Genomic DNA, 115,343 nt, shown 5'->3' on the forward strand with positions numbered 1-115,343 from the left:
CAGCAGATGCAGATCGATTTGTTCAGGCGAATCGATGCCGTGATGCTGAAGCAATAAGTACACGCGACTCTCGAGCCATGTTTGCGGTTCGCAGATTTCTTGCAAAAGGGAGTGAAGCATCAAGGACCTCCTAAATGAATGGTAAGAAAGGAACGTACGTTCTGTTTTTTGCTGAAAAGAAAAACCCGCACTGGGGTTATTTTTTTTTGATGTCTTCCGTGATGTCAAACAAGGACGGAGGTCTTTCTTCGCGTACTCTACGGACTTTCCACTGTTTCTTCAAGTCGTACCAGTAGCGGCGAATTTCTTTTTTCTCCTCTTCTGAAGCGTCTAGGTACCCGTCTAGGAAATAGTAGTCGTCCGGGTCATCGATCTTTTCCTGCAAGAGCTCGTCCAACGAACGTTGATTTGTCTCTCCTGATGCGGGGAGAATATAGGCTGTGACTTCATCTGTGCGGCCCAACAACCAATCAGTCGTGACGTCCAGCACATCAGCCAATTGCCGCAGCATGTCATTCGGTGGTGTGCTGTGATTGTTCTCGTAGTTACTGATCGTCCCCTTGGTCGTGCAGACATGCTCTGCCAACTCTTCCTGGGTCAGACCTTTTGTCTTACGAGCTGTGCGTAAGCGCTGAGATAGCATGAGCGTGCCAGTCCTTCCTGTGAGGATGTACAAATTTATTGTACTAAATGAGAAGGAAAAAGAAAAGTATGGATATAAATTTTGTTTTCAACGAATTATGTACAAGCCTTTTGTACAAAATACTGATAAGGACGATGCGGGAACACTCGTTCTGTACAGTGACAAAAGGGGAGATCAAACATGGAAGACCAAGTAACAACCGTATTACTTCAGCAAGGGCCATTTGCTGCTTTGTTTGTCTGGTTGTTGTTTTATATTATGAAGGCAAATCGAGAACGCGAGGGGCGTTTGCAGGACTTGCTGGACAAATACAGCGACAAATACGATTTGATCCTCGAGGAATTGCGAGAAATCAAGGGAAAAGTGAGGAAATAACGCTTTTTGACTTTATGTTGCCCAATCCCTTGAACAGCTTATTCATGAAAGGGGACAAATCGTTGTAACCTGTGTCAGACCTTGATCGGCCTTTAGCCCTTCCAGGTCTTTTTTTCTTGCTGTGTCCTTTTCCCCATTCACACGTCTTCCATAATAACTTACCAATACTTAGCAAAAAGGAGCAGCATGACTATGCATTTACCCGTCGTCTACTCAACCATCTGTGAAAATGCATTACAGAAAGTACTTCAGGAAGCATATCCAACCGAACAAATACAATCGGTTCACTACATGCTTCGAGGCATGAACGATACGTACCTCGTGCAGACGATCGATCAAAAACGAATTTTCAGGCTGTATCGCAGTGATTGGCGAACAGAGGAAGCAGCTGTCGCGTTCGAGATGGAGCTCTTGCTCTATTTGAAAAGACAAGGAGTATCTGTATCTGTGCCAATTGCGGACGGTTCAGGAAACCATGTCTTGAGACTGCAAGCAGCAGAGGGCAATCGCTTTGGTGTGTTGTTCACTTTTGCCTGTGGCAAGGAGCAGGAGATCGATACCGAGGAACTGAGCGAACGATTCGGCAGAGCCGTTGCCGAGCTGCATGTCAAATCAGAAGGCTTTTTCACACAGCAAGCTCGCGAGGTTTGGGACGCCAAGGCGCTGATTCATCGCCCGTTAGCCATTATCGAGACACGTTTGCAGCATCGGAAGGAAGATTTTCAATTTCTCCAAAAGCTGGCGATGGAGCTGGAAGACAAGCTGAACGAGCATATCCTTGCCGGACTCGACTGGGGGATTTGCCACGGAGACCTTCAAGGGAATTTTAATACGAACTTTTGTGAGGACAACACTTATACTCACTTTGATTTCGACCTGTGCGGATATGGCTGGCGGGCGTATGATCTGGCTGCTTTCAAGCTGAGCCGAATATTGATCGAAGAAGATGACGAACTGGTCGAGGCGCTATGGAGTGCTTTTCTAAAAGGATATATTGAGGTTCGTCCCTTATCTGAAAACGATCAGGCTGCGGTGTCGCTCATGACAGGTATTCGCCAATTGTGGCTAACGGGGCTGTGCATGCATGATCCTCATATCATGGGTAGCAGTGATTCGGATGATGCTTTCGTGAGTGAGAAGATGGAATTTTTTAAAAAATATTTCGCGTGAACGAGAAGCGTTTTGCAAAGCGTTGTCAGAAAAACATGCGCCCCGAAGTCAATGATAGGTAAGTCATACATTGACGAGAAAGAGGGAGAAAAGCATGTTACCGTACATCGGAAGTGGCCCATACTGCTACGCAAATTCTTCAGCTATGCTTTTGGAGACAATTGGGGAGAAGGTATCGCCTGCTGTACTTGAAGTCCTCTCTGGCGTAGGCATCGGGGCGATGTGGCATGAGGAGCAGAAAGTCATATATTTCGGACAAGAGATTCCCGACCGTGGTGTCAGTCATGCGTTGGAGCTGCTAGGGTTTAGCTGGACGGAAAAGTCAGCGGATACTGAGGGAGAGCCACCATTGGAAGAATTACGGCGTGACGTGGAACATGGACCCGTTTTGCTCGGACCACTTGATATGGGCTATTTGACGTATAATCCCAATGCTGCTTATTTGGGGGGCGCTGACCATTTTGTTCTCGCATACAGGATGGATGAGCAAGCAATCTACCTGCATGATCCAGCAGGATTCCCTTTTGTGAGCTTGCCATTGTCCCAGTTTGTCTTGGCATGGAAAGCTGAAAAAATCTTCGATCGCCTCTTTTCTTATCACTACTGGACAGCACCAAAGCGTGTAGGCAGTCCGTCAGAGGAGGAACAAGCTGCAAACGCCCTTCGTTTATTCCAAGGGATTTATCAGGAAAGTGCATCGGCTAAACCAAGCACTTCGGTCCTATACGGAAGGGAAGCGATCCTGCGGGTAGTGAAACGGATAGAAGAGGAGGGCGGCCTCTCCCCAGCAGAAATTGGTCATCTCTCCTATTTTGCTTTCCAATTAGGGGCGAGGCGAGCCATGGATTTCGCTGTGTTTTTCTCGAAGCATGCGCCAGAGCTGGCGGCAATTAAAGAGAGGCAGGCGAAGCAATTTGGACGTTGTCACACACTGATCGTGGAAAAGAATGAGCAAGAGCTAGCGAATGCCATACGCGTATTGGCAGACATCGAAGAGGAATTTCGCTACGTGCTTTGCGCCAAATAATATTGTTCCCCCAAGTGAGTAAGTAATGCTCATTGGGGGTTTTCTTTAATTTGAATATTATTACTTTTTTATGACTCATGACAATCTCATCCCGGATGTGTTACCTTGTTATTCATTAGTCCGCGTAAAGGAGACAAAGTCCATTCCACGCGGACGTTATTTATTAAAAATTAACGGAGGTTTACTATTAATGAAAAAGCTAGGTTTACTACCCAAAATCCTGATCGCCATTGTCCTCGGGATCGGGATCGGTTCTATATCGCCGATTTGGGTTGTGAAAGGATTGGCTACATTTAGTGGCCTGTTTGGAAATTTCCTCGGATTTGCGATTCCGTTGATTATCATTGGATTTATCGCGCCAGGCATCGGTGAGCTGGGCAAAGGGGCAGGGCGTTTGCTTGGGGTAACCACAGGGGTTGCTTACCTGTCAACGATCCTTGCAGGAACCCTTGCTTATTGGGTCAGTACGAGTATTTTTCCACACATTCTTGAGGTAGGTGGACTGGTGAATCAGTATGCCAACCCGGAGGAAGCACTGGTGAAGCCATTCTTTACCGTGGACATGCCGCCGATTGTAGGTGTGATGACAGCATTATTGCTTGCCTTTACCCTTGGTCTTGGAGCGACTGTCATCAAAGGGAATGCCCTCCAAAATGTGATGGTAGACTTGAGAGATATCGTCGAGAAGCTGATTGCTTCCGTCATTATCCCGTTGCTTCCCTTACATATTCTGTCTGTATTTTCCAACCTGACCTATGGTGGACAAGTCACCATCATTCTATCCGTCTTCGTGAAAGTTTTCGTCATGATTATCGCCTTGCATCTATTCTATCTGTTCGTGCAGTACATGATAGCAGCCCAGATGGGACGCAAAAATCCATTTACGCTGATAAAAAATATGCTCCCCGCTTACTTCACAGCGATTGGAACGCAATCATCTGCGGCCACTATTCCTGTGACACTGAATCAGACCAAGAAAAACGGTGTGAGCGAAAAGATCGCAGATTTCGTCGTTCCACTCTGTGCGACAATCCATCTTTCCGGAAGCACGATTACGCTTGTCAGCTGTTCCATGGCAGTCATGATGCTAAATGACATGACGACATCCTTTAGCGTGATGTTTCCGTTCATCTTGATGCTGGGCGTAACGATGATCGCCGCACCAGGTGTGCCGGGTGGTGCAGTCATGGCAGCACTCGGATTGATGGAGTCCATGCTTGGATTTACTACTACGTTGACTTCGCTGATGATTGCTTTGTACATCGCGCAGGATAGCTTCGGTACTGCTTGTAACGTAACGGGTGATGGTGCGATTGCGGTGATTACGGATCGATTGAGTGAGGAGAAGGCGGCATAAAATTGCTGTTATTGGGAACGAGAACCTGTCCAGATGTGGATGGGTCTTTTTTGTAGATAAAGGCATGAGAAATTATCATTATCAAATTTTTACTAAAAACGACAATATTATTCAAGAAATATTATATTTTGACAATTGATGGAATTGGTGGTATATTTCTCTTAACCCAAAATATAGGAGGTTATTTTCGTGAAAAAAGTCCTACTAGCATTGACTCTAGTATTTGCTGTATCGTCTTCTGCATTTGCTGCAAGTTCGGAAACAGAGCCTAACAATACCTTTGAAACGGCTGATTCCTTTACAATAAACACAAGCATTTCAGGAACTACTGATTTCGATGACCGAGATTATTTTGTTTTTCAAGCAAACAAGACTGGGAAAGTTCGCGTTACCCTGACACATACGAATGACAAAGGGGCCCCAGCATTCCAAGTATATGAACAAGACCGCACTAAGATTGGAACTTCTGACTACAGCACCCCGATGGAGATCAATGTAGTTGCAGGTAAAAATTACTATGTGCAAGTATTGGGAATAATCGGTTACCCATCCTATACTGTATCCGCTGAAAATCTGTAATCAAGGATTGTCTAAAAAATAGATAACTCAGTTGCAGAACAGCTTCGGTACGGCTTAAGACATATGCGACTTGTGATTACGGATCGATTGAGGAAGACAGCTTGATAATCTACAGAAGGAACCTGTCCAATTGTGGATGGGTTTTTTTCTGTAAATAATAGGACAAACAACTTTCGCAAAGAAAGTGATATGGGATTATACATAATTGGTAAAGTGTTTTCGTAGAGTACTGCTCGTATCGCTCATATCGGCGGTGCTGATCCGGAAGCGAGATTGACGATCATTAAGATGCACCGTGTAATCGTTAAAGGAATCACTGTTGAAGCTCGGAAACGTTTGTGTGGAGTGTAATTTGCACGTGTGGATGGAGCGGGGCCAAATTCCCCCGTTTCCAACTAGTTCGAATTATATTATCATTGGATATAATTCCATCATTCTACTTTTTGCGAAAAGGGGAATACATAACGCAATGTTTAACGAACGGAAAGCGTTACAAATGACATTGCAGGCCATGCTAGAGCAGCGTATGGCACTGCGTCGACATTACGTCGATCAGGACAAGCAGTTGGGAGCAGACATCAAGCAGCTTTTGAGCCGCATTCGCGAGTTGGATAACGAAGCCGGGATCGGAGACGAAGAAAGCCCTGACGATGTAACTTTGGCAACAGAGGAATTTTCGGATGATTTGATGAAGCGAATGAAGGTGAGAAAGGCGCACATTCGTCATGATTATGTGGAAGTTGCGAAGCACATCGAAAACCTGTTACGGGAAGCGATGTCTCCAATGTCATTGGCTGATCTCTGCTCCGTGTTGAAAGCACGGCACCAGGTAGAGTTTGCGAGTCCCTACATTGGTGTTCAGAAGTCATTAAAGTATTTGCCCCAAGTAAAAGTAGAAAAGGACGGGCGGAAACTGATTTTTTCACTCTAGGCATACAGGGTGAGAGAGGCAGTTTCACGGGAGGCAAGACCCAAAAAAGGCGATGTGTCTAAACACAATCGCCTTTTGGTGTCTATGATTGTCTTGCTTATTGCAAGAAGGATTTGAGCATCCAAATGTGTTTTTCCAAGCTGCTGCGGATTCCCAACAGCATATCGGCTGTCCCTTCATCGTCCGCTTGATCAGCTGTTTCCATAGCCAGCTTCAACTCGTCTACAAGAATGGAGAAGTCTCTCGTGATCGTTTCTACCATTTGCTCAGCTGTTTCGTCTCCTTCTGCTTCGGTAATGCTTGCAGTGTTCAGACATGCAGCCAGAGTCGCTACAGGCTTTCCACCGATGGAGAGGACGCGTTCAGCAAGGGTATCGAGATTCGCTGCTGCTTCGTTGTACAATTCCTCAAATTTTGCGTGGAGTGTAAAGAAGTGAGGTCCTTTTACATTCCAGTGAAAATTGTGTAGTTTCGTATAGAGGACTGTCCAGTTCGCCACTTGTTTATTGAGAACGCTGTAGAGTGTGTTTTCCATCGAGAATCTCTCCTTATTTATAATTATTATTTATTTAAAATTATTATAAACTAATAAGGATTATTGTCAACACCCAGGAGGAAATTTATGTCGCAGCTGCGTATCGGTGCGGTTATTTTAGCAGGCGGAAAAAGCAGCAGAATGGGCTATCCAAAGCAAAAATTACCATGGAGGGACGGAACCTTTTTAACAGAGTTGGTAAAGGAGGTACAAGCGATTGGCTTGTCTTGTTTCATTGTAGCGAACGATTTTTCGGGCACTCAAGTGACACAAAAGGAACAAATTGATGAACAGCCCGTCACAATAACTCCTGATCTGGTACCATCCTGCGGTCCTGTCAGTGGGTTGGTTACTGCTTTTCGCGTAAGTACCGAGGATGCTTTGCTAGTGTTGTCCTGCGACCTACCTTTTATGGATCGTGTACAAATAGCGAAATTCATTGAATTTGCCAGGGAGAGGGACGAGTGGGATGTGATTGTTGCCCAATCAGAAGGCCGAACCCATCCATTATGTGCTGTGTACCATCGGAGAACGCAGAGTAATTGGGAGCAGGCTCTTTTGAATGGACAGCGAAGATTAATGCGAACTTTAGATGAACTGCGAGTGGTGCCCTTGCCTGATGAATGCTTGGACCCTTGGGCTGTATATAATGTCAACACACCTGAAGAGTACGAACAGGCAAAACTTGAAGAAAAACGCAGAAAGACAGGACATGCTTGAAACGTGTCCTGTTTTTTGTTTGGAAAAAAGGGGCTTTTCATAAAGGGCTATCATACAAGCGTTTCTCTGGACAAACCGTATGAATAGTAGTGATGGCTAACGAAAGGAGGGAGCGCAATGACAAGAAAGTGCAAAAAACAAGGCAAACACCACGGTCACCACTGTTGTTGCAAAAAACCCGACAAACACGACCACCACTGTTGCGACAAAAAAACCGAAAAGAATTACGACCACCACTGCTGTTGCAAAAAAACCGACAAATATTACGACCACCACTGCTGCTGCAAAAAACGTGACAAGTATTACGGTCACCACTGCTGTTGCAAGAAACACGACGATTATTACGAGCCACAATGCTGCTGCAAAAAGCATGAACATTGCCACGATCACTGCTGTTACTGCAATGACCATGATTGCAAAGGCACTGAAAAACATGACCACCACTGTTGCAAGAAGCAAGACATAGATGATGAAGACGAAGAAGAGGACGACGACGAAGACAAAGATGAAGAAGATGATGAGGACGAAGACGAAGACGACCACGGCCACTGCAAGCATAAAAAGAAACGCTGCTGCTGCAAATAAAAAATTCCCACGTTGAAAGAACAAAAGCCCGAGAGGCTAACTCGGGCTTTGAGATTACCAGATGAAAAAACATAGAAAAGCGGGAAGGCTCTATGCTTGTCCCGCTTTTGATTGATTGCTTCTTTAAGGCAGAAGAATTCTTTCGGCTTGTGTATACACGTTCATTTTGTCATTGCGGATAAATCCGACTGCGGTGAGCTTCAGCTCATCTGCCAGTTGAAGGGCGAGATCAGTTGGAGCGGACTTGGACAAAATGATGCCAGCACCAATCTTGGCAGCCTTGAGCAGCACCTCAGACGAGATGCGTCCACTAAATACTAGAATTTTGTCCGTGGTGGAAATGTTATCTTGCAAGCATTTCCCATAGATTTTGTCGAGCGCATTGTGACGCCCGATATCGGAGTACTGAAGCAAAACTTCATCCGGTGTACAGAGGGCTGCATTGTGGACACCACCTGTTTGGCGGTGAATCTCAGACGACGCTTGCAATTCCTTCATCAGGCGCATGCATTGAGCGGGGGTGACAGTTGTTGTGCTTTCAACAGGCTTTGCTGTGCGCGCATCGCTAAAAAAGTAAAAGGACTGTCTGCTTTTTCCGCAGCAGGAAGTAATTCTGCGTTTGGAGTAAAAGCTCTGGGACAAAATTGTTTCTTTATGCAAATCAACGTAAGCAAATCCTTGGGCCTCATTAATCGTAAGCTGCTTGATTTCCGAGTAGCTCTTGATGACGCCTTCGGCTGCGAGAAAACCGATGACCATCTCTTCCAGGTCGGCCGGAGTACATACGATTGTAGCGAATTCCTCATCGTTGAGAAAAATCGTGAGGGGGTACTCGGTGACGATTTCGTCGTCTTCCCAGCCATGTTGGTCAGCCGAAATTTTCAACACGGGCAGTCGGGTGGTGATGGTTAGATCGGACATACGGGCCTCCTTTTTGTCGAAATTATGAAGTTTTCATGGCTATTTTGTGAGGAAAATATTGTCGAGTGAACGCTTACATGGTAGTATACTATGTGAGATGAAAAGTGTCATAAAATTTTCGTCTTTCCATGTATTCATAGCGTAAGGACAGATTGACACGGAGCAGCGACCCTGCCACCGATTATTTTGTAGCCTTGCAGCGAAAATTACATAGTGAACACAATGCTTGTTGATGCTGATGTAGCGTTCCTGCTGATGATTAACTGCTGTGTTTCATCGTAGTCCTCGTTTCCATTTATGGAGACCTGGGTGAGTCGGTGAAATCGGCAGTTTTTCTTTTTTTCGAGAAGGCTGTTGATGGATCCACAGCATGCTCAAGACCATTGCAAAGGAGATGAATGATTTGGAACAAAAAGTGAAAAACCGCTGGCTTATCGCGTTGGCTGCGGTAGGCATCCACATCTCGATTGGGTCGGTATACGCCTGGAGTGTATTCACCAAACCAATTACCGAGCAATTCGGCTGGGACTTGCCGGATGTTCAATTTACGTTTAGCATTGCGATCTTGTTCTTGGGGCTGTCTGCTGCCTTCCTCGGTCATTATGTCGAAAAGCACGGCCCGCGTAAAGCTGGTATTCTCGCATCGATCTTTTTTGGAGTAGGAACTGTCGGGGCTGGCTTGGCGATTCAATTGAGCAGCTTGCCTCTGTTGTACGTATGTTATGGAGTGCTGGGCGGTATTGGACTTGGGGTAGGTTATATTACGCCAGTATCGACTCTGGTCAAATGGTTTCCGGATCGCCGCGGTTTAGCAACGGGTCTTGCCATTATGGGCTTTGGTTTTGCTTCCATGATTGCCAGTCCGATTATGAACGCTTTGATTGCAAATGTAGGAATCGCGAACACCTTTTATATTTTGGGCCTTATATATTTCGTTGTAATGTTGGCTTCTGCTCAATATTTGGCTCCACCTCCTAAAGGCTGGGTACCGGCTGGATTTTCCGCTGAGGGAACAGTTGGCAGCAAGCAAATCAAAAAAGATTTGTGCCAATTGACTGCCAACGAAGCGATCAAGACACGCCGTTTTTACTGGCTGTGGCTAATGCTGTTTATCAATGTGACATGTGGAATCGCCGTTATTTCGGTAGCATCGCCGATGGCGCAAGAAATGGTGGGGATGTCTGTCGGAACAGCAGCACTGATGGTAGGGCTAAACGGTTTGTTCAACGGTGGTGGGCGAATCGGCTGGGCGTCTCTGTCTGATTTCATTGGACGACCAAATACGTACACAGCTTTCTTTGCCATCCAAATGGTACTGTTCTTCCTGTTGCCGAATATGTCCAATCCGATCTTGTTCATGGTAGCGATGTTCATCATTATGACCTGTTACGGTGGTGGCTTTGCATCCATTCCGGCGTACATTGGTGACCTGTTTGGAACGAAGCAATTGGGCGCAATTCACGGTTATATTTTGACGGCATGGGCTGCTGCCGGCTTGGCAGGACCGATCTTTGCAGCATGGGTTCGCAAGACGACAGAAAGCTATACAGGAACCATGAGTGTTTTCGCAGGAATGTTCGTTGTCGCTCTGGTGATCTCGCTAGTAATCCGTCTGGATATCAAAAAACTGAAGGAAGAAGCCAAACAAAGAGAAAAGTCTGTTGAATTGGCTAGTTAATCAATGGTAAAGTTTAAATAGAGAATGATTTGAAGTAAAGGTGATTTTCCTCGATGAATAAGTTCGAAGCAGAATTCAGTAATTTGGTCAGGGCTTTCCGAAAGCGCCATATGGGAAAGGGACCTAGCAAGATCAGCACCACGTTCTGCAAGAACTGGGCGATCTGCGAGATGGAAGGCAACCTTTCTCCGGTGGAAAAGTTCATCGCCACTTCGGAAGACGGAAAGCAGACATTACGAGCTGCCCGAACCGAAATGGTCAAAGAGATCTATCGGAAACACCAGCCAGTTGACATGGAAGCGTTTCTTGGAGCAAAACTCGTTGATCTATTCGTTGATATTGACATCGAACGGGATTTTGGAATGTCGATTTTTGTTTTTGATCAAGACATCGAAAAGAAAATGAAAAACGAACCGTAAGTCTAAACGAAGCAGCGTCCCTGTTCACCGGCTTAGACGTAACGGAATTCGCGAAAAGCAAACACGAAGTTGAGACTAGGTAGCGAACCTGCCGTAGACAACCACCGTGAACACGCTCTTTTCCTATAGGACAAGGGACGGTTTCATGGTGGTTTTTTTCGTCTCAATGGAGTTTATTAGAGGGGAGACTAAAGAAATGGGCAAGACCAAGCATGGCGGACCAATTAAGCTGGATACTTCGTGGAAGCCTTCCTTATGGGCTTCACTGATGCCGATGGGGCTCGGGAAAATCAAGCCGCATCACATTCGGGATACGATGAAGGTGGCCTATGACAATCGCGATAATTTGGGTTATGCCTATCGCATTTTGACCCAAGGGGTATGTGATGGCTGCGCTCTCGGCGTATCCGGCCTCTACGATCAGACGTTGACTGGTCCGCATTTGTGCACCACGCGACTGAACGTCCTGCGTCTCAATACCATGCCTGCCATGGATGCCAAATGGTTTGAGGATGTAAATGCGCTGCGTAAGCTATCCAGCGCAGAATTGCGCAAGCTGGGAAGAATTCCGTATCCGCTTTCAAGAAAACCAGGCGAAAACAAGTTCACCCGCATTAGTTGGGATGAAGCGTTAAACCGCATCGCGAGAAAAATCAAAAACATCAGCCCGAAACAGCTGGCCTTTTTCTTGACCGCTCGTGGGATTACCAACGAGGTATACTACACAGCAGCTAAAATGGCTCGTTTCCTCGGAACCAACAACATCGACAACGCATCACGTATTTGTCACTCGCCGAGTAAGACAGCACTGAAGCGGTCGGTTGGGATTGGTGCATCGAGCTGTAACTATCAGGATTGGATCGGTACCGATGTGCTCGTATTCTGGGGCTCTGTACCAGGCAACAACCAGCCTGTATCAACGAAATACATGTATGCTGCGAAAAAAGCAGGAACGAAAATTATCCTGATCAACCCGTACAGAGAGCCAGCGATGGAGAAGTACTGGATTCCATCTGTACCGGATAGTGCTTTGTTCGGGACGAAGATTGCGGACGATTTCTACCAAGTGAACATTGGCGGCGACATCGCATTCATGAACGGTGTGATGAAGATTTGGTTCGAGATGGAGGAAGCCAAGCCAGGTTCTGCGATCAATCATGAATTCATCAAGGAGCACGCGAACGGAATCGAGGAGCTGCGCAAGCATGTGATGAATGAATCGTGGGATAAGATCGTAGAATCCTCCGGTCTCAGCCGCGAGCGTATCAAAGAATTCGCAGAACTGCTCGCCAACTCCAAAAATGGTGTATTCGTATGGAGTATGGGTCTGACCCAGCACAAATTCGGTACGGACAATATTTCTCAAGTAGCCAATCTGGCCATCCTTCGTGGATTCTTGGGTCGCAAGCACACTGGTCTCATGCCGATTCGCGGACACTCCGGCGTACAAGGCTCCGGTGAAATGGGTGCTGATCCGTTCAGCTTGCCAGGTGGAGATTTTGAAGAAAAATCCTGGAACCGCATTGAAAAGATCTGGAACTTCCCGATCCCGAAATGGCAAGGAGATATCGTCGGTATTTCTTTGGAAAATGCAGTGTTGCCGGATGGACATGAGCGTAAGACGAGATTGTTCTATACGAGTGGCGGCAACTTCCTGGAGACGATGCCAGATCCGGACTTCATGCAAAAATGCTTGGAGAGCATAGAAGTGCGTGTACATCAGGACATCATTTTCAACACATCCACGCTGGTGGATGCGAAGGAAGAAGTCATCATACTGCCAGCAATGACTCGCTACGAGCAGCCGGGTGGCGGTACATCGACAAGTACAGAGCGTATGGTTTACTTCAGTGCCGAAGTGGAAGGGCCTCGTATTGAAGAAGCTCGTTCTGAATGGGAGATTTACGTAGATCTGGCGGCACGGGTCAATCCAGAGAAAAAGCATCTGATGCACTTCTCAAGCGCAGCTGAAATTCGCGCAGAGATTGCCCTGGCGAATCCGAACTACGATGGTATCCAGCATCTGAAAAACCGTGGAGATGTTTTCCAATGGGGCGGTGCATGGTTGTGTGAAGGCGGCGTATGCCCGACACCGGATGGCCGAGCGAATCTGATTCCGATTGAGATTCCGGATTTGAACAAGCCAGAGGGACACTTCTATGTAACGACTCGTCGCGGTAAGCAGTTCAACTCGATGATTTATAGCAAGAAAGACCCGTTCAACAATGCAGACCGTTATGATATCCTGATCAATGCAGAGGATGCAAAAGAACTGCGCATTGCAGAAGGCGAAAACATCGTCGTTTACAATAAATATGGTACGTTCCAAGGACGTGCCAAATTCGAGGACACCAGACGCGGAAACATTCAAGTGCACTGGCCGGAAGGGAATGTACTTATTCCGAAGGGTGTATACGAGATATACGCAGGTATTCCTGAATACAATACAGCCGTGAAGGTTGAAAAAGCGGACACTTTCCACGCCAACAAAGATTTGAAATATGTGGAGAGAGAAGTAGAAGATTTGGAAGTAAACGTCGGCTGACGAGCTGCAGCAATGGGTGGTCAAGATTAGGGGGAACAAGCCATGCGTTTTTCGCGACAAACACTCTCGGTTGAGGAAGCGATGAGCAAGCTGTTGGCTAAATTGCTAACGGGGAGAACGGAACAAGTGCAGATCGGGGAGGCATACGGGCGGATACTTGCCACTGATCTACGTTCAACATACGATTTGCCGCACTTTGACCGCTCGCCGCTGGATGGATTTGCCGTGAGAGCTGACGATACGGTTGGGGCCTCCGTTGATCACCCGATTACGCTAACAGTGCTAGAGACGGTTGCGGCCGGGCAAGTACCTACCAAAGAATTGAAAAAGGGCTGCGCGACTCGGATCATGACAGGCGCGATGATGCCTGCGGGCGCGGATGCGGTCATCATGTTTGAGCAAACGTACAACCCAGCCGAAGAGGCGGATGCTGTGCGAATCAAGCGTGAGATGAAGCCTGGGGAAAATGTATCGCGTCGCGGTGAAGAGATGGCCAAAGAAACGATCATTGCCAAGGCGGGTGAGCGGATTAACGCAGGTACTCTCGCCAGCTTGGCTACGTTTGGCTATTCGCAGGTAGAGGTGTTCTGCAAGCCGCGTGTCGGTCTGATTTCGACTGGAAGCGAGCTGTTGGAGATTGATCAGCCGCTTGCTCCAGGCAAAATTCGCAACAGTAATACGGTGATGCTGACTGCCTTGATTGCCGAGGCAGGGGGCATCCCTGTTTCGTTTTCAAGATTGCCGGATGATTTGTTGGTGGCGAAGGCGAAAATTAGTGAATGCTTGCGGGACGTGGATCTGGTCATTTCAAGCGGCGGTGTGTCCGTTGGGGATTTTGATGTGATCGCGGCTTTAGTGGATGAGCCTGAGGTGGAGCTTTTGTTCAACCGGATCGCAATACGTCCAGGAAGTCCGACGACGGCCATGATTATGGAAGGCAAGCCTTTTATTGCCCTATCAGGGAATCCGGGTGCCTGTTTTCTCGGGTTTGAATTATTTGCGCGAGCAGCCATTCGTCGCATCTCGGGAGAAGCCCACGTCGTGCAACAGGTGATTAAGGCGAGACTCGGCGTCGATTATACGAAGCCTTGTCCATACCCGCGTTATCTGCGAGGGAAGCTCCTCGAAAAAGACGGGACTTTGCACGCAATCCCTGATTTCAATGAAAAGGCAGGGAATCTGGGGACGTTGAAGGACAGCGAATGCTTTATGATCATACCAGCCGGGGGAAGCGGGAAAACAGCAGGAGAGCTGGTTGATGTTCTTACCCATGCGGCCCCAACCTGGAGAAGAGAGGGATAGCGTATGGTCAAGCCACCTTGTGTTTTGCAGATGGTCGGTTATTCAAACAGTGGCAAGACGACGCTGCTCACTAAGCTCATTCCGATTCTCGAAAAGGCTGGGATAAGAGTTGGGGTCATCAAGCATGATGGCGGACACGATTTTGAGTGGGATCAACCTGGGAAGGACACTTGGCGTTATCGTGAAGCCGGGGCCTCGCTAGTGGCTATCACATCCAAAACGAAAACGGCCATCGTGGAGCAAAAGCCGCAAGAGCTGTCCGTCCTGATCCAGCGTCTGGCAGATGCCGGGGCCCAGCTCGTTTTAGTCGAAGGCTTCAAGCGTGAAGGCTATCCAAAGCTCGTCCTGCTTCGCAGGCCAGAAGATGAAGAGCTCTTATCTATCGTTACGCATCTGGTAGGGATCGTAGGTTGGTCGGAAAAGCCTCAGCCGGGGTTGCCCTTTTTCGATATTAATGACATAGACAACATAGCCAATTTTGTAAGGGAACGGGTTTCCGTTTGGCGTTGTCAAAACTGATTAGAAACATTGAGATCATTCCAGCTTGATTGGGGATGATCTTTTTTTGTAGCATGGCAGATGATCCATGTAATGAAAAATGTGGTAATGTAAATAAAAAATCGGCGAGAAATGATAAGGAGCAAAGAACATGAAATGCCCTCATTGTCACAACGAATTAAATGAACTGCCTTTCTGTTATGGAATAGAAGCGCCACATTATTTTTACATGGTACCAGAAGAGAAACGAACAGAATTAATCAGAGACTTTTGTGTAATTGATGAACAGCATTTCTTTATTAGAGGACATATTGAAATACCAATAATAGATAGTCATGAGAAATTTATATGGAGTGTTTGGGTTTCTCTTAGTGAAGAAAACTTTTTGAGATCGAATGAATTGCTGCACGTAGAAGGAAGAGAAAGTGAAGAACCGTATTTTGGCTGGTTATCGACTGAACTTTCCATCTATCCAGAAACCACCCTATCCTTAAAGACATGGGTACATACACAAAAAGTTGGTGTGGTACCCTTCATAGAATTAGAACAAACGAATCATCCACTTGCGGTTGAACAAAGAGAAGGAATTACAATGGAGAGAGTGAAAGAAATTGCTCATTTCATCAATCATACCGAGTAATCAGAAAATGCCTGCTGCCGGGATGTTCCGGCAGCTTTTTCGTTTTCTCATGACTTAGACGATAGCTTATGGATTGCTTCAATTAGGCAGTTTTGGACGTATATATTCAATCCAATGGCTGATAAACTTGCAGCATATTTCAAAAAAATAGGAGTGATAACAATGGATGGAGTGCGTTACAAAATAAGAGAAGTATTAGATAAGAGCAAGATTGAGACATTTTTGCAGCAAGCTAGAATCGGGCATCTTGGAATGGTCGATGGTCATCTGCCGTATGTAGTTCCGCTCAATTTTGTTTGGACAAATGGGAAGCTTTATTTCCATGGTGCCACCGGCGGGAGAAGAAATCAGGTTATGGATGCTAATCCAGAGGTCTGTTTTACGGTTTGCGAAGAATATGGAACGATTACTGATCCGGTGCCAGCTAAGACGGACACAGCGTATATGAGTGTAATGATTTTTGGCAAGGCACAGCCTATCGTTGATCTGGATGAAGCTACATACATGCTGCAAGAAATGATGAATAAGTATGTGCCAGGCTACTATAATCGGCCTTTACCCAAGCAGCACGTAGACAAATACCGTTCAGCAGTATTCGGTGGTCCGGTTCAGGTGTACCGGATAGATCCACAGCATATCACTGCGAAAGAAAACCCAATAGAAGAAGAAAAAATGTTCAAACCTGGTAAAAACGTATAATCTCCGCAAGACGAAAAATGCCTTCTTGAATGGTGGATTCATCTACTTTAGCAAAACCCAGCACCCATCCTTTTCGATCGCATCTCAAACAATACTTGCTAAGAGGATAAACACGGATTCCTTTTTCCAGTGCCAGGATCGTCGCGGCTTTTTCATCAAACGATTGATCAGCTTCAAGAAGGATATGCAATCCCGTTTCTACGCCGCTTAGTGTGAAGTGTTCGACGAGACCTGTCGTGATGATGGCCTTCGTCATGGCTTCATGTCTGCGCCGATAAACATTTCGAACCCGTCTCATATGGCGCATGAAATGACCATGCTCAATAAAATGAGTAAGCGTTAATTGCTCCATAATCGGAAGATGTCGATAGGTTAATTCATGGACGTGGGCGAGCTGACGAATGGCCTCTTTGGGACCAACGATTGCCGATATCCGTATACCAGGAGCAATCATTTTGGAAAAACTCATCATATACAACGTGTTCTGAGGTCGCTGACTGAACAAGGTCGGAAGTGGGTCGCCGCGATAGCGAAATTCGCTGTCGTAATCATCCTCAACAATCCAAAACTGCTGCTCGGCAGCCATGTGTAACAATTGTTGCCTGCGAGGTTCGGACATAATGACTCCAACCGCACACTGATGCGATGGCGTAACATAGACAAGCTTGGACCCCGGATGAATCTGGTCTGCGCATAACCCGTACTCGTCAACTGGAACGGAGACAACCTGCATACGCCGATACTTCATTGCCATCCAGGCAGCAGGGAAGCCAGGATCTTCTACAGAAACGGTATCCCCTTCATGTAAAAGGGCTTGGGCGATCAGATCGATGCTATGTTGTGCACCTGAGGTTAACATGATTTGATCGATATTTACATGAATGCCCCGTTCAAGTGACAAGTAACGTTGAATCTGTTCTCGTAGCGGTTGGTATCCATAGGCATTGCCATAAGCCCAACTGTCCAGATTCGTTTCTGTGGAAGCCTGTAAAAACGAACGCCTCCAAATTTTTTGAAAATGTTCGTCCAGATATGGCTCATGGGGACTGAAATCGACCTCAACCTTTTGACGATCTCTGTCCCCGAACCAACCTTGCAAATGACCGATTGTAGCGTTTAATAAAGGCAATTCGGGAGGGGCAGGTCCTTCGGGCGCAGCAACCTCTAAAGGACGAGTTGCATAAATCCATTCGCTAACTCTCGTTCCACCGCGGCGAGAGGTGACAGTGTAGCCGCGGCTGAATAACTCCTCATAAACAATCTGTATGGTTGAACGGGAAACGCCAATTAGAGAAGCGAGTTCGCGGGAGGGTAGTAGCAATTCACCTGGCTGCCATTTTCCAGAGGTAATATTATGGATCGCTTGGTCCAGCAGTTGCTGCCAGATTGGACGCTTGTCATCTCGGTTTACGGTTAGCATTCATTCACCTTCAGTATTTTTGATGGAATTTAATAACAATCCATTGGTTGATATGCTAACATGGCAAACATTTTTTTTGCAACAAGACGGTTGGGGGACGACTTTTTCTTAAGACATTTTGAAATTGTCACAAATCGTTTCTATTTCCTGTGACCAGAATCACATGTGCATGCGTGAACCTCCCGTACACTTGAAATATAGAAAGAACGAAGCACTTCAAGGAGGTTCTACAATGTTAAGCCAAAAAACCATTGAAATCATAAAATCAACCGTTCCTGTACTAGAGGTGCACGGAACTGCCATTACAAAACGTTTTTATCAAATGATGTTTGCCAAGCACCCTGAGCTTCTTAATATTTTCAACCATGCCAATCAAAAGCAGGGAAGACAGCAAACAGCTCTGGCCAATGCGGTGTATGCTGCGGCTTTGTATATTGATAAGCTGGAAACAATTTTGCCTGTTGTGAAGCAGATTGGACACAAGCACCGCAGCTTGGGAGTAAAGGCCGAACACTACCCAATCGTCGGGGAAAACCTGCTTGCTGCGATCAAGGACGTACTTGGGGATGCCGCTACGGACGAGATTTTACAGGCGTGGGCAGAAGCGTATGGCGTCATTGCGGATGCCTTCATCGGTGTAGAACACGAAATGTATGAAGAGGCGAGCGGGCAGCCCGGAGGATGGGGAGATTTCAGAGAGTTTATCGTCCAACGCAAGGTGAAGGAAAGTGACGTAATCACTTCCTTCTATCTGGTTCCGGCAGATGGTCAACCGATTTCCAGCTATGAGCCAGGGCAGTATATCAGCGTCAAGGTAGAATTACCGGGTGAGGAATTTACTCACATTCGCCAGTACAGTCTCTCTGATGCGCCAGGGAATGCGTACTACCGCATTTCTGTCAAACGCGAGGATGCGATGCAGGATAAGCCAGCAGGAAAAGTATCCGTTTATTTGTCTGAAGAAGTGAAGGAAGGAGATAGCCTGCAGCTGTCTGCTCCGGCAGGAGATTTTACCTTGCAGCAAGAGGACAGCCGTCCGGTTGTGCTGCTCAGTGGCGGTGTAGGATTGACCCCAATGATCAGCATGCTGAACACACTGATCAAATCGGGAACAGACCGTCCGATCACCTTCATTCACGCAGCCAAAAACGGAAAAGTGCATGCCATGAGGCAGGCAGTGGAGGAGCTGGCCGCAAAACATCCACAGCTTTCTGTTCACTGGTGCTATACACAGCCGACCGAACAAGATCGATTGAACGGTGCTTTCCAGAAAGAAGGATATATCGATTTGCCGTGGCTGCAAAAGGTCATCGATACAAAAGAGGCGAGCTACTATTTCTGTGGTCCAATTCCATTCATGAAGACGATCAACGGTGCTCTGTTGGAATGGGGAGTGCCAGCAGAAGACATTCATTTTGAGTTTTTTGGTCCGGCAGCGACCTTGGCATAAAGAGGCTCTCACGAAAAAAACTCAAGCTTACTCGCGATTCGCAGCTTGAGCCCGCAGCAGTCGATTTACCGTCTCGCGGCGAAGCCCGATGAGTTGACCAATTTCATCCTGAGTCAGTAACTCCGAAAGCGAGGCGACAGGGATGAATGACTGAAACCAAAGCTGGAGCTTGCGAAGCTTTTCAGCAGGAGAGACTTCGGTCAGTTGGTCGATACGCTGCTGCATCATCCGTAGCTTCCCTTGCAGCTGTAGCGCGATATCACGACACTTTTCAGGATTGTCATCCAGATGGCGATACCAATCCGGGGCAGACAGCACTTCGATCTCACAGGTCACGAGAGCGATTGCTGTCCCGTAATAGGGATTCGGGCTCATCAATGAATGATGCGGAATGATCTCATCTGGAACGATGATGTTGACCAGCGTCAATGCTCCGTCTGCATGTACCCGAACGATTTTTAACAGACCGCTCTTCAGATGATAGAGCGGTCCTGTTTCTCCTTGTCGAAACAGGACTTCTCCCTTGTGCAGGATCATGGGTTTCTCCTCGATTCTCTACGTTTTTCTCTAGCAATTATAGCAAGCCCGGCAAGAGGAAGTAAGCAAGCGTAAAAAGCAGTTTGCCGCTTTTTTAGGCTTGCTACAGCAATAATGCCTTTTGCTATAATGGGGAAATCACAGATGGATAAAGGGAGTTGTCTGATGCTCAACTTTTTTACATGGGTCGGCTTCGTAGTGGGGGTACTCACGCTCGGATTGATTGGCTATGTGGCTTACCGCTACTGGTACCATATGGGACAGCTTCCGAAGCCGGAGTTTCGTCATCTGGACACGAAAAAGCCAATGCCTGCCGACTGGAGTCATGATGAGGTTACATTTACATGGATCGGCCACTCGACGATTCTGTTGAATATGTTTGGTACGAAAATACTGACGGATCCGGTTTTGGGCGAGAAGCTCGGGATTAAGCTTGCGGGTGTCCATTTTGGTCCCAAACGCTTTACGCCTCCTGCCCTCGACTTTGCTGAAATTGGTGAGGTAGATATCATTTTGCTCTCGCATGCCCATTTGGATCATGTCGATCTGCCTACCTTGCAGAAATTAGCGAATCGCTCCACACATGTCATTACAGCGCACCAGACGAGCAAACTGTTCAAGCATATGCCATTTGGTTCATATGAGGAAATGCAGCCGGGAGAAGTCATTACAACCAAAGAAGGAATGACGATTACGGCGATTCCTGTCCGACACTGGGGCAACCGCTTTCCATGGAATCATGAGTATGGCTACAACGGCTATATGATTGAGAAAAATGGCGTGCGTATCCTCTATCCAGGCGATACGGCTTATATCTCCATGGAAAATTTGCCGAAGCAATTCGGGCCTATTGATCTGGTGTTCATGCCGATCGGCGCCTACAAGCCGGACTCTTATCAAGCCGCGCATTGTACGCCAGAGCAAGCATGGCAGATGTTCAAGGAGACCAAAGCCAAGTGGCTGGTGCCTATTCACTGGAATACGTTTGTGCTCTCGCGTGAGCCAGTTGATGAGCCGTTCGAGCGTTTGTTGGCAGCAGCGGGGGACGAGAGGGATAGGATCGTTGTTGAAAAACAAGGGGAGACGTTTTCGATCCCTGTTCAATAGGTGTGAAAAGTTGGCGACTGCTTATATGGCAGTCGCTTTTCTAACGATATGAATAAATGGGGAGGGAATAGCTACCTTATTATAGAAATATTTTTATCGAAGGAGTTTTTTGAGGAGGGGTACATATGACAAAAGCATTGCCACAACGCTGGGATATGGATGCAATTTTTCCTGGTGGCAGTGAATCAGAGGATTTTCGAGCGTTTTTAGGGACTGTGGAAGGGGATATTGCGAACCTAAAAGCGCGTTTCGAGCAATCTGGCGCTGGTTTGCATGAAACAGTCGCTTTCAAGGAAGTGATCACTCATGTTCAAAGCATTGCAGTCCGTGTGAGACAAGCAGGTGCATTTATTTCCTGCCTGACTGCTCAAAATGTAAAGGATGAGCCAGCCAAGCTGCTGGGTGGTCGTGTAAAGAGTATCTCGGCTGCGTTTGGTGCAGTATTGACGCGCTGGGAAGAGCAACTGCTGGCTATCGACGAGGCTGCATGGGAGAATCTGTTGGCAGACGAAGACTTGCAACCTCTTGCTTTTGTGCTGAATGAGCGCCGCCGCCGTGCACAGGAAAAGCTGTCGCCTGAACAAGAAGTGCTGGCAAACGATTTAGCCGTAGACGGGTATCACGCTTGGCAAGATTTGTACAATGCTGTCGTGGGACGAATGAGTATTGAGGTTGAGGTCAATGGCGAGACGAAGCAGATGTCCGTCGGGCAAGCTTCTAACCTGATGAGCAGTCCTGACCGTGCTGTTCGTGCCCAGGTTTTTGAAAAGTGGAAAGAAGCTTGGGGCAAGGAAACGGAGTTGTGCGCGCAGGCGCTGAATCACTTGGGTGGTTTCCGTCTCTCTCTGTATCGTCATCGCGGCTGGGATTCCGTCCTGCGTGAACCGTTGGATATTGGACGGATGCAGGAAAAAACACTCGACGCGATGTGGCAGGCCATCGACAATCGCAAGGATCGTCTGGTTGCCTACCTGGAGCGCAAGGCAAAGCTCCTCGGGGTAGACAAGCTGAGCTGGTACGATGTAGGAGCTCCAGTCGGCAAGGTACATAAAGAAGTGTCTTACGATGAAGCGGCTGCGCTGATCGTTGAGCACTTCAATCGTTTTAATCCGAGCATGGCTGAGTTTGCGCAAAAGGCATTCGATGAGGGGTGGATCGAGGCAGAAGATCGTCCTGGCAAGCGCCCAGGCGGATTCTGCACGAGCTTCCCAGTCAGCAAGCAGTCCCGCGTGTTCATGACGCATGCGGGAAGCGCAAGCAATGTATCCACACTGGCACATGAGCTGGGGCATGCGTATCACCAGCAAGTCATGTGGGATTTGCCAGCCCTTAACCAAAACTATGCGATGAACGTAGCGGAAACAGCATCGACCTTCGCAGAGATGATCCTCGCTGACGCTGCTGTGAAAAATGCAGCGAATGACGATGAGAAACTGGTGCTGTTGGAAGATAAGCTGCAATCCATCGTTGCGTTTTTCATGAACATCCACGCTCGCTTTATTTTCGAGAAAAATTTCTACGAGAAGCGCAAAGAAGGTCTCGTTAGCGCGGCTGATCTCGACCGAATCATGGAAGAGGCGCAAAAGCAAGCGTACAACGGCGCTTTGGCAGATTATGAGCCGCACTTCTGGGCATCCAAGCTGCATTTCTACATCACGTCGTATCCGTTCTACAACTTCCCGTACACATTCGGGTACTTGTTCAGCATGAGTGTCTATGCGCGTGCGCTCGAAGAAGGTGAGAGCTTCGCGCCGAAATACGATGCACTGCTCCAAGATACGGGCCGCCTGATGGTGGAAGACTTGGCGAAGAAGCATCTCGGTGAGGATATGACGACAGTTGAGTTCTGGCAAAAAGCTGTTGATCTGGCTGTGGCAGACATCGACGAATTCCTGCGCCTGACAGAAGAAGCATAAATTCACGAATAAATAAGTACCAAGCAGTCTGTCACTATTCTGACAGGCTGCTTTTTCGTTGAGAGATTGTTAATGTTGCAGAAGAAATCTTCGGATAACATTTACCTGCGGTTTATAGAATCCTCGCTATTTTTTCGTACAGTAAAAGGGGAGGGAGTACTTGTAAAGGGAGGCATCGTAATGGACACTGGTAGTCATCTTTTGTTGGGTGTCACACTGGCGGGGTTAGCTCATATCACGCCGGCAGTGGCGCATGATCCGGCGCTTGCTCAGGCGCTGATGGTCGCAACGGTAGTGGGTTCTCATGCCCCGGATTTCGACACTGTGGCCAGACTTCGCGGTATTTCTTTTTACATTCGCTTTCATCGGGGAATTACCCATTCGATTCCCGCCTTGTTTCTATGGCCCCTCATTATCAGTCTTCCTCTTGCCTGGGGGTTTGGTCTCATGGGGCAGCTCGGGATTTTGTACGGATGGACGCTGTTGGCTGTTGTGCTGCATGTTTTTCTCGATATGCTAAACGCCTATGGAGTCCAGTGTATTCGCCCTATTAGCAGGCGCTGGGTGCATTTGGATGTACTTGCGATTTTTGAGCCACTGGTGTTCGCGATCCATCTGGCAGCGGCGATATGGTGGATAGCTTTTAGAGGAGATCCCAGCGTGCTGTTTCCGGTAGCATATGGCATGACGCTCGTGTATATTGGCGTGCGGGCTTGGCAGCATCACCGTAACGTCAGACGGGTAGCAAGGGCATTGGAAACAAGCGGCATATCCCATGTCTTCCCGAGCATACATCCTTTTCACTGGCGATTCGTCGTAGAGACGGAAGAACGGTTTTACACAGGGAGAATCGAGTATGCACGCGTAATAGTGGAGGATATGTATCCGAAGCAGCAGCGTGATGCAATCATTCAGGCTACTGTCGGTGTGGATGGTGTTCGTGCTTTTCTCGGATTTGCTCAACGAATCCACGTCACGTGGAAGGAGATTGCCGACGGTTACGAAGTCACATGGAGCGATGTGCGCTTTTGGTACAACCGCAAGCTGCCTTTTGGCGTAGATGTTGTCTTGGATCGTGATTTGAACGTCGTTAATCATCGGTTGGGTTGGCGAAAAAAAGCGTGGGACCCGCCGTTTGTATAAGGGAAGCTAGTATAGGTAAGCCTCGTCAGTTAGTGAAGCTGGGGGCTTACTTTTTTTGTGTGAACAAGGCACCTCAGCGTCTGCCTCTTACATTGTTTCAGTAAAGCTTTTGCCAAAGGTTTAAGTGGTATCGATAAACCAACAAAGCTGGTAAGAAGAAAAAGCACAGGGCTCGTAGACCTTGACAACGCCTCCCCTTTTGGAAGTGGAGACGGACAGTGAATCCCCCCTGCTGGCGTGTCAGAGTCGAAGAGCACTGTGCTTTTTCTTCTCCTCCACTATGTTGACCCCATTAAGGACCTTTATAGCTATTCTAACGAAATGGCGCTAGGCAAAATCTAACAAGAGTGATACACTGAAAAAAACTAAATGTTCGATGGTGATAGAATGAATGGATTGTATTCGATCAGAGTAGAATGGTCTCCTGCGTATGAATGTATCATTAGCCTCTACACTTACATTCACGAAAAGGAGCGCAAGCATTGTTTGCTTGGTACGGCTTGGTTTGAGGAGACAAAACAAAAGCTCCCGGCGTCTTTTGCAGATGAACTCGCAGATGAACGCTGGGAAGTACTTCACCGCTTGGTGCTGCTAGTAGCGCAATCACCCCAGACCAAATCCGTTGAAGAATTTCTTGGGTGGCTGGAAAGCATTCCTCCCGGTGAAATTTATGAGCGTCTCGCGCCATGGGTGGAGACGATCCCGCTGAACTTGGGGGAAATCCGTGATCGCAGCCTATTGTTGCTTACCCAGTGGAATGACCATTATTTTTCGAAGGTGGACCCACGCATTTTGGAGAGTTTGCAACGGAGCGCTGATGAGCTGACAGTCCGCGCCAAAGAAACGCCTCCAATTGATTTGGTCGATCATGTTACGAACGGCATTTGGATTGAGCCGATGGCAGATTTGCGAGAGGTTGTTCTGATCCCGCAATACCATTGTGCCCATTCTTCTGTCCTCGACTTTTATCGGGGGCTTGCCACTTGTATGTACCCTGTTAAAGATGCGGCAACAGCCAAACCACAGCCGATCCTCGAGCTGTTGCCCATCACACAGTGCCTGGCTGATGAGAAGCGCCTGCAAATCTTGCGCTGCCTGGCAAAAAAGACGTGCACTCTCGGGGAACTACAGAAGCAAGTATCCTTAGCAAAAAGCACCGTCCATCATCATGTAACCGCGTTGCGCAGAGCGGGACTGATTCGTGCTCATTACACAGGAAGTACGACGGTTTCCTACTACAGTCTGCGAGAAGCCTTTGTCGAGCGTCTCCCGGTCTTGCTTCGTTCCTTCTTCCATACATCAGAGTAATTTTGCTTTTGAAAATAGCATGATTTTGTTGAGAGGGTAGGTTGAATCAGAATGAGCAGTATGAGCAAAATGAGGCAAGTGTGGGAGGCGTACCACCCGATTGTTCATCTGTTGATGGCAGGGACGGTGTTCGTTCAGCTCACCCAATCGATGAGTATCCCTTTTCTGGCCATCTATCTCGGTGAAACGACGAAGCTCTCTCACGCCTATATTGGACTGATTATCGGGGCAGGTCCTTTGGCTGGAACAGTAGGGGGATTTGTTGGCGGGATTCTCTCGGATTTGTTTGGCAGACAAAAGCTGATGTTCTTTTCCTTGCTTGCTATGGCGTGCTCGATGATCGGCTTCATTACAGTGGCTCATCCGATCAGTTTGCTGTTAATCAGTTTGGTTATGGGATTGGCGGCATCTATTTTTGCGACGGTTTCAAAAGCGCTGATGGGAGACTTGACCCCTGAGCATAAACGTTTTCGTGTGTTCTCGAATCGCTATCTTGCGAACAATCTAGGTTTCGCGATTGGTCCTATGCTCGGTGCTTTTTTGGGGATTTCCGGCAGCAATCTGGCGTTTATTCTGACTGCGGTGTCTTTGGTGAGCTTTGCCGTCATTTTATTAGTGGCATGTCGAAGATGTGGCGTCACTGATGACGGTGGGGGGAACGGAGAGGTAGAGAGAGCCAGTTTGGGTGAGATCTGGCAAGTACTCAGAAGGGATGTCGTTCTTCTTACCTTTGTTACAGGCGGAATCCTGTTAGTGACAGTGTACGGTCAGATGTCTGTTACTCTCTCCCAATACTTGCGGGAAAACTTTTCGGAGGGAGTCGCCTTGTTTGGAACCTTGATGAGCGTCAACGGATTTACTGTCCTGCTTTTGCAAATTCCTTTAACGAGGCTGGTTGAGCGTTTTTCCTTGTTTGCGAGGATAGCAGGCGGTGCTGTATTGATGGCCATAGGAGAGGTCGGCTTTGCTTTTTCGCCAGATTGGACGTGGTTTATTACAGCGATGATCGTTTTTACGCTTGGGGAAATCTTGATCATACCGGCGGAGTATGCGCAAATCGACGAGATCAGTCCCGCGAATATGAGAGGGACTTACTACGGGGCACAAAGCGCAACGATGCTCGGCAGTTTTCTTGGACCATGGGCAGGTGGTATGGTGCTCACCGCATATGGTGGCCCTGTGATGTTTATGGTCATGGCAGTATTGGCGCTGGTCAGCTTGATCTTTTATTGGCTGGGGCGCAGCTTGCATGAAAAGCGGAAGCAGCCCAGAAATGCAATTGTAGAGACTTCCATGTAGCTTCTTGCCGATTGATTGCGATTGCCGTATAATGGAAAGTATCTTTTTCAAAAGGGGACGTTTTGATGTCGGTGTGTGTTCTTAACTAAGCAACTGGATAGGGTACTCCCAGTATTTTGGCAAAAACCACATTTCATGTCGGCTTATTTGCTATGGAAAAAGGGAGGCCTTGATTAGTTAAGAACTTACGGTCATCCATCTACCCATTTGCTCGACTACGGGAACCGTGCTCTTACGCACGGTTTTTTTGCGTGACTATCCACGCGCACGTAGCGAACGTATGCCCTCAAGGCGGAGATGAACGAATGTTCATGCTCTGCCTTTTTGCATGGCATCGATGGGTCCATCCCTTTTGAAAAGAGGTTCTCTACATGAAAAATTATATCGAAGACACCTATAAAAAAGTCCGTTTACAAGAAGGACAACGAGTGATCGAACAATTTTTGCTTGCGTGTTATTTTCAGCCGGGTTTGCCTACGAAAGAGCTGGCGAGAAAGGTACTCTTGCCTGTACCTGTGGCGACTGCGATCAAAAAAGAGCTGATCAAGGCAGGTGCCATACAGCAGGGGAGCGGGGTGAGATGCACCTCAGAAGGGGAGGCGTTCATTGAACAAAAGCTAGGGTATGGTGGGCTGGATCGAGAGCTGTACGAAAAGCTGATGAGAGACGATGAAGCTTGGAAAACAGAACTGGCTGACTTGCAAGCGGAGATGGAGACGATTTTTGCTGGGCGTCCGCAAGTCGATGTACAGATCGATCAGTCCAAATGCACAGTCGAGACGAGCTTGCGCAGGGCAATCTTATGCTTGCGGCATCAAAGTTTGGTGGGCAAAAAAATATTATGCGTCGGGGATGATGATTTGGTCAGCATCTCACTGGGGCTTTTGCTCAAGCGCTTGTTTCCAGGGAATCAACAACGTCCAGAGCAAATTGACGTAGTCGATATCGATGAACGCTTTCTCCAGTACATTACGGATGTGTCAAAGCAAAATGCATTGTCCGTAGCCTGCCATCAGGCTGATTTGCGGCATCCGCTGCCGAAGAAGCTGCAGGGTGGCTACGATTGCTTTTTTACTGATCCACCTTACACGCTGCAAGGAATGGCTCTGTTTTTATCCCGCGGAATTAGCGGGCTGCAAAAGCAAAAAGGACTGTCTATCTTCCTGTCCTTTGCACATAAATCGCCTGATTTCACGCTGAATATGCAACGGGAGTTCGTGCGGGCAGGCTTGACCGTACGAGAGGTACTCAGTCATTTCAATGAATACGAAGCGGCGCAAATGATTGGAAACAAGGGACAGATGATCGTGCTTACCACAACAGAGCTGACGGCTCCGACGATCAAGCATCCATTTCTGGAGTCGCTGTACACAGGCGAAGAGACTCCTTCCAAGCGTGAGTATCAATGCAAGCGCTGCAAAAGATCAATCCAGGTAGGGGCACAGGCAAAAATAGTGACGATTGAACAATTGAAAAAACGCGGCTGCCCTCGTTGCAAGCACCAAAGCTTTGAGCTGTTGTCCCGCCGAAGAGCACAAGACTGATTGTACGCAAGTGGGCATAAGGTAGTGGTGGAGGGGAGGGAGAAAAAGAGAAGATGGCTTACGAAAAAGCGTTTGTTTTATTGCGGATCGCGACGGGAATCTTGTTTTTCATCCATGGCATAGCCAAACTTCAAAAAGGGATGGCTGCTGTTGTGACGACGTTTGGTGATCTCGGTTTGCCGGGGTGGCTGGCGTATGTGGTTTTGATCGTAGAATTGATCGGCGGTCTCGCTCTGATCATCGGAGTCGGGGCGAGATATGCTGCCTGGGGATTAGCTGCGATCATGGCAGGTGCGATTGTGACAGTGAAATGGGCGAAAGGCTTTGTCGGCGGTTATGAGATGGATTTGATCCTGTTGCTTGTCACGATTTGTGTGGGGCTAAAAAGGTGAAAAAGAGATCCGGCTGAACCAGTAAGTGGTCAGCTGGATCTCTTTTTTAAACAAACAGCTCGTAATACGCAGGAGAAACGTTATCTAAAAACGGACTTTTTTCACCCGAATAGTATAGGTGCAGCTCGTGCATGGCTCGTGTACATGCCGTGTAAAAAAGCTTGCGTTCACTTTCTTCGCCGTAGCATGCAGCGGAAGCATCATAAAGGATGACCGAATCGAACTCCACCCCTTTTGCCAAGTAAGAGGGTATGATCAAGATTCCTTTTTCAAAGGAAAGAGTAGCGGGCTTGATCAGGCGAATTGGCAATTTCTCCTGCAAAGCGTCATGAACGACTTGGGCTTCCTCTAGTGTTTTTGTGATAACAGCGATCGTTTGATGACCGCGATCTGTGAGCTCACGTATGCGTGCTTCGATTTGGTCGGTATGAGCTTGAGGTGATGTCACTTTGGTTAGCGTTGGCAAGCGACCTTCACGCATAAAAGGCTCAATCATATCCCCATCTCGTAGCAGTTGTCGTGTAAACAAGACGATGGGATAGGTGGAGCGGTAGCTTTTGGTCAGGACGAAGGTCTCCGTCTCTTCAGGCTCAAACAGGGATGTGACAGCATCAAAGCTATTCTGGTGATACGCATGGGCGTAAATCGCCTGATTCCAGTCTCCCAGCACGGTCATTTTGGCACGGGGAAACAAGCTTTTGATGAGAGCAAACTGAAAGGCGGAGTAGTCCTGGGCTTCATCGAGAAAGACATGACGGACGAGGTTGTTCGTCTGCTTGCCCTCCAATCGTTCCTGCAAATACAAATAAGGAGGGATATCTTCACATGCCAAATACTGTTGCTCTAAACGATCTGCTGTCTGTTCGCACACTGTGGGCCACTTGTCTAATCCATCATGTTGGAGAGTATTTGGAGCAAGCGTCCCGAGCAAGTCAGGTGACAAGAAGAGCTGGCGGTAAATAGCGCGAGTATCAATAAATTGGAGTTCCCGGATAAAATCGCGCAGAGGCTGAAACTGTTTTTTGACGATCCAGTTGGCTAAGAGCTCCTGCTCGCGTTCGAAGTCATCAAAGGTATCCTCCCGAAACTGCTTTTTGCGGCGCAGCGATTGATAGGCAGCCACGTAAGCGTCTCGGTCTAGCAGCTCCATTTCATCTTCTACCCATGGTTTTGAGCGTTCGCGCTGTTCCAGTTTTTTCAGCTCTGTCAGCAGTGATTTCGCAACGAGTACCATCCGATTGGGGATTGGCAGACTCGTATCGAGAGAATAAAACAGCTCATGGATGTGAGCCGCACTGATCAGAGTCTGGTTTCTAAATATAACGGGGCGAAACATGATACCAGATTGCTTCAGGCTATTCGCGTATTTATCCATGGCCTGTAAAAACAAGGAGCTTGATTTGAAACGGATTCCTTCCAGCCGCGCCTCGTATCCTGACTGATCACTTGCTGTCAGTACATACTCCATCTGTTCAAGCGGGTTTTCCAGGCGGAATTCGTCACCGAGACGATGCTCCGCGTATTCCTGAAAAGTCGTTTGCTGCATATTTTCCTCGCCGAGCTCAGGAAGAACGGTCGAGACGTAGCTGTTAAACAAAGAGTTGGGCGAAAACAAGACGATTTGCTCTGCCGTCAATGTCTTGCGATAACGGTATAGCAAATAAGCGATTCGTTGCAAGGCCGCAGAAGTTTTTCCGCTGCCGGCAGCTCCGGAGACGATGACGAGTCGGCTACGTTCATTTCGGATGATGCGGTTTTGATCCCGTTGGATCGTGGCCACGATGCTTTTCATCTGCGAATCAGCCTGTTTGCCGAGTACCTCCTGAAGCAGTTCGTCGCCAATCGTCACGCCCGTATCAAACAGATGCAGCAATTTGCCGTCGCGAATGATGTATTGTCTTTTGCACGTAATCTCTCCATTAACGCTTCCGCTCGGGGTATTGTACGTTGCTGGCCCCGGCGAATAGTCGTAATAAAGACTGGAAATCGGAGCGCGCCAGTCATAGACGAGAAACTCCTCGTCGTTTTTATCCAGCAAAGAAGCAATGCCGAGATAGATGGCTTCTGGCTTCGATTCCAGCTCTTCTTGAAAATCAATCCTGCCAAAATAGGGAGAGTGCAACAATCGCTGCAGCGTACGCAACTGATTTTGGGCATGGCGATGGATGCGTTCACGCTCGGACAGGACTTCCGCTTGCTGCTTGATACTGGCGTAAGTCTCGACAGCTTCGATCGCATCTTCGAAGTTGACTGTCACGTCGTCCCAAAAATGCTTGCGAATTCCGATGATATCCTCGCTCACGACATTCACATGCTCTTTGAGGTCATCTATTCGGTTCTTTATCTCTGAGATGACTTGTTCAACACGTTGTTGTTCGTTTTGCCTATCTTGATCAGTCACGCTCATGGTACCGCTCCTTTTTCGTTCCCCATTTTTTGACCTGAAGGTTTGACAATCGAAAGTGAATGTGATACTATTATATTGGAGATAAAATAGCTACATATTATCGATTGACCGACAGACCAATTCTCATTTTATCATGTGATAATTGGCTTTTCAACATGGTATAGGAAAAATGCAAAGTGAAATGACAGGGAACTCCTTTGGGGGTTCCCTTTTTTGTTGCGGTTAGACTTGTCCGCCAAGGATTCCGGCGAGAGCTACCCATATACGGGTTGTTCCCACCAGTCTATTGAAAAGTAAAAGGATGTCTTCTCACCTGCGTTTGGAACGCGAGCGATGAGAGCCATTCCAGGTCCGAGAATCCACTGTCCGCCAGGGGTCGCCTCAACGGTGGAGGAGGCCGGAATGATTCGCGTGGAGGTATGAATGTGATCAGAGAGTGTATCCGCCATACCAGTGCCATGCAAAAGTTGCCCTTGGGCGGTGGGACAAGACGGGAGTTGAACATAGCCGGAAGTCACTTGACGTGAGAGAGTCGTACCTGTGATTGAGGAGGCTTTGCCAAACAAGAAATGTGCTTCTATCGGGTGCGGGGATGGATTCGTGATCATCCAGTGGTTGACAAATAAATGAACGCCAGAGCGTAAAGGGTTCGACAAGGCAGCGATCCCGTGAGCTCCATCGCTCACTGTGATTTTATCCGACTGCCCCATGAAGTATTTGCATTGATCCGCCATCGACATTGCATACGGAATGTGAACACTCCGGCTCAGCTGTTCCGTAGCAGAAGGAGTGGGAAAGGGATAGTACCCCATCTGCATGTAGACATCCGGTATTCCGCCAAAAAAGTACGAGGGGCGAGTATAGGAGGGCTTCGTCATGATTTCCTCTCCTTGTGAGTGGGGTAACTGCTAACCCTACAGCATATGGCAATCGTCCATGGAGGGTGTCAGGAAGCAAAAAAACAGACACCATTGTAGCTGGTGTCTGAACGAGTTTGAAATGGATTACTTTTTCTGGCTAGGAAGACGAACGCGATGGTATTGCTCCAGGCGGCCGTCTGAGTCGATGGACAGTTCAATTTGCTCCTTCTCAGCTTTAAAAGTAATCCCGCCTAGCTCTCGTGTAAATCCGTTCGTATCTCCTGTTTCAATGAATTGGTTGCTAACGGTTTTAAACTGCTTCGTATTTTCGCTGCCAAGTATTTGGTTCATAAGCTCTTGTCCACGTTGCTGGTAGTAATCCTTTTGGCGGGACGCTACTTTCGCTGCGGGAAAGGGACCACCATGATAGTGCAGCAAAATGCCTGTCGTGCTGTCGAATTGCATTTCGGCAAAACGTTTCCCTCTATCCGTTGCATTCCCTGTCTCATGCAGGGTAATCGTCCATACTCCCCGAATGTCTCCTGACATAGACAGGGGAGACTTATGTATCCCCATGATTTTCCACGTTTTCAGCGAGGGCTCCACTTCAAGCAGCTTTTGAAAACTGGCCTCTACGAGAGCAGGTAATGATTCCTGCTTGCTTGCATCACTTGGCTGCGCGGCGGGAGCATGCCCCGAACTTACAGTCGCGACTCCTGACAAACCGATAACAGCTGCCAACAATAAACTGCCGATTGCTTGAAAAGGTTGTATTTTCATGGTCGATCTCCTTTACTGTAACGAAATTTTTACTGCTTTATCCGGTTCTGCTTCCCCGTTCATATGCGGGATTAAATGGATGTAAGCGGGTTTTTCCTTGAAGGAAACGATAAATTTTCGCGAAATCCCATTCTCGTCGTAATCAGTGCTTTCCTCCTCAATATGAATTTCCTTACCATTGGGATCGAGGAGAGTATACGAAGGCTCATATAGTTTGTCGTCAGGCGGAATTTCTTTTAGTACAACCGTTGTGGATACCGGCGTGAGTGTAACCTCTTTGACTTGAAAAGCAAAATTACTCCGCAAGGTTTGGCTGATGTTAGGCGTGAGGGTCTTACTGTCAATCTTCGCAAACTGCTTTACAACGGGAAGTTTCAGGTTCCATGTGCTTTGTGCATTTTGATAGTCATATAACTGCGCCTGCATCGTAAACTGATCGGGCCAAGTTCCATTGAGGGTAATGGAAGTAACACCTGCAAACAAATAATCCTCCATCTGTTTGACCTTACTGCTCCAGCCAGCTCCAGTGCTATCGATGGGCTCAGCCAAGGTAAAATCCTTTAGCACGATTCTTTCTGCGATTTCCTTGGCGGCTGATTTTTCGGTCGTTTTGGGTATCTGAATCAAATAGCCAATACTCAATTGTATCCCATCGTAAAATACTTCGTTGACCGTTATCGTAATGCCATTGACCACTGCGCTTTGGTTGACTGCGGTAATTAGCCCTTTTTCGTTGGCGATTTGTAGAGCATCTTCTTGAAACAGTTCAAAGACAGAGCTGATGACCGGTACATGCTTCAACTTTTCTGCCCATGTGGGTGAGGAAAATCCGAGCGCCAGGAGGGTGAAAAGCAGGAAGGACGCAACGCTAGCAGAGGCCATGAAAATCTTTTTCATGCGGATACGGGAACCGGATGACTGCTCTTGTGGCATGGTTGTGAATAAATTGCTTTTCATCCGTGCTACGGTTTCTTCGTCCGGGGTGTGTATTCCGTTTTCTCGTTCAAGCTGTTTGACGATGTCAATAAGCTCAGATGCGTCATAGGCCAGAGCCCCGTTGCGCAACTCCGAGTGAGGCGCCTCCAGCCACTTGGCAAAGCTCTCGATTTGTTCAGAAACAATCTCGTCTGAATTGCGCTTCATAAGAATCCTCCGATCCTCGTAGATTTCCTTTTACCTTTTCTAAGGCGCGATACAGGCGATTTTTTACGGCACTTTCGCCCATTTGCATGATTTGTGCGATCTCGGCAAAGGTACATTCACCGAAAAATCTAAGCATGATAATTTCCCGTTCGATCTCATTGATTTGCTGTAGGGCAGAAGTTAAATCAAGTTGAGTGGTTGCATACTCTGAATAGCAGGCAGACGAATTGGCAGAGAGAGAATCAAGCTCACATTCTCTCGGGCGCCGCTTTTGCTTGCGTTGTTCGTCCATGAGCGTGTACTTGGCAATCTGAAACAGCCAGGTGAAAAAAAGCGACTCTTCCCGAAAGCTGTCAAGCCGACTCATTGCTTTTAAGAAGGTTTGCTGTGTCAGATCCTCGGCTAGCAATTTCCCCACTTTGAATGAAAAATAACGGTAAATTCGCTTTACATAATGATCATAAATAGGAGCAAAGTCCTCTCGATTTTCTTTGGCACGCGAAATCCAGTACTTCTCATCAAAAGGTGTAGATTCCATTTTCTCCCTCCCTTCTTCAACAGAATTAGACGTCAAGCGTTGGAGAATCGACACAACTGGCTTTCGATTTTTTGCATAGAAAAAAGGCTGGGAGCAAGATCCCAACCTTTTGCAAGCATATGAACTCTTTCGTTTACGACACCGTTTTCCAGGCATGAATGGCAAGCAGCGCCCAGCCAGCGAGGAACAAAACTCCGCCAATCGGCGTAATCGCACCGAGAACCTTAATACCAGTCATCGCCAGCGTGTAGAGACTGCCGGAGAAGATCACGGTTCCGGCTGCAAAGCACCAGCCTGCCCAGACGAGGCCAGAAGAATCCGGGTACCACTTGAGCAATAGAGCAACCAGCACGAGAGCCAGCGCATGTGTCGTCTGATAGGTCACGCCCGTATGGAAAATGCCCAGCGAATATTCGTCCAGCTTTTCCTTCAGTGCATGTGCCCCGAATGCTCCCAACGCAACCGAAAGAAATCCACTGATACTGCCTAGCATCAAAAACAGCTTCATGAGTGCGTCACTCCTTTTTTCGCATAACCTGTACATCTGTCCGACCTCTATTTTATCGTAAAAAGGTAGACATTGCCCAATTGTAATTTGGTGAACACGCCTTGGACTACCATACAAGCCGCTTGTCAACCTCCTACATAGAGTAAAGTATCGCAGTGGCAACGCTTACAGGCTACTGCGACGGGAGGTGACGTAATATGAACAAATGGATTTCCAACGTAGGAGGGCTTCTTGGTGGCTACGCATTGTTGAAAGCGCCGCTGGAAGGTTCCTTCCTAACTGGGTTGGACCCGGTGGTGGATGGAGTTGGTCTGATCACTGTGGTCGTATTCGCGGGAGCTCTTATTTATTCTGGTGTACGCGACTGGTTCCAAGGCTAAGAAGGTAGGACAAAAAACAAATCAAGGGTGTCTCCAGTCGGAGATGCCTTTTTTCTTCGAAAGGCTGGCGTCTTTTGGCGCGCTCCCCCATATACATAAAGTAGACCGACGGCAAAAGGGGGAGGCGAAACGATTTGACCAACGACGAGCGAAAAGAACTGGAGCGATCCATTGACGAAATTACCGAGATCGCCAAAGGGTTCAATCTCGATTTTTACCCGATGCGATACGAGATATGCCCGTCTGACATCATTTATACATTTGGCGCGTATGGAATGCCCACACGATTCTCGCACTGGAGTTTTGGGAAGTCCTTTTACAGGATGAAATTGCAGTATGACCTGAATCTGAGCAAAATCTACGAGCTTGTCATCAACTCCAATCCTTGTTACGCATTTCTTTTGGATGGAAATTCCTTGATTCAAAACAAGCTCATTGTGGCTCACGTCCTTGCTCACTGCGACTTTTTCAAAAACAATGTGCGCTTCTCCAACACCAATCGGGATATGGTCGAAAGCATGGCGGCCAGCGGAGAGCGGATTCGCCAGTATGAGATCGAGTATGGCAAGGAAGCTGTGGAGAATTTGCTCGATGCGAGCTTGGCGATTCAGGAGCACATCGATCCGAGCTTGCTGCGTCCGAAGCTGCGTTGGAAACGAGAGCCAGAGGAGTCGAACAAAAAGACGAAGAACGAACGGCACTCCCCTTATGACGATCTCTGGGGACTGGACCGCAAAGCAAAAGAGGAAGCCGAGCCGGTAAAAGCACCACGCAAATTCCCGCCGGAGCCGGAAAAAGACCTGTTGCTGTTCATTATGGAATACAGCAATATCCTGGACGATTGGCAGCGGGATGTACTGACGATCATTCGGGATGAGATGCTGTATTTCTGGCCGCAGATGGAGACGAAGATCATGAACGAAGGCTGGGCTACCTACTGGCATATGCGCATCCTGCGGGAAATGGAGCTGACAGAATCGGAGACGATCGAGTTTGCCAAGCTGCATTCCTCCGTCATTCAGCCTTCGACGACGAGCATTAATCCGTATCATTTGGGTCTGAAAATTTTGGAGGACATTGAAAAGCGCTGGGATAATCCGACGAAGGAGGAACAGGAGCGTTTCGGACGCAAGCCAGGAGAGGGACGCGCGAAAATTTTCGAGGTGCGCGAACTGGAGTCCGACATCAGCTTCATTCGCAACTTCCTGACCAAGGATCTCGTCAGTGATCTGGATTTGTATATGTTCGGCAAGCAGGGCAACGATTGGGTCGTCGCGGAAAAGCAGTGGGAGAAGGTACGCGATGGTCTGGCGGGCACACGGGTTAACGGGGGGTTCCCTTATGTACTCGTGCACGATGGGGATTACTTACGCTCCGGCGAGTTGTACTTGAAGCATCATTTCGAGGGGCTGGAGCTGGACGTCAAATACGTAGAAAAAACATTGCCTTACATCTATACCATGTGGGGAAAATCCGTTCACCTGGAATCGATGGTGGAGGATCGACAAGTGTTGTTTACGTACGATGGCAAGAAAGTGCATCGCCGCTTTTTATAGGGAAAAGGCCGCATGCCCGGTGGAAGCTAACCGAGCGCGCGGCTTTTTCTATGTGTCCGAACCGCTTATTAAGTACACGTGGAATGAAAATGCTTTAAAACGTTAACTACCAACTATTCAATCCTGAAGAGGTGGAAAAAGCTCGCAAAGTAGCGAGAGCATCCGTATTTTTAAGGAGTTTCAAGATAAACTGCTTGTTTTTTTCTCAACCTCGATCGCTTCTTCCAAAAAGGCTTGCCTTGCTTCTTTTACTAGGAAAACAATCAGGATGAAAACAAAGATGTAGGCAAAGTCGAGAAACCAGATAAGCCCCAAGGGATGAGAAAGCATGGCACCTAGCATAGGTGACATCAACCCGCCCATTACTCCAGCTATTACTCCTTCAATAGAAGCGGTAAGAGAGATCATTTTCCCCGAGATAAACCCAACCACCATACCAATTGCGACAGCGATGATCATGCCATCCATACAGGCAAGCTCGGACCGATTTTTGTAGGTATAAAGGATACTGCTAACCGTCACTAAACTGAGAAAAATCATGTTTAGGAATAGCATATAATCCTCCTAATTCGCTGCTATTTTCCTTCTTCGCCTGCATCCACATCTGCAAAAGATCGTGCATCTATTGCCTCGACAAAGACATCTGTTAGCCACTTAGACCACCTCCTGCAATAACATATGAGGTGGTCTAAGAAAGTTGCCAGACTTCGGATTGGTATTTACACTAATTATTTGAAAATGGGTTGAATTTTTTGTGTGAATTTCAAACAATTACCATTAATATAAGGAAGAAGACTGATGAATGAGGTGATATTATCAAAAAAATTCTCTTGGTTATACTTCTTGGGCTGCTTGCATTCAGTTTTTTTGATCTTGACGTAAGCATGGGAATAAGTAAAAAGGTTTCGGTATGCATCACAGTCGTGGTGGTTCTCTGGATGACTTATTTGGACTATAAGGGTGGAGGAAAGAAAGGCCGCATGCCCGGTGGAAACTAACCGAGCGTGCGGCCTTTTCTACGTGTCCGAACTAGGACAACTGATCCGTAATTCCAATATGACTGCTGATCCCGCCGTCCATGGTGATGCTCGCTCCATTGATGTACCCGCTATGCGGCCCGGCGAGATGATAAATCATCTGGGCGATTTCCATCGGCTGAGCTACCCGTTTCACCGGGCTTTTGGCGATGACCCGATTCATGTAATCCGAAATATCCTCCGGACGTACGCCCATTGCGGTATCCACATATCCGGGACAGATGGCATTGCAAGTAATTCCATGCTCTCCCCATTCCGCAGCAATTGTTTTTGTATAACCGATCATGCCATGCTTGGAAGCGACGTAGGTGGATGAATGTGCAGAGCCTAGCAAGCCCTGAATGGAAGCGATGTTTACGATCCTCCCGTAGCTCCTATCTTTCATCTTGGGCAGCAGGTTTCTGCAAAATAGGAATACACTCTTCAAGTTGGTATTCATGATCCAATCCCACTCTTCATCGGAGACTTCGTCGACTCGGTGGAATGGACCGCCAACTCCGGCATTGTTGACCAAGATAGTGATATCTCCGAAATGCGATTCTACTAGCTGGATGGCTTCTTCTACTTGCGTTCGTTGACCGACATCACAGCGAATAGACAAGGCCTGACCGCCTGCCTGATTAATTTCTTTGGCGACTAGCTGTGCCTTTTCTTCTTGTACATCAAGAACAGCGACGCGTACCCCATGCTGAGCCAAAAGCTTTGCGGCTGCTGCCCCGATCCCATTGCCTGCTCCTGTGATGATTGCTACTTGGTGCATTTGTAAACTCTCCTTATTCATCTGTCATTTAGAGAACGCCTTTAGGCGGAAGGATTTTGACTTCATCGATTCGAACGTGGAGCGGACGGGAGGCGATATCTAACACGGTATCCGCCACATCTTTTGGTACGAGCATCGCACTCGGATCAAAAAAATGCCGCTCCTCCGTCATGTTTGTATGAACGGCACCGGGAAAAATGGTGGAGACTCTTACATTGTCGTTTTTCCATTCTTCATTGCAAATTTGGGAAAAGCCTTGGACGGCAAATTTCGAAGCTCCATAAACACCGTTTTCTGCAATGGGAATATACCCTGAGACACTAGAGATATTGATGATACGGCCTCCGTGAGCTTTCATTACCTTGTATCCTTCGCGGCTGCAAAGAAAGAGTCCAGTTACATTGGTGCGAAAAACATGCTCCCATTCATCTACGCTTGTTTGTTCGACAGGTTTAAACACGCCGACTCCTGCATTGTTGACAAGGACATCTAAACGTCCGTATAACCTTTGTACTTGCGCAAATAAGGCAAGGACACTTTGCTCGTCGGTCACGTCTAGCTGTACATTCGTCACACTTCCCGGCTCAGCTTGTGCAATTTCGTTCGGATGTGGCGCGGTTCGAGAGGTTGCCCAAACGATCGCTCCTTCTTTTGCCAAAACATTTGCCATCTCAAGGCCCAATCCTTGACTGGCTCCTGTGATGACCACGATTTTATTCAGTAGTTTCATGTGTGCCTCCGTATATAAAACGTCCATTCCAATAACTGGGTTTACTAAACGTTTTTTAATAGTACAAAACTTTATTCCTGCCAACAAGCGCCATAGGAATGAATTTCGATAAAAGTAGTAGGAGTTTATTGGGCAGGAACTAGGTATTTCATCGTGGAAAGCTTAGTAAGTAAACCTAATTCACCCTGGGGGGCTCTTTCTATGGAAAAGCATGCGGCTGTCATCGGATCAGGTGTTATGGGACATGGAATCGCGCAGCTATTCGCGTTGGCTGGATTTCGTGTTTCTCTTTACGATTTGCAGGAAGAGTTTTTGCTGAAAGCAAGAGCTAGCATTGAGCACAGCCTTTCCCTTCTGGTTGCAGAGGGAGTGATTGCAGACGAGTCTAAAGTAGCAGCGCTCGAGCAAATCGTCCTGACCACGGATTTGCAAGAGGCAGTATCTGCTGCTGAAATCATCACAGAAGCGGTACCAGAAGTCATCGAGCTAAAGTGGGAGCTGTTTGAAAAGCTGGAGCAATACGCGAGACCAGATGCGATTATTGCTTCCAATACGTCTACGTTTTCGATTGCGCGACTGATCGAAAAAGCAACCACGCCTCAGCGCTTTATCATTACACATTTTTTCAATCCAGCCCAATTGGTTCCGTTGGTCGAGGTAGTCAGGCACGAGAAGACCGCGGAGGAAGTGGTTCAAAAAACGATACAACTGATGGAAGAGATCGGGAAGTCTCCGGTTTTGTTGAAAAAGGATGTACCGGGTTTTATCGCCAATCGGCTGCAAACAGCTTTGATGAGAGAAGCTTTTCATTTGCTCGCAGAAGGTGTGGCAGATGCAGCCCAGATCGATATGGTAATGAAGAACGGAATTGGCTTTCGTTGGGCTTTTGTCGGGCCTATTGAGACGGCGGATTTAGGTGGACTCGATACGTGGAAGCGCGTGATAGATAACCTGGCGCCAGAGCTGAATGGCTCGACAAAAGCACCCGCCATCATTGAGGAACGAGTAGCAGAAGGCAATCTCGGCACCAAGACGGGCGCAGGGATTTACTCGTATAAGGATGCATCTGTCTCAGAAAAGCTGCGTGTACGTGACGAACAGTTTATCCGTTTAGCGAAAATGAAGCGCGTTTGAAGTAACTTACAATAAATTTCGCTACTAAATAGCAGTCAATACCGACCGTCCTGTCTATCATACGTAAGCAGGGCGGTTTTTCTATGGCCTTGGGGGCGGTATAGGCCCCGCTTTTTTATACCTATTACAGTTCTATATATTTTTTGCTTAATTAACCAACCTTCGTTACCGATATAAAAAATTAGGACTTCACCAACATGAAACGTTTCCCTAAATACAACTTAGAAAGAAGATGAAATGAAGTGAAAGTTGACTTGCGAAATTGGTTTCGAAGCTATCGAACCAAACTCATAATCACATTTCTCTTGATTTTGTTAGTCCCTTCCCTTGTCGTTGGAAGCCTGGCTTACAATCAAGCGAAACAAGAAATTGCCAAACAGATCTTGGATAGTGCCAACGAAAACGTCGATTTGGTCAACTCCATCGTCAGCAGTACGTTTGAGGGCAAAAAGAAGGATGCTGACTATTTGGCAAAAGATATCACACCTGGCGTGAAATCAACTGATGTTCAAAAAGAAATCATGCACCATTTGGATATGTATATGGGTATGCATGCGGACGTGTCCAGTATCAGTTTGGGAACAGTTGACGGACAATACTTCCGCGCTCCCAAGCAAGAAGTACAGGCAGGGTTTGATCCGCGTACGAGAGACTGGTACAAGAGAGCGATGGAAAACAAGGGAACTGTCGTCGTTACGGACCCATATATTTCGGCGGTATCAGGTGAGGTTTTAGTAGCGGTAGCAAGAACGACGGAGGATGGCGCTGGGGTTATCTGCATTACAGTTGGGATTGAGCAGATCAAACAACTGGCAAACTCAGTCAGCATCGGTTCGGACGGAGATGTCATCGTAGTGGACAGCAATAAGAAGTATGTCGTCCACCCGGAAAATCAGGCAGGAACTGTGGCACAAGAGAGTTTTTACGACAACTTGTACCAAGGAGAAACAGGTCATTTCAATTACGAGGAGCAAAGCATCCCGAAACAGATTTACTATGTAACGAATCCGGCTACTGGCTGGAAAATTGCTGGTTCGATGTACTTGTCAGAGGTTGAGGATGCTGCACAGCCGATTTTCGCGCAAACGTTTTGGACGATTACGATCTGCTTGCTGCTGGGAGCACTCATTGTAGCAGCTGTACTGCGTTCTCTTCTCCGGTCCATTCAGGACGTGAAGGTACATGCGGTTAGAGTGAGCCAAGGTAATTTGACTGACCCGATTAAAGTACGGTCAACTGATGAAATCGGTGAGCTCGGCCATGCGTTTAATACGATGCAGGATAACCTGCGGGCGCTCATCTCAGATGTCGAGACTAGAGCAGAGCAAGTAGCCGCGTCTTCGGAGCAATTGACTGCGAGCGCGCAGCAGACGAGTATTGCAACCGAGCATGTAACGACTGCTGTTCAGGAGGTAGCTGGTAGCGCGGAACAACAAACAAGCGGAATCGACCAAAATGTGCGCTCACTGCAGGAAATTGCGGAAGGGGTCACACGGATTGTAGAGAGTGTCAATGTGTTGTCGGATACTGCTCAGCAAACGACGGTTCAGGCAGAAGAAGGTGGCAGCTTTGTCGAACAAGTCATGAGTCAAATGAAGTCGATTCATGAATCAGTAGAACAGTCTGATCGCATGACCAAATCGCTCTATGATCGTTCGAAAGAAATTGGGACGATCTCAGATGTCATCAGCGGGATTGCCCAGCAGACGAATTTGCTGGCATTGAATGCAGCGATTGAAGCGGCACGGGCTGGTGAGCATGGCAAAGGCTTTGCGGTTGTAGCTACAGAGGTGCGACTGTTGGCTGAGCAATCACAATTGTCGGCTAAGCAAATTTCTGAATTGATCACAGAGATTCAACGGGAAACTAAGCAATCCGTCGACAACATGGAAAAAGTCAGACTGGATGTTGAAGCAGGCTTGAACGTTTCAGAGGAGACGATTCACAAGTTTGAAGGCATTATGGAAAGCACCAGAATGACCAACCCACATATCGCAGAAGTATCCTTGATCGCACAGCAAATCTTGGCTGCTGTTCAGGAAGTAACTGCGACAGCCAATGTGCTCGTCACCATCGCGAAAAGCAACGCCGAAACAGCCGAGGAAGTAGCAGCCTCTACCGAGGAGCAGCTCGCCTCCATGCAAGAGATCTCATCCTCCGCTCAATCCTTGTCGTCACTGGCGGAAGAGCTGAAAGTATTGCTCAATAAATTTACCTATTAATCTGTGTCCGAAAACAAACGAAGCGCCCTGTCTCTTGCAAACGAGCAGGGCGTTTTGCTGTATAGATGTGATACCATATTGGCAACACAAGCGATATGGGAGGAGATGTGAACGATGAACATGAGGATCAGAATAGAACAAGTAGATGATTATTCCGTTACTGAACAGGTCGTAAAAAGTGCATTCGCGAATGCTGAGTTCAGCGATCGCAAAGAACATGAGTTGGTGTCTCGCATCAGAAAATCGGATGCATTCATCCCCGCGTTATCTCTAGTCGCGATTGATGATGAGAATCAAAAGACCGTGGGACATATTCTTCTCTCGAAAATAAACATTCGCAATGACAATCAGAGCATAGAGTCACTCGGGCTTGCCCCAGTGTCAGTCCTGCCCGATTACCAAAGCAAAGGCATAGGGAAGAAACTAATTCTCGAAGCCCTCCAAAAAGCCAAAGAACTGGGATACCAATCTGTTGTTGTCCTCGGGCATCCCGAATATTACCCGAAGTTTGGCTTCCAAAAAGCCTCCCGTTGGGGAATAAAAGCACCTTTCGAAGTACCAGATGAAGTATTTATGGCATTGGAGCTCCAAGAAAATGCCTTGGCCAATGTTTCTGGAGTTGTTGAATACTCTCGTGCATTTTTTGAATAGGTAGGGATCGTTAATGATTCCTAATTATGGTACTATGAATTGCCTACCAATTCGAGAAAAAATGGAATCGCATGTCGGAGGGGAAAAAAGAAGCAATGGAACTCAGGGGAAATGAATCGATCGTGCAAGAGAATATAGCGGCAAACCTATTCAGAGGAATGGAAGGAGTAGGTGGGAGGTTAACGATTACGAGTGAGAGACTCTATTTTCAACCACACAGTCTCAATATTCAAACACAGCCTCTCGAATTAAACTTGAATGATATTGCATCCGTTGAAAAGCGAAATACACTATTCGTGATCCCAAACGGAATGAAAATCAAGATGCATAACGGACAAGAGCATAAATTTGTTGTATGGAAACGAGCGGAGATCATCGGAATCATTCAGGATACAAAAATGAAGCAAAAAATGAAGGTAATCATTAAGACGAGGTAGCGGTCCGTTCAATAAAAATCGCCCTGTCACAAGCAATACCTGAGCTGAGCAGGGCGATTCCCTCATCTTACAAATTTCTTGCAATGTGCGGTTTGCTATAATGACTGGTACCCCCACCGCCAACCAAAACTCTTCCACCTTGTCTGAAGATGAGCAATTTCCTAGATCCATCTGAGAGCAGTACTGTGACTTTAGCCCGATTCGCTGTTGCAATATAAATAACGTAACCACTTCGGGAGATTACCGTACGCCAGTTGCGATCGAATTCAGAGCGCAGAACCCGATTGGAATAAACTTGGTTTTCTACGCGTCTCGCGGTGATTCTTTTGTTTTTCATCGAGTAACAACACCTCCTGTCAATCTATCCTATTCATGGAAGAGAAAAAGGAATGGACAAGAGTTGTAGGCGATTTTACTATTTTCGTTGCAACCATACAGGAAAGGTTCTATGATAATACCAAGGACGGTATTCATTGTAAGAGCCGTAAAAAGGAGTGAAAGACAATGGCAAAAAGCCCAGCACGCAAGCAACGGGAAAAGCTGGCCCGTGAAGGCAAAAGAAACCCAGAGCTCAACAGAAGCATTTTCGCATTCGCTGATATGAGACAACGGACCACGAAGACCCGAGCAGAAAAACTGAATCAACAGAAACACAAAAGGTCGTTATCCTACCAAAGTGATGATGGCCTTTTTTATTTGCGTGTGAAGCTTGCTGCAATCGTTTAACATAAAGTCATCCCGTACCAAAGTGAGGCATGACATCATGAATAATACCATTCACCCAGAATGCGCGAGAGCCATTCAACATCTCCTCCAACTGAAGGACCCAAAACGCGAAGACTTTCTGGCGCTGAAAACGCACGGAAATGACCGTTATTCGACAATGGGATGGGAGGAGCTACAGACGTACATCAATGAAAAGACCGTCATCATTGTCGAGCAGTTTGAAAATGAACAAAATATTATGTCTGCCCTGCGCTGGGTAGCGAGAGGGTTGCCAGTTTGGCTAGCAATTCGAAAAGTGCGGGCGGATTATTCGGTGTATGGATACAAGAAGTAGCCTGTCTTTCAAAAAAAATATATGCAAATAATAGAAATAATACTGCACGAAGGAAAAGATAGGTCTATTATTGTCAGTATTAGCAATTTTGGAGGGAGACATCATGACAGATTACTTACTTAGCTTACTACAAATTATTATGATCAACCTGGTGTTGAGCGGAGACAATGCAGTCGTAATTGCTCTTGCCTGCCGCAACCTGAGCCCAGAGCTGCAGAAAAAAGCTACTTTTTGGGGGAGCTTCGGTGCAATTGGATTGCGAATCATCCTTACCTTCATTGCCATCTGGCTGTTGAAAATTCCGTTTGTCCAGGTCGTCGGAGGGCTTTTGCTGATCTGGATTGCGGTCAAGCTGTTAAAAGGTGAAGATGAGGACAGTCACATTGGTGGGGGAGCGAGTTTTGTTGAGGCACTCAAAACCATTATTTTTGCCGATCTGATTATGAGTCTGGACAATGTCATCGCTGTAGCCGGGGCAGCGAACGGAAACCTGGTTTTGGTCATCATCGGTCTTGCCATCAGCATTCCGCTCATCATTTGGGGAAGCCAGTTGCTGATGAAGCTGATGAACCGTTTTCCCATCATCGTATTGTTGGGGGCGGCTTTGCTCGGATATACAGCAGGAGAAATGATTGTAGGAGACAAAGCAGTAGGCAGCTTCCTCGAGGGGGTAATGCCTTCGCTGCATATGATTTTGCCGGTAGCATTGGCACTTCTGGTCATTGTGATTGGAAACTATTTGAAAAGAAAGGGGAAAAATGTATTAAATAAAGAAGTGACAAATAACCATGCGGAGACACTATAGCTATGGAATATCGAGATTGGTACATTCTCCAAACCTTGTACCAGGAACAAAACATTACAAAGACAGCCGAAAGCCTGTATTTGTCCCAGCCTGCGCTGACCAAAAGATTGCGGCAGATTGAAAAAGAATTTGGCGTACAGATCGTGCAACGGGGGAGCAGAGGCGTTCATTTCACTCCTCAAGGCGAGTATTTGGCCAAATGTGCGGATGAAATGCTCCTTAGACTGCGCAATATCAAGGAGCATGTCTTGAACATGGGCAACGAGGTCAATGGGACGCTCCGGTTGGGGGTTTCCAACTATTTTGCACGGTACAAGCTCCCGATGATCTTGAAAAAGTTCAAGGAAGCTTATCCAAATGTCGAGTACAAGGTAATGACCGGATGGAGCAAAGACGTCTACAAGTCCGTGTATAATCAGGACGTGCACGTAGGCTTCGTCCGGGGAAGCTACAACTGGTCCGATCAAAAGCACTTGCTGTTCGAGGAATCGGTCTATGTCGTTTCCACGGAACGTATTCATATCGACGACCTGCCCACTCTGCCACGAATCGACTATGAGACGGATCCTATGCTGCTGGCATTAGTGGACAGCTGGTGGACGGAACGATTTTCTCAACCACCACTGATCGGCATGGAGGTCGACAAAGCGGATACATGTAGTGAAATGGTAGCAAACGGTTTGGGGTACGCCATCCTTCCACGAGGCGTGCTGAATGGCAAAGACGATCTGCACATGATCGAGCTGACCACAGCCGAGGGGGAGCCGATCAAACGAAGTACCTGGATGTTTTATCATGCCGACTCGATGGAATTGCAAATGGTCAAGGCATTTGTGCGCTTCATAGAGCAGGGTGAGATAGCATTCATCGATTAAGCAAGGAAAAAGGAACTGCTGGGAATTCCTGAATGGGAGCCAGCAGTTTTTATTATTCACACAAGGAATCGCCAACGATAACCATTTTGTATTTTTTCTGCGAGAACAATTGTTTTACACTAGGTGTACCCCCACCCTAGAAGCTTCATACAACGTCGGATAGTAGGAGAGGGAACGCTTATGCTGTTACGCATTTTGTTTACATTGCTGCTCGGATCACTGGGAGGCTGGCTGTTTGCTACCATTCACAGCCCACTTCCTTGGCTGCTCGGAGCGCTAGTTATGACAGTGATCTGTAATATGCTTGGGGTCAAAAATCTTTGGATTCCCCGTTGGTTTCGTCAAGCGGGATTGACAGTAATCGGGATCACCCTGGGTCTGCGAATGACAGCTGAAATCGTCGAGACGATGACGGGACACATTGGTTTGATGCTCATCACCACGATTTTGACCATCTTGATCAGTTTGGTGAACGCTTGGATATTTTACAAGGTCTGCCGGGTAGACGGAATAACGGCGATTTTCAGCAATATTCCAGGTGGTTTATCGGAAATGGTGTCGGTGGGGCAAATGGCGGGAGGAAATCAACAAGTCATCACGATTTTTCACTCGATCCGTGCGATCAGCGTCGTGCTTTGTACCCCTTATCTAGTGACATTTCTACCTACGCATGCTGCCATACAGACGGCTACTACAGAACACATGCTGGGGATTGGGCAGACAGTCATGATTCTTGTGGCTGGTCTCATTGGAGCGTTGATTGCGTCACGCTGTTATATACCCGCCCCGTTCTTGCTAGGTGCCTTGCTCGTGACCGCTTTGATTTCGATGAATACATCGCTTGTGGGAGAGAGTCCTGCGTTGCCAAGCATCTTGGTCCAAGGAGCTCAAATATTCATCGGGGTCAGCATCGGTCTTGGCTTCAAACGAGAGGACATCGCCAAAAACCGCCGATTCTTTCTCTTCGGTCTTCTGCATTCCCTGTTCTTGTTCGTCATGGTGATTGTGCTTGCCATCGGCATTTCTTACGTGTCTGCTACCGATATCGTGACGGCGATTTTGGCGACGGTGCCAGGTGGACTCGCCGAAATGAGCTTGACTGCCTTGGCGACAGGAGCCGATCCGCTCTTAGTGACGGCGTTTCATCTGTTTCGTTTGGTCCTTGTCCTTACGCTGTTTTCCTTCGGCGCTCGTGCATGGACGAACCGCCACAGCAGGATCAAACAGCCAAAGGAGACCAGCGCCTGAGACAGTATTACAGTCAAATTAATAGCAAGACCTGTACGTTCCCTGATCGGAACGGCAGGTCTTTTTGGCGTGAAAAAAATGAAAATAATCATAAATATAGCGTTTATCCAAATTATCTGAACAAACTAGGAAGCGTTTTCATCGGATGCTATGATCTCCTTACCATAATTGAAAACGCTATCAACAGAGGGGGTCATAAAGATGAAAAAATCAAACAAATGGACGAAGTGGAGCGGAGTACTCCTCACTACGGCAATGGCACTTAGCCTCGCAGCCTGTGGAGGCGGCGGTGGGCAGACGGCTTCCTCTGGAGAAGCTTCTACCTACCCAGAAAAACCTATCTCGGTTATCGCACCATCGGGCGCAGGCGGAGGCTTGGATAAAACAGCGCGTTCTCTCGCAAAGGTGATGTCAGCAACGAAGCTGGTAGACAAGACGATCTCGGTCGAAAACAAACCAGGTGGCGGACAGGCAGTAGGCTTGGCTGATTTCGTAACGCAGGACAAGAAAAACAACTACAAGCTCCTGCTTCCCTCTACACCAATCGTCATCAACAATGTGAAAAAAGAAGGAAACAGCCCGCATTCTTACAATGATATGACTCCGTTGGCACAATTGACGAAAGATTACGGCGCGATCGTAGTAGCTGCCGATTCTCCATACAAGGATCTGAAATCGTTAATGGATGCCATCAAAGCTGATCCAACCAAAGTAACGGTTGCAGGCGGTTCTGCTCCTGGCTCGCTTGATCACTTGACCTTTTTGATGCCTGCTGTTAAAGCGGGAATTGATCCGAAATCAGTGAAATACATCTCTTACGATGGCGGTGGGGAAGCGATCGCATCTCTCTTGGGTGGCAATGCTGATGTACTGGCTACAGATGTATCCGGTTCGGGTGAATACTTGAAATCCGGCAAAGTAAGAATCCTGGGTGTATCTTCCCCTGAGCGCTTGAAAGGTATGTTCAAGGACATCCCGACGTACAAAGAATCCGGTTATGACACGGAGCTGATCAACTGGCGCGGTGTATTTGGACCAAAAGACATGACGCCAGATGCTGTTGCTTACTGGGAGCAAAAATTGAAAGCGATGACAGAGACTCCTGAGTGGAAAGCAGAGCTGGAGGCAAATGGCTGGGACGATGGCTACAAAAACGGTGCAGACTTCAAGAGCTACCTGGGTGAGCAAGAAAAAATGTTCAAGGAAATCCTGGGCTTGCTCGGAATGGCGAAATAAAAAGTTTTGCTGGGGGATGGAGAAGGAGCGATTCTTCTCCTCCTTCATTCTGGATTCTTGTACGAACAGGAGGGAACATACGTGAGCAAAACATTTGACCGCTTCGCCAGTCTGATTTTTCTCGTGTTGGGCGTAGCATTTGTGGTCGGGAGCCAAAACATCTCGGCGAGCGCTTACGGCAGCAATGTCGGACCAAACATTTTTCCGATGGGACTTGGAAGTCTTCTGATCCTGCTCAGCTTGCGATTATTTTATGAGACGTTCAAATACAAGCAAGAGGGCAAGAAAGAGAAGGAAAAGCTCGATTACAAACGGTTCCTCATCGTTCTTGTCGCGGCATTATTCTACGTATTGCTTATGGAGGAAATCGGCTACGTGATCAGCACCTTCCTGTTCCTTTTCGTTGGATTCCAGACGATGCAGAAAGGGAAATGGCTCAACAGCGTGATCATTTCCAGTGCGTTTTCGTTCGGTGTCTACTTGTTGTACGTGGAAGTTCTCGATGGCACATTGCCCGGTTTACCAACATGGTTAGGCTTGTAGGAGGTGGATGAAATGGGTGCGATTGACTATTTGCTGAACGGATTTGCCACTGCCCTGCAATGGCAAAATATCATCTTTGCGTTTGTCGGCGTCTTGATCGGGACAGTAGTCGGTGTATTGCCAGGGATTGGGCCAATCAGCGGCGTGGCCTTGTTGATTCCGGTGACAGCTTCGTTGACGAGTGGACTGCCGCCAGAAGCAGCGGCGACCAGTGCCATTATTTTGCTGGCAGGGGTATACTACGGAGCGATGTACGGTGGCTCTACCACTTCGATTTTGTTGAATACACCTGGTGAGTCATCTTCTGTCGTTACCGTACTGGACGGATACCCGATGGCGAAGCAAGGAAGAGCGGGAGTCGCTCTCTCCATTGCTGCGATTGGTTCTTTTTTTGCAGGGCTTGTCTCGCTTATCGGTCTGGTATTTTTGGCAGAGCCACTCTCAGAAGTAGCGCTCAAGCTCAGTCCGGCAGATGAGTTTTCGCTGATGATCCTGGGGCTATGTGCACTGAGCGGGCTGGCAGGCAAGTCCGTGACCAAAGCATTGATGATGACGGTTTTTGGCTTATTGATCGCGACGATCGGGCTGGACAATGTATCTGGCGTGGCGCGTTTTACCTTCGATATGCCTGAGCTATATTCCGGTTTGGAATTTTTGACGATCGCCGTAGGGGTATTTGCGCTTGGAGAAGTGTTCAAGACGATCCTCGAGCGCGATGTGAATGAGGGAGAGATCGCCAAAATCTCCCGAATCATACCGACCAAGGAAGACTTGAAGGAAAGTGCTGGACCGATTCTCCGTGGATCACTGGTTGGATTCTTTAAAGGTATTGTTCCTGGTTCTGGTGCAACACTGGCATCCTTCCTTGCTTATTTGCTGGAAAAGAAAATCAGTAAAACGCCTGAAAAATTTGGCAAAGGAGCAATCGCTGGGGTAGCGGCTCCAGAGTCAGCGAACAACGCAGCATCTGGCGGGGCGATGATCCCACTTCTGACCTTGGGGATTCCGGGTACAGGGACGACAGCGGTATTGATGGGCGCACTGATTATGTACAACGTGCAGCCAGGTCCGCTCTTGTTTGAAGACCATCCGAACATCGCTTGGGGCTTGATCGCCAGTATGTTCATCGGAAACGTGATGCTCTTGATCCTCAATATGCCGCTCGTAAAGGTGTTTGCGAAGCTGATTGAGACGCCGCCTAAATATTTGATCCCGATGATCGTTGCCATTTCCGTGTTCGGTGTTTACGCAGTCCGTGTCTCCGTTTTTGATCTGGTCTTGCTACTCCTTTGTGGACTCGTGGGTTACTTTTTGGCGAAAAACGATTTCCCAATGGCTCCACTCGTTCTTGGCCTGGTCTTGGGTCCGATGATTGAAAACAATTTGCGACGCGCGCTGACGACGTCCAATGGTGATTTTTCTATCTTTATTCAAAAACCAGTTTCGCTAGTGTTTCTGATCATTGCGGTTCTCTGGATCACCATTCCCTTGATCATGAAAATGAGAGGGAAGAAAGTAATCGTGAACGAAGAATAGAGGAGGGAGATTCTCATGCGCGATGACAAAAAGATCAAAGAGGAAGTCAAACAGCAGTTCGGTACGAATGCTGAAAAATATGTGAATAGCCAGACGCATGCTACGGGAGAGGATCTCTCTCTCCTCACGCCTTGGCTGAATCCTTCGCCAGATTGGGTGTTTCTTGATGTGGCAACGGGCGGCGGTCATCTTTCCAAGGCAATCGCTCCACATGTCGGTCAAGTCTTTGCGACTGATTTGACACAGCCGATGCTTGCAGCGGCGCGAAACCATCTGAGATCCCACACAAGCAATGTCTTCTATGTGGTTGCGGATGCGGAGGCACTTCCGTTTTTGAGTGAATCCTTTGATGCAGTCGGGTGTAGAATCGCGGCCCATCATTTCCCGAACCCAGAGGCGTTTGTAAAAGAAGTGGCCCGAGTCCTGAAGCCGGGTGGAAAATTCGTGCTGATCGACAATATCGCAGCAGAGGATGAAAAGCTCGATCGATTTGTAAATACGCTGGAGAAACTTCGGGATCACAGTCATGTACGAAGCTACTCACGGTCCGAATGGTTAACGTGGATCGAGCAAGAGGGATTGGTGGAGAGTCATTCGCGCATCCGTAAAAAGACGTTCCCGTATGCGACTTGGGTCAGACGTACGACTGAGACTGAGGAGCAGGTTGAGCAAGTAACCGCCCATATCACTAGTGCTGATGAGGTAATCCAAGCCTACTTCGCGGTTGAAAAAGAAGGAGAGCAAGTCGTTTCCATTCAAGTTGATGAGTGGATGGCGTTGTTTGAGAAACCAGAATGATACGGACGATGTTTCCAAGCTGGTCCCCGCTTACAATCAAGCGGGGGCTTTTTCTTTTTTTGTATGGGTACCTAAGTAACGATTCGTAATGATAAAGAGGTTTTCGAGACGGTTTTTGGCATTATATTTTTAATTTTTTGCATCTGTATTTACTATTCGTTTGAATTCGGTCAATATAAAGTACGAATGGTCTATATGAAGGAAAATATGCTACTATAACCACAGGAGGTATGTGATGGATGAGGTTGACCTGAGAATTGTTCAATTGCTCGAGGAAAACGGAAGGATATCTCATGAGGAAATCAGCAAGCTGCTGCACATCTCGCGACCAGCTGTCCACCAACGGGTTGCCAAGCTTGAAAAGAATGGCGTTATCAAGGGATACCGTGGCATCATTGACTGGAGAAAATTAGAGCAAAGGCTCAAGGTATTGATCTTCGTCAAAGCAAGATGTCAGGACTTCAAAGGAATCACCGCAAAGATTATGAACGTTCAGGTACCGAACGTGACCATCATCGAATGCCAGCGGCTCGCTGGAGAGTGGTGTATGATGCTAAAAGTACGTGCGACGGCACCGGAAGATATCACCAATCTGATCGATGAAATGGTTCAGTATGACGAAATACTGGAAACATCTACGACTTTCATCTTGTCGACGATCTACGAGGATGGCTGGAAAGAAATTTGACAACCAAGGTGGAAACACAATGACAGGAAAAAAAGATTCAAAATTATTTGTCGTTACGATTGCGTTGCTAGCTGTCTACCTGTTTTGGGGAGGCACGTATCTTGGAATGAAGATCGCCATTGAGTCGATGCCACCCTTTATTATGGCTGGTGCGCGATTTTTTCTGGCGGGATCGATCCTGTTCCTGATTGGGCGTTGGAAAGGGGCAGACCTACCCAGTGTTGCAGAATGGAGAGGAGCGGGAATTGTTGGGGCGTTGCTGCTTCTCGGGGGTAACGGTGTAGTAGCATGGGCACAACTCAAGGTACCGTCAGCAATCGCGTCCTTGCTGATCGCTACGGTTCCATTATGGATTCTCGTTTTCAACTGGATCGGTGGCAGCAAGAAAAAGCCAACAGTTGGAGTCATGGGAGGAATCCTGTTTGGATTGGCGGGGATCGCTGTGATGGTTATCCATCCCGAGAGCACAAGCAATCAAGGGATCGATACCATTGGAATCTTGGCGCTCCTGTTTGCCTCAATCAGTTGGGCAGTGGGATCGCTGTATTCGCGCCATGCAAAGCTCCCAGCATCACCGGTAATGGCAACGGCCTTGCAAATGATCATCGGGGGAATTTTGTTGGGGATCGTGTCGCTGTTTCTCGACGATTGGACGAAGCTGCATCTATCGGAGATTACCCTTCGTTCCTGGATTGCCTTTGGCTACTTAGTTGGATTTGGTTCCATTGTCGCTTACACGTCGTACATTTGGCTTTTGAAAAATGCAGAGCCTTCCCTGGTCTCCACGTACGCTTATGTGAACCCGATTGTCGCAGTATTTCTAGGTTGGCTGATCGCTGATGAACAATTGACAAGCCAAACCTTGATTGCTGCTGTCATGATCATCGCATCCGTTGCCATCATCACGATGTTTCGGGAAAAGAGTCCAGGTGCGACACAACCGGTAGCAAGAAAAGAAAAAGGGAAGCTTCAGGTTCATAAATGAGGCTTCCCTTCTTTTTGCCATCTGGCATTATTTTGCCGTTTTTTGCGGAACCCAGCGGTATTTTCGTTCCGGACGCCCGACTGTTCCATAGAACGTCTCGACAGTCACTTCATTAATAGAGACGAGAAATTCGAGGTATCTGCGCACGGTCGAGTGACTCATGCCAGCCAGTGCAGCCAGATCATCGGCATTCATGCTTTGGGTGGTCTCCTGCATTTTGTCCCGGATTAGCTTTAATGTCAGCTTGTCGATGCCTTTCGGGAGCGTAGTGACAGTCTCAACGGTTTTGGCAGCAGGAGTGTGTGCGGCTTTCGTAAACAGCTTGTCCACTGCTGTCTGATCAATGGTTGTATGCTGCTGCAGCTGACGTCTCGTATTTGCATATTGCTCCAAGGTAGACATGAATTTATCGATCATAATCGGCTTGATGATGTAGCTATATGCACCGCCACGTATCGCTTCTCTCACGGTTTCCACATCGTTTGCGGCTGTGATCATCACGACATCGATCCCGCGAAAATGCTTCCTAACTTCACGCAACAGGTCAATCCCGTTCATATCCGGCAAATAAATGTCCAAGAGCAGCACATCTGGCGTAACGACGTGAAGCATCTCCAGCGCCTGTTTTCCGGTCGTGGCCGTGGCAATAATCTGGAATCCTTCCAGTTTACTTGTGAATTGTTCATAGATTCTAGCTGCAATTTCGTCATCTTCCACGATCATGACGGTAATAGGTTTCTCAGACATGGTGGATGGCCTCCTCATCTACTTGCTTTGTCCCATTTCTTGGGGACGACTACGGTGAAACGCGCTCCGCCAAGATCACTTTTCCCGAGTGAGATTTGCCCCTCTAACAGCTCGATGGCGTTTTTCACAATAGCCAAACCGAGTCCTCGATTTTCACCTGATTTCGTAGTGACACCGCTTTCAAAGATGCGGGGCTCCAATTCTTTTGATACCCCATGTCCATTGTCTTCGATATCGAAAATGATATCGCCACCCAAATCAGTAAAGGACACATGAACCATTGCGTCAGAGCCTTTGTATTCGAGGGCAGCTTCCATCGCGTTGTCGATCAAATTGCCGAGAATAGTGACCAATACCTTTGTATCCAAGCTGTCAGGTACATTTCCCAAATAGCTATCCTGATCAATTTCGAGTAATACCTTCAGTTCTTTGGAACGATTGATTTTCCCTAGCAGACAAGCTGCGATGAAGGGCTCTTTGACTGAACTCATAATGAAGGCGAGAATATCCTGCCGTTCTTTTACTTCATCGGTGATGAGTTCGATTGCTTTGTCGTACTCCTTTAGCTTGAGGAGACCGTAAATGGTGTTCAAACGATTTAAATATTCGTGATTTTGCGCACGCATATTATCCGAAAAGGAACTGATCTTGGTAATTTCTTCGGTCAGCTGCTCGATTTCAGACTCTGGACGAAATGTGAAGACCACGCCTCTGATTTCATTATTGCTCAAAATAGGAGAGTAGTCGGTTATAAAAATTTCGTGTCCCAGCAAAATTTTGTAGTTCATTTCTTGTGTATTTCGATTGACAGAATGAATGATGTCGCGCAATTGCGGGCTAGCAATCGATTTCCCTACGGCCAAATCCTCTTGGAGGAGGGAACGTGCGCGTTTATTCATCGAGACGACACGCCCTTGCATATCGACTGCTACCGTAGCATCGCGAATCGATTCAAGAATAGCTGCTTTTTCCGTAAACAAAAATGAGATTTCTTCTGGCTCAAGACCAAAGATCAAACGCTTGACTCTTCTTGCAATGATAAAAGCGCCAATCATTCCGATAACCAGCAGCATAAGAGACAAGGCGACGACCCTTTCCTTGTATTCCGCGACCTTTTTCTCTACATCACTCATGACATAGCCGACAGAGGAGACGCCAATGGTTTCGCCTTTCTTGTTGACGATCGGTGTTTTCGCTTTGATAGCTGGACCTGAAATGCCTGTCCCACGATAAATGACCGATCGATTTTCTAAAAAGACGGGGTCATTGCTGGTTCCCATTGGTAATCCAATCTGCTTTGGGTCGTAGTGAGAGTACCGAATACCGTCCTTGTTTCCAATCACAACATAGCTGGCGCCCGTTTCCTTTCGAATGGTTTCGGCTATCGGTTGTATCACCTTGGAAGGATGATCGGTCCCAAAGGCTGCAATGATGCGTTCGTCCATGGCAGATAGCTTGGCGACCGTCATGGCTTGCTGTCCAATATAGCGATCCAAAATGTCATCTAATATGAGGGAAAATAAGGCAGTTCCTATCCCCATGCTGATCAGGACAACGATGGAAATGAGGAGAACCATTTGGGTCAAGAGGCTGATGCGGGCTTTTTTTGGTGTATGAACCATGGGCAAACCACCTTCGATGACAGATCAAGATGCGATAAATGAATGAAACCGTTTACTCTATTCATTATAACAATAACGCTTTCACATTTGTGACACAAAGTAAATTTGTAACAATACGATAGCCAATAGGTTTATGAAAAAAGTTTTGACAAATTTTTTATAAAAAATTGAACAAAATATGAACAACAAGTGAATATTATGTTACAATAGGAGCATAAAACAAAAACGGTCACGCAAAAAATCTATGATGATAGGGGTTTTGTGTTATGAATAACGATCGAAAAGCAGCAGATGTATTAAGATGGATGGCTTGGACAGTATTATTCGTAGGTGCCGTTATTATGGCTTTCACTGCAAACGATTTCAGATCAGAGAACTTGCCGTTGATGGTGTCGATCGGATTTTTGATCGCTGGCATGAATATCTTCATTATGAGCACGGTGTTTCGCTTGATGACACTAAAAAGAACTGACGCTTAAGTTAGTTAAAAATAGTCCCATAATCCCTCTCATTTTCTTCATTATAATGAGAGGTTTTTTATTTATACGGAAAATTGCCGTCAGCCAAATAAGGCTGGCGTTTTTTTGTTTTTTTTATTAAAAGTGAAAAGAAATCTTGACAATCCAAATTGGGTGGCATGACCAAAAATGGGTGTCAAAGATCATTACAGGAGAATCCTAACAAGAATATGATCAACTCGTGACTGGTATGTGAACACTTTGTAACAGAAAAGCTACGAAATATTGAACGTCGTTAAAAACAAGTACAAAAGCTCGCAGACTCTGATAGTATGTATATGCGGCAAATAGTGAAGTTCACTTGTGTTAAAAAACCCCTATTGTGAGGAACTCTCGAAAAGTGTGAATGCACGTAAAAAAAGAAGGTTTTCCAAAACCTCGTTCGAGACCTCTCCATAGAGAGTGACTGCACTATCGACAAACGTGAGGCAAAGTTCACCCGAAAAGAACTGCGCTCTCAAAGTATTACATGCTCGTTGTTTGTGACTAGGAGGGATTAGGAGAATGAGCGGAGGAAAAATGCTGAGGCATATCCAGTTTTGGATCTTGGCAGTGTTGGGCACCGTTCTGCTGACAGGCTGTGGTAGCGAATACCTCGTCTTGAATCCAAAAGGACCTGTAGCAGAAACGCAGTACAATCTCATTATTATTTCCACGATATTGGTCGCTGTCATTATCGTTCCGGTTATTGCGCTTACCGCTTTCATTGTATACCGCTATCGGGATACACCGGGCAATAAAGCAAGTTACAAGCCGGAGTGGGCACACAGTACAACCCTAGAGGTAATTTGGTGGATTATTCCTATCGTTATCGTTGCATTGCTGGGTTACTTTACTGTCCGTGATGTTTATGTGTTAAAAGAAAACCCGAATAAAGAAGTTGCCCCTATGACCATTCAGGTTACGGCTTTGGACTGGAAATGGATGTTCACGTATCCAGAACAAAATATCGCAACTGTTAACCATTTGGAGATTCCAGCAGGCGTACCGATTCGCTTCCAGGTATCTGCTGATGCACCGATGAACTCTTTCTGGGTTCCAGAATTGGGTGGACAGATTTATGCGATGGCGGGAATGGCTACTGAGTTGTATCTGCAAGCAGATGAACCAGGTACATTCGCTGGATTTAGCTCCAATTTCTCTGGTGAAGGCTTCGCTAAAATGCAGTTCGATGTAGTCGCAAAACCAAAAGATGAGTTCGATAAATGGGTGAAAGAAGTAAAAGGTACGACACCAGCTATGACGAAGGCAGATTATGAAGAACTTCGCAAGCCTGGCGTGACAGATAAGTTTACGTATTCTGCATTCCCAGAAGGTATGTTTGAAGAGATCGTTGCGAAATATGGCCATGGTCACGATATGGACTATGTGATGGAGAAAATGCCTGCGCCTGCAGGTGACAAGTCTTCTAGTGAGACTTCGCTAAATACGCAGCATAAGACTGAATCGCACAACATGCCTGGAATGAATCATTCCAGTATGAACCACTAGGCGAGAGGGAGGAGGAATACCACGTGTGGGAGAACATTAAGGATTTTGCATCCACGTTCTTTGTAACAGGTGACCCACTGATTTACGGTGCGGACGTATCGATTGTACTGACCATCATTGCAATCTTATTCGTTCTGACTAAGTATAAAAAATGGGGTTGGCTATGGCGCGAATGGTTGACTACAGTTGACCATAAGCGTATTGGTATTATGTATTTGATCGCATCGCTTCTGATGCTGTTCCGCGGTGGGGTTGATGCCCTGCTGATGCGTGTACAACTGGCATTCCCGAACGTAGAATTCCTGCACTCGGATCACTATAATGCCATCTTTACGACTCACGGTACGATCATGATTTTGTTCATGGCGATGCCGATGATGTTTGCCTTGTTTAACATGGTAGTACCGCTTCAACTCGGTGCTCGAGATGTAGCGTATCCGTTCTTGAACGCACTCAGCTTCTGGCTGTTTATGCTCGGTGCGATGCTGTTCAACCTTTCGTTCGTAATCGGGGGCTCCCCAGACGCTGGTTGGTTGTCTTACCCGCCATTGTCACAAAATGAATTCAGCCCTGGACCAGGTCAGAACTTCTATATTTGGGGGATTCAAATCTCCGGTATCGGTAGTTTGGCGACAGGGATTAACTTTATCGTAACGATTCTCAAAATGCGTGCACCTGGCATGAAGCTTTCCAAAATGCCATTGTTTAGCTGGTCCGTATTGTCCAGCTGCATTATGATTATCTTCGCTTTCCCAATTTTGACTGTAACATTGGCTCTGTTGTTCCTTGACCGTTTCGCAGGTGCCCATTTCTTCACAATGGACGGCGGCGGTAATCCGATGATGTACCTCAACCTCATCTGGATGTGGGGTCACCCTGAGGTATACATCGTAGTCGTACCAGCTTTCGGTATTTTCTCCGAAATCGTGGCTACGTTCTCACGTAAAAAGATTTTCGGCTACAAATCAATGGTGTGGGCGATGATGATCATTGCCGTTGTATCGTTCTTTACATGGGCTCACCACTTCTTCACAATGGGTACGAGCGCAAGTGTTATCGCCTTCTTTGCGATATCAACGATGATTGTAGGGATTCCGACCGGGGTTAAGGTCTTTAACTGGCTGTTTACAATGTATCGTGGTCGGATATCCTTTAAACAACCAATGCTGTGGACCATTGCCTTTATCCCGTGCTTCGTAATTGGTGGAGCGACAGGGGTAATGCTGGCAGTAGCTCCGGCAGACTATCAGTATCACAACAGTTACTTCCTGGTTGCCCACTTCCACCAAGTATTGATCGGTGGGGTAGTGTTCGGTTACCTGGCTGGTATTTACTACTGGTGGCCAAAACTGTTCGGTTTCAAGCTCGACGAGAAACTGGGCAAATGGGGCTTCTGGTTCTGGAATATTGGTTTCTACGTGTGCTTTATGCCGCAATACGCGCTCGGTTTCATGGGTATGACTCGCCGTTACTACACGTACGGTTGGGATCGCGGTTGGGCAGACCTGAACCTGGTATCCACTGTAGGGGCATTCATGATGGGTATCGGTTTCATCTTCCAAGTATGGCAAATCGCTTACAGCATCAAGCATGGTGAGCGCGACACGACAGGAGATCCATGGAATGGTCGTACACTGGAGTGGTCGATTCCGTCACCTGCACCGTTCTACAACTTTGCTGTTGTTCCACAAGTGAAAGAAATGGATGACTGGTGGGAAACAAAAGAAGCAAAAGCAAATGGCACCTATAAAGAACAACCGGCCAAATTGGAGCCGATTCATATGCCGAAGAACTCTGGAATTCCGTTTATCATGGCGAACTTCTGGTTCCTGGTAGGTTTTGGTTTCACATTTGGATGGGTTTGGATGGCCGTTATTGGATTCATTGGAGTATTCGCATGCATGTGGGCACGCTCCTTCCAATACGACACGGATTATTACGTACCGGTGGAGGAAGTGCGTCGCACTGAGGCTTCACTGGGGAGGGTGGTGTAACGATGGCTACGAATCATGACCATGGTCACGGCCACGACCACGACCATCATGAAGAGCATGAGCAACTTAAGGTTCTCGGTTTTTGGATTTTCGTTGTAACAGACTGCGTGTTGTTCGGTACGTTGTTTGCAACATATGCAGTAATGATGAATAGCTTTGCTGGTGGACCAACTGGACAGGAATTGTTCCAGCTGCCAGGCGTTATTGCTTCAACCTTCATCTTGTTGACAAGTAGCTTTACCAGTGGTCTCGCTGTTCTGGCAATGAACAAAGGTAATGTCAAGCAGCTGATTGCTTGGCTGGCTGTAACTGGTCTTTTGGGACTGTCTTTCGTAGTGTTGGAAGTCACTGAGTTCATGCACTTGATGAGTGAAGGCGCAACCATGGCGACTAGCGGCTACTGGTCCGCTTTCTACACACTGGTTGGTACACACGGATTGCACGTAACGCTTGGTCTGTTCTGGATGACTGCGTTGATGATGCAGCTGAAGCGTCGTGGAATCTCTGCGGTTACTCGCCGCAAAATTACCAACTTTAGCTTGTACTGGCACTTCCTTGACGTTGTGTGGATCTTCCTCTTCACAGTCGTTTACTTGATGGGGGTGATGTAAGGTGGCACAACATCAAAACCATGGCGGACATCATAGTCACGGATCGATGAAAGAGTACGTAATCGGTTTTATCCTGTCGATCGTGCTCACCATTATCCCACTCGTGCTGGTCATGAACTCGATTTTGAGTAAAACGGCGACCATGATCGCGATCTTGGTAATGGCGGTCTTGCAGTTCGTAATTCAGTTGGTCTTCTTCATGCACATCCGCGAAGGAGAAAAACCGCGCTACAACGTACAGACATTGATTCTTGGACTTGTGATTGTATTTACAATCGTTGCAGGTTCCCTCTGGATCATGTTGTTTAACAAATATTAATCAGTTAAGAGCGTGGCACAGGCGATCGTTGCTTGTGCCGCGTTTTTTTGTTTTTTGATAGTAGCGGTAGTGAACGGAAGAAACGCATTTCCAGTCTACGCTTCGGCCTACGCCCCGCAAGGGGGATTGACTGTCCGCTTCGGAAAAAATGGCGGGAGCGCTTCAAACGTAGAAGTTTCGAGGAAGTATTCCATAAGTGAAGCTGAAATTCCCCGCCATTTTTTCCGAAGCTGAGCTGGGCTCCAGAGGCGCTTGGACTGGAAATGCGCTTCTTCCTACGCGGCTTTTCGTCATCCAATGCAAGTGATTCAAGAAGGTAGAAAATTATTTAGCTGGTAACAATATCTTCTTGCCGCTATAATAGAAAGAATTTTACGCAAAAGTATGCAAGGAGAGTGAAGTCGATGGCTGGGCAACTGTATGTAACGAAGCCTTGTGCAGAGCTTCAAGCAGAGTATATTTCCTTCTACGAAGAGTGGAAAGAAAGTGGAGAACCTATCGTACCGTGGGTAGTGGATCGAGAGCCCTATGATTTTCCTGCGTATCTGGAATTTCTGGAGAGTGAAAGCAGCGAGGACAATCTTCCGGATGGCTATGTTCCTCATTCGACGTATTGGCTCGTGAATGAGGAGCGACGCATTGTGGGGGCGGTGAATATTCGGCATCGTCTCAACGAGCGTCTACGAAAAAACAGCGGGCACATCGGATATGGAATCCGCCCTTCGGAGAGACGCAAAGGATATGCGACGGAAATTTTAGCGCAAGCCCTAAACATCACAAGCGAGTTGGGTATAAACGAAGTATTGGTGATTTGCGATTATGATAATGTTGCATCGGAGAAAACGATTCGGAAGAACGGGGGCGTTTTTGAGTCAGAATGCACAGACGACGATGGATTGGTCATTCGTCGCTTCTGGATTACACGATCTTTGTAAAAGAAGAGGGCTATCTCATTATCCGTTTCAAGACGTTTGAGATAGCCCTTTCCCTATTTATTCATCTATCTTGTATGCAATCAACTTGCGTACCCATTGCTCCATCTCGTCAAGAATATAGTCTGGGGGTGGGGTTTTTCCGTCTTTTTTTGGGAGGACGAGCCATTGTAATGGTTTTGGGACATGGAGGATTTTCTCAAGAAGTTGTATCCCTTGATCGTCACTAATGATATCTCGTAAAAAGATGAACATTCGCTTGTCTAATGTATGGATGAGCTTACCTTCATATTTTGTATCGGAGATCATAACGCAAGGGTGGCCATGTCGCTCAATATTACCTAATACTTCAACCCACACAAAATCATACAACTGGGAAAGTTCAGCTTCAAGGAGATCGGGATCTTTAATAGGGATTGGATATGTGGAAGAGTAGGAACGATCTAAAAAAATCTCTGGGTCCATCTCCATATAGTCTAATACTACCTTGCAAGATGCAGCTTGTTTGTTTTCATAGGTGTATAAAATCTCCCGGACTTTGTTGCAATCAATTTTTTTGCCAATCACAAAGCCTATTCGAAGTTCGATTGTCATTCACTCCTTATTGAAGAAGAGAAAATCGGGGTACCCCAATTATCTATACATTAATCTTCTCCCCAATGTTCTGGAAATTGATTTTTTCTCGTAATTTTAGTTTGACCATGATGCCACTTAAAATTATCATCTCTTTTATGCCAATGGAAGTCTATGCTTAAACCTTCATCTACTCTTTTCATATGAAATCTCAATAAGTCTTTTCCCGTCCTCTTGTTTATTATATCGAAAACTTTTTCTCCTTGGATAATGCCATTTCTAGCGCTTTTGGACTCCGGCCCGTCATAATCAATATCCCCATCATATTGTTCATGCAAGGCTTCAACTTCTGCCCATATTTCAGATTCTATTCTTTCTTCAAATTCATCATAAGCCATTTTTTGTATCCTTTTCCCCATTTTTTTCTTAACTGCTTCTTTAAGAGCAAATCTTAATAAAATGGGTAATATGGTAGGCTGAACTTTTTCTTCGCTTCTAAAACTTGAGCCACTTTGCAATAGTAGAGTTTCTGTTATTTCAGGCAATACCGAATGCTTTTCAGCTATTTGCTCTTTTACGTCATTAACCAATTTGTTGAGCCCATTTTCATCATCTTGACTGGTGGAAAAATACTCTTCCAGATCCCTTTTAACGTCATCTTCGAGTGAAGTCTTTTCTAAAAATGCTTCTTGAAGATCCCTATCGGATTTCATACCTTTTAGAACAAGGTCTAGGTTGTCGAAAGTATCGGTAAGTGATTTTTCAAGATCATTTTTGTCTTCTGACATGACCTCACTTGAAAATTCGTATTGAAGCATTTCATTCACGGATGATTTGGTTAATACATCTGTCTCAGCAGCAAAACTAGAGGTAAGAACAGTGCTGAATAGCATCATTGAGGCAAGAGAGGTTAAAAACAATCTTTTTCCTTTTTTGATAAAATCAATCATTCTAATCCTCCTGTTTCAAATATTTACCAATTATTAGGATAATATAAACTTATGCTTATATCAATTGTTTTTTGAATATGGTGTTGCATTGAAAATAAATAAAGGTGTATTCCGTTCGAAGCTAAATAAAAATCACTGGATAAACTAGTTAATAGATGTTGCTACATTTACAATACTTAGTATATAATTATGTTGTGAAAGTTATTTTGGAAGGGAGAGATTTCTTTGTTTGATATCGTAATTATTGGAGCAGGCCCGGCAGGAGGAAGTGCAGCGTTGTTTGCTGCAAAAGCAGGGAAGAAGACGTTGTTGATTGATAATGACAAAAGCATGACCAAGCGCGCGTGGATGGAAAATCACTACGGCATCATGGAAATCTCAGGCCCAGACCTCATTGAGATCGGGAAAAAGCAAGCAGCGAAATTCGGTGCGGAGCTGGTAGCCGATCAAGTGAGCAATATTACCAAAACAGAGCAAGGCTTACTTGTAGAGACAGCGGAAAAAGGCAGCTTTGAGGCTAAGCATGTGATTCTTGCAACTGGAGCGCTCGTGACTTTGGCAGAAGCGATTGGGGTAAAAACTAAAGAAGGTACGGAGCCACGGATCAAAACTGTTGTCGATGTCGATGCACAAGGAAAGACGAACATTGAAGGAATTTGGGCAGCAGGTACGTGCGCGGGAGTAAGCGTACATACGATTATTACATCTGGTGATGGAGCCAAGGTTGCAATCAATATCATCAGCGAATTGAATGGCGAGCGTTACGTCGATCACGATGTTTTGAAAACAAACTAAATCAGGTTAGAAACACCTTCTTACCTTTGTAAAGAAGGTGTTTTCCTTTTTCACCCAATCGATGATAACTTGTATCGTGGTCTCGTTTTTGACATAATGAAGCTACTGTGCTAATTGACATGAAGAATCCTGTCAGGTTGAAGAGCGTTCCTCTTGCTCTGGAGAATTGATACGGATTCTATTTTATCTAGGTATAAGTAGGGAGGGAGACAAGTAGCATGTTCGTCAATCATGTGGTGATAAGCTTGATCGTTTCTTCCTGCACGATCGCGCTTATTTTCTTGATTCGAAAAGTATTTCGCTCACAGCTATCGGCGAAATGGAAATACAATTTGTGGTTTCTCTTGTTGGTCGCTTTGACGCCAGCTTTCATCCCGAACTACTTTTTTGATTTTGGAAATCTTTTTGTTTCAGGCATGCATCAACGTAATGAAGCTGGCAGCTCGACGCTCGCCACGCAAGCTCCTATGTTTGAAAATGCGAATTGGGTACAGGATTTAACGTTGTCGGTAAGTCGCTATACATCAGACTCCCTTTCTACGATTTTCGTCAGCTTTTGGGTAGTCGGGATGCTCGTTTGTGCTTCCTTCACGTTATCAGCCTGGCTAAAAATCCAGCAGATCAAGCGGACAGCATCTGTGATCACCAACCAAGAAATCATCGATTTGTTTGAACAATGCAAGAAGGATGTAAAAATAACGCGGCATATTGTGTTGGCACAATCCAATCAGGTCAAATCTCCGATGACGTTTGGCGTTTTTAAGACGTACGTTGTCCTTCCCAGTCATTTTGATGAATGGTTGTCGATCAATGAAATGAAATATATCTTTTTGCATGAACTCATGCACCAAAAAAACCATGATATTGTCATGAACTATGTGACCGTCGTGTATCAGCTGTTGTATTGGTTCCATCCATTGGTTTGGCTGGCTTTTCGGGAAATGAGAGTGGACCGTGAAATTGCTTGTGATGTAGCGGTATTGAACTTTTTAGACAAGCGAAATTACTTGGAATATGGTCATACCATCATTAAGTTTTTGGATAAAGAAAGTCGAGCCGGGAATCTCGTTTTGGCCAATCAGCTAAACGGTTCCAAGAAGGCAGTTAAAAAACGCATCGAGAAAATCGCATCTCACAAGGCGGAAACAAAGCTGTTGCACCTGAAAAGCACAGTCATTTTTTCCATCGTGGTCGTATTGGTTGCCAGTCAGGTTCTTGTTGGTTCCGCATTAGCCGACGATCGCAGCCGCTATCATTTCCAAGATGATCGAACTATTTACGAGGATTTGGACAACTATTTCCGTGGCTTTGAAGGCAGTTTTGTCTTATATGATTTGAAAGCCGACCAGTATCGGATTTATAACGAGGCAGGAAGTACACAACGAGTTTCACCCAACTCTACCTACAAGATTTTTCTCTCCTTGTTTGGTCTGGAGACCGGTGTGATTTCGAGAGAAGATTCCCAGCTAAAATGGGATGGAATCCACTATCCATATGAGCAGTGGAACCGGGATCAAGATCTATTTACGGCGATGCGAAACTCGACGACCTGGTATTTCAAAGAGATGGATAAGAACATCTCACCGGATATGATTCAAGCTTTTCTGGAACAATTGAACTACGGGAACGCCAATACATCTGGTGGAATCGGCGAATATTGGATAGAATCTTCCTTGAAGATTTCTCCGGTGGAGCAGGTACAATTATTAAAAGCGTTCTATACGAACCAGTTTGGCTTTCAAGAACATAATATCCAGACGGTGAAAGATTCCATCCGGTTATCGAAAAAGGCGGGGGCGATTCTTTCCGGGAAAACAGGTACGGGCACCGTCAATCAAAAAGATGTGAACGGTTGGTTTGTCGGGTATGTAGAGAACGAGGAAGGCACCTACTTCTTTGCTACCAATATACAAAGCGAAGATGACGCGAATGGACCTGCAGCAGCAGAAATAACCTTATCTATTTTGAAAGCGAAAGGTCTCTACTAGCCTTTGCTCTTACAGTCATTATTTTCGAAAGGGGGAGACTTCAGTGTCTACATCCATGCCAAGTATTTCAGAAGCGGAATGGCGAGTGATGAATGTGCTATGGGAAAGGTCACCGCTGACGGCCAACGAAATTATTTCCTCCTTGGAAGGTCAAACGGATTGGAACCCAAAAACAATACGTACTCTTTTGAATCGTTTGGTTCAAAAAAATGCTGTTGGCGTCAATCAAAACCAAAAAGTCTATACGTTTTATCCGCTGTACTCACAAAATGAATGCCAGCACGCCGAGGCACAGTCTTTTCTGCAGCGGATTTACAGCGGGGCTCTAAAATCAATGCTTGTTCAGTTCATTCAGAAGGAATCTTTATCGGACGAGGAGATTCAGGAGCTTCGTTCCATATTGGATGCGAAACAATCATCGACCGATCATCCCAAAAAATAGAGTGCGCTCTTTCTAGCTGACTTGGAAAAACCATTTACGGTTATCCAGTTTGCTTGAAAGGGCGTCTTTTTTTTCAAGAATCTTGCAAGAAAAAGGTGATTGACAGCAATGGATTACGCGTGTAATATTATCGTGAAATCAGTTGATTACAAATGTAGTACGATATTACGTGTGTAATACAAAGGCTATACTATTCAAGAAAGAGGTTTGACATCCATGAAAGTTCATCATTCGAGACTGTTCGGATTCACAGTGAAAACGGTTTTACTCACGCTTCTCACGCTTACTGGCTGCTCTTCTGCTGAAACGCCTGTCGGAAAAACGGAAACGCCGGCATCTGCAATGGACCAAAAGTTCGCAGCGTTGGAGAACAAGTTTGATGCGAGGCTTGGCGTATATGCGATCGACACCGAAACAGATTTGGCAGTTGCTTACCGAGAAGATGAACGGTTCGCTTTTGCTTCTACGTACAAGGCTTTAGCGGCAGGTGCGATCTTGCATCAGAAACCGTTGGGAGAGCTCGACAAAGTCATCACCTACACTAAGGACGATCTCGTTACATATTCACCTATCACAGAAAAACACGTCGCGACCGGGATGACTCTTCGCGAGGTTGCAGACGCTGCGGTGCGTTATAGCGACAACACGGCGGGAAATCTGTTGTTCAAGGAATTGGGTGGACCTAAAGGCTTTGAATCAGCTCTGAGACAGATTGGTGATAGCGTAACGACATCCGAGCGATTTGAGACTGAATTGAATGAGGCAAAACCAGAAGATATTCGCGATACAAGCACACCTAAAGCACTTGCAACGAGCCTCCGAGCCTATACGGTAGGGGATGCGCTGTCGTCTGACAAGCAGAAGATTCTTATCGAGTGGCTGCAAGGCAACACGACGGGAGCCAAGCTGATTCGAGCGGGCGTTCCTAAAGAATGGAAGGTCGGAGATAAGACCGGAGCGGCAAGTTACGGAACGCGAAACGATATAGGGATCATATGGCCACCGAATAAAAAGCCGATTGTCATTGCAGTACTGTCTAGCAGAGATAAGCAGGACGCCACTTATGATGATGCGCTCATTGCTGAAGCTACCAAGATTGTTGTTGACGCACTGACGGCTGCAAAACCGTAAACGATCAACACGTGAGGTGATCACCAGATGATAGATAATGGTGCATACTTACTCGTAAAAAAAGGGGACCCCAGCCAATTTGCCACGCGCAAATATCTCACGAAGGATCGCTGTACAATCGGGCGGAGGGGGACTAGTTTTCAACTGGACATTACCTTTTCCAGTCCGTACATTTCGAGAATGCATGCAGCCTTTCAAAGGATCGGGAACGATTACAAAATTATCGATCTGGAAAGCAAGCATGGCACAGAGGTAAACGGGAAGCCGCTTCGTTACTCCTCTCACATTCTTCGTCACGGGGATCAAATCAGCTTGTCAAAAGGGGTAGCCGAGCTCGTCTTTTTACGAGAGGTCAATAGACTGGATGATACGGTAGAGCTCCCTTTCACGCAGCTGAAGAACGCATCGCTTTTGCCAGGTTTGGATTTTCATTTGGAGAGAAGAGAAGTTCGTATCGACGGAAATAGACTGCCTTTAACCGGAAAAGATATGGACTTGCTGAAGCTTCTATACCAAAAGGCGAACAAGGCCGTTAGTTTTGAAGAAATTATGCTGACCGTTTGGCCGGAACGAATACATGAGGGGAATGTCCCGGATGTCGGACGGGTGGAAGTCAATGCGCTCGTGTATCGATTAAGGAAAAAGCTTCGGCACTACGGGCAGCAAATCACGACGATTCCGCGATATGGATATCGCTTGGATGTTTGAAACAGGCAAAAGTAAAATCGACGTTAGAAAGGTGAGATTCGGTTGAAGATTCATAAGGGATGGATAAGTAAAACGATTTGCAGTTTGTTCCTGACAGTGGCCGTAGTCTTGACAGCTTTTTCTAATCAAACGATTGCCCAAACGACAACATCATCTCCCACCCAGATTACCAATCCAGGGAAAAGCATTGTGTTAACAAAATTAAATGACAAAGTATGGTTACATACATCCTATCAAGAATGGAATGGCACAACCTATGACCACAATGGCTTAATCGTTTCTACTTCCAAAGGAGTTGTCCTGATTGATACAGCCTGGGGCGACACCCAAAAAACGGAAGAGCTCTTACAGATGATCAAGAAGCATTGGAAGAAAGACGTTGTGTTGGCGCTGATTACACATGCACATGATGACAGCATTTCAGGTATCCGTGCGTTACTCGATCAAAAAATAGAGGTACGCAGTACACGTTTGACGGCAAAACTTGCGAAAGAATATGGATATCCCTCCCCCAATCCGACTCTTGATGAAAAGCCAGTAATAAAGGTAGGCGACACTATCCTAGAAGCCTTTTATCCTGGGGAAGGGCATTCGAAAGATAACATTACCGTTTGGCTTCCCCAATCCAAAATATTATTTGGTGGATGCTTCGTCAAAGCATTGGGTGCCAAGGATCTCGGAAATCTTTCTGATGCCAATGTAGAGGAGTGGGATGACTCCGTTCAGAAGGTAATCGAAAAATATCCACATATCGAAACCGTTGTACCCGGACATGGGAAAACGGGAGGCAAAAATTTGCTTGATCACACTATGGAGCTAATCAAACAACATTCCGAGAAGCAAGAAGCTGCTCAGAAATGAATTGTCAAAGGAACTCCTGCAAAACAAATTCCTTCTCAAAACCAACATGAGAAGGAGTTTGTTTATGTAAGGTGTTTTCTTTTTTCTTCCAATCGTCTAAAATTTTGATATAGGCCAGAAGTCATTGCTTTATTACCACAATCATTCAGTCATAGGAGTCCTTATTATGAAAAAAATCATAGGTATTGCCTTGATGGTCGCTTTACTAGGCTTCAACGCCTATTTGTGGCCGACATTGATTCACGCGGTAAAAACCGATGGACGAACGGATACAAAAACAGCGTCTATTTCCCAAAAAGCAGGTATCACCAAACGTGCTATGGATTTGGCCAATCAAAGTCCGCGGGCCGCAAACGTTTCCGCCTATCCGGTTGAAAAGCCTGTGGCTGTGTCAGCACCTGCACCAGCTTCAGCGCAAAAACAAAGCGAAGGGAAGCCAAAAACAAAAGCGGTAGCAACTGCAAAAACGAGTAAACCGAAGAAGAAAACACAAAAGACGAAAACCTCAACAAAATCAGTCAAGAAGCAGACTACACGTCCTCCGGTAAATAACGTGCCAATTAACCCGGCCTGGGATGATAACGGCCTCTATGTCGTAGACGATGGAGGACCAGGAAGCAGTTGGGTGGAGCTGTCGGATGGTTCTTTGTTGCGTAAGAGCGACGGGACACGGACATTTAACCTCCCCTATAATAAGAATCCATTCACTGGAGAGATTAAGCCGACAGTGGAGCCGATGTCAGAAGCGGCGTATAAAATGTGGAAGGGTAATCAAGCCCAGCAGCCATCCCCATTTAGCCCGTCACCATTCGGGCGATAATAAACAGAAAAAATGCTCCGAGAATAAGGAGCATTTTTTTCGGGATGTAGTCAAATTTGAATATAATAACGTATAGTACTTTGATTTGACCACTCAGGAGGGCGAAGTAATGATTGCAAGAGAAAGTAAAGTGAATATGGTGTTAGCCGGGCTGCTGCTAGGTCTCCTGATGGCTTCCATGGACAACACCATTGTCGCGACAGCGATGGGTACGATTGTCGGTGAGATGGGCGGCATGGATAAATTTGTTTGGGTGACATCAGCGTACATGGTCGCTACGATGGCGGGGATGCCGATATTTGGTAAGCTCTCCGATATGTATGGGCGAAAACGTTTTTACGTATTTGGTCTCATTGTATTTTTGTTAGGGTCCATTTTATGCGGGACGGCAAATAGCATCGTCGAGTTGAGCATTTATCGGGCGATTCAAGGGATTGGCGGCGGAGCGCTGATGCCGATTGCCTTCACGATTATTTTTGACGTATTCCCGCCGGAGAAACGTGGAAAGATGACGGGACTATTCGGAGCTGTATTCGGTACGTCCAGCGTATTTGGCCCTTTGCTTGGGGCGTATATTACCGAGTATGTCAGCTGGCACTGGATCTTTTACATCAATGTACCAATTGGTGCCGTGTCCCTCTGGTTGATCTCGATGTATTACAAGGAATCGTTGGAATACCGCAAGCAAAGCATTGACTGGTGGGGAGCGATTACGCTTGTCGGTGCTGTAGTGAGTCTGATGTTTGCACTGGAGCTGGGCGGCAATCAATATGCATGGGATTCGATGCAGATTATTGGCCTGTTCTCTTCCTTTTTCCTGTTGTTTGTGATTTTTCTATTTGTCGAGAAGCGGGCATCTGATCCGATTATTTCGTTCTCCATGTTCAAGAAGCGGTTATTTGCCACGACAAATGCGATTGCACTGTTGTATGGATCTGCTTTCATTATTGCTACTGTGTACCTGCCGATTTTTATCCAAGGGGTATATGGCGGGTCAGCGACGAATGCCGGATTGCTGTTGACACCGATGATGCTTGGTTCGGTTGTTGGCAGCCAAGTAGGAGGATTTCTGACGACGAAGACCAGCTTCCGCAATATTATGCTTCTGTCCGCTGCCTTTTTCATACCAGGTATTTTTCTTTTGAGTACACTGACGCCTGATATTCCTCGTTCAATCGTGACGCTTTATATGGTGATTGCAGGGTTTGGCGTGGGCTTCTCTTTCTCCACCTTGGGAATTTCAGCGATTCATGGCTTTGATATGCGTCAAAGAGGATCGGCCAGTTCAACGAACTCTTTTTCCCGTTCATTGGGGATGACATTGGGGATCACCGTGTTTGGGATCTTGCAACGTAACTCGTTTGAAAACGGCTTGTTCTCTGCCTTCGGGGGTCAAGGGATGACGAATGCCATGACAGACCCGCGAGCGATTTTGACACCAGAAGCGCGCGAATCCATTCCGGCTCCTGTTTTGGATCAAATGATCGATATTCTCGCTTCTTCGATAGCGAATACGTTTATGTGGGCGCTCGTTCCTGCTGTTCTTGCACTCGTGTGCATTTTGCTGATGGGAAATGATCGGGCGCTGGGGAAATCGCCTTCCGCACCGAAACCGGAACGTGGATAGAGGAGAATCGTCATGAGTCTAAAATTGCTTGTTCTGGGATTGCTGATGGAAGGGGAGAAGCATCCCTATGAGGTTCAGCAGCAGGTGAAGGCTAGAGGGATGGATTGTTACATGAAATACGCCAAAGGCTCCCTCTACTACGCCTTCGACCAACTGGAAAAGAGCGGGATGATTGAGGTCAAAGAAGTCATTCGTGAAACTAGCCGCCCAGATAAGAAGATGTATGGGATCACGCCAAAAGGCGAAGAGCAATTTCAACAGCTTCTCTTGGAAGAGCTGCAAAAACCGATGCAGCTGACCAATCCGATTTACGCTGCGCTTACTTTTGCTTCGTACGGTGATCCGCAAAAAATGGATGAGGCCTTGGAAGATAACATCCGGGAGGTAAGACGGTTAGCTGGATTATTGGAATCGATCCAGGAGGAAAAAAGAGAGAGGCTCAGCTGGGGAGCACGAGCGATTCTGATCGGTGCCATTGAGCATTTGCAGGCAGAGATGCGCTGGATGGAACGCATCCGAGAAGAAGCTTGGGGCCGTTGATTTTGACTATATTATGAACATTGGACTATTTTCATCATTATGATAGTTTTTCATTTATAATAGTGGTAATTTCAATGGCAAGGATGGTACCCGCACATGATGAACTCTGCCCTCGGACGTTTCCGTCTCATCGGCCTGATCGAAGGTGTCTCGTATTTGGTCCTTCTCGGGATTGCTATGCCGCTCAAGTATTTTTGGGATTATCCAGCCGCAGTAAAAATTGCTGGCTCGCTTCATGGATTGTTTTTTGTCCTGTATATTTTGGCGTTAGCACATGTTACAATGACCAATAAATGGTCTTTCCTGAAAGTAATCGGGGCATTTATCGCTTCATTACTGCCATTCGGCAACTTTGTTCTGGATGCACGCCTGAAAAAAGAGCAGTAAGTATACACATTACGTAAGGCACTAGAAGGCGGGTCATTGTACCCGTCTTTCGTACATATTCAAAAGAGAAAAAATGGAGGGGATCTGTGTGGAGACCAGAATTTTGGCAGGAATTCTTTTGTGGGACGAAGAGGAACAGTACGTTCTTGAAACCGTGATGGAGGACCGTTACAAGCTGGTTCTGCCGCAGATTATCACGCTTGCGAGCACAGAAGAAAAGGTAGCGACAGATGAATTGAATGAACAATACGTTGGTCAAAATGTCATTGCCAGATGTTTTGTTTGATATGAACAGATAATTCTGAAAAAGGGTGTGTGCAGGTGTGGAACTACGTGACCGCTATACGGGAAGTTTGCTAGGGTTGGCCGTTGGAGATGCACTCGGAACTACTTTAGAATTTCGCAAACCGGGGACCTTCGAGCCGCTTACAGAAATGGTCGGCGGAGGACCGTTCAATTTAAAACCCGGGGAATGGACGGATGATACGTCGATGGCTCTTTGCTTAGCTGAGAGCTTGATTACGCAGAACGGCTTCGATCCGGTTGATCAGATGAACCGATATGTAGCCTGGTTTCGTGAGGGTTACATGAGCTGCAAGGATCATTGCTTCGATATCGGGAATATCACCAAAGAAGCGCTGTGGCGATTTGAGCAGACAAAAATTCCATTTAGCGGATCGGATCATCCGATGTCGGCAGGGAATGGCTCCATGATGAGGCTAGCACCTGTCGCACTCTATTATGCCGATCAACCGGAGCTTGCCATTGATTATTGCGCGCAAAGTTCTCGCACGACACACGCGACGGCTAAGGCAGTAGACGGCTGTCGTTTTTTGGGGGCTTTGCTTGTGGGTGCTCTACAAGGTATTTCCAAAGAGGAGTTGCTTGCTGATTCGTTCTCTCCTGTAGCCGATTTATGGGAAAAGCAACCGCTTGATCCTGAAATCGCCCGTGTTGCGAATGGCTCCTATAAAGAGAAAACGAGAAAAGAGATCAAAGGATCGGGGTATGTCGTCGATTCGCTTGAAGCGGCGCTTTGGGCTTTTTATAGCAGTAGTTCTTTTGAAGAAGGCCTGTTCCTGGCGGTAAACCTCGGGGATGATGCGGATACGACGGGAGCTGTCTACGGTCAATTGGCAGGTGCCTATTACGGAGTAGAGGGCTTGCCTCAACAGATGCGCAAGCTGTTGGCTAAGCGAGAGTTGATGGAGGAGTTCGCGCGGAAATTGTACGAGCATGCTACTCGCTAACCGACAAAATGGAATGGCTTCATTTGGATTTTGTGCGCCTATACAGCAGCCATCCAATCCCAATCAGCAGAAGTGCGAATACATCATAATAAATATCGTATAAGAATTGAGACGGGCCCGGCTTGACGTGATGAATTTGCAAGAGATGGTGGTTAACGATTCCTTCCATCAAGTTAAATATACCAGCTCCGAGGAAAAAACTACTCCAAAAATAGTACGCAGTCCCTATAGGATTGCTTTTCCACAGAAGAATGCCCGAAATGAAAATGATAACCGTCACGAATAAATGGAAGAAACCGTCACTCATGATCTGATGGTGTCGATCTCCATACATGTCGACACTATGCCACTGTAAGATTTGATGAAAGATAATGCCGTCCAGCATGCCAATGATACCTACTCCAAAGAGAAAGGCACCGATCATTGTTTTTTTCAATCGTGCATCCCCCAGTTCAAAATAGGTAAAAACGATAAGCACTGCCAATCAGACAGTGCTTATCACCAAGATTAGGCATGGACAAGTTCTGGCGCTTGCATATGAAGAGGCGGCGGAACTAACCAGCCTTTTTCTTTTAAAATGCGGAGCAACCTGAGGCCAAATTGGGCTTTTGCAACATGGTACTGACCAAAAAGCATTCCGATATCTTCCCGGATGGACTGAGCCATGATTTGACTGCAGGCAACCAATCCGGCTGCAATGTCTCTTGAAACACCGGCAGCGATCTCTGGATCGTTCATACGAGCTCCAGCTGGAATGCTTTCCAGATTCGCTACTGGTCGATCCGGTGGTGCAGGTGGCAATCCAATCCCATTCACTTTGAGCAATTCATCCAGTTGCTCTACTTCTTGTTTCATGCTTCGCGTAATGTCCTCGAGAAAGCTTTTCAGATCATGATCACCAGTATGGTTGAGCGCTGTTTGATAACTAGCAAGCAAGCCCTTTGTTGTTGAAAGATACATCCATACTCCAAATACCTCGCCATAATGCATAGGTTCATTTTGCGGATTGCCTGATAAAATACCCATTAACGTCCTCCCGGTACTCAATAGAGTTTTGATATCCATTCGGGTTCTCCTAACTTTGTGATGTAACCCATAGATAAGATTTACAAGGGAGACAGGATATATCCCCTCAAAGGAAGAGGAGAATTATTTACCGGGTTCTTTCTGGACACGATTATGATCGTATATCCCCAAATAGCGATGGTATACAAGTTCTGCCACACCTAAAAGGGCTACCGTAATGATTAACTCGCCAAAACTTAGTGGCCAATTCAGCCATCTGGCAACTGCCCATAAATAAATCCCAGCGATCACTGCATCTGCAATCGTGGCCGTAACATTATTGGTAGCTCGTAATATCAATTGATCGCCAATCAGATAGGCGATGACGGTTAAGCCGAGTGCCGTTAAAATGGCGGATGTCCAGGATGCATTTGCAAACCACCATAAACAAGCGACAACAATAATACCGTTAACAGCAGCCTTAATTAAAAATCGAGTCATTTTTATTCTCCTTCCTTTATAGTCCTTATGGTGCTTACTGTTTTACAAAATAGTCGGGTTTATTCAAGTGCCGTTTTCTTGCTTTTTCCGGTTAAAGTAGATCGTCATCATCCAAACTAAGACCTAGCATTCATCTACTATGGTGGGAGGTCATCCATTTTGTACTTTTACAAGGAAGATTTGATTAACATGATTGTTCCAGATAAACCAGACCCCGCGGCAGCTAAAGTCATCCAGGAGATTTTGGGTGGTCGTTTTGGAGAAATGCGTACCATGATGCAATATTTTTTCCAGGCGAACAACTTCCGTGGGAATGCCATACCGTATCGTGATTTGCTACGGGGTGTTTTTTTGGAAGAAATAGCGCACGTGGAACTTGTACAGCACACGATTAATCAATTGCTGACGGGGAGTGGTGAAGATGTTCCCGGTAATGCGGGGGTTGACGGAGCACCGCTTGATGAGGCAGTCAAGCACGCGAACCCGCACCATTTCATCGTGGGTGCGCAAAGCTCCTTACCCGTCGATGCAGCAGGAAATCCATGGATGGGGAATTATGTGTATAATCATGGAAATTTGATAAGCGATCTTCTCGACAACCTGGTGCTGGAATCAACCGGTGTCCTGCAAAAGTCACGCATTTACGAAATGAGCTCGAACAAAACATTCCGTGAAACGCTTGCTTTCCTAATCGTTCGGGATAACGCCCATCAAAACGCCTTCGCAAAGGCATTGGAGACATTAGGCGTGAACTGGGGCAAGCTGTTCCCTATCCCCAACTACGACATAAACAAGTATCCTGAGTGCCGCAAGTATGTCGAAATGGGCTTCCACAATGCTCAGTTCAATTTCCGCTTGGATAACACTCGTATTGGAGAAATCTTCAACGGACAGTCACCGAGTAGAAATGGCGGCAGTTTGGAAGTAGTTCCGCCACCTGATGGCTTCCCGGTTCCTATCATGCCGGAACAGCCAAATGAACACAGTCCAGGACTGTATGATCTGAATGCGTAATAGGGTAAAAGGGAAAAACCAGTCATCGCATAAAGAGCGTTGAACTGGTTTTTTCTTTTTTCCTATTTGTTACTGCTGGCTTGCTCTTGCAGCCTGGAGAAGCATTTCTTTGGAAACCGTTGGCGAATCGGTAGCTACACGATACATAATCGGTTGATCTCCATCTTGATTCAACCAAGACAGCTCTTGATACTGACCGGATTCACTGAACAAGAACTGGTCATTTTTCGTGTAATGCGCTTTTTTTCCACTGATAGTTACTGCATCGTATTTTGTTGTTTCTGGTGTACTCAATTGTACATCTAGCTGTTCTTTCGGGAATTTCTCGACCGTGACAAAGATGCGTTCTTTCTGCTCGTTCTCATACACGCTCGTATAGGCTTCGATAGGAGAAGTCGTCCGTGGAACAACTTTCCATACGACATTTTTACCTGTTTCCTTGCTTTCTTCTTGAAGCTCATGCAGCCACTGCTGGCCTTCTTGACCCATCATGACGCTATACGGAGTACCTTGTTTGCCCTCAAGGAATGAGAAGCTATCAGGAAGCATAGGCCGGCCTCCATTCAGGTCTTACATGGTATATTGGCTCCCATTCGACTGGTAGGTTCACTTTGTTTTTTTATTGTGTGTTATTAGAAAATTGTAAACAGAAAAACTTTTCTTTGTCTTTTTCAGTAGTTTTGAGTAGTTCGACATTAGTATACAAAATAAGACATAGAGCAGGGGGGATTTAAGGTTGATCAGTTTTCATCAAGTAAATAAACATTACGGAAGCTTTCATGTCCTCAAGAACATCAACCTGCATATCAACCAGGGAGAAGTCGTCGTGGTCATTGGCCCGTCAGGATCGGGTAAAAGCACGATGGTTCGCTGCATCAACAGATTGGAAACGGTTACAAGCGGAGAACTGGTGGTAGACGGGGTGAAAGTGAACGATAAAAACACCGATATCAACAAGCTGCGTCGGGACATCGGCATGGTGTTCCAACACTTCAATCTATATCCGCACAAGACCGTACTGCAAAACATTACGCTGGCACCAACCAAGGTACTGGGCGTATCGCAGAAGGAAGCCGAAGAAACGGCTCTCTACTATTTGGAAAAGGTAGGGATTCCGGAAAAGGCAGAAATGTTCCCAACGCAACTATCTGGTGGTCAACAGCAACGCGTCGCAATCGCACGCGGACTGGCCATGCGACCAAAAATCATGCTGTTTGACGAACCGACCTCTGCACTGGACCCCGAGACAATCGGCGAAGTGCTCGACGTCATGAAGAAGCTGGCGAAGGAAGGCATGACGATGGTAGTCGTAACGCATGAAATGGGCTTTGCCCGCGAAGTGGCAGACCGCATCGTGTTTATGGATCAGGGAACGATTCTCGAAGATTCTACACCAGAGGAGTTTTTCGCAAGTCCGCGTGAAGAGCGTGCGCGTTTGTTCTTGAGCCGGATTTTGAATCACTAAAAAATAAAACGATAGAGAAAAGGGGAATTCAGATGAAAGCAAACAAGCTGTGGAAAAAAGTAGCAGGTATGGGTCTCGTACTCATGCTGAGTGCAACTGCGTTGGCAGGCTGTGGTGGGGGTAGTGCAACAGAAGGCGGTGCAAAAGGTACACCAGCTGCAGCAGGTACAGGCACATTGGCAAAAATCAAAGAAAGAGACAAATTCGTAGTCGGAGTGAAGTACGACCTGAACTTGTTCGGCTTGAAAGATCCGGCAACCGGAAATGTAGAAGGCTTCGATATCGATATTGCGAAGGCAATTGCGAAGAAAGTGCTTGGGGACGAAAACAAAATCGAGCTGAAGGAAGTAACCTCCAAAACACGTATCCCGATGCTGAAAAACGGAGAAATTGACGCGATCATCGCAACGATGACCATTACGGAAGACCGTAAAAAAGAAGTAGACTTCTCTGACGTGTACTTCCTGGCGGGTCAATCTTTCCTGGTGAAAAAGGACAGCTCAATCAACGGTCTGAAAGACATGCAAAAAGGCATGAAAATCGTGACCGCAAAAGGTTCTACTTCTGCAAAAAACATCAGAGCGAGTGCTCCTGACGTAGAAGTACTGGAATTCGAAAACTACGCGGAAGCCTTCACAGCACTCAAAGCTGGTCAAGGTGACGCGCTGACAACTGATAACGCTCTCCTGTACGGTATGGCGAAGCAAGATCCGAACTACCGTGTAACAGAAGAAACCTTCACGGAAGAGCCATACGGTATTGCAATCAGCAAGGGTGACGCTGAATTCGTGAAAACAGTGAACGATTTGCTGAAAGAAATGAAAGAAAACGGTGAATACGACAAGATTTATGAAAAATGGATCGGAACAAAACCTAAAAAATAATGCGGTTCGACTCCATAAAGAATGAGCGGTTTACTCTGCCGCTCATTCCCTTATATCCCCAACTGAATTTTGCATACAAGGAGGATCGCATAAGAGATGATCGATTTTTCTATCTTGTTTGATCACATGGATATGTATCTCGAAGGCTTTTGGAACACCTTGCAGGCGAGCCTGCTTGCTCTCGTCGGGAGCTTTGCACTGGGGACGCTCTTTGCGATCTTTCGGATTTCTCCGATTCGACCACTCAAGTGGATCGCTACGGCTTATGTTGAGTTTGTGCGTAATATCCCGTTGATTCTCGTCGTGTTCCTCTTTTTTGTGGGTCTACCGGCAATTGGTATCGTGCTGGAGCCTTTTATTGCAGGTACGCTTGGCTTGACAGTGTATACGGCAGCATTTATCGCGGAGACGATCCGCGCAGGCATTCTGGCGATTCCAAAAGGACAGACAGAAGCCGCTCGTTCCTCGGGATTGACGTATGGACAAACGATGCGCTATATCATTTTGCCGCAAGCGATCAAGGTCGTGATCCCGCCGATGGGCAACCAGTTTATCAATCTCGTAAAAAACTCCTCAGTATTAGGTGTGATTGCAGGTCTTGACCTGATGTATTTTGGGGATCTGATTTCCGCTGACACGTTTGTTACCTTTGATGTGTACATTTTTGTAGCTGTTTTCTATCTGATTCTGACCCTTCCGTTGAGCGCGTTCGTCAGTTATTTGGAGCGACGCTTGGCTGGAAGCCGCTAAGAAGGAGGGGACATCATGGACTTTACCGGAGCTTATGCGCCCAGTCATTTGACCTTCCTGCTCGAAGGCTTTTGGGTCACCTTGCAGGTTGCTTTCTTGTCAATTGTCTTCAGCTTTACTATTGCGATTATCGTAGGGGTTTTGCGTTACGCAAAAATTCCTGGAGTCTCACAAGTTCTCGGGACAATCGTAGAGCTGATTCGCAATTTGCCGCTCTTGTTGATTATTTTCTTTACGTATTTTGCTCTCCCGGAAGTGGGATTCAAGCTGGACAAGTTTTGGGCCGCTGTTCTGGCGTTGGTTATTTTCGAAGCAGCGATGTTGTCGGAAATCGTACGAAGCGGTTTAAATTCGGTCGAAAAAGGACAGATTGAAGCTGCACGTTCTTCTGGTCTGAATTATGTCCAGACACTGTGGCATGTTGTCCTGCCACAGGCTCTCAGAAGAATGGTTCCGCCGATTGTGAGCCAATTCATTTCGCTCTTGAAGGATACGTCGCTGGCTGTCGTAATCGCTTTGCCTGAGCTGATGAACCATGCGCAAATCATCAACGGACGCAATGTCAACTACGTCATCCCGACCTTCCTGATGGTGGCAGTGATGTACTTTGTCGTCAACTACGCGTTGTCAGTCGTCTCCAAGCGACTGGAAAACAAGCACGCTTAAGCGTTTTATCTTTGCAGATCTCCGATTCTTAGTAAAATAAGAATAGGAGATCTTTTTCCGTATGAAAGGAGCAGCTATGCGAGAACGCCTTTTGATCCTGTTTATTATCATGCTGGCAACTGCTTTTTTTGGAGAGATGAAGGTAAACCCCGTAGGAGGGTCTTTTCGTTTTTCCTTGGGCATCGCTGCTTTCTTTTTTGGATTGCTGTGGTTTTCGTCCGTACCTGTATTGTTGACGGGATTTTTTACAGGGACGTTTATCTTCGGATTTCGCGTCGTAATGGATGTCTTTTTTGCGTACCGTCCATACATGGAGAGTGTGGCTGCGCATCTTCCCTCCGCCTTTTACTATTTCAGCTTTACCGTTCTGTTTTATTTGCTCCGCGCACGTAGATATCGCGAGTTCCCTCTATGGTTGGGGTTGATAGGTGCATCCATTGATTTTATCTCCAATGTGGTAGAGATTCAGGTACGACAGTATTTCACTGATTTTCCGCCGATTACTTGGCAGAGCTTTTTGATGCTCCTCTTCTTTGGGGTCTTGCGCAGCTTTTTTGCTGTCGGCTTGTACAATAGCTTTTCGATCAGGCAGTTGCGGGCTGTGGGAGAGGTGCGTCAGCAAGAGTTGGAGCGTCTGCGGATGATCAATACGGAGCTGTATGAAGAAGCCTTTTACTTGCGCAAATCGATGACGCATCTGGAGGAAATCACGCGCGAGAGCTACCAGCTTTACAGGCGTTTGCTCACCTCGGATCATACGGAATCCCCGACGGCCTTGACGATTGCCGAGAATGTGCATGAAGTGAAAAAAGATTCACAACGGATGCTGGCGGGCATTTCCAAGCTGATCAATCAGGAGGGACTGGCACCACAGCTGCCGATCAAAGAACTGTGTGAGTTGGTTGCTCGGGCGAATCAGAAATACGCAGAGATGTTGGGAAAGGATATTCGGATCGAGTGGAGCTGTAACGTCAGCCTGTCTACCAGCCAAATCTATGCGCTGCTCTCCGTGCTAAACAACCTGGTAGCCAATGCAGTAGAGGCGATTCCCACGTCGGGAAGGATTGAGCTGAATGTAAAACTGATTCATCGTCATCTGGTGTTCAGTGTACTTGACAGTGGTCCGGGAATCCCGCTGGAAGAACAGGAATGGGTGTTTCAGCCCGGGTATACGACGAAATACGATGAACAGGGAAATGCCTCTACCGGAATTGGACTGACGCATGCCCGCGGAATTGTCCAAAGCCTGCAAGGAAGCTTGCGTATTTTACCTGATCAGAAGCAAATGACGCATTTAGAAGTGCAAATTCCGACCGACCAATTGCTCGGAAAGGAGGGAGTGTAAGGTATGATACGTTTCTTTTTAATTGAAGACGATGCGGTAGTGCGCCGCATGCTCGAACGGATTATTCAAGACAGCGGGTTGGGAGAAATTGTAGGACAAGCCAGCGACGGCAGTCACGTATCGATTGATCAGCTATATGGGGTCGATGTCATTTTGATCGACTTGTTGATGCCGGGGCTTGATGGCATTCAAACGATCAAAAAGTTGCAGGCAGATGGCTTCGCGGGCCGCTTCATTATGGTGTCACAGGTAGAGAACAAGGAAATGATCGGGGAGGCTTATTTGCAAGGGATTGATACCTTTATTCAAAAGCCGATCAACCGCCTCGAAGTGATGGCTGTACTGAAACGGGTATCGGATTACTTGTCGCTGGAAGCCTCTCTGCAAACGATCCGCAAATCCTTGCAAATTCTGGACGTCAAAGCAAAAGAACCGCATACCAGCGGCTTGAAAAGTCAGTCGTCCGATCAGGACATCCTTGCTCAAAAAGCGAGAAAACTGCTGTTGCAGCTAGGGATTGCGAGTGAAGCTGGTGCTCCTGATCTGTTATTGATCATGGAATGGCTCGAACAGGATGAGCGACAAGGAGACAAGCTGCACGAATTGCAGCTCAAGGAACTGTACACACAAATTCTGCTGAAGGTACATGCCAGCTTGGATGAGCATGGAATTACCAAAGAGGTGCGTGCCATGGAACAACGGATTCGCCGGATGGTCCTGCAAGCCTTTACGCATCTTTCCTCATTAGGCTTGACCGATTATGCCAACCCGACCTTTGAACACTTTGCACCAAGACTGTTTGACTTTCAAGAAATTCGCCAACGGATGCAAGAACTGGAGGCGGGCGAAAAAACGACGAAGTGCCGGATTAGTGTGAAAAAGTTTTTATCTGTCTTTTATATGGAAGCAAAGGCGCTATAAATAGCAAAAACGCGGGAGCCGATCTAAACGATCAAAGCTCCCGCGTTTTTTTATTCATGCCTTTGCCTGATTCACAAGTTCGGAAAAGGCACCATATAAACCAATTGCCCCATACTGCTGCTGGTACTCCTTTATCAAGCCATCACGCACGATTTTCCCGTTCATCAAGAAAATCGCTCGATCAGCCACAGCATCTGCCACCTGTAGCTGATGCGTCGTAAAGAGAACGGATTGACCCGCGAGCTTTACTTCCCGCACGAGATCGACGAAGGCATCCATCCAATACGGATCGAGTCCGTTGGTCGGTTCATCGAGGACGACGAGTGCGGGCTTGGCCAATATCGCTTGGGCAAACAGGAGACGCTGCTGCATGCCTTTGGAGAACTGAGACACCCGTTTGTTTCTCACTTCATGCAGTCCCACCATTTTCAGTAGGCGATCTGCCTCTTCTGCGGTGCGATTGCGTAGGGAAGCGTAAAATTCGAGCGTTTCTTTGGCGGTAAGTCCGGCAGAAAATGTAAAGTGATCTGGCATATAACCGATTTCTTGCAGATACTCTACGCGATTATCGTTCCAGTTCAACCCATTTAGCTGAATGGTTCCCGAAGAAGGAGGGAGAATACCGACCAGCATCCGCAGGATCGTACTTTTTCCTGCGCCGTTCCCGCCGCATAAGGCAACGACCTGACCGGGTTCAATGTTCATACTGAATGGGTGGACGATTGTTTTTCCATTGATTTCCTTGGTGACCTGGTCGATAGTAAGTCCTAACATATTCATTGCATTACCTTCTTTCCCATACCCGGATGGCTATGAACAAGGTCGCGCTGATCCAGAGCAGACTGAGTGCGACAAAGATGAGATCACCAAGCGGAGAATCAGCCCAGTACACCCATTTGTAGTATTCAGGTCCAAAGATCGAGCCACCGCCTAATCTGGCAACGGAAAAGATTCGTACAAACTCCGCTGGGTTGAGAAACGTTGCGAGCTGAAGCAGGGGCTTGATCCATGTATAAGGGACGAAGCTGAGCACAGAGATGAGAAGAGTAGGCCATGCCAGAATATAGAAGAACCAGATGCTGACCCCCATTGTCAAAGCCTGCCAACGGTTTTTACTGATGGCGCCAATCAGCATGGCTATACCTAAAAATAGCAGAATGAGACAGATGGAAAAGGCGAGCAAAAACAAAAGTGTCGAGAATGCAAAGCTTTTTCCTAACAGCATGCCTGCCACACCAGACAACCCATACCCGAAGCTGACAATCGCGACTAACACGAGTGCTTGTCCCAAGTATTTCCCCACCAAGAACGAAAAGGTCGTCATGGAGTAGGTAGAGAGGAGCTGCCAGCTTCCCTCTTCTTTTTCCGCCGTCAAAGAAAAAGAGGAGAGAAGCATCGTCATCAGTGGCAGCAAATACAAAATCAGATTCAGCATGGTACCTGTCGTGTACGTATAACCCTTCATGTAGGACTGCGATTGGATGATCAAGAGTCCCAAACTAAACAGGGAGAACAGAGCCATAAACGAGTAGGACCATGGATTGCGAAAGCCTACCTTCACTTCTCGTTTGGCAATCAGATTGATGTGCAAAGACTCCACTCCCTCTGTTAGTTATGTGTGGTTGGGGCAGTACTGTTGCTTCCGTGATCGGCTGGCTTGCTTTCGTGACCGCCATTATGTTGACCTTCGGAAGAATGACCGTCTTTGTTCATGTGCTTGCTCATACCATTTTCCCAGCTATGATTTTTCAACTCATCCGCACTCATGACAATACCTTTCTTTTGTTCCTGAACGAAGCTGTCTGCAGCAGACTTCTCTTTGAAAGAATAGATGCCATAGGTCATTGGCGTTTTGAAGTCTTTGTCGTAAGCGTAGGTAGCTTGCTCTGCTTTTGTCCATTCTGCTGTGTAGTAATCGCGGACAAATTGTACAGCCACGTTATCGGTGCCATTCTCTTTCGTCCAGTTGTACATGCATCCGAGATCATCGAATTTCAGTGCTTTTCCATCTTTTAAGACGATTTCAGTAGCATTGTGATCGTTAGGGACATGCATTTTGCAAAGGTCACATTTGTCTACGCCTTCCGCGATATCTACAGGTTTTGGCTCTTCGCTTCCGCAGCCGACCATAAGCAGGCTAATGCCGAGAATTGCTCCGATTGTTGTACCCCATTTTTTCATTTTGTTCATGATTTTCTCACTCCTATATAAATGATCCAACAGCTTCCTACTAACAAGATAAGTCCAAGAATGCCTGCGCCCCAACTGCTCGTTTGCCCCGATTCAATGAGCACAGTGTCCGAGGGTTGCATTAAAGGAGTTGCATCCTTGATTGCTGAGCCGGCTCCGCTAGTAAACAAGCCTTCCAGAAACACAAATCCCGGGGCTTGGAAAAACAACTGATAGGCAGGAACCGCATCGGTCAAACCCAGGTAAAAAGGATTCATTTCGTACGGCAAATCACTGCGGGAATCCCCGTTCACATCGAGTCCTTGCAGATTGTCCCAGTAGTTTTTGTTTAAGTTGTTGTTCTGACTATCCTGGGCTTGCGCTTGGATGACGTTTGAGACAAATTGATTATCGGTTAATACGTTGTCAGAAGAGGACAAAAACTGCATGCCGATAAAGTTGAGACTGAGTAAATTGTTTTTGACCGTAATTCCGGATGATTGCTCTAAATACAGTCCAACCCGGTTGCCCTCAATCGTGTTGTTGGCAATCAGCGTATCCTGTACGGTAATGAGTAGAATTCCTTGTGAACCAGGATTTTTTTGCTGTTTCAAAAATTGATTCCCGGTAACCGTCAATTTGCGCGACTCCATAAGCTGGGAGCCTGTCACATTTTCCATTCCAATGTTGTTGATGACCGTCGTATCAGAGGTACCCATGAAGTGATAGCCGTACCGCGAGTTCGTCACCAGATTTTGTTCCAGATGGTTTCGATCGCTATTTTCGACGTAAAAGCCATCTTCGACATTCGTCACCTGATTTTTAATGAAACGGTTATGATCCGATTCACGCACGTCAATTCCGTTTCCTCGTTTCGCTTTTTCCGTTTGCTTTGGCTTTACTTCGGGCTGTGCTCCGTGATTATGTCCTGTACTGGTCGTTGGGCTGCCATCACCTTTGATTTTTCCGATGACTTGAACGTTGTGCAGCGTGTTGTAGTCTGCTTGTCGTAATTGAATACCGATCCCTTTCGTTTCAACGATGACATTTTCCAGGAAGTTTTGATCGCCACGGATGACAAGGGCGGCTACGTCACTGTTGATTCGCTTGTCCACGATATGGATTCCTTGCACGCTCACATTGTCGCTTTCAATCGTGAGCGTTGCCTCTTCCTCGGTCGGATTGATGATCTTCACGGGATCATTGGCTACCAATTGAATCGGCTTGGTAATGCGGATAGGACCTTTGTACAAACCATACGGGATGGTTACGGTATCGTTAGGACGTGCTTGATCAATCATCGCCTGCAAGGAGTCAGAATCCGCAGGCGTCGCCTTGGCTGTGATAGGCAGCTGTAGAGCAACGATACAAATGACGGAGACGAAAAGTAGCGGGAGAGATAATTTTCGATCTTTCCATCGTAATGACAGGGTGCATCCTCCCCTATTCCACTAGAGAGCTCTCTTGTTTATTGCCGGATCATCGGCTGCTAGCTACATTTAGGATAACAGCCTCTTTTCATTTTCGTATGACTCAACCGGGCTATAAAACGTGTCAAAAAACGCAACGATTATGAAAAAATGGAAGGGTCGAGAGGGTTACACCTGAGGTGGCATTGTGCACGCAAAGCAGTCATACTAAATGGTAGAGACGAAAAGGAGAGACGATAAATGGATACAAACATAGAAAAAGCACTGCGCACGACGCTGGAATATTGGGATCGGATGAAAAAGAGCCACGAGGACGACGCGGAGGACGATGCGAATCAGTTTGAGGCTTCGTTTTACCGCATGATGGATCACATCCGCGACTGGTACAATCAGCTGGAAGCGAAGCCTGATACACTAGAGGATGCACTGCTTCTTCCAGACATGGCAGAGGTTGCAGAGCAGCTGCCTGTAGAGATCATGCTGAATTTTGAAACGGAGCTGGAATTGATCGTAGATGGGCAAATTCGGGAGGATGATGAGAAATACGATTAAAAACAGAGAACTTGTTGCATCCTATCCTTGACATGATTTACTAGAATATTGTGTTTGGGGAGGGTAAGCACAAGTGGTACCTACTCTGTTATGCGTCATTATCATCATCCTTCTTTTGCCACCCATTGTATTTTTCGGTTATATGTACGCTCTGTCTAAACAGCCGAAGCACTCCATTATTCGTTCCCACCCTTTTTTGGGGTGGATGCGTTATTTGCTGGAAAAGCTCGGGCCTGAGTTTCGCCAGTATTGGTTTGAATCGGATACAGAAGGGAAGCCGTTCTCCCGTTCTGACTTTGTCGGTATGGTTTATGCGGCCAAATATAGGACCGACCTGATCTCGTTTGGTGGAAAACGCGATTACGAGAAGCCTGGCTTCTATTTGTCCAATGCGATGTTCCCGAGGCTGACGAGTGAGCTGCGGGTAGATAACGAAAAAGTCGTCCCTGGCAAAAAGTATGAGATTACCCATGAGGGACTGTTTACAAGAAGAGAAAAGCTTATCGAGGAACTAGAGGTTAAGCCGTGGATGCTGCATGACGAGGATGTCATTGTCGTGGGCGAAAACAGAAGGCAGCCCTGGCGGCTAAAAGGGATGTTCGGTGCTTCAGCTACCTCCTTTGGAGCAGTGGGAGAAAACTATATCATGTCCGCTGGGTATGGGGCACGTATGGCAGGCGGCTCTTGGATCAATACAGGAGAGGGTGGCGTTGCAGAAGTTCATCTCTCAACAGGTGTAGATATTATTTCGCAAATCGGACCGGGGATGTTTGGCTTCCGTGATGACAAGGGCAAGTTTTCAATCGAAGAATTCAAGAAAAAGGCAAGCATCCCGAACATCAAAGCGTTCGAACTGAAATTTCATCAAGGGGCCAAAATACGCGGAGGGCACCTCGAGGGCGCCAAGGTCACGGAAAAAGTCGCAGCAGCAAGGCTGGTACCTGTGGGACAAACAGTCAATTCACCGAACCGCTTCGAGTTCCTCAGCAATCCGGATGAAGCCTTGCGTTTCATCGGTAGTTTGCAGGAGGCGGGAGGCAAGCCGGTGGGAGTAAAAATCGTCGTCGGCGATCCAAAGCGGTTGGAGCATTTTTTTGAGAAAATGCTGGAGCTGTCCATTTACCCGGATTTCATTACGGTTGACGGCTCTGAGGGCGGTTCAGGCGCAATGTTCAAGGCAATGGCAGATGGCATGGGCTTGCCGCTTTTCGCTGCGCTCATCATTCTTGATGATACGATGCGGAAATTCGGTGTCCGGGACCGCATCAGGATTTTTGCTTCCGGCAAGCTTGTTACTCCTGACAAAGTAGCGATCGCCATGGCATTGGGAGCGGATTGCGTCAACTCTGCGCGCGGGTTCATGATTGCAACTGGCTGCATCATGGCGATGCAATGCCATACAGGGAAATGTCCGACAGGAGTCACTACGACAGATTCCAAGTACCAGGAAGCGTTGGTTCCGGCGGAAAAGCAGTGGCGTGTCATGAACTATATTTTGCAGTTGAGGGAAGGCTTGTTCTCGCTGGCGGCGGCATGTGGCTTGGAGAGTCCGACTGAGCTTCGGAGAGAGCATGTCGTGTTTACCAACGAAAGCGGGGAGACCATACGTGTGGTTGACTTGTTTCCGTACCCGGCTGCGTCCAGATAAGTATTTACAAAGAAGATAAATAATGGTATGGTGAGTAAATCAGGCTATAGTACACCTTCCTTCTAACATAACTTGAGATTAGGGGTACTGCTTTCCTGATTTTTTTATGTCTATGAAAAAATGAAAAAGGCCGTATGATCCTGTACAAGCGATCATGCGGCCTTTGTTTCTGTCTATCGATTAGGATATCGTGTTTTGCCCAGGCTTCCAGTCCATTGGGCACAATCCGCCTGATTGCAGAGCTTCGATCACACGGAGCGTTTCATCTACACTTCTGCCAACCTTGGAATTGGAGATGACTGCGTATTGCAGGATGCCTTCTGGATCGATGATGAAGCTGCCGCGCAGCGGCGCTTTGGTTGCTTCGTCCAGCACACCGTATGCCATGGTCGCTTCTTTGCTGTAATCCGAAGCGAGGGGGAACGAGAGTGGACCGATGCCGTCGCTCGATCTCATCCATGCTTTGTGTGTATGTATGCTGTCGCCGCTAATGCCAAGCACTTCGACATTCAAATCCGCGAACTCCTTGATCCGACGGTTCAGGCTGAGGATCTCTGTCGGGCATACTTTCGAAAAGTCAAACGGATAAAAGAACAAAAGAAGCCATTTTCCACGATAGTCAACCAAGCTCTTTGGCAGGGGAAATCCGTTGTCAAACGTCACGGTGTCCATCGTAAAATCAGGTGCAGGAAGTCCAATACGTGCTGTCATAAATCGATCTCCTCGTTTCTGTTACCGTATGTCAGGTCCTGGTAACAAAGTATCACGAATGATAAGAAGAATCAATTAGTTCGGAATATCAAAAGTGTTGTGGAGTTTTTTTGCATCGTTCTTTTGGAGAAGGAAGAAAACGATTGGATAGAAGGCGACCAAGAAACAGAAGGCGGCGAGAATCGGAAATACGGACATTTCCAAAACGGCTCGACCGAGATAGGTTTGCCAGCCAATTGCAGCTAAACCGAACAAGTAGGCGATACCGGCGAGATGGATGAATCCAGTACGAGCATTGGACACATGTTTTTTACGTTCCGCTAACCAAGCGACAAAAGGTACTGCTTGCAGAGCATGAAAGCCAATGCCGTGGAGCCAAATGATATTCCCTTCCTGTCCAACCACTCGACCATCGTTGAATGAAATCCAGAGACCTGCCGCAAACGATAGCATAATCGCAATCATGGCATAGCGGATGCCAACGGCCAGCTCTGGGTGTAGGGAATAAGCTTTTCTACGGAAAAACTGAATGGCAATGAATACATAAAAAAGGACCAGGAGAAGAGCCACAAAAGTAAAAATGGAACCGACAGCAACATCGAAGGGTGTGCCATTTTTGACGAACCTCGGGTCCACGCCGCGGAAGTTTTGTACCGTTTCCGCTCCGTAAGAGTATAAAGCAAGCAGGATATAAGACCAGCGAAAGAAAGCTCTACTTCGCGTGCCCAGGGCAGATAACGGAATGATGGCGGCTGTCGTTAATAAAAATATTCCGAGTGCGGCATTAAAGGAAAACGCTTTCGAGACATCGCCATTAGGAGCGACGGGATCTCCGTACAGCATGACCCAGATTGCGCATAGCGCAGCGAGCAAGAAGCCGAGCAAGCCGGTATACACTAACCATTTCTCCCCTTGAAAGAAAGGGGGTGCAGTATGACTTTTCATAACAGATGGATTCATGAATGGAATTCTCCCTCCTGTAAAGTTTTGGTACTCTGCTACTCACTTTACAGGGAGGAAGAATACAGAATAACGGGCAGCGGAATGAAATCGAATTAGGTCCGGGGACGGATTTATGTCTCGTTCCTAAAGAGAGCTTTACCATCTGACAAAATTGAAGTAAGATGGTTAAAAATTACAAAAGGGAATAAAAAATCAGGCTATTGTACACCTTCCTTCTAAGCAAAAGGTTTGGTTCATCATTAGGGGTACTGCTTTCCTGATTTTTTTCGTGATGCCAATGAAAAATCAAATTTACCTCCGTAGGAAAAATAAAATCATCGTACATCTGGGGCAGCATCAACTGCCTACCTCTTATTTAGCTGCGGCTTTGCGTAATATAGAGAGCTTGGGCTATACTTTTTCACTGGAATTGCTAGAAAGAATCCGCACGCTGTCGGAAGGAGAGTTTTTCGCGCTCTATTCGGATGTGGTAGCTGTGCTAAAAGTCAAGATCGGGGCATCCCGTCAGTACAAGCCGATGTATCCGAATTTTCCCAAGCAAGTCATGGAGGCTGGCGAGGGTGAGCTGTTTGTAAATGCGATCATTCATTATTTGACGTTGGACCTGCCTGTGCACGAAGTGAAAAAACGTTTGCCCTTGCTGAGAGAATCTCGCCTGAAGCTGATTCATTTGGGCACAGATGAAGAGTTGCTTCAGATAGGAATGAATTTGCTGCGCTCCAATAGCTCGCTGTCCGCTACCGACAAGGAAGACCTGGAGGGCTTGATACAGAGCTATGAAGGAATTGCAGAAGCACTGCCAGCAGAGATTCCGCAAAAGGAAAACGTGGCAATCGCTGCGAGCTTGTTGCTGAAGTATGACAAGCTTCCCGCAACTTTTTTTGCCCACTATTGCAAGACCGCGACAGATGTATTGCGTCTGGCGGTGGCGCTGTCTGATGGGGATGTGAGCTTGGCGGAGCCTGCGAAATTTCGCAAGTTTAAACGCGGGGAACGAAGACTGCTCCTTAGCCTGCTGGAAGCCAGCTCGAATATCGTAGAAGATATGAATCGTTACAAAAACAGATGGATTCGTCTCGGGGAAATCTTGCATCCTTTTGAATATAAGGATCGCTATCCGAAAGCGGCCGAAGCATTCGATATTTTGCGAAACAATCACAAGGTCGAAACGTTCAACAGCCAAGTAGAGCAGGCGCTGGTCCGTGCAGATGTGAATACGGCGATCAAGCTGCTTGAACAGCGTCCTGGGGAATTTGCCCGTCGTCTGGATCATTTGCTGCGTGTGACGGAGGAGGGGAGTCCAGTCCTTTCTGCCTTCGAGAAAATTGCGGATGGTGTATCGACTCCAGTTCTTTTGCAGGTCATGAATCACTTCGACAAACGGAACAGCTACGGTGAATGGCGGACCTTTTTTCCGAAAGGGCAAGTGGCGAAAGTAAAGGCAATCGAAAACCGGGTGCCAGGCTTGCAAGAGGACATCAGACAGAAGGCAGCGGATATTTGCCGGACATCGTTGTTGAACCGTTTTGCCCAATTGCCGTCGCTGGGCAACGTCTATATCGATCCGCGGCTGCAGGAGCATCTCGTTCCGTTTTCGATGCGATCTGCCAGCAAAGCACTGCGCACGATTGCACGCGGCTCCCGACTATCGATCCCGGATGGAGGAACGATTCGCTTTTTCCTGTGGTGGAGGGAAGGGATCGTCAACGATGTCCCTACAGGCAGAGTCGATATCGATTTGTCTGCCGTGCTCTATAACGCAGACTGGAAGTACATGGAGCATATTTCTTATACCAATCTGCGTTCCGACAAGTATCAAGCGTGCCATAGCGGGGATATTGTAGAGGCTCCCAAAGGCGCGTGCGAGTTCATCGACATCGACATGGATTCTGTCATCCGCTATGGCGGTCGATATGTCGTTATGAACCTGTATTCGTTTACGAGTCAACCTTATTGCGATTTGCCTGAATGCTTTGCCGGCTGGATGATTCGGTCAGCGCCACAGACAGGAGAAATTTTCGAGCCGCAGACGGTACAAGACAAGATTGATCTCGCCGCAAACACACGGATTTGTATCCCGGTCATTCTGGATCTTGTGGAGAGAAAAGTGATTTGGACGGATATCGCCCTGAATTCCGATCCGCGTTTTGCCAACAATGTGGAGTCCAATGCCGGAGGGGTGGAGCTGATGGGAAGAGCGCTCACCTCGTTGGTGAAGCCTACCCTGCATGAGTTGTTCATGCTTCATGCACAGGCGAGAGGGACGCTGACTGACCAAGCGGAAGAAGCAGATACGGTATTTTCCTTGGAGGAAGGGATTACGCCGTTTGATACGGAGATCATCATGGCGGATTTTATGCAGTAAGGTTAGGGGAGTGTAAGGCTTGGGTTCGGTATTGTACCGGACTCAAGCCTTTTCATTTTGTCTATTCTAGCTAAAAATTTTTCTCCTATGTTCATGAAAATTTCAAATAAAACCCAATTAATAGTCAGAACGAGCTATTTTTTTGCTAGTAACTGGAACTCTATAATGTCAAATGTAAATGGATAATTGAATTTGAAAAGAGGAGGAAGAAAAATTGGAAGCGGATTCCTTTTATTGGGAAATGGTCAAGAAAAATATTGGGGTGTATACCACTGAGGAACAAAAACGCTTAAAGGAAGGAAAGATCATCATATTTGGACTCGGTGGGGTCGGGGGAATGGAAGCGATTCTTTGCGCCCGCATGGGGATCGGGCATGTCACCGGAGTAGATCCTGATGAATTCGAGGTTTCTAACATCAATCGTCAGATGCTGGCTACGGTACATTCATTGGGTAAATCAAAAGCAGCCACGGCGGAAGAAGTTCTTCAATCCATCAACCCATACATATCGGTTCGATGCGTCCAGGCAAATGTTGATGAAGACAATGTGCTTGAACTGATGAAAGGGCACGATCTAGTGATTGAAGCAGTAGACGATATACCCTCCCGCGTCATCATCCACCGCACCGCGCGTGAGCTGGGCATACCAAGCGTGGGCATGTCAGGGAGCCCCCCAACCCGAGGGTTTGTCTCTTCCTTTTTTCCAGACGGCATCTCGTACGAAACAGCATTGAACATCCCAGGAGCAGGGGAAAAGTTGACCAATGAAGCGTTACGCCAAGAGATTGCTGACATAAAAAAAGCCAGGGCCTGGCACTCTGTCAAAGAAGGAGCTCCAAAGGAATGGGCAGAGGATTTTTGTGAGGGGAAGGCTGGCTGGATTATTACACCAGTTCGCGCTCATCTCATATCGCTTTTCAGCTTTCATGAAGCCGTGCAAATCTTGACAGGCAGAGAACCGTTGGCACGTGCACCCAAAGGAGTTCTCATTAATCTAGATACGGACACACCGGTAAAAGTGACAACACCCCCTGATGGAACGTGGGATTACGCAACGCTATAACGATTTTGAAAGAACAGAGGAGATGATTGTGTGTCATTGATAGAAAATAGCCAATCATATAACAATAGTTTTACCCGCAATTTTGGAATCATTACGAGTGAGGAGCAAGCCAAACTGCGAAATGCTAGAGTAACGGTGGTAGGTGCAGGTGGCGTGGGCGGAATCACATTAATTCAACTCGCCCGGATGGGTGTAGGGAAGCTTCATGTCATCGATCAAGACTCGTTTGAGGAAAGCAATCTCAATCGACAAATGCTCAGCTTTGTCAGCAAAATTAACTCTCCCAAGGCGGAAGTAGCGAAGGAAATACTTCACGATATCAATCCAGAGCTGGAAGTAAAGGTAACAAGGGAGTTTGTTACCGAAGAAAATGCACATGATCTGCTGGGTGATACAGATGTGATTGTAGATGCTACGGATAATCTCGTTGCACGGGTAATCATCCATCGAACAGCTGCCGATCTGGGTATTCCCTCCATCTGGATTGCGGTAACACCACCTTTCCGTGGAGGAGTCATGTGCATGACCCCGGACTCCTTGCCCTATGAGGTCGCCATGAGACATCCTTCTTATCAACAGCCTCTCACACCAGAGATGCGTGAAAAAATTAGTCAGATCAAAGACGAGCGTGCAAAGTATTCCGTATCGCAAGGCGCTTTGCCTGAATGGGCAGATGCCTATGTAAAAAGAGAGGCTCCATGGGCAGTGCTTGCTCCTGTAGCGAATATCGTCGGCGTATTGGCTAGCTTTGAGGCATTCAAACTAATCATTCAGAGACCAGACCTATTGCCAGCCGTTGCTCCCAAACTAATCAAAGTCAATTTAGCTTCCGTCCAAATGGTACAGGTGGAAGCCCCGGCAGAGGGAAGCTGGGATAACACGCTACTATAAAGGACTCCTATGTTGCATACGACCATTATCCTACTGGTAATCGTCCTCTTGTCAGTAGTGGCAAAGGATCTGGTTCTCGTCTACGCTTCCCTCTTGCTGCTCGGATTATCTCTGCTAAAAGCAGTGCCTGTCATGGATGCAATCCAAAAACCAATTTTCCATGTGGGTCTGTTTTGTCTAATGGTATTCTTGTTGATTCCGATTGCCAAAGGAAAATATGATTTCATCTCCCTTGGTAAGGAAATGGTCAGTTGGAAAGCAACGATAGCCATTTTGGCAGGTTTTATCATCTCTTATGTCGGGGGAAAAGGCTTAAGTATTTTGCCAGATCAACCGGTTGTTTTCATAGGCGTAACAATTGGAACACTTTTGGCCGTGCTACTGTCAAATGGGCTGCCCGCAGGCTTAATCATTGCAGCTGGATGCATTGCGTTGCTGTCAAGAATCTTCAATTTATAGCGCCCTCTAAATCTACTTTGAAAGAAGTGCCAAACTATGAATCTCAATCATCAAATGAAAAATCATTTTCTTATACTAGTCATATCTTTAGGGCTGCTTGTTCAAGGGTGTTCAACTCCTGATTCCCCCCATCAAAATAGTACAACACAAGCTCAATCAGTGGTGGAATCAACCAGTGAGATCGTAACGGAAGAACTGAAAGTGCCAAGCATCGATCAGGACGTCTCCTTATATGTGAGGCATATGAGTGCCAAAAACAAGGAAAAGTTCGCCAGCAAAGAGGTTGTGTTGTTTCTTGAACCGTTTAGTGTACCTACTGCCGAAGCTTTCGATGTTCCGGGATTCTCCTGGATGGAGGAATATGCAAAGCAAGGCTACGACACTTGGGCGATGGACTTCCGAGGGTTTGGGCATTCTACCCGACCAGTTGAAATGGATCAACCACCTGTAAAGAATGCTCCTGTCGTCCGTGCTACTGAGGCGGTAAAAGATCTGGAGGCTGTCGTCCAGCACATAAAGAAAACCCGACAAGTGGATAAAATCAGTATCGTAGGATGGTCATGGGGTGGAGTTGTTGCAGGAATGTACGCGACTGAACATTCCGATGATATTGGAAAACTCGTGCTTTATGGTGTTATGCATGGTTTTTCCTTGCCTTTGATGGCAACTCCATTTGAAGCAAAAGGGAAGCCAGGTGAAATTAATCCCCAATTACCAGCGTATCAGGTTGTCCAGTTTGACAAGGCCATGCACCATTGGCACATGATGCTAGATAAACGTGATCTGGTTTCTGATGAGGCAATGAATGCTGTATCCAAGGTCTTCGTCAACGCTGATCCTAACAGCAGCAAGCAATCTGAACAATCCATCCGCCGTCCAATGGGACCGCTAGTAGATCTGTACTATATCTGGACGGACAGACCCATTTTTGATGCAGCGAAAATTACGACGCCAGTGTTAATCATTCGAGGAGATATGGACTTTTTTGCCGATAAGTCCCTCTTCCATAAGCTGACCAAGGCATCGGCAAAACAAGAAGTGGTTATCAAAGATGCCACACATTGGGTTTTGTATGAAAAAAATCGTGATCAGCTCTTGCGTGAAACAGACGAATTCCTGAAAAAGTAAGTAAACCGGTGAGGATGTGCTGGATATGAAGCCGTTTCAAATTTTGGATGCAACACTGCGAGAAGGAGAGCAGCAAGCAGGCGTTCGCTTCACATGCGAAGACAAGATTCGCATACTGCATCTCTTGGAAAGCTATCAAATAAACCTCATAGAAGTGGGCCACCCTGGAATTTCTGCCCTGGATGAAGAAATCTGCCGAAAAGTGGCGCAATCAGCAAGGCGAGCGCAAATATTAATGCATGCGAGAGCTACTGTTGAAGAAGTACATGCAGCAAAGCGGGCCAAAGCCGACTGGGTGGGTATATGGGCTTCTATTAATGATGTGTCTATCCAAACAAAATTCAGCCATCACCAGGAAAGTGACATACAAGAGAAAGTCAGACAAGCTGTTATCGAAGCAAAAAAGCTTGACTTAAAGGTTAGATTCACGATTGAAGACGCTTCAAGGACAGAGTGGGAGAAGATTGCCAGATTAGGTCATATCGCTTTGCAGGCAGGCGCAGATCGGATTAGTCTGGCAGATACTGTCGGGATATGGGAGCCTGATACATGCAAAAGAATCGTAACTCGTGCCATTGAGGAGCTTGGATGCGAAATTGAAGTTCATCTTCATAATGATTTCGGTTTTGCTCAAGCGAATGCGCTGGCGGCTATTGATGCAGGAGCTTCTGTCATTGATACGACAATTTTAGGGATCGGTGAAAGAGCAGGCATTACTGACTTGATCCAGCTTACTGCTGCGTTGCAAAAGCTGCGAAATGATCATCGCTATTCTTTGGATAGAATTCCCGAACTTGTACAAGCGATACGTTTGACGACAGGGTATAGGCCGGACGAATTGCGCCCTATCACCGGGCAAAATGCCTTTACGCATACATCGGCTTACCATGTCCAAGCCGTAAAGAGAAATTCCAAAGCGTATGAGCCATTTCCTCCCGAAACAATTGGAAGAACACGGCTTCTCGAAGAAAAGCGGCCTCCAATAGGAAGTCCAAAGCTACCTGTTTCCTTACAGGTAGGAAAGCCGTTTCCCAAAGGTGCTTCAGAGCTACAGTATCATCGTGACGGTCCAGGGATACGCTGGGTTATGATGGATTCGCGTGTTGATGAGCGAGCCTCATTCTATGTGATCCAAAGGATGTTTGGACTATGCGATTTGTCCGGTATTCCTGAAAAACATGTAGACAGACATGCGCATCATTGTGACAGTGCCTTCCTCTTTTGGGGAGATGCACCTGATGGCACTGGGCTGGTGTGTCATGTTCAACTCGGTGATGAAGAGAAGACTGTTGAGAGTCCAGCAGCTATTTTTATCCCAGCAGGGGTCGAGCATTCCTATCACTATGTGTCTGGTCGCGGAACTTATACAAATATTGTATTGTCACCTGAATACAACAAAAGCCTTTTGATTTCAGCAGCATCTTCTGAAATACCAGTGACCTAAAAGGTACAGGAATTTATTGAGGAGTGAGCGGCCATCTGGGCATGAGTACGGTATCGACCGGGCTCATGCCTTTATCGGCTGAATACTTGAGTATTTGTGGTTACATCGACAAGACACCGCCATAGATCGGCTCTTGCTGCGTTTTTTGTCCCCAAGTGCGCGTACCATACTCAAAATGCCACCACTCCTGCGGATAGTTGACGAATCCGGCAGCGGTCATCAAATGATAGAGCAATCGTCGATTGTCGCGAATCTCGATGTCTTTTGGGGTAGGCTGTACGAGCTCTTCATAATGGCGAGTATCAGCCCTGTCACTGAAATCATCGAAGTCTGTTCCCATCTCCAGCCAGCCATCAGGTCCTGCGATAGTCAGATCGACTGCGCCACCGGATAGGTGAGGGGACGGCTTGGAGAGGTCTGTTGTTGGATATGCGACGAATTTGCTCAATTCTTCCGTGAGTGCAGGTCCTTCCTGCCAGCCTTGTAAAAGCAAGGCTTCACGAAAACGTTCATACAACGATGCCTGTACCTCGAACGAGCGCCAGCCGTCCAGCACGACGAGTTTGTAGCCTACGGGCAGTTGGGCGGCTGCCGTGGCGAGCCTGCGTGCTGCCCCTTCTCGCAAAAAAGCTTCTGGCTGTGTTCCTGCATAGCCTTCGTGGTAGTAGGCTGGATAGACCGTGATTTTCTCCGTAAGAGAAGAGAGGGGGATCATCGGTTCGCCGCATTCCTTGATTGGTAGTGGGTTAGGCAGGAGCGTGTCCGGTATTTTTGGAATCGGAGGAAATAGCATGACTACACAACCCTTTCGATAGCTTTGCCAATAGGGTAACGAAAATTTTTAGGTAAGTAAATGAGAATTATCTTAAATTTTCTGCCAATAGGCACCTGCGAGGAATCGGCAGCTTTTGCTTGAATCCTCGGTAGCTTTTGCTATTATTAAAGCAAGTGCTTGTCAACGAAACGAATGACATTTACATATGGAAGAGAAACAGGTCCTTGTTTTTGCGAAACCGATTCGCAGGAGCAAGGTTAAAAGGGAAGTTTGGTGAAAAGCCAACGCGGTCCCGCCACTGTAAGAGAGTAGCTATTCTTCAAGGCACCATGCCATCCACTGCCCATCCGGGAGCGGGAAGGAGAAGAAAAGCGATGATCCTCAAGCCAGGAGACCTGCCTGTTTTATGTTTACACTGATTTCCTTCGGGTCAAAGGAAGAGGTGAGGATTGTTGCTTTTCAGCTATCCGCGCTTTGTTTTTCCTTACGTACTGGGGGAAACAGAGCGCTTTTTTTCTGTGAAAAACGTCTCGACGTTTTTCACAAAAGTGGATGCGACCGCTTGCGGTCAACAAAACGGTCATGACCGTTTTGTTGCTTCGGAAAGTATGGATGGAACAGCGGAGTAAAATACGTCACTTTTTGAGGTGGTCACGATGGAGAAAAACGATAAGAAGCGGGGCTTGACCCTCGTTTACACAGGAGACGGCAAAGGAAAAACAACGGCAGCAGTCGGATTGGCTGTGCGGGCAACAGGGCGCGGGAAAAAGGTGCTGATGGTTCAATTCATCAAGTCTCCAGAGCGTACATACGGAGAAAAGATTATTTTCGATAAATTGGGCATTGAAATCGTGCAAATGGGCGTCGGCTTCACCTGGACGAAGACACCGGAGGAGCATCGTCAGGCATTGAAAGAAGCTTGGGCGTTTGCGAGCGAGAAGCTCTCTTCCGGAGCGTACGATGTCGTTATTCTGGATGAGCTGAATAATGCATTGGCGATTGACCGCTTCCCGATTGACGATGTGTTGCCATTGTCCGATGTGTTGGAAGCGATTCAAAACAGGCCAAGTCATATCCACCTCGTGATTACGGGACGGGCAGCAAAGCAGGAGATTTTGGACATCGCAGATTTGGTGACAGAGATGAAGCCAATCAAGCATTACTACGATGAAGGGATTCCAGCTGTGCTGGGGGTAGAATTTTGACAAGCGCAGGTGTAATAGAGACGTATGGTCATGGCGGAGACTTGCTGACCGCAGCGCAGCGCTTTGGTCGAGAGCCCGGGCAGTTTCTGGATTACAGTGCCAATATTAATCCGCTGGGGATGCCAGCGAGCGTCCGTGAGATGCTGCTGGCTTCGTTGGCTGCTGTTACGCATTACCCAGACCCTGGACATCGTGTGTTTCGTCGGGCACTGGCGAGACGGCTGCAAGTGCCGGAGGAATGGTTGCTGCCTGCCAATGGTGCAGCGGAGGCGATGGCACTGGCCATCCTCGGTCTTTCGCCGCAAACAGTTGGAGTAGTATATCCTTGCTTTTCGGAATACGCGCAACTTTCCGAGCAGTATGGAGCCCGTGTCATTGGCTGCTTCGGGAAGGAAGCGAACGGGTACAAGCCCGATCCTGCCGAGCTGTACACGCTTTTTACGCAGTGTGATCTCGTATTTGTCGGGTCACCAAACAATCCGACAGGAATTCTGTATCAGCCGGATGAGCTACGCCAAATGGCGGAATGGACGAAAGAGACCAATACGTGGCTCATCGTGGATGAGGCTTTCCTCGATTTTGTAGAGGAAGAGCGGCAGTATACATTGGCGACGCAGCTGGACCACTTTCCCCGTGTGATTTTGATGCGGTCGATGACGAAAATGTACGCGATCCCGGGATTGCGCCTGGGCTATGCGATTGCGCACCCGGATGTCATTGCGAAAATGCGCCAAAAGCAAGTGAGCTGGAGCGTGAATGCACTGGCCCTTTTGGCAGGCGAACTGTGCTTGCAGGAGCAGGGATACGAGGAACAGACGCGCAGGCTCATAAAAGTAGAACGTGCGTATTTAACTGATAGCATCCGAAGTGAGTTGGGCTGGCAGGTATGGCCTTCGGAGGCAAATTTTTTGCTACTGCGCTCGCCAGAAGGATTGTCAGCCGAACAATTGCAGGCACGGCTCGGCAAAAAAGGCGTTCTGATCCGCAACTGTGCGATGTATCCCGGTTTGACGGCACATGATGTGAGAATCGCAGTGCGTGGACGAGAGGAAAATGAACGACTTATGGAAGCGCTTCGCGAAGCTCATGCGGAAGGAAGTGAACAGCGATGAGCTTGGTGCTGGTAACAGGCGGTGTCCGTTCAGGAAAAAGCCGCTACGCGGAAGAGCTTGCAATGAAGCTGAGCAGTCGAGTCCTGTACGTGGCGACAGGCAAGGCTTGGGATGATGAAATGAAGCAGAGAATCGAGCTGCATCAAGCACGTCGTCCGCTGGAATGGGGCTGTGTAGAGGTAGGAGAGCGCTTAACCGATTACTACGCATTTCGTGAGCAGTATGATGTGGTGTTGATCGATTGTCTGTCCACCTGGGTGAGTAATCGATTAATGAGCGTGGATGAGGCGGAATGGAGAAGTGCTTCACACACGCAAGCCCTGTTGCAAGAGGCGGAGGCATGGCTGTCCCTCGTTCAGAATTCCCCGCAAAAAGTCATTGCTGTCACAAGCGAGGTCGGATTGGGCGGTGTAGCCTTGAGTCGTTTGGGCAGATGGTTCGCGGATGTTCTGGGGGATGTCAATCAGAGAAGTGCGCGACAAGCGGACGCCGTCTACGCGGTTTTGTCAGGGATACCGTGGAGGATCAAAGGATGAATGCATTTTTACACGCGATCTCGTTTTTTACGCGTATTCCGGTTCCGTGGCTTCGTCCTTCCGAGGAGGCGTGGAGAAGAAGCGTCAACTGGTATCCCGCAGTTGGTCTCGTCATCGGTTTACTGCTATGGGGTGTGCATCAAGCGGGACTGGTGTTGTTTAGTCCGTGGATCGCCGCTATTCTGACGCTAGTCGCATGGGTCTACGTGACTGGTGGTCTTCATATGGATGGGTGGATGGACCTCGCGGACGGTCTTGGCAGTAGTAGACCGCGAGAGCAAGTGCTTGCAATTATGAAGGACAGCCGCGTAGGTGCAATGGGGGTTCTTGCTGCGATTATGCTTTTGCTGATGAAGGCGGGTGCAGTCGCAGAGCTCGCACATCCGGGATGGGGCAGCTTTTTGATCGTAGCACCAGTGGCAGCGCGGACACATGTGCTTTTGTCGATCAAGCTCTGGCCATATCTTTCGGCGGACAAAGGAATCGGAAAAGGCATCAGTGCTGGGCTTTCCGTTTCCGCTATCATCGTGAGCTACATCGTCGTGTTTGCCGCAGGTTGGTATCTTGGGGGCTTGCAGGTCATGACAGCTATTTTCCTGTCGCTGTTGTTCGCTCTACTGTTTTCACGCTCGGTTGCAAAAAAACTGGGCGGACTAAACGGAGACTGCTACGGGGCTGTTATCGAAAGCAGTGAAGCGGTCGTTCTGCTGGTGTTAGTCGGGAGCTGGTGGTTATGAAACTGGTTTGGATACGTCACGGGGAGACAGACAGCAATCGTGAGCATCGATATTTGGGACATAGCGACGTTCCTTTAAATGAGCGCGGGCATCTGCACGCGAGTGATTTGGCCAAGGAATTATCAGTGCTCATCGGACGACCCGCTGCGATTTACTCGAGTGACCTGCTCAGATGCAGGCAGACTGCCGAACCGCTCGCAGCTATGGTGGGGCTATCGGTTATTTCGGAACCAGCCTTGAGAGAGCTGTCTTTTGGCGAGTGGGAACTGATGACGTACGATGAGCTGATGCAGTTGGACCCTGTGCGGGCAACGAGATGGTACGACGATCCTTTTCGAAATCGACCTCCACGTGGGGAGAGTCTGGAAGAGCTGGGGATGCGCGTGGATCGTTGGCTACGTTCTTTGTTGGAGAGAGTGGGCAAGGAGGAGGCATCCAATACAGTCGTCATCGTCACACATGGCGGCGTAATCCGCTGGTTCCAGGCCGCGTGGCTCGAAAACAATCCCGACCGATATTGGCAGGTCGAGGGCCTTAAGCATGGTAAGGCTCTGGTAACGGAATGCTTGGATGCGGAAGGGCAGAATTGGATGCGATAACCCCTGAAGAGTAAGAGAGGGACAACATGACAGAAGTATGGATATTATGCGCGGCCTACTTGATTGATCGGGTGGTAGGAGACCCCCGGAGCCTGCCGCATCCAGTGATCATCATGGGCTGGTGGATTACACGATTGGAGCGGGTCATACGTTCTCTGGTCAAAGAGGAGTCGCATTTGAAGCTGGCAGGAGTCCTGTTCCCGGTCGTGATCGTTGGCGGCAGCTACGCTGTTGTTTGGCTGCTTTTGTGGGGAGCGACGTTCATCCATCCGGTGCTTGCCTGGATCTTGGGTGCCTGGTTGATTTCCACGACGATCGCGACAAAAGGCTTGGCCGATGCCGGGATGGAGATTGCCCGTCATCTTATGGCTGGGGATATGGAAGCGGCGAGACGCTCCTTGTCCATGGTAGTCGGACGTGATACAGAGCGGCTAGATGAACCGGAAGTATGTCGGGGAGCGGTGGAAACCGTGGCGGAAAACATCGTCGATGCGATCGTCTCTCCGCTAATTTACGCAGCGATTGGGGGAGCGCCGTTGGCAATGGCGTACCGTGCCGCCAATACCCTTGACTCCATGGTTGGCTATAAAAACGAGAAGTATCTGAATCTCGGCTGGGCATCTGCCCGCTTTGACGATGTACTGAACTACATACCCGCCCGTTTGACAGCTTTGTTGCTCGTCGTCGCAAGCTGGCTGCAACGATTGAATGGGAAACAGTGCTGGGCAATGATCAGAAGAGATGCGCATTTGCATCCGAGTCCAAACAGCGGTTTGCCGGAAGCCGGAGTCGCTGGCGCACTAGGCGTACAGCTCGGGGGATTGAATTATTACCAAGGCGTTGCGTCGAATCGGGCAAAAATGGGAGATGCGAAGCGACCATTGCAGGCAAGTGACATTGTCGCGACGATTCGTTTGATGTATCTCGTTTCGCTCTTATGTCTGCTCGTTAGCGTGATGATATCGATTTTATTATAAACAGGAAGCGAAAAGGGGAGGGGCCTTATGAGCGGCAAATTGTTTGTGATCGGGTTTGGTCCAGGAAGTTTTGAGCATATCACCAAGCGGGCGCGGGAAGCCCTGCAGGAGTCCGATGTCATTATCGGCTATTCCACCTACGTAGACTTGATCCGCGGACTTTTGACGAATCAGCAAATCGTCAGCACAGGGATGACGGAAGAAGTGGCGCGTGCACGAGAAGCCGTGCGTCAGGCGGAAGAGGAAGGCAAAAAGGTAGCGGTCATTTCCAGTGGAGACTCAGGAGTTTACGGGATGGCAGGTCTCGTATACGAGGTGTTGGTGGAAAAAGGCTGGACAGAAGCTACCGGCGTACCCATCGAAATCGTACCGGGCATCTCGGCGATCAATTCCTGTGGAGCGATCCTCGGTGCGCCTATCATGCACGATGCATGTACGATCAGTCTGAGCGATCACTTGACGCCGTGGGAACTGATTGCCAAACGAATTGACGCAGCAGGGATGGCTGACTTTGTGATCGCGTTGTACAACCCGCGCAGCGGACGACGCACACGCCAGATCGTCGAAGCGCAACGCATTCTTTTGCAGTACCGCTCACCAGATACGCCGGTCGGTATCGTGAAAAGTGCTTATCGCGAACGTGAAACGGTTGTCGTGACGACACTGGCACAAATGCTGGAGCATGATATCGGCATGTTGACCACCGTGATTATCGGAAATACATCGACGTTTGTATACGACGGCAAAATGATTACGCCGCGCGGTTATCAGCGCAAATATACGCTGTCTGCCGATGAGCAGCCACTGAAGCCGCATCAGCGTCTGCGTGTAGAAAATGAGCCTTGGTCGCTCGAGGCCACCGAGGAGAGCCTAGCGTCAGCTCCGGCAGCACCAGCAACATCGAAGGAAGAAAGACCAGTAGCTGTGACTGAGGACAGCGTAACGGCTACAGAACCAGCAAATCGTGCAGCAACAAGCACGGCAGTACTGGAAGCGCCTCCTGTAACAGAAGAAGCCGCACCAAAAGCTCCATTCGCATGGGCCATGGAGGCGTTGACGGCTATCAATGCGGCGAAAGGTATTGAAACCAAGCCAGCTGCAGGCCAAGTCCACCGTCCGGTATCTACCTTTACGCCGGAGATGATTTTCGAATGCGCGGTAAGTCCGGGCGTTGCCAACAAAAAAATCACGCCGCTGCAAATGATGGCGATTGCCGAAGTGGCTGGCGAAAAAGGCGAGATCGAATACACCCCACACCACCAAATGATTTTGCGCGTGCCGACTGCCAACCCTGAAAGCATTACTAGCCGCTTGCGAGAGCTTGGGTTGATTCTCAGTCCGATCGGAGATGTTTTGCAGGTAAAGGCGTGTGATTTCTGCGACGGCGAGAAAAAAGACAGCATCCCTTATGCCGACGAACTGCATCAAAAGCTGGGTGGAAAAGAAATGCCGAAGGAACTGAAGATCGGCTTCAACGGCTGCGGGATGGCGTGCTACGGCGCGGTTCAAGAGGATATCGGAATCGTATTCCGCAAAGGAAAGTTCGATTTATTCCTGGGAGCCAAAACGGTTGGACGCAATGCACACTCCGGTATTCCGGTAGCAGAAGGCATCGAAAAAGAAGAGATTGTTCCACTCGTGGAGCGAATCGTGAACCGATTCAAAAAAGAAGCATTTCCGAATGAGCGGTTCCACAAGTTTTTCCAACGTGTAGGTGAGCTGGAGGGCTTTGCATGGTACGAGCCAGCAAAAGCTGAAATCGAGAATGCTGCATGCGGAGATTAATGCAAGAACACATGTAAAAACGAGGGGGACATAAAATGGACGCAGTATTATTTGTAGGTCATGGAAGCAAAGACCCGGAAGGCAATGAAGAGATTCGACAGTTTGTGGCGACGCTAACACCGGATTTGGATGTACCGATAATCGAGACGTGCTTTCTGGAGTTTGCCCGTCCTGACATGCTGCAAGGCTTGAATACCTGCGTGGCGCGGGGGGCAACCCGCGTGGCGGTGATTCCAATCATCCTGTTCTCTGCCGGACATGCAAAAATTCATATTCCTGCTGCCATCGACGAGGCGAAGGAGCTGCACCCACACGTTCAATTCATCTATGGACGCCCGATCGGCATTCACGACGAAGTCATCAATATTTTGACCGCTCGCATGGAAGAGGCAGGCTTTGCCTCCGGAGAAGACCACGATGACCTGGCTGTACTTGTAATCGGACGCGGTAGCAGCGATGCAGATGCCAATAGCGATATTTACAAAATGTCCCGACTGTTCTGGGAGCGCTATAAAGCCAAGTGGGTAGAGACCGCCTTCATGGGCGTGACATATCCGTTGTACGATGAGGGCGTGGAGCGTTGCTTGAAGCTGGGGGCGAAGCGCATCGTTCTCTTGCCGTACTTCCTATTCACGGGTGTGTTGATCAAACGGATGAGCGACCAGCTGGAGAAGTTCCGCGAGCAATATCCAGAAGCCCAGTTCGAAATGGCCGAGTATTTTGGCTTCCATCCGTTGTTGAAGGAAGTGCTCAAGGATCGTGTGGAGGAAGCGTTGCACGGTGAAGTGAAGCTGAACTGTGATACCTGTCAGTACAGGCTCGCAGCGATGGAGCACATCGACCATCACCATCACCACCACGATGACGAGCATGGACATCATCATCACCATGGTCACCACCACCATCATCATCACGACCACGATCACGACCATGACCACGACCACGATCACAAGCACAAGCACGACCACGTTACCAAGTAGGAGGGAGACAGCATGATTCTGGTACTGGCTGGAACGAGCGACGCGCGCGAGTTGGCTCTGCAAATCAAGGACAAGGGCTACGAGCTGTTGACGACGGTCGTCACGGACAATGCTGCGAAAAGTATGGAGGAGGCAGGCGTGCCTGTTCAGGTCGGACGACTGACTGCAGACGATATTCAGCAGCTGATCCAAGACAGAGCCGTCCAATGCGTGATCGACGCGAGTCATCCCTTCGCAGAGGAAGCCTCCAAAAACGCCATGGCAGGAGCACAGGGCGCAGGAGTTCCCTACATTCGTTACGAGCGGGAAAGCATCTCCTCACCGGGCAGTGAGAAGCTGATTGTGGTAGAAGACTACGTCCAGGCGGCTGAGCTGGCGGCAGAAAAGCGGGGCGTCATCATGCTGACGACGGGCAGCAAGACGCTGAAAACGTTCACGGATCGGCTTCTGGGCTTGCCTGACACGACCTTGGTAGCACGCATGCTGCCGCGTCTTGACAATATGCAGAAATGCGAAGAGCTGGGTGTCGAGCAAAAAAACATTGTCGCGATGCAAGGTCCTTTTTCCAAGGATCTGAACAAAGCGCTCTACGATCATTATGGTGTCACGCTGATGATCACCAAAGAGAGCGGCAAGGTAGGCGCTTTTGATGAAAAGGTGGAAGCGGCACTGGAAATGGGCATCGAAACCATCGTCATCGGTCGTCCAAAGATCGATTATGGAACGAAGTTTTCGGATTACGCCAGCGTGCTGGGCGAACTCAAACAAGTGACTGGAGGAAACTAACCATGGATTTCAAAACGGAATTTAAACCGATGACCGTACAACCGCAAGAGATTGAGGACTTGAGCTTTCAAATCATTACAGATGAGTTGGGCGAGCATTCTTTTACAGAAGAACAATATCCGGTAGTACAACGTGTCATCCACGCATCCGCAGACTTTGACCTCGGACGCAGCCTTGTTTTCCACCCGGACGCAGTAAAGTCGGGAATCGAAGCGATCCGCAGCGGCAAAATCGTCGTAGCAGATGTACAGATGGTGCAAGTCGGCATCAGCAAAAACCGCATTGAAAAATTCGGCGGACAAGTGAAGGTGTACATCTCCGACCGCGATGTAATGGAAGAGGCGAAGCGTCTGAACACGACCCGTGCGATCATTTCCATGCGCAAAGCGATCAAGGAAGCGGATGGCGGAATCTTTTGCATCGGAAACGCACCGACTGCACTCCTGGAGCTGATCCGCATGGTGAAGGAAGGCGAAGCAAAGCCAGGTCTGGTCATCGGGATGCCAGTTGGCTTCGTATCTGCGGCAGAATCCAAGGAAGAGCTGGCGAAGCTCGATATCCCGTTCATTACGAACATGGGACGCAAAGGTGGAAGTCCAGTAACGGTAGCAGCATTGAATGCCATTTCGATCATGGCGGAACGGTTGGGCTAAGCAGATGGCAGCCAAAGCAGCAACGGACGAAAAAGAGGCAAAACCCCTCCGCCACGGATATACGACTGGATCATGTGCAACGGCGACGACCAAGGCTGCTTTGATCGCGCTGATTACTCAGGAAGAGCAGAGCCAAGCGACGATTCGCCTGCCAATCGGCGAGGATGTCACCTTTCAGTTGGAGAGCTGTGAGTTTTCCTTGGAGAGGGCGACAGCAAGCACGATCAAGGACGGGGGAGACGATCCGGACGCGACACACGGTGCCCTTATCCTCTCTACTGTGGAATGGTCGGATCAGCCTGGCATTATTTTGGATGGCGGACTCGGCGTGGGACGGGTGACCAAACCAGGGTTGCCCGTTCCGATTGGCGAGGCAGCGATCAATCCCGTCCCGCGCAAAATGATCAGGGAAACCGCGCAGGCAGTGCTGGATGAGTACGGGACCCAGCGCGGGATCAAAATCGTCATCTCTGTGCCTGCAGGCGAGGAAATCGCCAAAAAAACATTGAATGGACGACTCGGCATACTCGGCGGCATCTCCATTTTGGGGACGCGTGGAATCGTGGTGCCGTTTTCCACTTCTGCCTACAAGGCGAGTGTGGCGCAAGCGGTCAACGTCGCCAAGGAAGCCGGCTGCGATCATATTGTGCTGTCGACGGGCGGAAAGAGTGAATCCTACGGGGTCGCTACTTATCCAGAGCTGTCGGAAGAAGCATTCGTAGAAATGGGCGATTTCGTCGGCTTTTCTCTCAAGCAGTGCAAAAACAAGGGTATGCGCAAAGTGACCTTGGTCGGGATGATGGGCAAGTTTTCCAAGGTAGCGCAAGGCGTCATGATGGTTCATTCCAAAAGCGCACCCGTCGATTTCGGCTTCCTCGCCCAAATGGCGGCAGATGCAGGAGCTTCTCAGGAGCGTATTGACGAAATTTTGGGAGCCAACACCGCTTCGCAGGTAGGCGATATGATGGTGGACACGCCCGCCTTTTTCGAGATCATGTGCGAAAACTGCTGTCGCGCTGCATTAAAAGAAGTGGGCGGCGGCATCGAGGTCGAAACCATCATCATCACAATGAAAGGGTCCCTGTTGGGAAGGGTGACGATCAATGACACAGGCGATGAAAGTAATTGGAATCGGGGATGATGGACAGCAGAGCCTGCTGCCGTTGTACCGGACTTGGATAGAAGAAAGTGAACTGTTGGTTGGAGGAGAGCGACACCTCAGTTTTTTCCCGGAGTATACAGGGGAAAAGCGTGTACTAAAGGGCGGACTGACCGCGATGGTAGAAGAGCTACGCACCGAGACGCGCAAGACGGTCATTCTGGCGTCAGGCGACCCGCTCTTTTACGGGATTGGCGGCTTGCTTTCCAAAAAGCTGAACGTGGAGATCTACCCGCACCTCAGCTCCATCCAGCTCGCTTTTGCCAAAATGGGCGAAGCATGGCAGGATGCGACATTGGCTAGTGTGCACGGACGTAGTATCAAAGGTCTGGCACAGCGGATAGACGGGAAGGATAAGGTCGCACTGTTGACGGATCGGGAGAACTCGCCAGCAGCGATCGCCAAGTACCTCCTTTCGTTTCAGATGACCGAGTACGATGCGTTCGTGGCGGAGAATCTGGGCAGTGCGGAAGAGCGGACAGGCTGGTATTCCCTTGAGGAAATGGCAGATGGTATCTTTTCTGATCTGAATGTCGTGATTTTGAAAAAACGCCGTCCAAGCCCGGTATGGCCGTTTGGAATTGCAGACGAGGAGTTTTCCCAGCGCAAGCCGGACAAGGGACTCATTACGAAAAAAGAAGTGCGCATTTTAAGCATCGCGCAGCTGCAATTGCATGCGAAAAGTATCGTCTGGGACATCGGCACCTGCACAGGCTCTGTCGCCATTGAAGCGGCACGGATTGCGCGTGAGGGTGCAGTGTACGGCGTAGAGAAGAACGTGGATGATCTGGAAAACTGCCGCCAGAACATGGCGAAGTTTCGCACGGATTTGACAGTGATTAACGCTCGTGCCCCACATGGCTTGGATGAGTTCCCGGACCCGGATGCCGTATTTATTGGCGGCAGTGGCGGAGAATTGCGAGAGCTGTTGAATATCTGCTGCACACGACTGCGTCCGAAAGGCCGGATTGTGGTGAACGCGGCGACTATTGAGACATTGTACGAAGCGACACAAGCATTCGCGCAGGAAGGATTCGAGACATCGGTGACACTGGCACAGCTATCGCGCAGCAAGCCGATTTTGTCCCTGACGCGCTTTGAAGCATTGAATCCGATCTACATCATTACGGCCTGGGCCAAGCAGGCAGAAGAACTAGGAGGAGACAGCAAGTGACCAAGATCGGAACATTGTACGGACTGGGAGTAGGTCCCGGCGACCCTGAATTGATTACCGTCAAGGCATTTCGTCTATTACAGCAATCACCAGTGGTTGCGTACCCGAAAAAACGGATGGGCAGCAAAAGCTACGCGCATCAAATCGCAGAGCTGTATGTGCAGTCTCCAGACAAGGAAATGCTCGGACTCGTATTCCCGATGACGCGGGACAAAGAAATTTTGGAGCGTGAATGGAACAACACAGTAGAGATCGTCTGGGAGCGTCTGTCTGAAGGCAAAGACGTCGCTTTTGTAACAGAAGGCGATCCGATGTTTTACAGCACGTTCATCCACATGATGCGCGTTATGCATGAGGAGCACCCGGAAGTGCCAATCGTAACCGTACCAGGCGTCTCTTCGTTTTTGGGAGCTGCGTCCCGCTTCAATCTGCCGCTGGCGGATGGCGACGAGCAGATCGGCATCATCCCGGCAACAGAAGACAAGGAAGCCATGCGCAAAGCGCTGGAGAACCACGATACCGTCGTATTCTTGAAGGTAGCAAAAGTACTGCCAATGATCATTGGCTTGCTGAAAGAAATGGGGCTGGCTGAAAAGGCAGCAGTAGCGACCAAGGTCACTTCCTCCGAGGAAATGGTTTGGACCGATATGCGTGAACTGGAGCGGGCAGAGCTCAGCTATCTTACACTGATGGTGGTGAAAAAGTAATGAAACTGTACATAGTGGGAGCGGGTCCTGGTGACCCCGAATTGATTACGGTAAAAGGCTTAAAGCTGCTGCAAAAGGCAGACGTCATTATGTATACCGACTCTCTCGTGAACGAGGATTTGGTTGCGCTCGGCAATCCGAATGCAGAAGTACTGCAAAGCTCGGGGATGGCATTGGAAGAAATGGTAGAACAATTGGTAGAACGGATTAGTAGCGGAAAAACAGTTGTACGTCTGCATACAGGTGATCCGTCCATTTATGGTGCGATCATGGAACAGATCGCCCTGTTAAAAGAAAAAGGCATCGAGGTAGAAATCGTTCCAGGTGTGAGCTCCGTATTTGCGGCAGCGGCAGCAGTAGGAGCCGAGCTGACGATTCCTGATCTGACACAAACGATCATCCTTACCCGTGCGGAGGGTCGCACACCAGTGCCTGAAAGAGAAAAGCTGCGTGCGCTCGCTGAGCATCATTGCACGTTGGCTCTGTACCTTAGCGCGACGTTGACGAAAAAAGTAGTCCGCGAGCTGGTCGATGCAGGCTGGAGCGAGGATACGCCAGTAGCAGTCGTACAACGTGCAAGCTGGCCGGATCAATTGATCGTTCGCACCACGCTGAAAAATTTGGACGAAGACATGGGCAAAAACGGCATTCGCAAGCACGCGATGATTTTGGCTGGCTGGGCATTGGACCCGAACATCCACGACAAGAGCGAGCAATACCGTTCCAAGCTGTACGATAAAACCTTTACACACGGGTTCAGAAAAGGTGTGAAGGAATAATGAAGATCATCGAACTGATCGAGGGAGAAATCCCTGTTATCGAGCAGCGCGGAGACTATGCCATTGTCGCGATCACGAAGCACGGGGTAGAGATGGCCCGAGATCTGGCACAGAAATTTCCTGGGACAGACCTGTACTACATGAGCAAGTTCGAACGCGGAGATGAGGAAGCGCGCGGCATCCAGCTGTTTACCAACAGTGTACGGATGCTGTTTCCCGCTCTCTGGCCTGCTTATAAAGGTTTGATCATCATTATTTCACTGGGTGCGGTTATTCGGATGATCGCACCTTTGCTCGAAGACAAAAAGAAAGACCCGGGTGTCGTCGTCGTCGATGACCGTGGGGAGAATGTCATCAGTGTGCTGTCCGGCCATTTGGGCGGTGCCAATGAGCTGGCTCGCGAGGTAGCGGCAGTCATGGGTGCTCGTCCGATTATCACGACAGCATCGGATGTACAAAAGACTATTCCCGTCGATCTATTCGGTAGACGTTTTGGCTGGGAGTGGGATTCCGCTGATAAGCTGACTCCTGTCAGTGCTTCCGTTGTTAACGAGGAGCGTGTAGCCGTCATCAATGAATCCGGTGAACGCGACTGGTGGATGCATGACACCCCAATGCCACCGTCCATCAAGGAATACGCGACAATCGCTGAGGCCAAAGCCGATCAGCCGCAAGCTGCTCTAGTCGTTTCTCATCGCCTGCTCACACCGGAGGAACAATCGATTTTGGATAATGGCGTCCTTTATCGTCCGAAGGTAATCGTGCTCGGGATGGGCTGCAACCGGGGAACCTCCGCAGAGGAGATCGAGGCTGTCATCAAGGAAACGCTGGATGAACTGCAATTTTCGATCAAAAGTGTAAAAGCACTGGCGACCATCGAGCTGAAAAAGGATGAAGCGGGTCTCATCGCTGTTTGCGAAAAATACGGCTGGCCGTTCGTCTGGTATTCGCCTGAAGAATTAAACAAGGTCGAAATCAGCGATCCGTCTGATACCGTCTTCAAGTTCACGGGAGCGTACGGAGTGAGTGAGCCTGCCGCGAAGCTGTACGCTGGAGTAGGCGAACTCGTTTTGACCAAGAAGAAGTCGGGTAACACTACCATTTCGGTCGGATTGATTCCCTATCACGAGGAGGAGCGCGCATGACGGACAGCCGCCGTATTGTGATTGCCGGAACAGGCAGCGGAGCGGGCAAGACAACCGTTACCATCGGACTGATGGCTGCTCTGAAAAGAAAAGGGCATACCGTTCAGGGCTTCAAGTGTGGTCCTGACTATATCGATCCTACGTATCATACGGCTGTGACCGGCAGAGCCTCGCGAAATTTGGACAGCTTTATGCTAGAGCACGAGATCGTGAAGGAGATTTTTGTCCGCGGCAGCGAGGGTGCAGACATCTCGATTATCGAGGGTGTCATGGGCATGTACGATGGCAAGGAAGCAACCAGCGATAAAGGCAGCACCGCAGAAATTAGCATTCTGACTGGCTCTCCGGTTCTGCTGGTGGTCAATTGTCAGAGCATGGCGCGTAGTGCGGCTGCGATTGTCAAAGGCTTTCAACTGCTCAATCCACAGGCGAGAATCGTCGGTGTCATCGCGAACAAGGTCGGCAGTGAAGGGCATCACAAAATCGTGAAGGCAGCGATCGAGCAGGAGTGCGGGATTCCGGTCGTGGGCTACCTGAAACGGGAGAACGAGCTGGAAATACCGGAACGTCATCTCGGGTTGGTGCCATCTGTCGAACGTGGAGAGTTGACTCCCTTGTTTGAAAAGCTGGCTGATCTGATTGCGGAGACAGTCGATTTGGAGCAAATCTGGGAGTTGGCAAAGGCAGAGCCGCTGCAAGCCAAACCTACGTTGTTTGCTCCGCGAGAAGCGTCTGCCAATGTCACCATTGCTGTAGCGAAGGACCCTGCTTTTCATTTTTACTATCCGGAAAATTTGGAGCTGCTCGAAGCATATGGCGCGAAGCTCGCGTTCTTTTCCCCACTGGCCGGTGAGGGAGTGCCTGAGGATGCGGATGGCTTGTACATCGGGGGAGGCTTCCCGGAGGAATTTGCAGCAGAGCTATCGCAAAATGAAGCGGTGAAACAATCGATCCGATCTGCGATCACAAAAGGCTTGCCTACCTTGGCTGAGTGCGGCGGTTACATGTTTTTGACAGAGGCAATCGTCACGACCGATGGCGACAGCTATCCAATGGTGGGGCTCATCTCAGGCAAGGTGACCATGCAGAAAAAGCTCGCAGCGCTTGGCTATCGGGAAGTGCGCGGCAAGGAAGGCAATTTCTTGCTCGGTACCGAAGAACAGGCAAAAGGGCATGAATTTCACTACTCTACGTATGCTTCGGATCAAGAGCTGCCAGCAGCATATGAGACGAAAGGGCTTCGCGGTACGAAGCCGGAGGGCTATGCCCAAGATAATCTGGTCGCAGGCTATACTCACTTGCATTTCGGCTCCAACCCCAAACTGGTTGAGCGTTGGCTGAACCGATGCGCGGAGGTGGCCGCTCGTGCCTAAATCCCTCCCGTTGATGGTGCAAGGTACCAGCTCGGATGCAGGAAAAAGTGCGATTGCAACAGCGCTTTGCCGTATTTTTGCCCAAGATGGCTACAAGACAGCTCCGTTCAAATCGCAAAATATGGCCCTGAATTCCTACGTGACGCTGGATGGAAAAGAAATCGGACGGGCGCAGGGCGTTCAGGCAGAGGCAGCGGGAATTCTGGCGACGACTGACATGAACCCCATTTTGATCAAGCCGACACGAGATTCTGAATCGCAAATTGTCGTCAACGGCGAGCCATACGGCAACATGAAAGCTTTTGCCTATCGAACGGAATTTTATGACGAGGGCTTGCGGATCATTGAGGAAGCGTATCAGCGACTCGCCAGTTCCTATGAGCGGATCGTCATTGAAGGGGCTGGCAGTCCGGCAGAGGTCAATCTGAATGACCGCGAGCTCGTCAATATGCGAGTCGCTCGTCTCACGAACGCGCCCGTCATTTTGGTGGCAGACATCGAGCGCGGGGGTGTGTTTGCCAGCTTGGTCGGTACTCTTCAATTGCTTGAACCCGAAGACCGGGATCGTGTGATCGGCGTCATCATCAATCGTTTTCGCGGTGATTTGACACTTTTGCAGCCGGGACTCGACTGGTTCGAAGAATATACGGGCAAGCCTGTTCTTGGTGTCGTGCCATTTATTCCAGACTTGTGGATCGATGCAGAGGATTCGCTGATTTTGCACCGTTATCAAGGTCAGCGTGAGACGCCGCGGGAGATTGACATTGCGGTTTTGCGCTACCCGCGAATTTCCAACTTTACAGACGTGGACCCGTTTTTTGTAGAGCCGGATTGCCGGATGCGCTTTGTGACACGTTTGGAAGAGCTGGGGGAACCTGACCTGATTGTCCTGCCGGGCAGCAAGAATACAATCGAGGATATGCATTTCTTACGAGAGACGGGTCTTGCTGCGGCGGTCAAAGACCTTCATCATAAAGGGAAGACGTATATCGTCGGTTTGTGCGGCGGCTATCAAATGCTGGGAGAAGCCATTCATGATCCGGCTGGGGTCGAGTCTCCGTTGCAGCAGCTTGATGGGCTGGGTCTCATCCCGATGATCACGACGATGGAGCAGAAGAAAACGACCGTTTTGTCCCGTGGGGAAGCAGTATTTGCGAAGGAAAAGCTGACGGTGGAAGGCTACGAGATTCACATGGGGCAATCCGCTTATTCGCGCAATGATTTTCCTTTTATCCAGATGGAGGGGCGTACGGAGGGCTATTGTCAGGAGGAGCGGCAGTTGATCGGTACGTATTTTCATGGGCTGTTCCACAATGACCACTTCCGCACGCTGTTGCTGAATGCCATCCGTGAGCAAAAAGGACTCTCCCCCATTACGGATCGCCCATCTTTTGTCGCTCTACGAGAGCAGGGGTACGATCTGTTGGCGGATACTGTTCGTCGCCATGTGAGGTTGGATACGATCGAAGAGTACATGAAGGCTTTTCAAGAAAAAGAGGTGCAAATATAATGGCAGTCATTTAT

123 protein-coding genes and 1 riboswitch (2 of these 124 only partly in view) are annotated in these 115,343 nt (G+C 47.8%); of the genes, 91 read left to right on the forward strand and 32 right to left on the reverse strand.

Annotation, left to right across the window (positions count from 1 at the left end):
* A protein-coding gene (locus FO446_RS06085) for an ImmA/IrrE family metallo-endopeptidase (RefSeq protein ID WP_173609064.1) crosses the window boundary here: on the reverse strand, positions 1-120 show its beginning. Its footprint begins 405 nt before the window's first position; 120 of the gene's 525 nt are visible here — the first part of the coding sequence; the start codon lies at positions 118-120; its stop codon lies off the left edge, out of view.
* A 76-nt stretch (positions 121-196) separates the two neighbouring features.
* Entirely contained in the window at positions 197-643 is a 447-nt protein-coding gene (locus tag FO446_RS06090) for a helix-turn-helix domain-containing protein (RefSeq protein ID WP_173609063.1), read from the reverse strand.
* Between the two features lie 180 nt (positions 644-823).
* Between FO446_RS06090 and FO446_RS06095 the strand changes: the two genes are divergently transcribed.
* From FO446_RS06095 to FO446_RS06120, 6 genes are all read left to right on the forward strand, one after another.
* A complete protein-coding gene (locus tag FO446_RS06095; protein WP_012684855.1) occupies positions 824-1,018 on the forward strand; it encodes a BhlA/UviB family holin-like peptide in 195 nt (64 codons plus the stop codon).
* A 192-nt stretch (positions 1,019-1,210) separates the two neighbouring features.
* Positions 1,211-2,188 (forward strand): homoserine kinase, encoded by a 978-nt coding sequence (locus FO446_RS06100; protein WP_237900107.1) that lies wholly within the window; start codon positions 1,211-1,213, stop codon positions 2,186-2,188.
* Between the two features lie 94 nt (positions 2,189-2,282).
* Positions 2,283-3,215: a hypothetical protein gene (locus tag FO446_RS06105; RefSeq protein WP_237900109.1), complete on the forward strand. Its 933-nt coding sequence runs from the start codon at positions 2,283-2,285 to the stop codon at positions 3,213-3,215.
* Between the two features lie 190 nt (positions 3,216-3,405).
* Positions 3,406-4,572: a dicarboxylate/amino acid:cation symporter gene (locus tag FO446_RS06110; RefSeq protein WP_221867459.1), complete on the forward strand. Its 1,167-nt coding sequence runs from the start codon at positions 3,406-3,408 to the stop codon at positions 4,570-4,572.
* A gap of 189 nt (positions 4,573-4,761) precedes the next feature.
* Positions 4,762-5,151: a hypothetical protein gene (locus FO446_RS06115; protein ID WP_232773585.1), complete on the forward strand. Its 390-nt coding sequence runs from the start codon at positions 4,762-4,764 to the stop codon at positions 5,149-5,151.
* Positions 5,152-5,620: 469 nt separating this feature from the next.
* Positions 5,621-6,082: a hypothetical protein gene (locus tag FO446_RS06120; RefSeq protein WP_173609058.1), complete on the forward strand. Its 462-nt coding sequence runs from the start codon at positions 5,621-5,623 to the stop codon at positions 6,080-6,082.
* A 97-nt stretch (positions 6,083-6,179) separates the two neighbouring features.
* On the opposite strand, the gene FO446_RS06125 is transcribed toward FO446_RS06120, so the two are convergent.
* Positions 6,180-6,617: a Dps family protein gene (locus FO446_RS06125; RefSeq protein WP_237900111.1), complete on the reverse strand. Its 438-nt coding sequence runs from the start codon at positions 6,615-6,617 to the stop codon at positions 6,180-6,182.
* Between the two features lie 87 nt (positions 6,618-6,704).
* Here FO446_RS06125 and FO446_RS06130 point away from each other — a divergent pair, with 87 nt between their 5' ends.
* The gene (locus tag FO446_RS06130) at positions 6,705-7,337 is read left to right on the forward strand and encodes a molybdenum cofactor guanylyltransferase (RefSeq protein ID WP_237900113.1); all 633 of its coding nucleotides are present in this window, start codon (positions 6,705-6,707) and stop codon (positions 7,335-7,337) included.
* 96 nt (positions 7,338-7,433) lie between these two features.
* Here the strand turns inward: FO446_RS06130 and FO446_RS06135 are convergent, their stop codons facing one another.
* Positions 7,434-7,895 (reverse strand): hypothetical protein, encoded by a 462-nt coding sequence (locus tag FO446_RS06135; protein ID WP_232773587.1) that lies wholly within the window; start codon positions 7,893-7,895, stop codon positions 7,434-7,436.
* A gap of 150 nt (positions 7,896-8,045) precedes the next feature.
* Positions 8,046-8,843, reverse strand: a complete 798-nt coding sequence (gene fdhD, locus FO446_RS06140) for a formate dehydrogenase accessory sulfurtransferase FdhD (protein WP_173609054.1) — start codon at positions 8,841-8,843, stop codon at positions 8,046-8,048.
* A gap of 403 nt (positions 8,844-9,246) precedes the next feature.
* Between fdhD and FO446_RS06145 the strand changes: the two genes are divergently transcribed.
* The 7 genes from FO446_RS06145 to FO446_RS06175 all read left to right on the forward strand — a co-directional run bounded on the left by FO446_RS06145 (position 9,247) and on the right by FO446_RS06175 (position 16,624).
* Positions 9,247-10,521 carry an L-lactate MFS transporter gene (locus FO446_RS06145; protein ID WP_285862619.1) on the forward strand — a complete coding sequence of 425 codons (1,275 nt, stop codon included), beginning with the start codon at positions 9,247-9,249 and terminating at the stop codon, positions 10,519-10,521.
* A 53-nt stretch (positions 10,522-10,574) separates the two neighbouring features.
* On the forward strand, positions 10,575-10,940 hold the full coding sequence (locus FO446_RS06150; RefSeq protein ID WP_012684864.1) for a Na-translocating system protein MpsC family protein: 366 nt from the start codon (positions 10,575-10,577) through the stop codon (positions 10,938-10,940).
* 196 nt (positions 10,941-11,136) lie between these two features.
* Positions 11,137-13,485, forward strand: coding sequence for an FdhF/YdeP family oxidoreductase (locus tag FO446_RS06155; protein WP_237900114.1), 2,349 nt, complete (start codon positions 11,137-11,139; stop codon positions 13,483-13,485).
* A gap of 42 nt (positions 13,486-13,527) precedes the next feature.
* Positions 13,528-14,787, forward strand: a complete 1,260-nt coding sequence (glp, locus tag FO446_RS06160; RefSeq protein ID WP_237900116.1) for a molybdopterin molybdotransferase MoeA — start codon at positions 13,528-13,530, stop codon at positions 14,785-14,787.
* A gap of 3 nt (positions 14,788-14,790) precedes the next feature.
* On the forward strand, positions 14,791-15,306 hold the full coding sequence (mobB, locus tag FO446_RS06165) for a molybdopterin-guanine dinucleotide biosynthesis protein B (protein WP_173609050.1): 516 nt from the start codon (positions 14,791-14,793) through the stop codon (positions 15,304-15,306).
* A 130-nt stretch (positions 15,307-15,436) separates the two neighbouring features.
* Entirely contained in the window at positions 15,437-15,925 is a 489-nt protein-coding gene (locus FO446_RS06170) for a DUF2199 domain-containing protein (protein WP_173609049.1), read from the forward strand.
* A gap of 162 nt (positions 15,926-16,087) precedes the next feature.
* Entirely contained in the window at positions 16,088-16,624 is a 537-nt protein-coding gene (locus FO446_RS06175) for a pyridoxamine 5'-phosphate oxidase family protein (protein WP_173609048.1), read from the forward strand.
* Here the strand turns inward: FO446_RS06175 and FO446_RS06180 are convergent.
* A complete protein-coding gene (locus FO446_RS06180; RefSeq protein WP_173609047.1) occupies positions 16,602-18,044 on the reverse strand; it encodes a MocR-like pyridoxine biosynthesis transcription factor PdxR in 1,443 nt (480 codons plus the stop codon). The genes FO446_RS06175 and FO446_RS06180 overlap by 23 nt on opposite strands.
* 232 nt (positions 18,045-18,276) lie before the next feature.
* Between FO446_RS06180 and hmpA the strand changes: the two genes are divergently transcribed.
* Complete coding sequence (gene hmpA / locus FO446_RS06185; protein WP_237900117.1) at positions 18,277-19,494, forward strand: NO-inducible flavohemoprotein; 1,218 nt, start codon at positions 18,277-18,279, stop codon at positions 19,492-19,494.
* A gap of 27 nt (positions 19,495-19,521) precedes the next feature.
* Here the strand turns inward: hmpA and FO446_RS06190 are convergent, their stop codons facing one another.
* Complete coding sequence (locus tag FO446_RS06190; RefSeq protein ID WP_173609045.1) at positions 19,522-20,031, reverse strand: Crp/Fnr family transcriptional regulator; 510 nt, start codon at positions 20,029-20,031, stop codon at positions 19,522-19,524.
* Positions 20,032-20,196: 165 nt separating this feature from the next.
* Here FO446_RS06190 and FO446_RS06195 point away from each other — a divergent pair, with 165 nt between their 5' ends.
* The 7 genes from FO446_RS06195 to FO446_RS06225 all read left to right on the forward strand — a co-directional run bounded on the left by FO446_RS06195 (position 20,197) and on the right by FO446_RS06225 (position 28,740).
* Positions 20,197-21,138: an MBL fold metallo-hydrolase gene (locus tag FO446_RS06195; RefSeq protein WP_221867770.1), complete on the forward strand. Its 942-nt coding sequence runs from the start codon at positions 20,197-20,199 to the stop codon at positions 21,136-21,138.
* A 125-nt stretch (positions 21,139-21,263) separates the two neighbouring features.
* The gene (locus tag FO446_RS06200; RefSeq protein ID WP_237900118.1) at positions 21,264-23,054 is read left to right on the forward strand and encodes a M3 family oligoendopeptidase; all 1,791 of its coding nucleotides are present in this window, start codon (positions 21,264-21,266) and stop codon (positions 23,052-23,054) included.
* A gap of 180 nt (positions 23,055-23,234) precedes the next feature.
* The gene (locus tag FO446_RS06205) at positions 23,235-24,197 is read left to right on the forward strand and encodes a metal-dependent hydrolase (RefSeq protein WP_173609043.1); all 963 of its coding nucleotides are present in this window, start codon (positions 23,235-23,237) and stop codon (positions 24,195-24,197) included.
* A 387-nt stretch (positions 24,198-24,584) separates the two neighbouring features.
* Positions 24,585-25,505 (forward strand): ArsR/SmtB family transcription factor, encoded by a 921-nt coding sequence (locus FO446_RS06210; protein ID WP_173609042.1) that lies wholly within the window; start codon positions 24,585-24,587, stop codon positions 25,503-25,505.
* Positions 25,506-25,565: 60 nt separating this feature from the next.
* Positions 25,566-26,804: an MDR family MFS transporter gene (locus FO446_RS06215; RefSeq protein ID WP_173609148.1), complete on the forward strand. Its 1,239-nt coding sequence runs from the start codon at positions 25,566-25,568 to the stop codon at positions 26,802-26,804.
* A gap of 371 nt (positions 26,805-27,175) precedes the next feature.
* A complete protein-coding gene (locus tag FO446_RS06220) occupies positions 27,176-28,348 on the forward strand; it encodes a bis-aminopropyl spermidine synthase family protein (protein ID WP_237900119.1) in 1,173 nt (390 codons plus the stop codon).
* Positions 28,349-28,401: 53 nt separating this feature from the next.
* Complete coding sequence (locus FO446_RS06225) at positions 28,402-28,740, forward strand: DoxX family protein (protein WP_237900120.1); 339 nt, start codon at positions 28,402-28,404, stop codon at positions 28,738-28,740.
* A 46-nt stretch (positions 28,741-28,786) separates the two neighbouring features.
* On the opposite strand, the gene helD is transcribed toward FO446_RS06225, so the two are convergent.
* From helD to FO446_RS06255, 6 genes are all read right to left on the reverse strand, one after another.
* Positions 28,787-31,147 carry an RNA polymerase recycling motor HelD gene (gene helD / locus FO446_RS06230; protein WP_237900121.1) on the reverse strand — a complete coding sequence of 787 codons (2,361 nt, stop codon included), beginning with the start codon at positions 31,145-31,147 and terminating at the stop codon, positions 28,787-28,789.
* A 254-nt stretch (positions 31,148-31,401) separates the two neighbouring features.
* On the reverse strand, positions 31,402-32,025 hold the full coding sequence (locus tag FO446_RS06235; RefSeq protein WP_237900122.1) for a DUF6143 family protein: 624 nt from the start codon (positions 32,023-32,025) through the stop codon (positions 31,402-31,404).
* A gap of 126 nt (positions 32,026-32,151) precedes the next feature.
* Positions 32,152-32,787, reverse strand: coding sequence for a hypothetical protein (locus FO446_RS06240; RefSeq protein WP_173609037.1), 636 nt, complete (start codon positions 32,785-32,787; stop codon positions 32,152-32,154).
* Positions 32,788-32,799: 12 nt separating this feature from the next.
* Positions 32,800-33,930 (reverse strand): DUF4179 domain-containing protein, encoded by a 1,131-nt coding sequence (locus FO446_RS06245; protein ID WP_173609036.1) that lies wholly within the window; start codon positions 33,928-33,930, stop codon positions 32,800-32,802.
* Positions 33,899-34,468 carry an RNA polymerase sigma factor gene (locus FO446_RS06250; RefSeq protein WP_173609035.1) on the reverse strand — a complete coding sequence of 190 codons (570 nt, stop codon included), beginning with the start codon at positions 34,466-34,468 and terminating at the stop codon, positions 33,899-33,901. Before FO446_RS06250 ends, FO446_RS06245 begins: the two co-directional genes overlap by 32 nt.
* Before the next feature lie 133 nt (positions 34,469-34,601).
* Positions 34,602-34,976 carry a DUF423 domain-containing protein gene (locus FO446_RS06255; RefSeq protein WP_173609034.1) on the reverse strand — a complete coding sequence of 125 codons (375 nt, stop codon included), beginning with the start codon at positions 34,974-34,976 and terminating at the stop codon, positions 34,602-34,604.
* 197 nt (positions 34,977-35,173) lie between these two features.
* On the opposite strand from FO446_RS06255, the gene FO446_RS06260 reads away from it, so the two are divergent.
* Both FO446_RS06260 and FO446_RS06265 read left to right on the forward strand, forming a co-directional pair.
* Positions 35,174-35,356 carry a hypothetical protein gene (locus tag FO446_RS06260; protein WP_173609033.1) on the forward strand — a complete coding sequence of 61 codons (183 nt, stop codon included), beginning with the start codon at positions 35,174-35,176 and terminating at the stop codon, positions 35,354-35,356.
* Positions 35,357-35,490: 134 nt separating this feature from the next.
* The gene (locus FO446_RS06265) at positions 35,491-36,912 is read left to right on the forward strand and encodes a SpoVR family protein (RefSeq protein WP_237900124.1); all 1,422 of its coding nucleotides are present in this window, start codon (positions 35,491-35,493) and stop codon (positions 36,910-36,912) included.
* Positions 36,913-37,092: 180 nt separating this feature from the next.
* Here the strand turns inward: FO446_RS06265 and FO446_RS06270 are convergent, their stop codons facing one another.
* The 3 genes from FO446_RS06270 to FO446_RS06280 all read right to left on the reverse strand — a co-directional run bounded on the left by FO446_RS06270 (position 37,093) and on the right by FO446_RS06280 (position 39,439).
* Positions 37,093-37,467 carry a hypothetical protein gene (locus FO446_RS06270; protein WP_237900125.1) on the reverse strand — a complete coding sequence of 125 codons (375 nt, stop codon included), beginning with the start codon at positions 37,465-37,467 and terminating at the stop codon, positions 37,093-37,095.
* Between the two features lie 474 nt (positions 37,468-37,941).
* On the reverse strand, positions 37,942-38,709 hold the full coding sequence (locus FO446_RS06275; protein ID WP_237900126.1) for an SDR family NAD(P)-dependent oxidoreductase: 768 nt from the start codon (positions 38,707-38,709) through the stop codon (positions 37,942-37,944).
* Positions 38,710-38,737: 28 nt separating this feature from the next.
* The gene (locus tag FO446_RS06280; RefSeq protein WP_173609029.1) at positions 38,738-39,439 is read right to left on the reverse strand and encodes an SDR family oxidoreductase; all 702 of its coding nucleotides are present in this window, start codon (positions 39,437-39,439) and stop codon (positions 38,738-38,740) included.
* Between the two features lie 201 nt (positions 39,440-39,640).
* On the opposite strand from FO446_RS06280, the gene FO446_RS06285 reads away from it, so the two are divergent.
* From FO446_RS06285 to FO446_RS06300, 4 genes are all read left to right on the forward strand, one after another.
* The gene (locus FO446_RS06285) at positions 39,641-40,573 is read left to right on the forward strand and encodes a 3-hydroxyacyl-CoA dehydrogenase family protein (RefSeq protein ID WP_173609028.1); all 933 of its coding nucleotides are present in this window, start codon (positions 39,641-39,643) and stop codon (positions 40,571-40,573) included.
* Positions 40,574-40,815: 242 nt separating this feature from the next.
* Entirely contained in the window at positions 40,816-42,795 is a 1,980-nt protein-coding gene (locus tag FO446_RS06290) for a methyl-accepting chemotaxis protein (protein WP_237900127.1), read from the forward strand.
* Positions 42,796-42,909: 114 nt separating this feature from the next.
* Positions 42,910-43,446, forward strand: coding sequence for a GNAT family N-acetyltransferase (locus FO446_RS06295; RefSeq protein WP_173609026.1), 537 nt, complete (start codon positions 42,910-42,912; stop codon positions 43,444-43,446).
* A 95-nt stretch (positions 43,447-43,541) separates the two neighbouring features.
* A complete protein-coding gene (locus FO446_RS06300; RefSeq protein WP_173609025.1) occupies positions 43,542-43,883 on the forward strand; it encodes a GRAM domain-containing protein in 342 nt (113 codons plus the stop codon).
* Positions 43,884-43,950: 67 nt separating this feature from the next.
* On the opposite strand, the gene FO446_RS06305 is transcribed toward FO446_RS06300, so the two are convergent.
* Complete coding sequence (locus tag FO446_RS06305) at positions 43,951-44,220, reverse strand: hypothetical protein (RefSeq protein ID WP_064201727.1); 270 nt, start codon at positions 44,218-44,220, stop codon at positions 43,951-43,953.
* Positions 44,221-44,387: 167 nt separating this feature from the next.
* Between FO446_RS06305 and FO446_RS06310 the strand changes: the two genes are divergently transcribed.
* The 11 genes from FO446_RS06310 (at position 44,388) to FO446_RS06360 (ending at position 53,657) form a co-directional block, all read left to right on the forward strand.
* The gene (locus tag FO446_RS06310; RefSeq protein WP_237900128.1) at positions 44,388-44,609 is read left to right on the forward strand and encodes a hypothetical protein; all 222 of its coding nucleotides are present in this window, start codon (positions 44,388-44,390) and stop codon (positions 44,607-44,609) included.
* A gap of 37 nt (positions 44,610-44,646) precedes the next feature.
* Positions 44,647-44,943, forward strand: coding sequence for a hypothetical protein (locus FO446_RS06315; RefSeq protein WP_237900129.1), 297 nt, complete (start codon positions 44,647-44,649; stop codon positions 44,941-44,943).
* A gap of 103 nt (positions 44,944-45,046) precedes the next feature.
* Positions 45,047-45,748: a TerC family protein gene (locus tag FO446_RS06320; RefSeq protein ID WP_173609022.1), complete on the forward strand. Its 702-nt coding sequence runs from the start codon at positions 45,047-45,049 to the stop codon at positions 45,746-45,748.
* 2 nt (positions 45,749-45,750) lie between these two features.
* Entirely contained in the window at positions 45,751-46,623 is an 873-nt protein-coding gene (locus FO446_RS06325) for a LysR family transcriptional regulator (protein WP_173609021.1), read from the forward strand.
* A gap of 180 nt (positions 46,624-46,803) precedes the next feature.
* Positions 46,804-47,871: an AbrB family transcriptional regulator gene (locus tag FO446_RS06330; RefSeq protein WP_173609020.1), complete on the forward strand. Its 1,068-nt coding sequence runs from the start codon at positions 46,804-46,806 to the stop codon at positions 47,869-47,871.
* Positions 47,872-48,072: 201 nt separating this feature from the next.
* Positions 48,073-49,107, forward strand: coding sequence for a Bug family tripartite tricarboxylate transporter substrate binding protein (locus tag FO446_RS06335; RefSeq protein ID WP_173609019.1), 1,035 nt, complete (start codon positions 48,073-48,075; stop codon positions 49,105-49,107).
* Between the two features lie 81 nt (positions 49,108-49,188).
* The gene (locus FO446_RS06340) at positions 49,189-49,650 is read left to right on the forward strand and encodes a tripartite tricarboxylate transporter TctB family protein (protein WP_173609018.1); all 462 of its coding nucleotides are present in this window, start codon (positions 49,189-49,191) and stop codon (positions 49,648-49,650) included.
* Between the two features lie 12 nt (positions 49,651-49,662).
* On the forward strand, positions 49,663-51,186 hold the full coding sequence (locus FO446_RS06345; protein WP_237900130.1) for a tripartite tricarboxylate transporter permease: 1,524 nt from the start codon (positions 49,663-49,665) through the stop codon (positions 51,184-51,186).
* 15 nt (positions 51,187-51,201) lie between these two features.
* Positions 51,202-51,984: a class I SAM-dependent methyltransferase gene (locus FO446_RS06350; protein ID WP_173609016.1), complete on the forward strand. Its 783-nt coding sequence runs from the start codon at positions 51,202-51,204 to the stop codon at positions 51,982-51,984.
* Positions 51,985-52,219: 235 nt separating this feature from the next.
* Complete coding sequence (locus tag FO446_RS06355; protein ID WP_173609015.1) at positions 52,220-52,672, forward strand: Lrp/AsnC family transcriptional regulator; 453 nt, start codon at positions 52,220-52,222, stop codon at positions 52,670-52,672.
* A 19-nt stretch (positions 52,673-52,691) separates the two neighbouring features.
* Positions 52,692-53,657 carry an EamA family transporter gene (locus tag FO446_RS06360; protein WP_232773605.1) on the forward strand — a complete coding sequence of 322 codons (966 nt, stop codon included), beginning with the start codon at positions 52,692-52,694 and terminating at the stop codon, positions 53,655-53,657.
* 27 nt (positions 53,658-53,684) lie between these two features.
* Here the strand turns inward: FO446_RS06360 and FO446_RS06365 are convergent, their stop codons facing one another.
* Together FO446_RS06365 and FO446_RS06370 are read right to left on the reverse strand one after the other, a co-directional pair.
* Positions 53,685-54,404, reverse strand: a complete 720-nt coding sequence (locus tag FO446_RS06365; RefSeq protein ID WP_173609013.1) for a response regulator — start codon at positions 54,402-54,404, stop codon at positions 53,685-53,687.
* 14 nt (positions 54,405-54,418) lie between these two features.
* Complete coding sequence (locus tag FO446_RS06370) at positions 54,419-56,026, reverse strand: ATP-binding protein (RefSeq protein ID WP_221867483.1); 1,608 nt, start codon at positions 56,024-56,026, stop codon at positions 54,419-54,421.
* Between the two features lie 266 nt (positions 56,027-56,292).
* Between FO446_RS06370 and FO446_RS06375 the strand changes: the two genes are divergently transcribed.
* From FO446_RS06375 to FO446_RS06400, 6 genes are all read left to right on the forward strand, one after another.
* A complete protein-coding gene (locus tag FO446_RS06375; protein WP_173609011.1) occupies positions 56,293-56,505 on the forward strand; it encodes a hypothetical protein in 213 nt (70 codons plus the stop codon).
* A gap of 543 nt (positions 56,506-57,048) precedes the next feature.
* Positions 57,049-58,035, forward strand: coding sequence for a cytochrome aa3 quinol oxidase subunit II (gene qoxA, locus FO446_RS06380; RefSeq protein ID WP_173609010.1), 987 nt, complete (start codon positions 57,049-57,051; stop codon positions 58,033-58,035).
* 23 nt (positions 58,036-58,058) lie between these two features.
* Complete coding sequence (locus tag FO446_RS06385) at positions 58,059-60,029, forward strand: cbb3-type cytochrome c oxidase subunit I (RefSeq protein ID WP_232773606.1); 1,971 nt, start codon at positions 58,059-58,061, stop codon at positions 60,027-60,029.
* 2 nt (positions 60,030-60,031) lie between these two features.
* Positions 60,032-60,640, forward strand: coding sequence for a cytochrome o ubiquinol oxidase subunit III (cyoC, locus tag FO446_RS06390; RefSeq protein ID WP_173609008.1), 609 nt, complete (start codon positions 60,032-60,034; stop codon positions 60,638-60,640).
* A gap of 1 nt (position 60,641) precedes the next feature.
* A complete protein-coding gene (cyoD, locus tag FO446_RS06395) occupies positions 60,642-60,959 on the forward strand; it encodes a cytochrome o ubiquinol oxidase subunit IV (protein ID WP_069846383.1) in 318 nt (105 codons plus the stop codon).
* A 404-nt stretch (positions 60,960-61,363) separates the two neighbouring features.
* Complete coding sequence (locus tag FO446_RS06400; protein ID WP_232773608.1) at positions 61,364-61,894, forward strand: GNAT family N-acetyltransferase; 531 nt, start codon at positions 61,364-61,366, stop codon at positions 61,892-61,894.
* 57 nt (positions 61,895-61,951) lie between these two features.
* Here FO446_RS06400 and FO446_RS06405 read toward each other — a convergent pair whose 3' ends face one another.
* Positions 61,952-62,485: a hypothetical protein gene (locus tag FO446_RS06405; protein WP_221867485.1), complete on the reverse strand. Its 534-nt coding sequence runs from the start codon at positions 62,483-62,485 to the stop codon at positions 61,952-61,954.
* Positions 62,486-62,535: 50 nt separating this feature from the next.
* Entirely contained in the window at positions 62,536-63,414 is an 879-nt protein-coding gene (locus tag FO446_RS06410; RefSeq protein WP_232773609.1) for a YpjP family protein, read from the reverse strand.
* A 225-nt stretch (positions 63,415-63,639) separates the two neighbouring features.
* Here FO446_RS06410 and FO446_RS06415 point away from each other — a divergent pair, with 225 nt between their 5' ends.
* From FO446_RS06415 to FO446_RS06470, 12 genes are all read left to right on the forward strand, one after another.
* Positions 63,640-64,209 carry an FAD-dependent oxidoreductase gene (locus tag FO446_RS06415; protein WP_047070467.1) on the forward strand — a complete coding sequence of 190 codons (570 nt, stop codon included), beginning with the start codon at positions 63,640-63,642 and terminating at the stop codon, positions 64,207-64,209.
* Positions 64,210-64,427: 218 nt separating this feature from the next.
* The gene (locus FO446_RS06420) at positions 64,428-66,197 is read left to right on the forward strand and encodes a BlaR1 family beta-lactam sensor/signal transducer (RefSeq protein WP_237900131.1); all 1,770 of its coding nucleotides are present in this window, start codon (positions 64,428-64,430) and stop codon (positions 66,195-66,197) included.
* Positions 66,198-66,240: 43 nt separating this feature from the next.
* Complete coding sequence (gene blaI, locus FO446_RS06425) at positions 66,241-66,639, forward strand: penicillinase repressor BlaI (protein WP_173609004.1); 399 nt, start codon at positions 66,241-66,243, stop codon at positions 66,637-66,639.
* 216 nt (positions 66,640-66,855) lie between these two features.
* Positions 66,856-67,770 (forward strand): BBI family class A beta-lactamase, encoded by a 915-nt coding sequence (blaBBI, locus tag FO446_RS06430; protein ID WP_237900132.1) that lies wholly within the window; start codon positions 66,856-66,858, stop codon positions 67,768-67,770.
* Between the two features lie 27 nt (positions 67,771-67,797).
* Positions 67,798-68,478, forward strand: a complete 681-nt coding sequence (locus FO446_RS06435; protein ID WP_232773610.1) for an FHA domain-containing protein — start codon at positions 67,798-67,800, stop codon at positions 68,476-68,478.
* 42 nt (positions 68,479-68,520) lie between these two features.
* A complete protein-coding gene (gene bla, locus FO446_RS06440) occupies positions 68,521-69,339 on the forward strand; it encodes a subclass B1 metallo-beta-lactamase (RefSeq protein ID WP_173609001.1) in 819 nt (272 codons plus the stop codon).
* Positions 69,340-69,505: 166 nt separating this feature from the next.
* Positions 69,506-70,159, forward strand: a complete 654-nt coding sequence (locus tag FO446_RS06445; protein WP_173609000.1) for a hypothetical protein — start codon at positions 69,506-69,508, stop codon at positions 70,157-70,159.
* Between the two features lie 109 nt (positions 70,160-70,268).
* Positions 70,269-71,786, forward strand: coding sequence for an MDR family MFS transporter (locus FO446_RS06450; protein ID WP_173608999.1), 1,518 nt, complete (start codon positions 70,269-70,271; stop codon positions 71,784-71,786).
* A 12-nt stretch (positions 71,787-71,798) separates the two neighbouring features.
* The gene (locus FO446_RS06455; protein ID WP_173608998.1) at positions 71,799-72,326 is read left to right on the forward strand and encodes a PadR family transcriptional regulator; all 528 of its coding nucleotides are present in this window, start codon (positions 71,799-71,801) and stop codon (positions 72,324-72,326) included.
* 96 nt (positions 72,327-72,422) lie between these two features.
* Positions 72,423-72,713, forward strand: a complete 291-nt coding sequence (locus FO446_RS06460; protein ID WP_047070474.1) for a DUF3817 domain-containing protein — start codon at positions 72,423-72,425, stop codon at positions 72,711-72,713.
* Positions 72,714-72,801: 88 nt separating this feature from the next.
* Positions 72,802-72,999, forward strand: coding sequence for a hypothetical protein (locus FO446_RS06465; RefSeq protein WP_229087967.1), 198 nt, complete (start codon positions 72,802-72,804; stop codon positions 72,997-72,999).
* A gap of 37 nt (positions 73,000-73,036) precedes the next feature.
* The gene (locus FO446_RS06470; RefSeq protein WP_221867489.1) at positions 73,037-73,963 is read left to right on the forward strand and encodes an ADP-ribosylglycohydrolase family protein; all 927 of its coding nucleotides are present in this window, start codon (positions 73,037-73,039) and stop codon (positions 73,961-73,963) included.
* A gap of 19 nt (positions 73,964-73,982) precedes the next feature.
* Here the strand turns inward: FO446_RS06470 and FO446_RS06475 are convergent, their stop codons facing one another.
* From FO446_RS06475 to FO446_RS06485, 3 genes are all read right to left on the reverse strand, one after another.
* The gene (locus FO446_RS06475; RefSeq protein WP_229087968.1) at positions 73,983-74,399 is read right to left on the reverse strand and encodes a DUF2243 domain-containing protein; all 417 of its coding nucleotides are present in this window, start codon (positions 74,397-74,399) and stop codon (positions 73,983-73,985) included.
* 71 nt (positions 74,400-74,470) lie between these two features.
* A complete protein-coding gene (locus FO446_RS06480; RefSeq protein WP_173608996.1) occupies positions 74,471-74,989 on the reverse strand; it encodes a DUF3231 family protein in 519 nt (172 codons plus the stop codon).
* Between the two features lie 123 nt (positions 74,990-75,112).
* Positions 75,113-75,469: a DUF2512 family protein gene (locus FO446_RS06485; RefSeq protein ID WP_173608995.1), complete on the reverse strand. Its 357-nt coding sequence runs from the start codon at positions 75,467-75,469 to the stop codon at positions 75,113-75,115.
* A 159-nt stretch (positions 75,470-75,628) separates the two neighbouring features.
* On the opposite strand from FO446_RS06485, the gene FO446_RS06490 reads away from it, so the two are divergent.
* Positions 75,629-76,483, forward strand: a complete 855-nt coding sequence (locus FO446_RS06490) for a manganese catalase family protein (protein ID WP_221867490.1) — start codon at positions 75,629-75,631, stop codon at positions 76,481-76,483.
* A gap of 69 nt (positions 76,484-76,552) precedes the next feature.
* Here FO446_RS06490 and FO446_RS06495 read toward each other — a convergent pair whose 3' ends face one another.
* Positions 76,553-77,032 carry a hypothetical protein gene (locus FO446_RS06495; RefSeq protein WP_237900133.1) on the reverse strand — a complete coding sequence of 160 codons (480 nt, stop codon included), beginning with the start codon at positions 77,030-77,032 and terminating at the stop codon, positions 76,553-76,555.
* A gap of 187 nt (positions 77,033-77,219) precedes the next feature.
* On the opposite strand from FO446_RS06495, the gene FO446_RS06500 reads away from it, so the two are divergent.
* From FO446_RS06500 to FO446_RS06525, 6 genes are all read left to right on the forward strand, one after another.
* Entirely contained in the window at positions 77,220-77,948 is a 729-nt protein-coding gene (locus FO446_RS06500; RefSeq protein WP_007715956.1) for an amino acid ABC transporter ATP-binding protein, read from the forward strand.
* Positions 77,949-77,980: 32 nt separating this feature from the next.
* The gene (locus FO446_RS06505; RefSeq protein ID WP_173608993.1) at positions 77,981-78,832 is read left to right on the forward strand and encodes a transporter substrate-binding domain-containing protein; all 852 of its coding nucleotides are present in this window, start codon (positions 77,981-77,983) and stop codon (positions 78,830-78,832) included.
* A 96-nt stretch (positions 78,833-78,928) separates the two neighbouring features.
* Positions 78,929-79,582 (forward strand): amino acid ABC transporter permease, encoded by a 654-nt coding sequence (locus FO446_RS06510; RefSeq protein WP_088906220.1) that lies wholly within the window; start codon positions 78,929-78,931, stop codon positions 79,580-79,582.
* Between the two features lie 15 nt (positions 79,583-79,597).
* Positions 79,598-80,248, forward strand: a complete 651-nt coding sequence (locus FO446_RS06515) for an amino acid ABC transporter permease (protein WP_173608992.1) — start codon at positions 79,598-79,600, stop codon at positions 80,246-80,248.
* Positions 80,249-80,324: 76 nt separating this feature from the next.
* Positions 80,325-81,593, forward strand: a complete 1,269-nt coding sequence (locus FO446_RS06520; protein ID WP_173609146.1) for a sensor histidine kinase — start codon at positions 80,325-80,327, stop codon at positions 81,591-81,593.
* Positions 81,594-81,596: 3 nt separating this feature from the next.
* The gene (locus tag FO446_RS06525) at positions 81,597-82,514 is read left to right on the forward strand and encodes a response regulator (protein ID WP_173608991.1); all 918 of its coding nucleotides are present in this window, start codon (positions 81,597-81,599) and stop codon (positions 82,512-82,514) included.
* Between the two features lie 54 nt (positions 82,515-82,568).
* On the opposite strand, the gene FO446_RS06530 is transcribed toward FO446_RS06525, so the two are convergent.
* From FO446_RS06530 to FO446_RS06545, 4 genes are read right to left on the reverse strand one after another with little or no spacing between them, the layout of a single operon-like run.
* Positions 82,569-83,294 carry an ABC transporter ATP-binding protein gene (locus tag FO446_RS06530; protein WP_173608990.1) on the reverse strand — a complete coding sequence of 242 codons (726 nt, stop codon included), beginning with the start codon at positions 83,292-83,294 and terminating at the stop codon, positions 82,569-82,571.
* Positions 83,295-83,298: 4 nt separating this feature from the next.
* Positions 83,299-84,105, reverse strand: coding sequence for an ABC transporter permease (locus tag FO446_RS06535; RefSeq protein WP_064201759.1), 807 nt, complete (start codon positions 84,103-84,105; stop codon positions 83,299-83,301).
* A 17-nt stretch (positions 84,106-84,122) separates the two neighbouring features.
* Complete coding sequence (locus FO446_RS06540) at positions 84,123-84,704, reverse strand: nitrous oxide reductase accessory protein NosL (RefSeq protein WP_173608989.1); 582 nt, start codon at positions 84,702-84,704, stop codon at positions 84,123-84,125.
* The gene (locus tag FO446_RS06545) at positions 84,701-85,993 is read right to left on the reverse strand and encodes a right-handed parallel beta-helix repeat-containing protein (protein WP_221867493.1); all 1,293 of its coding nucleotides are present in this window, start codon (positions 85,991-85,993) and stop codon (positions 84,701-84,703) included. The genes FO446_RS06540 and FO446_RS06545 overlap by 4 nt, the downstream gene beginning before the upstream one ends.
* Before the next feature lie 360 nt (positions 85,994-86,353).
* On the opposite strand from FO446_RS06545, the gene FO446_RS06550 reads away from it, so the two are divergent.
* Positions 86,354-86,665: a hypothetical protein gene (locus FO446_RS06550; RefSeq protein WP_173608987.1), complete on the forward strand. Its 312-nt coding sequence runs from the start codon at positions 86,354-86,356 to the stop codon at positions 86,663-86,665.
* Positions 86,666-86,738: 73 nt separating this feature from the next.
* Positions 86,739-88,313 carry an FMN-binding glutamate synthase family protein gene (locus FO446_RS06555; RefSeq protein ID WP_221867495.1) on the forward strand — a complete coding sequence of 525 codons (1,575 nt, stop codon included), beginning with the start codon at positions 86,739-86,741 and terminating at the stop codon, positions 88,311-88,313.
* A gap of 180 nt (positions 88,314-88,493) precedes the next feature.
* Here the strand turns inward: FO446_RS06555 and FO446_RS06560 are convergent, their stop codons facing one another.
* On the reverse strand, positions 88,494-89,024 hold the full coding sequence (locus tag FO446_RS06560) for a peroxiredoxin (protein ID WP_173620130.1): 531 nt from the start codon (positions 89,022-89,024) through the stop codon (positions 88,494-88,496).
* A gap of 75 nt (positions 89,025-89,099) precedes the next feature.
* Positions 89,100-89,984 carry a hypothetical protein gene (locus FO446_RS06565; RefSeq protein WP_237900134.1) on the reverse strand — a complete coding sequence of 295 codons (885 nt, stop codon included), beginning with the start codon at positions 89,982-89,984 and terminating at the stop codon, positions 89,100-89,102.
* 280 nt (positions 89,985-90,264) lie between these two features.
* Between FO446_RS06565 and FO446_RS06570 the strand changes: the two genes are divergently transcribed.
* The 6 genes from FO446_RS06570 (at position 90,265) to FO446_RS06595 (ending at position 97,337) form a co-directional block, all read left to right on the forward strand.
* Positions 90,265-92,352 carry a hypothetical protein gene (locus FO446_RS06570; protein ID WP_237900136.1) on the forward strand — a complete coding sequence of 696 codons (2,088 nt, stop codon included), beginning with the start codon at positions 90,265-90,267 and terminating at the stop codon, positions 92,350-92,352.
* A 214-nt stretch (positions 92,353-92,566) separates the two neighbouring features.
* Entirely contained in the window at positions 92,567-93,415 is an 849-nt protein-coding gene (locus tag FO446_RS06575; protein WP_173608982.1) for a HesA/MoeB/ThiF family protein, read from the forward strand.
* 30 nt (positions 93,416-93,445) lie between these two features.
* Positions 93,446-94,306: a HesA/MoeB/ThiF family protein gene (locus tag FO446_RS06580; protein ID WP_173608981.1), complete on the forward strand. Its 861-nt coding sequence runs from the start codon at positions 93,446-93,448 to the stop codon at positions 94,304-94,306.
* A 9-nt stretch (positions 94,307-94,315) separates the two neighbouring features.
* Positions 94,316-94,765 carry a DUF441 family protein gene (locus FO446_RS06585; protein WP_237900138.1) on the forward strand — a complete coding sequence of 150 codons (450 nt, stop codon included), beginning with the start codon at positions 94,316-94,318 and terminating at the stop codon, positions 94,763-94,765.
* Positions 94,766-94,801: 36 nt separating this feature from the next.
* Complete coding sequence (locus tag FO446_RS06590; RefSeq protein WP_173608979.1) at positions 94,802-95,893, forward strand: alpha/beta hydrolase; 1,092 nt, start codon at positions 94,802-94,804, stop codon at positions 95,891-95,893.
* Positions 95,894-95,918: 25 nt separating this feature from the next.
* Positions 95,919-97,337: a LeuA family protein gene (locus FO446_RS06595; protein WP_237900140.1), complete on the forward strand. Its 1,419-nt coding sequence runs from the start codon at positions 95,919-95,921 to the stop codon at positions 97,335-97,337.
* 100 nt (positions 97,338-97,437) lie between these two features.
* On the opposite strand, the gene FO446_RS06600 is transcribed toward FO446_RS06595, so the two are convergent.
* The gene (locus FO446_RS06600; RefSeq protein WP_237900142.1) at positions 97,438-98,130 is read right to left on the reverse strand and encodes a M15 family metallopeptidase; all 693 of its coding nucleotides are present in this window, start codon (positions 98,128-98,130) and stop codon (positions 97,438-97,440) included.
* A gap of 183 nt (positions 98,131-98,313) precedes the next feature.
* A riboswitch (cobalamin riboswitch) is annotated at positions 98,314-98,530 on the forward strand.
* A gap of 34 nt (positions 98,531-98,564) precedes the next feature.
* On the opposite strand from FO446_RS06600, the gene FO446_RS06605 reads away from it, so the two are divergent.
* The 19 genes in view from FO446_RS06605 to cobT are tightly spaced (at most 35 nt apart) and all read left to right on the forward strand, a layout consistent with a single transcriptional unit that may run on beyond the window.
* A complete protein-coding gene (locus FO446_RS06605) occupies positions 98,565-98,741 on the forward strand; it encodes a hypothetical protein (protein WP_232773622.1) in 177 nt (58 codons plus the stop codon).
* A 27-nt stretch (positions 98,742-98,768) separates the two neighbouring features.
* Positions 98,769-99,317 (forward strand): cob(I)yrinic acid a,c-diamide adenosyltransferase, encoded by a 549-nt coding sequence (gene cobO / locus FO446_RS06610; RefSeq protein WP_017247397.1) that lies wholly within the window; start codon positions 98,769-98,771, stop codon positions 99,315-99,317.
* Complete coding sequence (gene cobD, locus FO446_RS06615; protein ID WP_221867500.1) at positions 99,314-100,429, forward strand: threonine-phosphate decarboxylase CobD; 1,116 nt, start codon at positions 99,314-99,316, stop codon at positions 100,427-100,429. The genes cobO and cobD overlap by 4 nt, the downstream gene beginning before the upstream one ends.
* Complete coding sequence (gene cobU, locus FO446_RS06620) at positions 100,426-100,965, forward strand: bifunctional adenosylcobinamide kinase/adenosylcobinamide-phosphate guanylyltransferase (protein ID WP_173608975.1); 540 nt, start codon at positions 100,426-100,428, stop codon at positions 100,963-100,965. Before cobD ends, cobU begins: the two co-directional genes overlap by 4 nt.
* Positions 100,962-101,702 carry an adenosylcobinamide-GDP ribazoletransferase gene (gene cobS, locus FO446_RS06625; RefSeq protein ID WP_173608974.1) on the forward strand — a complete coding sequence of 247 codons (741 nt, stop codon included), beginning with the start codon at positions 100,962-100,964 and terminating at the stop codon, positions 101,700-101,702. Before cobU ends, cobS begins: the two co-directional genes overlap by 4 nt.
* Positions 101,699-102,301 carry a histidine phosphatase family protein gene (locus tag FO446_RS06630; RefSeq protein WP_173608973.1) on the forward strand — a complete coding sequence of 201 codons (603 nt, stop codon included), beginning with the start codon at positions 101,699-101,701 and terminating at the stop codon, positions 102,299-102,301. The genes cobS and FO446_RS06630 overlap by 4 nt, the downstream gene beginning before the upstream one ends.
* Before the next feature lie 26 nt (positions 102,302-102,327).
* Entirely contained in the window at positions 102,328-103,278 is a 951-nt protein-coding gene (gene cbiB, locus FO446_RS06635; protein WP_237900144.1) for an adenosylcobinamide-phosphate synthase CbiB, read from the forward strand.
* Positions 103,279-103,305: 27 nt separating this feature from the next.
* Complete coding sequence (gene cobJ / locus FO446_RS06640; protein WP_173608971.1) at positions 103,306-105,063, forward strand: precorrin-3B C(17)-methyltransferase; 1,758 nt, start codon at positions 103,306-103,308, stop codon at positions 105,061-105,063.
* A gap of 35 nt (positions 105,064-105,098) precedes the next feature.
* On the forward strand, positions 105,099-106,043 hold the full coding sequence (locus FO446_RS06645; RefSeq protein ID WP_232773627.1) for a sirohydrochlorin chelatase: 945 nt from the start codon (positions 105,099-105,101) through the stop codon (positions 106,041-106,043).
* 12 nt (positions 106,044-106,055) lie between these two features.
* The gene (gene cobK / locus FO446_RS06650) at positions 106,056-106,829 is read left to right on the forward strand and encodes a precorrin-6A reductase (protein WP_173608969.1); all 774 of its coding nucleotides are present in this window, start codon (positions 106,056-106,058) and stop codon (positions 106,827-106,829) included.
* 2 nt (positions 106,830-106,831) lie between these two features.
* Positions 106,832-107,482, forward strand: a complete 651-nt coding sequence (locus tag FO446_RS06655; protein ID WP_106655678.1) for a precorrin-8X methylmutase — start codon at positions 106,832-106,834, stop codon at positions 107,480-107,482.
* Positions 107,483-107,486: 4 nt separating this feature from the next.
* The gene (locus FO446_RS06660; protein ID WP_173609145.1) at positions 107,487-108,623 is read left to right on the forward strand and encodes a cobalt-precorrin-5B (C(1))-methyltransferase; all 1,137 of its coding nucleotides are present in this window, start codon (positions 107,487-107,489) and stop codon (positions 108,621-108,623) included.
* The gene (gene cbiE, locus FO446_RS06665; protein ID WP_173608968.1) at positions 108,586-109,815 is read left to right on the forward strand and encodes a precorrin-6y C5,15-methyltransferase (decarboxylating) subunit CbiE; all 1,230 of its coding nucleotides are present in this window, start codon (positions 108,586-108,588) and stop codon (positions 109,813-109,815) included. The genes FO446_RS06660 and cbiE overlap by 38 nt, the downstream gene beginning before the upstream one ends.
* Positions 109,812-110,522: a precorrin-2 C(20)-methyltransferase gene (gene cobI / locus FO446_RS06670; protein WP_047070510.1), complete on the forward strand. Its 711-nt coding sequence runs from the start codon at positions 109,812-109,814 to the stop codon at positions 110,520-110,522. The genes cbiE and cobI overlap by 4 nt, the downstream gene beginning before the upstream one ends.
* Positions 110,522-111,301: a precorrin-4 C(11)-methyltransferase gene (gene cobM, locus FO446_RS06675; protein WP_173608966.1), complete on the forward strand. Its 780-nt coding sequence runs from the start codon at positions 110,522-110,524 to the stop codon at positions 111,299-111,301. The genes cobI and cobM overlap by 1 nt, the downstream gene beginning before the upstream one ends.
* The gene (locus FO446_RS06680) at positions 111,301-112,446 is read left to right on the forward strand and encodes a cobalt-precorrin 5A hydrolase (RefSeq protein WP_237900146.1); all 1,146 of its coding nucleotides are present in this window, start codon (positions 111,301-111,303) and stop codon (positions 112,444-112,446) included. Before cobM ends, FO446_RS06680 begins: the two co-directional genes overlap by 1 nt.
* Positions 112,443-113,819: a cobyrinic acid a,c-diamide synthase CobB gene (locus tag FO446_RS06685; protein WP_237900147.1), complete on the forward strand. Its 1,377-nt coding sequence runs from the start codon at positions 112,443-112,445 to the stop codon at positions 113,817-113,819. Before FO446_RS06680 ends, FO446_RS06685 begins: the two co-directional genes overlap by 4 nt.
* Positions 113,812-115,329 carry a cobyric acid synthase gene (locus tag FO446_RS06690; RefSeq protein ID WP_173608963.1) on the forward strand — a complete coding sequence of 506 codons (1,518 nt, stop codon included), beginning with the start codon at positions 113,812-113,814 and terminating at the stop codon, positions 115,327-115,329. The genes FO446_RS06685 and FO446_RS06690 overlap by 8 nt, the downstream gene beginning before the upstream one ends.
* Positions 115,329-115,343 carry the beginning of a nicotinate-nucleotide--dimethylbenzimidazole phosphoribosyltransferase gene (gene cobT, locus FO446_RS06695; protein ID WP_237900149.1) on the forward strand. Its footprint extends 1,026 nt past the window's final position, so the window shows 15 of its 1,041 coding nt (coding positions 1-15); it begins with the start codon at positions 115,329-115,331; its stop codon lies beyond the right edge, outside the window. Before FO446_RS06690 ends, cobT begins: the two co-directional genes overlap by 1 nt.

This window comes from Brevibacillus brevis, assembly GCF_022026395.1.
Classification (GTDB): domain Bacteria; phylum Bacillota; class Bacilli; order Brevibacillales; family Brevibacillaceae; genus Brevibacillus.

Coding starts and splice junctions, on each gene's coding strand:
- FO446_RS06090 (WP_173609063.1), bottom strand. CDS start 643: ATGCTATCTCAGCGCTTACGCACAGCTCGTAAGACAAAAGGTCTGACC.
- FO446_RS06095 (WP_012684855.1), top strand. CDS start 824: ATGGAAGACCAAGTAACAACCGTATTACTTCAGCAAGGGCCATTTGCT.
- FO446_RS06100 (WP_237900107.1), top strand. CDS start 1,211: ATGCATTTACCCGTCGTCTACTCAACCATCTGTGAAAATGCATTACAG.
- FO446_RS06105 (WP_237900109.1), top strand. CDS start 2,283: ATGTTACCGTACATCGGAAGTGGCCCATACTGCTACGCAAATTCTTCA.
- FO446_RS06110 (WP_221867459.1), top strand. CDS start 3,406: ATGAAAAAGCTAGGTTTACTACCCAAAATCCTGATCGCCATTGTCCTC.
- FO446_RS06120 (WP_173609058.1), top strand. CDS start 5,621: ATGTTTAACGAACGGAAAGCGTTACAAATGACATTGCAGGCCATGCTA.
- FO446_RS06125 (WP_237900111.1), bottom strand. CDS start 6,617: ATGGAAAACACACTCTACAGCGTTCTCAATAAACAAGTGGCGAACTGG.
- FO446_RS06130 (WP_237900113.1), top strand. CDS start 6,705: ATGTCGCAGCTGCGTATCGGTGCGGTTATTTTAGCAGGCGGAAAAAGC.
- FO446_RS06135 (WP_232773587.1), bottom strand. CDS start 7,895: ATGCTTGCAGTGGCCGTGGTCGTCTTCGTCTTCGTCCTCATCATCTTC.
- fdhD (WP_173609054.1), bottom strand. CDS start 8,843: ATGTCCGATCTAACCATCACCACCCGACTGCCCGTGTTGAAAATTTCG.
- FO446_RS06150 (WP_012684864.1), top strand. CDS start 10,575: ATGAATAAGTTCGAAGCAGAATTCAGTAATTTGGTCAGGGCTTTCCGA.
- FO446_RS06155 (WP_237900114.1), top strand. CDS start 11,137: ATGGGCAAGACCAAGCATGGCGGACCAATTAAGCTGGATACTTCGTGG.
- glp (WP_237900116.1), top strand. CDS start 13,528: ATGCGTTTTTCGCGACAAACACTCTCGGTTGAGGAAGCGATGAGCAAG.
- mobB (WP_173609050.1), top strand. CDS start 14,791: ATGGTCAAGCCACCTTGTGTTTTGCAGATGGTCGGTTATTCAAACAGT.
- FO446_RS06170 (WP_173609049.1), top strand. CDS start 15,437: ATGAAATGCCCTCATTGTCACAACGAATTAAATGAACTGCCTTTCTGT.
- FO446_RS06175 (WP_173609048.1), top strand. CDS start 16,088: ATGGATGGAGTGCGTTACAAAATAAGAGAAGTATTAGATAAGAGCAAG.
- FO446_RS06180 (WP_173609047.1), bottom strand. CDS start 18,044: ATGCTAACCGTAAACCGAGATGACAAGCGTCCAATCTGGCAGCAACTG.
- hmpA (WP_237900117.1), top strand. CDS start 18,277: ATGTTAAGCCAAAAAACCATTGAAATCATAAAATCAACCGTTCCTGTA.
- FO446_RS06190 (WP_173609045.1), bottom strand. CDS start 20,031: ATGATCCTGCACAAGGGAGAAGTCCTGTTTCGACAAGGAGAAACAGGA.
- FO446_RS06195 (WP_221867770.1), top strand. CDS start 20,197: ATGCTCAACTTTTTTACATGGGTCGGCTTCGTAGTGGGGGTACTCACG.
- FO446_RS06200 (WP_237900118.1), top strand. CDS start 21,264: ATGACAAAAGCATTGCCACAACGCTGGGATATGGATGCAATTTTTCCT.
- FO446_RS06205 (WP_173609043.1), top strand. CDS start 23,235: ATGGACACTGGTAGTCATCTTTTGTTGGGTGTCACACTGGCGGGGTTA.
- FO446_RS06210 (WP_173609042.1), top strand. CDS start 24,585: ATGAATGGATTGTATTCGATCAGAGTAGAATGGTCTCCTGCGTATGAA.
- FO446_RS06215 (WP_173609148.1), top strand. CDS start 25,566: ATGAGCAAAATGAGGCAAGTGTGGGAGGCGTACCACCCGATTGTTCAT.
- FO446_RS06220 (WP_237900119.1), top strand. CDS start 27,176: ATGAAAAATTATATCGAAGACACCTATAAAAAAGTCCGTTTACAAGAA.
- FO446_RS06225 (WP_237900120.1), top strand. CDS start 28,402: ATGGCTTACGAAAAAGCGTTTGTTTTATTGCGGATCGCGACGGGAATC.
- helD (WP_237900121.1), bottom strand. CDS start 31,147: ATGAGCGTGACTGATCAAGATAGGCAAAACGAACAACAACGTGTTGAA.
- FO446_RS06235 (WP_237900122.1), bottom strand. CDS start 32,025: ATGACGAAGCCCTCCTATACTCGCCCCTCGTACTTTTTTGGCGGAATA.
- FO446_RS06240 (WP_173609037.1), bottom strand. CDS start 32,787: ATGAAAATACAACCTTTTCAAGCAATCGGCAGTTTATTGTTGGCAGCT.
- FO446_RS06245 (WP_173609036.1), bottom strand. CDS start 33,930: ATGAAGCGCAATTCAGACGAGATTGTTTCTGAACAAATCGAGAGCTTT.
- FO446_RS06250 (WP_173609035.1), bottom strand. CDS start 34,468: ATGGAATCTACACCTTTTGATGAGAAGTACTGGATTTCGCGTGCCAAA.
- FO446_RS06255 (WP_173609034.1), bottom strand. CDS start 34,976: ATGAAGCTGTTTTTGATGCTAGGCAGTATCAGTGGATTTCTTTCGGTT.
- FO446_RS06260 (WP_173609033.1), top strand. CDS start 35,174: ATGAACAAATGGATTTCCAACGTAGGAGGGCTTCTTGGTGGCTACGCA.
- FO446_RS06270 (WP_237900125.1), bottom strand. CDS start 37,467: ATGCTATTCCTAAACATGATTTTTCTCAGTTTAGTGACGGTTAGCAGT.
- FO446_RS06275 (WP_237900126.1), bottom strand. CDS start 38,709: ATGCACCAAGTAGCAATCATCACAGGAGCAGGCAATGGGATCGGGGCA.
- FO446_RS06280 (WP_173609029.1), bottom strand. CDS start 39,439: ATGAAACTACTGAATAAAATCGTGGTCATCACAGGAGCCAGTCAAGGA.
- FO446_RS06285 (WP_173609028.1), top strand. CDS start 39,641: ATGGAAAAGCATGCGGCTGTCATCGGATCAGGTGTTATGGGACATGGA.
- FO446_RS06295 (WP_173609026.1), top strand. CDS start 42,910: ATGAACATGAGGATCAGAATAGAACAAGTAGATGATTATTCCGTTACT.
- FO446_RS06300 (WP_173609025.1), top strand. CDS start 43,542: ATGGAACTCAGGGGAAATGAATCGATCGTGCAAGAGAATATAGCGGCA.
- FO446_RS06305 (WP_064201727.1), bottom strand. CDS start 44,220: ATGAAAAACAAAAGAATCACCGCGAGACGCGTAGAAAACCAAGTTTAT.
- FO446_RS06310 (WP_237900128.1), top strand. CDS start 44,388: ATGGCAAAAAGCCCAGCACGCAAGCAACGGGAAAAGCTGGCCCGTGAA.
- FO446_RS06315 (WP_237900129.1), top strand. CDS start 44,647: ATGAATAATACCATTCACCCAGAATGCGCGAGAGCCATTCAACATCTC.
- FO446_RS06320 (WP_173609022.1), top strand. CDS start 45,047: ATGACAGATTACTTACTTAGCTTACTACAAATTATTATGATCAACCTG.
- FO446_RS06325 (WP_173609021.1), top strand. CDS start 45,751: ATGGAATATCGAGATTGGTACATTCTCCAAACCTTGTACCAGGAACAA.
- FO446_RS06330 (WP_173609020.1), top strand. CDS start 46,804: ATGCTGTTACGCATTTTGTTTACATTGCTGCTCGGATCACTGGGAGGC.
- FO446_RS06335 (WP_173609019.1), top strand. CDS start 48,073: ATGAAAAAATCAAACAAATGGACGAAGTGGAGCGGAGTACTCCTCACT.
- FO446_RS06345 (WP_237900130.1), top strand. CDS start 49,663: ATGGGTGCGATTGACTATTTGCTGAACGGATTTGCCACTGCCCTGCAA.
- FO446_RS06350 (WP_173609016.1), top strand. CDS start 51,202: ATGCGCGATGACAAAAAGATCAAAGAGGAAGTCAAACAGCAGTTCGGT.
- FO446_RS06355 (WP_173609015.1), top strand. CDS start 52,220: ATGGATGAGGTTGACCTGAGAATTGTTCAATTGCTCGAGGAAAACGGA.
- FO446_RS06360 (WP_232773605.1), top strand. CDS start 52,692: ATGACAGGAAAAAAAGATTCAAAATTATTTGTCGTTACGATTGCGTTG.
- FO446_RS06365 (WP_173609013.1), bottom strand. CDS start 54,404: ATGTCTGAGAAACCTATTACCGTCATGATCGTGGAAGATGACGAAATT.
- FO446_RS06370 (WP_221867483.1), bottom strand. CDS start 56,026: ATGGTTCATACACCAAAAAAAGCCCGCATCAGCCTCTTGACCCAAATG.
- FO446_RS06375 (WP_173609011.1), top strand. CDS start 56,293: ATGAATAACGATCGAAAAGCAGCAGATGTATTAAGATGGATGGCTTGG.
- qoxA (WP_173609010.1), top strand. CDS start 57,049: ATGAGCGGAGGAAAAATGCTGAGGCATATCCAGTTTTGGATCTTGGCA.
- cyoC (WP_173609008.1), top strand. CDS start 60,032: ATGGCTACGAATCATGACCATGGTCACGGCCACGACCACGACCATCAT.
- FO446_RS06400 (WP_232773608.1), top strand. CDS start 61,364: ATGGCTGGGCAACTGTATGTAACGAAGCCTTGTGCAGAGCTTCAAGCA.
- FO446_RS06405 (WP_221867485.1), bottom strand. CDS start 62,485: ATGACAATCGAACTTCGAATAGGCTTTGTGATTGGCAAAAAAATTGAT.
- FO446_RS06410 (WP_232773609.1), bottom strand. CDS start 63,414: ATGATTGATTTTATCAAAAAAGGAAAAAGATTGTTTTTAACCTCTCTT.
- FO446_RS06420 (WP_237900131.1), top strand. CDS start 64,428: ATGTTCGTCAATCATGTGGTGATAAGCTTGATCGTTTCTTCCTGCACG.
- blaBBI (WP_237900132.1), top strand. CDS start 66,856: ATGAAAGTTCATCATTCGAGACTGTTCGGATTCACAGTGAAAACGGTT.
- FO446_RS06435 (WP_232773610.1), top strand. CDS start 67,798: ATGATAGATAATGGTGCATACTTACTCGTAAAAAAAGGGGACCCCAGC.
- FO446_RS06445 (WP_173609000.1), top strand. CDS start 69,506: ATGAAAAAAATCATAGGTATTGCCTTGATGGTCGCTTTACTAGGCTTC.
- FO446_RS06450 (WP_173608999.1), top strand. CDS start 70,269: ATGATTGCAAGAGAAAGTAAAGTGAATATGGTGTTAGCCGGGCTGCTG.
- FO446_RS06455 (WP_173608998.1), top strand. CDS start 71,799: ATGAGTCTAAAATTGCTTGTTCTGGGATTGCTGATGGAAGGGGAGAAG.
- FO446_RS06460 (WP_047070474.1), top strand. CDS start 72,423: ATGATGAACTCTGCCCTCGGACGTTTCCGTCTCATCGGCCTGATCGAA.
- FO446_RS06480 (WP_173608996.1), bottom strand. CDS start 74,989: ATGGGTATTTTATCAGGCAATCCGCAAAATGAACCTATGCATTATGGC.
- FO446_RS06485 (WP_173608995.1), bottom strand. CDS start 75,469: ATGACTCGATTTTTAATTAAGGCTGCTGTTAACGGTATTATTGTTGTC.
- FO446_RS06495 (WP_237900133.1), bottom strand. CDS start 77,032: ATGCTTCCTGATAGCTTCTCATTCCTTGAGGGCAAACAAGGTACTCCG.
- FO446_RS06505 (WP_173608993.1), top strand. CDS start 77,981: ATGAAAGCAAACAAGCTGTGGAAAAAAGTAGCAGGTATGGGTCTCGTA.
- FO446_RS06510 (WP_088906220.1), top strand. CDS start 78,929: ATGATCGATTTTTCTATCTTGTTTGATCACATGGATATGTATCTCGAA.
- FO446_RS06515 (WP_173608992.1), top strand. CDS start 79,598: ATGGACTTTACCGGAGCTTATGCGCCCAGTCATTTGACCTTCCTGCTC.
- FO446_RS06520 (WP_173609146.1), top strand. CDS start 80,325: ATGCGAGAACGCCTTTTGATCCTGTTTATTATCATGCTGGCAACTGCT.
- FO446_RS06525 (WP_173608991.1), top strand. CDS start 81,597: ATGATACGTTTCTTTTTAATTGAAGACGATGCGGTAGTGCGCCGCATG.
- FO446_RS06530 (WP_173608990.1), bottom strand. CDS start 83,294: ATGAATATGTTAGGACTTACTATCGACCAGGTCACCAAGGAAATCAAT.
- FO446_RS06540 (WP_173608989.1), bottom strand. CDS start 84,704: ATGAACAAAATGAAAAAATGGGGTACAACAATCGGAGCAATTCTCGGC.
- FO446_RS06550 (WP_173608987.1), top strand. CDS start 86,354: ATGGATACAAACATAGAAAAAGCACTGCGCACGACGCTGGAATATTGG.
- FO446_RS06560 (WP_173620130.1), bottom strand. CDS start 89,024: ATGACAGCACGTATTGGACTTCCTGCACCTGATTTTACGATGGACACC.
- FO446_RS06565 (WP_237900134.1), bottom strand. CDS start 89,984: ATGAATCCATCTGTTATGAAAAGTCATACTGCACCCCCTTTCTTTCAA.
- FO446_RS06570 (WP_237900136.1), top strand. CDS start 90,265: ATGAAAAATCAAATTTACCTCCGTAGGAAAAATAAAATCATCGTACAT.
- FO446_RS06585 (WP_237900138.1), top strand. CDS start 94,316: ATGTTGCATACGACCATTATCCTACTGGTAATCGTCCTCTTGTCAGTA.
- FO446_RS06590 (WP_173608979.1), top strand. CDS start 94,802: ATGAATCTCAATCATCAAATGAAAAATCATTTTCTTATACTAGTCATA.
- FO446_RS06595 (WP_237900140.1), top strand. CDS start 95,919: ATGAAGCCGTTTCAAATTTTGGATGCAACACTGCGAGAAGGAGAGCAG.
- FO446_RS06600 (WP_237900142.1), bottom strand. CDS start 98,130: ATGCTATTTCCTCCGATTCCAAAAATACCGGACACGCTCCTGCCTAAC.
- cobO (WP_017247397.1), top strand. CDS start 98,769: ATGGAGAAAAACGATAAGAAGCGGGGCTTGACCCTCGTTTACACAGGA.
- cobU (WP_173608975.1), top strand. CDS start 100,426: ATGAGCTTGGTGCTGGTAACAGGCGGTGTCCGTTCAGGAAAAAGCCGC.
- cobS (WP_173608974.1), top strand. CDS start 100,962: ATGAATGCATTTTTACACGCGATCTCGTTTTTTACGCGTATTCCGGTT.
- FO446_RS06630 (WP_173608973.1), top strand. CDS start 101,699: ATGAAACTGGTTTGGATACGTCACGGGGAGACAGACAGCAATCGTGAG.
- cbiB (WP_237900144.1), top strand. CDS start 102,328: ATGACAGAAGTATGGATATTATGCGCGGCCTACTTGATTGATCGGGTG.
- cobJ (WP_173608971.1), top strand. CDS start 103,306: ATGAGCGGCAAATTGTTTGTGATCGGGTTTGGTCCAGGAAGTTTTGAG.
- FO446_RS06645 (WP_232773627.1), top strand. CDS start 105,099: ATGGACGCAGTATTATTTGTAGGTCATGGAAGCAAAGACCCGGAAGGC.
- cobK (WP_173608969.1), top strand. CDS start 106,056: ATGATTCTGGTACTGGCTGGAACGAGCGACGCGCGCGAGTTGGCTCTG.
- FO446_RS06655 (WP_106655678.1), top strand. CDS start 106,832: ATGGATTTCAAAACGGAATTTAAACCGATGACCGTACAACCGCAAGAG.
- FO446_RS06660 (WP_173609145.1), top strand. CDS start 107,487: ATGGCAGCCAAAGCAGCAACGGACGAAAAAGAGGCAAAACCCCTCCGC.
- cbiE (WP_173608968.1), top strand. CDS start 108,586: ATGACACAGGCGATGAAAGTAATTGGAATCGGGGATGATGGACAGCAG.
- cobM (WP_173608966.1), top strand. CDS start 110,522: ATGAAACTGTACATAGTGGGAGCGGGTCCTGGTGACCCCGAATTGATT.
- FO446_RS06680 (WP_237900146.1), top strand. CDS start 111,301: ATGAAGATCATCGAACTGATCGAGGGAGAAATCCCTGTTATCGAGCAG.
- FO446_RS06685 (WP_237900147.1), top strand. CDS start 112,443: ATGACGGACAGCCGCCGTATTGTGATTGCCGGAACAGGCAGCGGAGCG.